At 52.8% G+C, this 115,343-nt stretch carries 90 protein-coding genes, 1 tRNA gene, 1 pseudogene and 1 other annotated feature (2 of these 93 cut by a window edge); of the genes and pseudogenes, 43 read left to right on the forward strand and 49 right to left on the reverse strand.

What is annotated here, in order from left to right; translation table 11 throughout:
• Window positions 1-644: the 5' portion of a bifunctional 2-polyprenyl-6-hydroxyphenol methylase/3-demethylubiquinol 3-O-methyltransferase UbiG gene (gene ubiG / locus CG67_RS12865; RefSeq protein ID WP_025903352.1), read on the reverse strand. Its footprint begins 82 nt before the window's first position; the window shows 644 of its 726 coding nt (coding positions 1-644); its start codon is at window positions 642-644; its stop codon lies beyond the left edge, outside the window.
• Window positions 645-813: 169 nt separating this feature from the next.
• Here ubiG and gyrA point away from each other — a divergent pair, with 169 nt between their 5' ends.
• On the forward strand, window positions 814-3,450 hold the full coding sequence (gene gyrA, locus CG67_RS12870) for a DNA topoisomerase (ATP-hydrolyzing) subunit A (protein WP_025903353.1): 2,637 nt from the start codon (window positions 814-816) through the stop codon (window positions 3,448-3,450).
• Window positions 3,451-3,658: 208 nt separating this feature from the next.
• Entirely contained in the window at window positions 3,659-6,502 is a 2,844-nt protein-coding gene (gene rcsC / locus CG67_RS12875) for a two-component system sensor histidine kinase RcsC (RefSeq protein WP_025903354.1), read from the forward strand.
• 132 nt (window positions 6,503-6,634) lie between these two features.
• Here the strand turns inward: rcsC and rcsB are convergent, their stop codons facing one another.
• Together rcsB and rcsD are read right to left on the reverse strand one after the other, a co-directional pair.
• Window positions 6,635-7,282, reverse strand: coding sequence for a response regulator transcription factor RcsB (gene rcsB, locus CG67_RS12880; RefSeq protein WP_025903355.1), 648 nt, complete (start codon window positions 7,280-7,282; stop codon window positions 6,635-6,637).
• A 4-nt stretch (window positions 7,283-7,286) separates the two neighbouring features.
• Window positions 7,287-9,935, reverse strand: a complete 2,649-nt coding sequence (gene rcsD, locus CG67_RS12885) for a phosphotransferase RcsD (RefSeq protein ID WP_025903356.1) — start codon at window positions 9,933-9,935, stop codon at window positions 7,287-7,289.
• A gap of 955 nt (window positions 9,936-10,890) precedes the next feature.
• Between rcsD and ompC the strand changes: the two genes are divergently transcribed.
• Window positions 10,891-12,009 carry a porin OmpC gene (gene ompC, locus CG67_RS12890; protein ID WP_025903357.1) on the forward strand — a complete coding sequence of 373 codons (1,119 nt, stop codon included), beginning with the start codon at window positions 10,891-10,893 and terminating at the stop codon, window positions 12,007-12,009.
• Between the two features lie 67 nt (window positions 12,010-12,076).
• Here ompC and CG67_RS12895 read toward each other — a convergent pair whose 3' ends face one another.
• On the reverse strand, window positions 12,077-12,259 hold the full coding sequence (locus CG67_RS12895; protein ID WP_025903358.1) for a hypothetical protein: 183 nt from the start codon (window positions 12,257-12,259) through the stop codon (window positions 12,077-12,079).
• A gap of 200 nt (window positions 12,260-12,459) precedes the next feature.
• Between CG67_RS12895 and apbE the strand changes: the two genes are divergently transcribed.
• Both apbE and alkB read left to right on the forward strand, forming a co-directional pair.
• Entirely contained in the window at window positions 12,460-13,503 is a 1,044-nt protein-coding gene (gene apbE, locus CG67_RS12900; protein ID WP_025903359.1) for an FAD:protein FMN transferase ApbE, read from the forward strand.
• Between the two features lie 17 nt (window positions 13,504-13,520).
• Window positions 13,521-14,129, forward strand: a complete 609-nt coding sequence (gene alkB / locus CG67_RS12905; protein WP_025903360.1) for a DNA oxidative demethylase AlkB — start codon at window positions 13,521-13,523, stop codon at window positions 14,127-14,129.
• A 4-nt stretch (window positions 14,130-14,133) separates the two neighbouring features.
• Here alkB and CG67_RS12910 read toward each other — a convergent pair whose 3' ends face one another.
• A complete protein-coding gene (locus CG67_RS12910) occupies window positions 14,134-14,865 on the reverse strand; it encodes a 4'-phosphopantetheinyl transferase (RefSeq protein ID WP_025903361.1) in 732 nt (243 codons plus the stop codon).
• Between the two features lie 39 nt (window positions 14,866-14,904).
• Window positions 14,905-15,681, reverse strand: a complete 777-nt coding sequence (locus CG67_RS12915) for a GNAT family protein (RefSeq protein ID WP_338116808.1) — start codon at window positions 15,679-15,681, stop codon at window positions 14,905-14,907.
• Between the two features lie 145 nt (window positions 15,682-15,826).
• On the opposite strand from CG67_RS12915, the gene CG67_RS12920 reads away from it, so the two are divergent.
• Both CG67_RS12920 and CG67_RS12925 read left to right on the forward strand, forming a co-directional pair.
• Entirely contained in the window at window positions 15,827-16,729 is a 903-nt protein-coding gene (locus CG67_RS12920; RefSeq protein WP_025903363.1) for a LysR family transcriptional regulator, read from the forward strand.
• Window positions 16,730-17,359: 630 nt separating this feature from the next.
• Entirely contained in the window at window positions 17,360-17,773 is a 414-nt protein-coding gene (locus CG67_RS12925) for a DoxX family protein (RefSeq protein WP_025903364.1), read from the forward strand.
• Between the two features lie 47 nt (window positions 17,774-17,820).
• Here the strand turns inward: CG67_RS12925 and bla are convergent, their stop codons facing one another.
• The 4 genes from bla to nifJ all read right to left on the reverse strand — a co-directional run bounded on the left by bla (window position 17,821) and on the right by nifJ (window position 23,767).
• A complete protein-coding gene (gene bla, locus CG67_RS12930) occupies window positions 17,821-18,714 on the reverse strand; it encodes a class A beta-lactamase (RefSeq protein WP_025903365.1) in 894 nt (297 codons plus the stop codon).
• A 173-nt stretch (window positions 18,715-18,887) separates the two neighbouring features.
• A complete protein-coding gene (locus tag CG67_RS12935; protein ID WP_025903366.1) occupies window positions 18,888-19,628 on the reverse strand; it encodes an SDR family oxidoreductase in 741 nt (246 codons plus the stop codon).
• Window positions 19,629-19,792: 164 nt separating this feature from the next.
• Window positions 19,793-20,035, reverse strand: coding sequence for a DinI family protein (locus CG67_RS12940; RefSeq protein WP_025903367.1), 243 nt, complete (start codon window positions 20,033-20,035; stop codon window positions 19,793-19,795).
• A 222-nt stretch (window positions 20,036-20,257) separates the two neighbouring features.
• Window positions 20,258-23,767, reverse strand: a complete 3,510-nt coding sequence (gene nifJ, locus CG67_RS12950) for a pyruvate:ferredoxin (flavodoxin) oxidoreductase (RefSeq protein ID WP_038024803.1) — start codon at window positions 23,765-23,767, stop codon at window positions 20,258-20,260.
• A gap of 492 nt (window positions 23,768-24,259) precedes the next feature.
• Here nifJ and efeU point away from each other — a divergent pair, with 492 nt between their 5' ends.
• The 4 genes from efeU (at window position 24,260) to CG67_RS12975 (ending at window position 29,004) form a co-directional block, all read left to right on the forward strand.
• Window positions 24,260-25,798: an iron uptake transporter permease EfeU gene (gene efeU / locus CG67_RS12955; protein WP_025903369.1), complete on the forward strand. Its 1,539-nt coding sequence runs from the start codon at window positions 24,260-24,262 to the stop codon at window positions 25,796-25,798.
• A gap of 48 nt (window positions 25,799-25,846) precedes the next feature.
• Window positions 25,847-27,070 carry an iron uptake system protein EfeO gene (gene efeO / locus CG67_RS12960; protein WP_025903370.1) on the forward strand — a complete coding sequence of 408 codons (1,224 nt, stop codon included), beginning with the start codon at window positions 25,847-25,849 and terminating at the stop codon, window positions 27,068-27,070.
• Between the two features lie 3 nt (window positions 27,071-27,073).
• Complete coding sequence (efeB, locus tag CG67_RS12965; RefSeq protein WP_025903371.1) at window positions 27,074-28,339, forward strand: iron uptake transporter deferrochelatase/peroxidase subunit; 1,266 nt, start codon at window positions 27,074-27,076, stop codon at window positions 28,337-28,339.
• Window positions 28,340-28,704: 365 nt separating this feature from the next.
• The gene (locus CG67_RS12975; RefSeq protein WP_025903372.1) at window positions 28,705-29,004 is read left to right on the forward strand and encodes a zinc ribbon domain-containing protein; all 300 of its coding nucleotides are present in this window, start codon (window positions 28,705-28,707) and stop codon (window positions 29,002-29,004) included.
• 299 nt (window positions 29,005-29,303) lie between these two features.
• On the opposite strand, the gene CG67_RS12980 is transcribed toward CG67_RS12975, so the two are convergent.
• The 3 genes from CG67_RS12980 to CG67_RS12990 all read right to left on the reverse strand — a co-directional run bounded on the left by CG67_RS12980 (window position 29,304) and on the right by CG67_RS12990 (window position 31,457).
• Window positions 29,304-29,380 (reverse strand) — tRNA-Pro (locus CG67_RS12980).
• A gap of 73 nt (window positions 29,381-29,453) precedes the next feature.
• Entirely contained in the window at window positions 29,454-31,211 is a 1,758-nt protein-coding gene (gene yejM / locus CG67_RS12985) for an LPS biosynthesis-modulating metalloenzyme YejM (RefSeq protein ID WP_025903373.1), read from the reverse strand.
• A gap of 18 nt (window positions 31,212-31,229) precedes the next feature.
• Window positions 31,230-31,457, reverse strand: coding sequence for a YejL family protein (locus tag CG67_RS12990; protein WP_025903374.1), 228 nt, complete (start codon window positions 31,455-31,457; stop codon window positions 31,230-31,232).
• A 282-nt stretch (window positions 31,458-31,739) separates the two neighbouring features.
• Between CG67_RS12990 and yejK the strand changes: the two genes are divergently transcribed.
• Entirely contained in the window at window positions 31,740-32,747 is a 1,008-nt protein-coding gene (gene yejK, locus CG67_RS12995) for a nucleoid-associated protein YejK (protein WP_025903375.1), read from the forward strand.
• Between the two features lie 58 nt (window positions 32,748-32,805).
• Here the strand turns inward: yejK and rplY are convergent, their stop codons facing one another.
• Entirely contained in the window at window positions 32,806-33,090 is a 285-nt protein-coding gene (rplY, locus tag CG67_RS13000) for a 50S ribosomal protein L25 (RefSeq protein WP_025903376.1), read from the reverse strand.
• Window positions 33,091-33,229: 139 nt separating this feature from the next.
• A complete protein-coding gene (locus CG67_RS13005) occupies window positions 33,230-34,984 on the reverse strand; it encodes a DEAD/DEAH box helicase (protein WP_025903377.1) in 1,755 nt (584 codons plus the stop codon).
• A gap of 143 nt (window positions 34,985-35,127) precedes the next feature.
• Here CG67_RS13005 and rsuA point away from each other — a divergent pair, with 143 nt between their 5' ends.
• Both rsuA and CG67_RS13015 read left to right on the forward strand, forming a co-directional pair.
• Entirely contained in the window at window positions 35,128-35,862 is a 735-nt protein-coding gene (gene rsuA, locus CG67_RS13010) for a 16S rRNA pseudouridine(516) synthase RsuA (protein WP_025903378.1), read from the forward strand.
• Between the two features lie 23 nt (window positions 35,863-35,885).
• On the forward strand, window positions 35,886-37,067 hold the full coding sequence (locus CG67_RS13015) for a Bcr/CflA family multidrug efflux MFS transporter (RefSeq protein ID WP_025903379.1): 1,182 nt from the start codon (window positions 35,886-35,888) through the stop codon (window positions 37,065-37,067).
• A gap of 168 nt (window positions 37,068-37,235) precedes the next feature.
• Here the strand turns inward: CG67_RS13015 and mepS are convergent, their stop codons facing one another.
• Window positions 37,236-37,811, reverse strand: a complete 576-nt coding sequence (gene mepS / locus CG67_RS13020; RefSeq protein ID WP_025903380.1) for a bifunctional murein DD-endopeptidase/murein LD-carboxypeptidase — start codon at window positions 37,809-37,811, stop codon at window positions 37,236-37,238.
• A gap of 755 nt (window positions 37,812-38,566) precedes the next feature.
• Between mepS and CG67_RS13025 the strand changes: the two genes are divergently transcribed.
• Window positions 38,567-40,129 (forward strand): APC family permease, encoded by a 1,563-nt coding sequence (locus tag CG67_RS13025; RefSeq protein ID WP_025903381.1) that lies wholly within the window; start codon window positions 38,567-38,569, stop codon window positions 40,127-40,129.
• A gap of 478 nt (window positions 40,130-40,607) precedes the next feature.
• On the opposite strand, the gene CG67_RS13030 is transcribed toward CG67_RS13025, so the two are convergent.
• Both CG67_RS13030 and yeiP read right to left on the reverse strand, forming a co-directional pair.
• Entirely contained in the window at window positions 40,608-41,306 is a 699-nt protein-coding gene (locus CG67_RS13030; RefSeq protein ID WP_025903382.1) for a phosphatase PAP2 family protein, read from the reverse strand.
• Window positions 41,307-41,692: 386 nt separating this feature from the next.
• Entirely contained in the window at window positions 41,693-42,265 is a 573-nt protein-coding gene (gene yeiP / locus CG67_RS13035) for an elongation factor P-like protein YeiP (RefSeq protein ID WP_025903383.1), read from the reverse strand.
• 192 nt (window positions 42,266-42,457) lie between these two features.
• On the opposite strand from yeiP, the gene CG67_RS17610 reads away from it, so the two are divergent.
• From CG67_RS17610 to fruA, 4 genes are all read left to right on the forward strand, one after another.
• Window positions 42,458-42,712 carry a YkgJ family cysteine cluster protein gene (locus CG67_RS17610; RefSeq protein WP_074011237.1) on the forward strand — a complete coding sequence of 85 codons (255 nt, stop codon included), beginning with the start codon at window positions 42,458-42,460 and terminating at the stop codon, window positions 42,710-42,712.
• Window positions 42,713-43,036: 324 nt separating this feature from the next.
• Entirely contained in the window at window positions 43,037-44,170 is a 1,134-nt protein-coding gene (gene fruB, locus CG67_RS13040) for a fused PTS fructose transporter subunit IIA/HPr protein (protein WP_025903384.1), read from the forward strand.
• Entirely contained in the window at window positions 44,167-45,105 is a 939-nt protein-coding gene (gene fruK / locus CG67_RS13045) for a 1-phosphofructokinase (RefSeq protein ID WP_025903385.1), read from the forward strand. Before fruB ends, fruK begins: the two co-directional genes overlap by 4 nt.
• 20 nt (window positions 45,106-45,125) lie before the next feature.
• On the forward strand, window positions 45,126-46,814 hold the full coding sequence (gene fruA, locus CG67_RS13050; RefSeq protein ID WP_025903386.1) for a PTS fructose transporter subunit IIBC: 1,689 nt from the start codon (window positions 45,126-45,128) through the stop codon (window positions 46,812-46,814).
• Window positions 46,815-46,858: 44 nt separating this feature from the next.
• Here fruA and nfo read toward each other — a convergent pair whose 3' ends face one another.
• Together nfo and CG67_RS13060 are read right to left on the reverse strand one after the other, a co-directional pair.
• Window positions 46,859-47,704, reverse strand: a complete 846-nt coding sequence (nfo, locus tag CG67_RS13055) for a deoxyribonuclease IV (protein WP_025903387.1) — start codon at window positions 47,702-47,704, stop codon at window positions 46,859-46,861.
• Window positions 47,705-47,759: 55 nt separating this feature from the next.
• The gene (locus CG67_RS13060) at window positions 47,760-48,821 is read right to left on the reverse strand and encodes a YeiH family protein (RefSeq protein ID WP_025903388.1); all 1,062 of its coding nucleotides are present in this window, start codon (window positions 48,819-48,821) and stop codon (window positions 47,760-47,762) included.
• A 145-nt stretch (window positions 48,822-48,966) separates the two neighbouring features.
• On the opposite strand from CG67_RS13060, the gene yieE reads away from it, so the two are divergent.
• Window positions 48,967-49,845 (forward strand): DNA-binding transcriptional regulator YeiE, encoded by an 879-nt coding sequence (gene yieE, locus CG67_RS13065; RefSeq protein ID WP_025903389.1) that lies wholly within the window; start codon window positions 48,967-48,969, stop codon window positions 49,843-49,845.
• Window positions 49,846-49,977: 132 nt separating this feature from the next.
• Complete coding sequence (locus CG67_RS13070) at window positions 49,978-51,453, forward strand: amino acid permease (RefSeq protein ID WP_025903390.1); 1,476 nt, start codon at window positions 49,978-49,980, stop codon at window positions 51,451-51,453.
• Between the two features lie 71 nt (window positions 51,454-51,524).
• On the opposite strand, the gene fghA is transcribed toward CG67_RS13070, so the two are convergent.
• On the reverse strand, window positions 51,525-52,367 hold the full coding sequence (gene fghA / locus CG67_RS13075; protein WP_025903391.1) for an S-formylglutathione hydrolase: 843 nt from the start codon (window positions 52,365-52,367) through the stop codon (window positions 51,525-51,527).
• Between the two features lie 62 nt (window positions 52,368-52,429).
• Window positions 52,430-53,359 (reverse strand): LysR family transcriptional regulator, encoded by a 930-nt coding sequence (locus tag CG67_RS13080; RefSeq protein ID WP_025903392.1) that lies wholly within the window; start codon window positions 53,357-53,359, stop codon window positions 52,430-52,432.
• A gap of 242 nt (window positions 53,360-53,601) precedes the next feature.
• Here CG67_RS13080 and folE point away from each other — a divergent pair, with 242 nt between their 5' ends.
• Window positions 53,602-54,267, forward strand: a complete 666-nt coding sequence (gene folE / locus CG67_RS13085) for a GTP cyclohydrolase I FolE (protein ID WP_025903393.1) — start codon at window positions 53,602-53,604, stop codon at window positions 54,265-54,267.
• Window positions 54,268-54,330: 63 nt separating this feature from the next.
• Window positions 54,331-55,476: a DUF418 domain-containing protein YeiB gene (yeiB, locus tag CG67_RS13090; RefSeq protein WP_025903394.1), complete on the forward strand. Its 1,146-nt coding sequence runs from the start codon at window positions 54,331-54,333 to the stop codon at window positions 55,474-55,476.
• 409 nt (window positions 55,477-55,885) lie between these two features.
• Here yeiB and sanA read toward each other — a convergent pair.
• From sanA to metG, 4 genes and pseudogenes are all read right to left on the reverse strand, one after another.
• Window positions 55,886-56,575: pseudogene (sanA, locus tag CG67_RS13095) on the reverse strand (outer membrane permeability protein SanA); the annotation flags it as partial.
• Window positions 56,576-56,695: 120 nt separating this feature from the next.
• Window positions 56,696-58,393, reverse strand: a complete 1,698-nt coding sequence (locus CG67_RS13100; protein WP_025903396.1) for an NAD-dependent malic enzyme — start codon at window positions 58,391-58,393, stop codon at window positions 56,696-56,698.
• 143 nt (window positions 58,394-58,536) lie between these two features.
• Complete coding sequence (gene cdd / locus CG67_RS13105) at window positions 58,537-59,427, reverse strand: cytidine deaminase (protein ID WP_025903397.1); 891 nt, start codon at window positions 59,425-59,427, stop codon at window positions 58,537-58,539.
• 196 nt (window positions 59,428-59,623) lie between these two features.
• Window positions 59,624-61,690 carry a methionine--tRNA ligase gene (gene metG / locus CG67_RS13110; RefSeq protein ID WP_025903398.1) on the reverse strand — a complete coding sequence of 689 codons (2,067 nt, stop codon included), beginning with the start codon at window positions 61,688-61,690 and terminating at the stop codon, window positions 59,624-59,626.
• Window positions 61,691-61,877: 187 nt separating this feature from the next.
• On the opposite strand from metG, the gene apbC reads away from it, so the two are divergent.
• The 5 genes from apbC (at window position 61,878) to CG67_RS13135 (ending at window position 68,294) form a co-directional block, all read left to right on the forward strand.
• Window positions 61,878-62,975, forward strand: a complete 1,098-nt coding sequence (gene apbC / locus CG67_RS13115) for an iron-sulfur cluster carrier protein ApbC (protein ID WP_025903399.1) — start codon at window positions 61,878-61,880, stop codon at window positions 62,973-62,975.
• A 284-nt stretch (window positions 62,976-63,259) separates the two neighbouring features.
• The gene (gene ahpC / locus CG67_RS13120) at window positions 63,260-63,823 is read left to right on the forward strand and encodes an alkyl hydroperoxide reductase subunit C (RefSeq protein WP_025903400.1); all 564 of its coding nucleotides are present in this window, start codon (window positions 63,260-63,262) and stop codon (window positions 63,821-63,823) included.
• Between the two features lie 69 nt (window positions 63,824-63,892).
• A complete protein-coding gene (gene ahpF / locus CG67_RS13125) occupies window positions 63,893-65,464 on the forward strand; it encodes an alkyl hydroperoxide reductase subunit F (RefSeq protein WP_025903401.1) in 1,572 nt (523 codons plus the stop codon).
• A gap of 349 nt (window positions 65,465-65,813) precedes the next feature.
• Window positions 65,814-66,893, forward strand: coding sequence for a hypothetical protein (locus CG67_RS13130; protein WP_152975065.1), 1,080 nt, complete (start codon window positions 65,814-65,816; stop codon window positions 66,891-66,893).
• A gap of 285 nt (window positions 66,894-67,178) precedes the next feature.
• On the forward strand, window positions 67,179-68,294 hold the full coding sequence (locus CG67_RS13135; RefSeq protein WP_029990586.1) for a DUF4056 domain-containing protein: 1,116 nt from the start codon (window positions 67,179-67,181) through the stop codon (window positions 68,292-68,294).
• Window positions 68,295-68,352: 58 nt separating this feature from the next.
• On the opposite strand, the gene dbpA is transcribed toward CG67_RS13135, so the two are convergent.
• From dbpA to CG67_RS13190, 11 genes are all read right to left on the reverse strand, one after another.
• A complete protein-coding gene (gene dbpA, locus CG67_RS13140; protein ID WP_025903404.1) occupies window positions 68,353-69,729 on the reverse strand; it encodes an ATP-dependent RNA helicase DbpA in 1,377 nt (458 codons plus the stop codon).
• Window positions 69,730-69,941: 212 nt separating this feature from the next.
• Window positions 69,942-70,853 (reverse strand): lipid kinase YegS, encoded by a 912-nt coding sequence (gene yegS / locus CG67_RS13145; RefSeq protein ID WP_025903405.1) that lies wholly within the window; start codon window positions 70,851-70,853, stop codon window positions 69,942-69,944.
• 223 nt (window positions 70,854-71,076) lie between these two features.
• Window positions 71,077-72,450, reverse strand: coding sequence for a tRNA 5-hydroxyuridine modification protein YegQ (gene yegQ / locus CG67_RS13150; protein ID WP_025903406.1), 1,374 nt, complete (start codon window positions 72,448-72,450; stop codon window positions 71,077-71,079).
• 145 nt (window positions 72,451-72,595) lie between these two features.
• A complete protein-coding gene (gene baeR / locus CG67_RS13155) occupies window positions 72,596-73,306 on the reverse strand; it encodes a two-component system response regulator BaeR (protein ID WP_025903407.1) in 711 nt (236 codons plus the stop codon).
• Window positions 73,303-74,697: a two-component system sensor histidine kinase BaeS gene (baeS, locus tag CG67_RS13160; protein WP_025903408.1), complete on the reverse strand. Its 1,395-nt coding sequence runs from the start codon at window positions 74,695-74,697 to the stop codon at window positions 73,303-73,305. Before baeS ends, baeR begins: the two co-directional genes overlap by 4 nt.
• On the reverse strand, window positions 74,694-76,127 hold the full coding sequence (gene mdtD, locus CG67_RS13165; RefSeq protein ID WP_025903409.1) for a multidrug transporter subunit MdtD: 1,434 nt from the start codon (window positions 76,125-76,127) through the stop codon (window positions 74,694-74,696). Before mdtD ends, baeS begins: the two co-directional genes overlap by 4 nt.
• Window positions 76,127-79,195 (reverse strand): multidrug efflux RND transporter permease subunit MdtC, encoded by a 3,069-nt coding sequence (mdtC, locus tag CG67_RS13170; protein ID WP_025903410.1) that lies wholly within the window; start codon window positions 79,193-79,195, stop codon window positions 76,127-76,129. The genes mdtD and mdtC overlap by 1 nt, the downstream gene beginning before the upstream one ends.
• Window positions 79,192-82,323 carry an MdtB/MuxB family multidrug efflux RND transporter permease subunit gene (locus CG67_RS13175; protein ID WP_025903411.1) on the reverse strand — a complete coding sequence of 1,044 codons (3,132 nt, stop codon included), beginning with the start codon at window positions 82,321-82,323 and terminating at the stop codon, window positions 79,192-79,194. The genes mdtC and CG67_RS13175 overlap by 4 nt, the downstream gene beginning before the upstream one ends.
• Entirely contained in the window at window positions 82,323-83,495 is a 1,173-nt protein-coding gene (locus tag CG67_RS13180; protein ID WP_025903412.1) for an MdtA/MuxA family multidrug efflux RND transporter periplasmic adaptor subunit, read from the reverse strand. Before CG67_RS13180 ends, CG67_RS13175 begins: the two co-directional genes overlap by 1 nt.
• A 164-nt stretch (window positions 83,496-83,659) precedes the next feature.
• Window positions 83,660-85,012 (reverse strand): molecular chaperone, encoded by a 1,353-nt coding sequence (gene yegD / locus CG67_RS13185; protein ID WP_025903413.1) that lies wholly within the window; start codon window positions 85,010-85,012, stop codon window positions 83,660-83,662.
• A 73-nt stretch (window positions 85,013-85,085) separates the two neighbouring features.
• On the reverse strand, window positions 85,086-85,712 hold the full coding sequence (locus CG67_RS13190; protein ID WP_025903414.1) for a phosphatase PAP2 family protein: 627 nt from the start codon (window positions 85,710-85,712) through the stop codon (window positions 85,086-85,088).
• A gap of 254 nt (window positions 85,713-85,966) precedes the next feature.
• Between CG67_RS13190 and udk the strand changes: the two genes are divergently transcribed.
• The 5 genes from udk to galE all read left to right on the forward strand — a co-directional run bounded on the left by udk (window position 85,967) and on the right by galE (window position 91,454).
• A complete protein-coding gene (gene udk / locus CG67_RS13195; RefSeq protein ID WP_025903415.1) occupies window positions 85,967-86,608 on the forward strand; it encodes a uridine kinase in 642 nt (213 codons plus the stop codon).
• Between the two features lie 57 nt (window positions 86,609-86,665).
• Window positions 86,666-87,247 carry a dCTP deaminase gene (dcd, locus tag CG67_RS13200; RefSeq protein WP_025903416.1) on the forward strand — a complete coding sequence of 194 codons (582 nt, stop codon included), beginning with the start codon at window positions 86,666-86,668 and terminating at the stop codon, window positions 87,245-87,247.
• Window positions 87,248-87,267: 20 nt separating this feature from the next.
• Window positions 87,268-89,067 (forward strand): outer membrane assembly protein AsmA, encoded by a 1,800-nt coding sequence (asmA, locus tag CG67_RS13205; RefSeq protein ID WP_025903417.1) that lies wholly within the window; start codon window positions 87,268-87,270, stop codon window positions 89,065-89,067.
• Between the two features lie 443 nt (window positions 89,068-89,510).
• Window positions 89,511-90,407 carry a UTP--glucose-1-phosphate uridylyltransferase GalF gene (gene galF, locus CG67_RS13210; RefSeq protein ID WP_025903418.1) on the forward strand — a complete coding sequence of 299 codons (897 nt, stop codon included), beginning with the start codon at window positions 89,511-89,513 and terminating at the stop codon, window positions 90,405-90,407.
• Between the two features lie 33 nt (window positions 90,408-90,440).
• On the forward strand, window positions 90,441-91,454 hold the full coding sequence (gene galE, locus CG67_RS13215; protein ID WP_025903419.1) for a UDP-glucose 4-epimerase GalE: 1,014 nt from the start codon (window positions 90,441-90,443) through the stop codon (window positions 91,452-91,454).
• A 6-nt stretch (window positions 91,455-91,460) separates the two neighbouring features.
• Here the strand turns inward: galE and CG67_RS18680 are convergent, their stop codons facing one another.
• A complete protein-coding gene (locus CG67_RS18680) occupies window positions 91,461-91,592 on the reverse strand; it encodes a hypothetical protein (protein WP_256360150.1) in 132 nt (43 codons plus the stop codon).
• 21 nt (window positions 91,593-91,613) lie between these two features.
• On the opposite strand from CG67_RS18680, the gene CG67_RS13220 reads away from it, so the two are divergent.
• The 8 genes from CG67_RS13220 to CG67_RS13255 all read left to right on the forward strand — a co-directional run bounded on the left by CG67_RS13220 (window position 91,614) and on the right by CG67_RS13255 (window position 101,454).
• Window positions 91,614-92,381, forward strand: coding sequence for an ABC transporter permease (locus CG67_RS13220; protein ID WP_025903420.1), 768 nt, complete (start codon window positions 91,614-91,616; stop codon window positions 92,379-92,381).
• Window positions 92,381-93,121 (forward strand): ABC transporter ATP-binding protein, encoded by a 741-nt coding sequence (locus tag CG67_RS13225; protein ID WP_025903421.1) that lies wholly within the window; start codon window positions 92,381-92,383, stop codon window positions 93,119-93,121. The genes CG67_RS13220 and CG67_RS13225 overlap by 1 nt, the downstream gene beginning before the upstream one ends.
• A 1-nt stretch (window position 93,122) precedes the next feature.
• A complete protein-coding gene (locus CG67_RS13230) occupies window positions 93,123-95,027 on the forward strand; it encodes a DUF4422 domain-containing protein (protein WP_025903422.1) in 1,905 nt (634 codons plus the stop codon).
• 3 nt (window positions 95,028-95,030) lie between these two features.
• Window positions 95,031-96,188, forward strand: coding sequence for a UDP-galactopyranose mutase (gene glf, locus CG67_RS13235; RefSeq protein WP_025903423.1), 1,158 nt, complete (start codon window positions 95,031-95,033; stop codon window positions 96,186-96,188).
• The gene (locus tag CG67_RS13240) at window positions 96,185-97,087 is read left to right on the forward strand and encodes a glycosyltransferase (RefSeq protein WP_025903424.1); all 903 of its coding nucleotides are present in this window, start codon (window positions 96,185-96,187) and stop codon (window positions 97,085-97,087) included. Before glf ends, CG67_RS13240 begins: the two co-directional genes overlap by 4 nt.
• Entirely contained in the window at window positions 97,084-98,217 is a 1,134-nt protein-coding gene (locus CG67_RS13245; RefSeq protein ID WP_025903425.1) for a glycosyltransferase family 4 protein, read from the forward strand. The genes CG67_RS13240 and CG67_RS13245 overlap by 4 nt, the downstream gene beginning before the upstream one ends.
• Before the next feature lie 214 nt (window positions 98,218-98,431).
• Window positions 98,432-99,838 carry an NADP-dependent phosphogluconate dehydrogenase gene (gene gndA / locus CG67_RS13250; protein ID WP_025903426.1) on the forward strand — a complete coding sequence of 469 codons (1,407 nt, stop codon included), beginning with the start codon at window positions 98,432-98,434 and terminating at the stop codon, window positions 99,836-99,838.
• Between the two features lie 368 nt (window positions 99,839-100,206).
• Window positions 100,207-101,454 carry a glycosyltransferase family 2 protein gene (locus tag CG67_RS13255; protein WP_160318974.1) on the forward strand — a complete coding sequence of 416 codons (1,248 nt, stop codon included), beginning with the start codon at window positions 100,207-100,209 and terminating at the stop codon, window positions 101,452-101,454.
• A 30-nt stretch (window positions 101,455-101,484) separates the two neighbouring features.
• Here CG67_RS13255 and CG67_RS13260 read toward each other — a convergent pair whose 3' ends face one another.
• From CG67_RS13260 to hisG, 10 genes are all read right to left on the reverse strand, one after another.
• Window positions 101,485-102,603: a succinylglutamate desuccinylase/aspartoacylase family protein gene (locus CG67_RS13260; RefSeq protein WP_025903428.1), complete on the reverse strand. Its 1,119-nt coding sequence runs from the start codon at window positions 102,601-102,603 to the stop codon at window positions 101,485-101,487.
• A gap of 99 nt (window positions 102,604-102,702) precedes the next feature.
• Window positions 102,703-103,488 (reverse strand): ABC transporter substrate-binding protein, encoded by a 786-nt coding sequence (locus tag CG67_RS13265; protein WP_025903429.1) that lies wholly within the window; start codon window positions 103,486-103,488, stop codon window positions 102,703-102,705.
• A gap of 387 nt (window positions 103,489-103,875) precedes the next feature.
• On the reverse strand, window positions 103,876-104,493 hold the full coding sequence (gene hisIE, locus CG67_RS13270) for a bifunctional phosphoribosyl-AMP cyclohydrolase/phosphoribosyl-ATP diphosphatase HisIE (RefSeq protein WP_025903430.1): 618 nt from the start codon (window positions 104,491-104,493) through the stop codon (window positions 103,876-103,878).
• A complete protein-coding gene (gene hisF / locus CG67_RS13275) occupies window positions 104,487-105,263 on the reverse strand; it encodes an imidazole glycerol phosphate synthase subunit HisF (RefSeq protein WP_025903431.1) in 777 nt (258 codons plus the stop codon). The genes hisIE and hisF overlap by 7 nt, the downstream gene beginning before the upstream one ends.
• A complete protein-coding gene (hisA, locus tag CG67_RS13280; RefSeq protein WP_025903432.1) occupies window positions 105,245-105,982 on the reverse strand; it encodes a 1-(5-phosphoribosyl)-5-[(5-phosphoribosylamino)methylideneamino]imidazole-4-carboxamide isomerase in 738 nt (245 codons plus the stop codon). Before hisA ends, hisF begins: the two co-directional genes overlap by 19 nt.
• Window positions 105,982-106,572 (reverse strand): imidazole glycerol phosphate synthase subunit HisH, encoded by a 591-nt coding sequence (hisH, locus tag CG67_RS13285; protein ID WP_025903433.1) that lies wholly within the window; start codon window positions 106,570-106,572, stop codon window positions 105,982-105,984. Before hisH ends, hisA begins: the two co-directional genes overlap by 1 nt.
• A complete protein-coding gene (gene hisB / locus CG67_RS13290; protein WP_025903434.1) occupies window positions 106,572-107,639 on the reverse strand; it encodes a bifunctional histidinol-phosphatase/imidazoleglycerol-phosphate dehydratase HisB in 1,068 nt (355 codons plus the stop codon). Before hisB ends, hisH begins: the two co-directional genes overlap by 1 nt.
• Window positions 107,636-108,715, reverse strand: a complete 1,080-nt coding sequence (gene hisC / locus CG67_RS13295; RefSeq protein ID WP_025903435.1) for a histidinol-phosphate transaminase — start codon at window positions 108,713-108,715, stop codon at window positions 107,636-107,638. Before hisC ends, hisB begins: the two co-directional genes overlap by 4 nt.
• Window positions 108,712-110,019, reverse strand: coding sequence for a histidinol dehydrogenase (hisD, locus tag CG67_RS13300; RefSeq protein ID WP_025903436.1), 1,308 nt, complete (start codon window positions 110,017-110,019; stop codon window positions 108,712-108,714). The genes hisC and hisD overlap by 4 nt, the downstream gene beginning before the upstream one ends.
• 3 nt (window positions 110,020-110,022) lie before the next feature.
• The gene (hisG, locus tag CG67_RS13305) at window positions 110,023-110,922 is read right to left on the reverse strand and encodes an ATP phosphoribosyltransferase (protein WP_025903437.1); all 900 of its coding nucleotides are present in this window, start codon (window positions 110,920-110,922) and stop codon (window positions 110,023-110,025) included.
• Window positions 110,923-110,981: 59 nt separating this feature from the next.
• Window positions 110,982-111,100, reverse strand: a sequence feature (His leader region).
• Window positions 111,101-111,315: 215 nt separating this feature from the next.
• Between hisG and CG67_RS13310 the strand changes: the two genes are divergently transcribed.
• Both CG67_RS13310 and CG67_RS13315 read left to right on the forward strand, forming a co-directional pair.
• On the forward strand, window positions 111,316-112,152 hold the full coding sequence (locus CG67_RS13310) for an SDR family oxidoreductase (RefSeq protein WP_025903438.1): 837 nt from the start codon (window positions 111,316-111,318) through the stop codon (window positions 112,150-112,152).
• Window positions 112,153-112,537: 385 nt separating this feature from the next.
• Complete coding sequence (locus tag CG67_RS13315; RefSeq protein ID WP_025903439.1) at window positions 112,538-113,899, forward strand: APC family permease; 1,362 nt, start codon at window positions 112,538-112,540, stop codon at window positions 113,897-113,899.
• A gap of 67 nt (window positions 113,900-113,966) precedes the next feature.
• On the opposite strand, the gene sbcB is transcribed toward CG67_RS13315, so the two are convergent.
• On the reverse strand, window positions 113,967-115,343 hold the 3' portion of the coding sequence (sbcB, locus tag CG67_RS13320) for an exodeoxyribonuclease I (protein WP_025903440.1). Its footprint extends 54 nt past the window's final position; 1,377 of the gene's 1,431 nt are visible here — the last part of the coding sequence; its start codon lies off the right edge, out of view — the gene reads right to left on this strand; the stop codon is at window positions 113,967-113,969.

The raw sequence follows: 115,343 nt of genomic DNA on the forward strand, positions 1-115,343 counted from the left end.
TGCAGGCCCGTCATCCCTTCTTCACGCAAGGGAGTTTCATCAACCCAGTTAAGTAATTCGGCCGGGCGAATGAATTTTTTTACATCATGGGTCCCGCGGGGCACCATGCGTAATACGTATTCCGCACCAAACACCGCCATCAGCCAGGCTTTAGGGTTACGGTTGATGGTCGAGAAAAACACTTGTCCCCCCGGTTTCACCAGTTTTGCACAGGCATGGATGACAGACTGCGGATCCGGGACGTGTTCCAGCATCTCCATGCAGGTCACCACATCATACTGACCGGCAAACTCACTGGCGTGCTCTTCAACCGTTTGCTGAACATAATGGACGGTAACACCGGTTTCCAGGGCATGCAGACGGGCAACTTCTAAGGGTTCTGCGCCCATATCCAGACCGGTGACATGGGCACCTTCACGGGCCATGCTTTCGGCCAGAATACCGCCGCCGCAACCGACATCCAGTACCTTCTTACCAAACAGGCCCTGACTGTTCTGACTGATATAGCCCAGTCGCAGCGGGTTAATACGGTGCAGAGGTTTGAACTCACCTTCCAAATCCCACCAGCGGGAAGCAACGGCTTCAAATTTCGCAATTTCCTGGTGGTCAACGTTCTGTGGTTTTTCCTGAGAAGGCATATTCATATCACTACTCCTGACAAAATTTTCCCGAGTATAAACGCTTACAGCGCCTGCGGCATCCTCCGTCTGCGTCCCGGGGCAACTAATGTGACGCTGACGTTCACCGCAGGGCTGGTTTGTGATATGATTTGCGGCCTTAACAGTCGGCAATATCTAGAGGGATATCGGCTCCATGAGCGACTTAGCAAGAGAAATCACACCGGTTAATATCGAGGAAGAATTAAAAAATTCTTATCTTGATTATGCCATGTCGGTCATCGTTGGCCGTGCATTACCTGACGTCCGTGATGGACTGAAGCCCGTACACCGTCGTGTACTGTTTGCCATGAGCGAACTGGGTAATGACTGGAATAAAGCCTACAAAAAATCTGCCCGTGTTGTCGGGGATGTGATAGGTAAATATCACCCGCACGGTGATTCTGCCGTTTATGACACCATCGTCCGTATGGCTCAGCCTTTCTCACTTCGCTATATGCTGGTGGACGGGCAGGGCAACTTTGGTTCTATCGATGGCGATTCCGCAGCTGCCATGCGTTATACCGAAGTCCGTATGGCGAAAATTGCCCATGAACTGCTGGCAGACCTGGACAAAGAAACCGTTGATTTTGTACCCAACTACGATGGTACAGAACAGATCCCTGAAGTTCTGCCGACGAAAGTCCCTAATTTGCTGGTTAACGGCTCATCCGGTATTGCGGTGGGGATGGCAACAAACATTCCTCCGCATAACCTGAATGAAGTGATTAACGGTTGTCTGGCCTATATTGATGATAATGAGATCACCGTTGAAGGCCTGATGGAACACATTCCTGGCCCGGACTTCCCGACGGCTGCGATTATCAATGGCCGTCGTGGTATTGAAGAGGCCTACCGCACCGGACGTGGCAAAATTTATATCCGCGGGCGGGGGCAGGTCGAGACTGACGCCAAAACCGGCCGTGAAACGATTATCGTGCACGAAATCCCTTATCAGGTGAACAAAGCACGTTTGATTGAAAAAATCGCAGAACTGGTTAAAGAGAAGCGAATCGAAGGGATCAGCGCGCTGCGCGATGAATCTGACAAAGACGGTATGCGTATCGTTATTGAGATTAAGCGCGATGCCGTCGGTGAAGTGGTATTAAATAATCTTTATTCACTGACCCAGTTACAGGTATCTTTCGGGATCAATATGGTTGCCCTGCATCAGGGGCAGCCAAAAATTATGCCGCTGAAAGATATTCTGGAGGCCTTCGTACGTCACCGTCGTGAGGTCGTGACCCGCCGGACCATTTACGAACTGCGTAAAGCCCGTGACCGTGCTCATATCCTGGAAGGTCTGGCCGTAGCGTTGGCCAACATTGACCCGATTATCGAGTTAATTCGTCGTGCACCTTCACCGGCAGAAGCCAAAGCCGGTCTGGTAGCCACCGCGTGGCAACTGGGTAACGTCGCCGCCATGCTCGAAAAAGCCGGTGATGATGCCGCTCGCCCGGAATGGCTGGAGCCGGAATTCGGTATTCGTGACGGTGCATACTACCTGACCGAACAGCAAGCCCAGGCCATTTTGGATCTCCGTCTTCAGAAACTGACCGGGATGGAGCATGAGAAACTGCTGGATGAATATAAGCAGCTGCTGGAAGAAATTGCCGCACTGATCTTTATTCTGCAGGATTCCGACCGTCTGATGGAAGTTATCCGCGAAGAGCTGGTGGCTGTCCGTGAACAGTTTGGCGATAAGCGTCGTACTGAAATCACGGCAAACAGCGCGGATATCAATCTTGAAGACCTGATCAATCAGGAAGATGTTGTCGTTACGCTTTCTCACCAGGGCTATGTGAAATATCAGCCACTGACCGATTATGAAGCGCAGCGTCGTGGTGGCAAAGGGAAGTCAGCGGCCAGGATCAAAGAAGAAGACTTCATTGATCGTCTGCTGGTTGCGAATACCCATGACACTATCCTCTGCTTCTCAAGCCGTGGTCGCCTCTACTGGATGAAAGTCTACCAGTTACCGGAAGCCAGCCGCGGGTCACGTGGCCGTCCTATCGTAAACCTGCTGCCGCTGGAAGCGAACGAACGTATTACCGCAATTCTGCCGGTACGTGAATACTCCGAAGGACTGAATATCTTTATGGCGACCGCCAGCGGTACCGTGAAGAAAACCGCCCTGACCGAATTCAGCCGTCCGCGTAGCGCCGGGATCATCGCCGTCAACCTGCGTGATGACGATGAGCTGATCGGTGTGGCACTGACTGACGGTAATGATGAAGCGATGCTGTTCTCTGCTGCCGGTAAGGTGGTTCGCTTCTCTGAACAGGCTGTCAGACCGATGGGCCGTACTGCATCAGGTGTTCGTGGTATTCGACTGGCCGAAAATGACCGGGTGGTTTCACTGATCATTCCTCGTGAAGAGGGTGCGATCCTGACAGTGACACAGAACGGTTACGGTAAACGTACGGATAATACCGAGTACCCGACGAAGTCCCGTGCCACTCAGGGTGTTATCTCTATCAAAGTGACAGAGCGTAACGGTCCGGTGATCGGTGCGGTGCAGGTGGTCGACAGTGATCAGATTATGATGATCACCGATGCCGGTACCCTGGTACGTACCCGTGTTTCTGAAGTCAGTGTGGTTGGCCGTAATACACAGGGCGTGATACTGATCCGTACTGCGGAAGATGAGAATGTCGTGGGCCTGCAACGTGTGGCTGAACCGGTTGAAGAAGATGAACTGGATGCTATTGATGGTACGGTTGCAGAAGGTGAAGACGACATTGTTCAGGAAGCCGAATCAGATGATGATGCGGCACCGGAAGACGAAGAATAAATTCTTCACGTTTTCAGGTTAACCCCGGGAGACACCGCATTGCGGTGTCTCTTTTTTTTTACCTGTGCCTGTCCTGTGACAACCACGACAATATGGCGCGGGTTGTGATAATCTTACTCCCTTCAGGGAAGACTGTAGCGTTATAGTGATGATGTGCAGGGTTTCCTTCCGTCATTGAATTTTCCAGGCTTACTGCAGTGAGTATCCTTTGAAATATCTCGTCTCTTTTCGTACCACATTACGTGTCTCCCGTTACCTGTTCCGGATCCTGGCGCTTTTGCTTTGGTTACTGGGCGGTCTGCTAAGTGCATTTTATCTGTTGAATGTATTGCATGAGAAAGAGTCGGATATCAGGGAACAACTGTCCGGTAACTTTAGCCAGGCGGCCTGGTATGTCGCGCATACGAATGAAGCCATGCGCGAGCTTAAATATATTACTGAAGGTCAGCTGAACAATACCCCGGATGGAAATACCTTTATCCTCAGCAGCGGGAATAAAGATTTTTCTCCCCACTATTCCCCGTTGTTCAGTGATGATGATTGTAATATGACTAGCGCCTCCTGGCATACGGCCTTGTCCGCAATGGGAGGGTTCATTCATTACTGGGAAAGCCAGTATGTCTCTTCATATGAGATGAGCCGGATTTTCCTGCTGAATAATGGCAGTAATTGCCTGGCCACTTTCTCTTTCGGGAACAGTGATGTCAGTGGTGATTTCAGTACCCGCTCGCTGCAGGAAAATGTTTTACGGTTCCATAACAGTAGCACCAATGAGCAGCGTAACCCCGTTTACTGGATCACTGCCGGTAACCAGCCGGGGGTCGGTGCGTTCTATATGATGATGCCGGTTTATACCGGTAATCAGCCGGTGGCACTACTGAGTTTTGAGCAAAATCTTCGGCTGGATGAGCTGACGACTCCGGGCAGTGTGCCGGTGGTGACGTCCATTGTTAACAGTGATAACCAGTTGCTGTTGTCCACCGATAAGGACGCTAACAGCAGCACCTTCGAATGGCTTCCGGACGATAAGGTCTGGTTCGGTTACAGCGACGGCTACCGTCAGCTGATCCTTAAACAGTCGCTGACATCAAGCCCGTTCAGTATTGTGTATTCACTGTCTACCGACTTGCTGTTCAACCAAATGAAGCTGATGATTATCAACGCCGTCTTACTGAATATCTTCAGTGCACTATTACTGATGGTACTGACGATCATTTTCGAGCGGCGAATGCTCTATCCGGCGGAGGAAAATGCGATCCGTCTTGAGGAACATGAGCAATTTAACCGCAAAATTGTCGCCTCTGCGCCGGTCGGTATTTGTATTTTACGGACCAGTGATGGCAGTAACGTCCTCAGCAACGAGCTTGCCCATAATTATCTGAGTCTGCTGACCGCTGAAGATAAAGCCCGGCTGACCGATATCATCAGTGGACAGCAGGTTAATTTTGTTGATGTGTTGACGGGTTCCAACACGAATCTGCAAATCAGTTTTGTACATAGCCGTTATCGTAATGAGGATGTCGCAATTTGTGTACTGGTGGATGTCAGCGCCAGGATCAAGATGGAGCAGTCATTGCAGGAAGTTGCGGATGCTGCAGAACAGGCCAGTCAGTCAAAATCGATGTTCCTGGCGACGGTCAGTCATGAATTGCGCACACCGCTTTATGGCATTATCGGTAATCTGGACTTACTGAAAACCCGCGAGCTGCCCAGGAATACGGAAGCGCTGGTCAGTGCCATGAACAACTCGTCAGATCTGTTGCTGAAAATTATTAACGATATTCTTGATTTCTCGAAGATTGAATCTGAACAGCTGAAGACCGAACCTTGCCTGTTCTCGCCGCAAGAAATGGTCGGGCACATTATTTCTAACTATCTGTCGCTGGTCGTAAAAAAACGGCTGACTCTCTATTGCATGATTGAGCATGATGTCCCGACATCCCTGTTTGCTGACCCGATGCGTCTGCAGCAGGTAGTCTCTAACTTGCTGAATAATGCGATAAAATTCACGCATACAGGCTGCATTATTTTACAACTGTATCAGCATGAGGGGTATCTGGCCTTCCGGCTGCGTGATACCGGCGTAGGGATCCCAACCCGGGATGTATTACGGCTATTTGATCCGTTCTTCCAGGTCGGGACGGGCGTTCAGCGTAACTTCCAGGGCACCGGACTGGGGCTGGCTATTTGTGAGAAACTGGTCAGCATGATGGACGGGGATATCGCCGTGGAATCCGAGCCGGGAATGGGCAGTCAGTTTACGGTACGTATCCCGGTTTATCAGGGGCAGTGGCAGCCTGCAGTCACCGATCTCACCGGCCGGCGGGTATGTATTGACCTGAAAAATACGATGTACGCAGATTACCTGACCCGTAATCTGCAGGCACTGTCGATTATCGTCAGCCGGGACCGGGCACAACTGACTCCGGAAGATATCTATATTACCGATAGTGATGAAGGCAATGGACTGGTATGCCGGGCGCGTATCTGTTTCAGTAGTGAACATACCGGCTTCCCGATGGAAGTTCAGCCTGGCACCTGGGTGATGACGACCTCCATGCCTCATGAGTTACCGGATCTCCTGCGGCGGATTTACCGTCCGGCCATTGAGAATAAATACCCGGCAATGGTGGCGGAAGATAAACCGAAAGCGGCGTGCCACGATGATATTTTGATTCTGGTCGTTGATGATCATCCTATTAACCGGATGCTTTTATCCGGCCAATTACACACCATTGGCTATCAGGTAAAAACGGCTCAGGACGGCGTGGATGCACTGAACGTACTGAAACGTATTGATGCTGATATCATTCTCAGTGATGTAAATATGCCGAATATGGATGGTTATCTGCTGACGCGGACGCTACGTGAATCAGGCTGGACTCGCCCGGTGATCGGGGTAACCGCTAATGCGCTGGCCGATGAAAAACAGCACTGTCTGGAGGCGGGGATGGATGCCTGTCTCTCAAAACCTGTGACCTTACAGGAACTGGGTACGACGCTGGCCGGGTATGTGGAACGTATCAGGCATGAACGGGCATTGGCAGAGTAAATCGGGTGTCGGGGGCAGGGCCGATAAGCAGGTGCCGGGAGTGACGCAGGGCGGGCATACGGAACCTGTCAGGCGGAAAGGGCGGTGTGACCGGGGAGTGCCCTGCCGTAACAGCAGGGCAACGGACGCGGATTATTCTTTGGGTAAGCTGCTGCTCACTGAAGAAAGGTAGTTCAGCAGGGCAATATCGTTGTCGACCCCCAGCTTCATCATGGCCGACTTTTTCTGACTGCTGATAGTTTTGATACTACGGTTCAGTTTGCGGGCAATTTCTGTGACCAGGAAACCTTCTGCAAACAAGCGCAGGACTTCACTTTCTTTCGGTGACAGACGTTTGTCTCCGTACCCGCCGGCACTGATTTTTTCCAGCAGCTTGGCGACTGACTCAGGAGTGTATTTCTTCCCTTTCTGCAGGGCGGCCAGCGCTTTAGGCAGATCGGTCGGCGCACCTTGTTTCAGCACAATCCCTTCAATATCCAGGTCCAGTACGGAACTCAGGATGGCCGGGTTGTTGTTCATTGTCAGAACAATGATAGCCAGGTCAGGGTAATGACGTTTGATATATTTGATAAGCGTGATCCCGTCGCCATACTTATCGCCCGGCATAGACAGGTCGGTGATCAGTACATTGGCTTCGAGTTTGGACAGGCTATTGATAAGTGCTGTTGAGTCTTCAAACTCACCGACGACATTGACCCACTCGATCTGTTCGAGAGATTTACGGATCCCGAACAAAACTATCGGGTGATCATCGGCAATAATTACGTTTAAGTTATTCATCTTTTTATTTACCTTGCTGCAATAGTTGGTTGACGTAATCGTCAATGTCCCTGGCAGCTTCTTTAATGTTTAAATCATCGCACTTTTCAATGAAAAGCTCTAACTGCTCACACTGTGCTTTACCGGCATCGAGACCCAGCATCGCGAAAACACCTTTAAGCCGGTGTGCTGTCAGAGCGAGTGCGGCATAATCTTTATCAGCAAGTTCAAGAGATAATTTAGTGACGTCATCGGGTACAGTATCCTTAAATATCTGAAAATAACCGGGTTCCTCCAGCACTGAATTCCCGCTATTTTCAGGAGCTTCCTCCATCTCATCCTCGGTCAGTTGTTTTTCAATCAATGAAAGCAGAGCTTCCAGCAGTGCCTGATCCAGATTGTAATTCGCACGGTACTGCTGCGGGTTAATAGCTGAGTATCCGGGTTCAGTACCCGTGATAAGTACAGCCCATCCCGAAAGCCTGGCCGGGACATCAGTGATCAGGAAATCATAGTCCTGGACTGAAACCCGCTCGTCGGCAATGACACATTTGGCTCCCCAGTACTCCAGCTGACGGCTAACGATTTTATAGATATCATCAACCACCACATCAACCAATACTGTAATTCCTTCCAGTATTTTCTCGTCCTGCTCTGCTTCCTGAGTCTGTACAGGTAACAAGAGAGTGACATTGTAATGAGTCCCCAGATCTGTCTTAGAGACAATATCCAGTTTTCCGCTCAACGCCTGACAGAACTGACGACAGAAAAACAGGTCCATACTGTTCGACTTTTCGTCATTCTCTGTACTGACATCGCCACTGAACGGAAAATGTACGTTCTCGAGCTCTGTCTTATTCAGACCCTGACCAGTATCTACAATATTTACCATTAGTCGATCAGTTTGTTCCGGGCTTGCGCCGATCCGGACAGAAATTTTTCCCCAATGGGTGGTTCCGAAGGAATACCACAATAAAGTCATCAGGATTTTTCTGACAATGGTACTGTCACCGAGGCGAATTTCATCGGCAGGGCAGAGATTATTGACAATAATGTTCAGCCCCCGGGTATTTAGCGAAGGGAGTAACTCCGTCACTATTTCATCCAGCAATTTTTGCAGGCTGAACGCCTCTTCCCGGGCTGACCAGCGATGATTTTCAAGCTCATTAAGCAGAATAATATTATCTGTCAGACGTAACAGATGATCACTGTAATCAGCCAGTGGCTGCCAGTCGGAGAGGGTGACGGAGCCCTGCAGAGCAGAAAGATGGTTACGCAGGCGTGATACTGGCTGATGGAAGGTCCGGCCGATATTTTCCAGTAGCTGGCGACGGATAAGGTGATTTTTATCCAGCACCTTCTGTGCATGCTGCAGTTTTTTATTGATCAGGATCTCGCGATCCTGATTACTGATAATAAAGAAGCGGTATTGCGGCGAACAGTGACTCTGCTGGTGTCTGACTTCGTAGACTTCATTATTAATGGTGACCTGCAGCATGCCCTGAGCATTTTCTGATAACGACACAATTTTTTGCAGGTTCAAATGCGGGATCAGTTGTGCGGCTTTCTCGTTACTGACCACTTCCCGATGTGCATTGAAATCATAGATAACAAATCCAACCGGCAGGCTATCAACCATCTCTTTATTCAGGATACGCAACAGCTCCAGTTCAGGGTTGGTTTTATCTTCCTGCGGAGCCTGATAGCGGCGCAGCAGGAAGCTGGTGGCCAGAGACAGGACAAACAGTAACAGACACAAACCGAGCGTCAGAGCAAACTCATGAATGGCCTGGTTCAGCAACATCAGGATTGACACCTGATACGTAATCACCATGGAGGCCGATGAAAGCGGGGCGAATAATTCCACTGAGGCTGTTGCCAGGTTCAGTCTGTCCGCTGTCGATATATCCTGATTGCCGGAGTCCGTATCATGAAACATCATCAGGTCCGGTCTGAGATTGCCGATCAGTAAATCGTTAACAGGAAGATCAAACGCCAATACCGTGGCCAGATGGCCTGGCTGGTTAAAGGTGGTTCGCAGTGTAAAATAGTAATCATTACTGTCTGCGGTGTGGCGTAACTCTGAAAAACTTTCGCGTTCATCCAGAGTATTGGCTTGCTGAAGCATTTCAGCTCTGCGGGTCGAAACCAGCCCGGTGATACTTTCACCGTTATAGCGGACCATCATATCTTTCAGGGGCAGGGTAGAGACCATCGTCATGCTGTTATCCTGACCATTAAGATAATACATGGACCAGACATTCTTTTTGATGCCCCACAGCGTATTCAGGAAGTCAGAGATATTGTTGGCGGTTGCCAGTGTACTGCTGTCGTGAGAACCAAAGATCAGTGCCTGGGTCTTACCCTGTTCAGTGACCGGCGCATAGATATCCGGACGCAAACGAATTTCCTGCAGTCCGGCGGCCGGAGTATCATCATCGCTGTCCGTACTGCTGTTCTGATTCTGATAAATCTGCCAGGTCGCGAACCGGTAGGTATCGATACGTAATTGCAGAGAACGGGAAAAACTGCCCAGTAAGGCCTGCTGATGGTGTAACTGAGCCCCCAGGCTGTCATAAATGATGCTCAGAAAAATAATGACCACGATGACATTGAACAACATCATGAGTTTGAACAGTGGTCTTGAGGGCAACTGGCTATTTTTTCCGGACATAACGATCTGAACCTGAGGTCAAAGAGAACATACAAACGAAGGGGGATCCACACAGTCAGGCTGTGTACCACCAGCCGTTATCCGGCCGTTTTTAACCGCCGGATGCCACTGCTTTTCTGTCAGAAGACAGCTTAACCGGCTAAAAGTATCGTCAAAAAATGCGGAAGTAAAGGCAGAGTCCGAAATAAACCCTGCCCGGACTCCCCTGTTGCGCAGTAAAGGCCGCCCCATTTCCATTCAGCGAAATCTGTAATATTTCATTGAATGGCAGGAACCGTTTTTTCAGTAATAAAAGGCGTATTTAAATAGAACCGAATCCTTTCAGTATTCATCCGCCAGTCTGATCCTTCCGTAAATTAAATTTTTTAATAACATTACTTCACTGATTAAATATATTTCTGCACAGATGGCAGGTAGTCTTTGTCAGGGCGGGAGATACCGGCAGAATGGGGGGCGACTAAAACACAATAATATTACGACATACTATTGTAAAAAGGCATAAAAAAAACCGGGCCAATGGCCCGGAGGGAATTATAAAAATCATTCGGGGGAATGAAGGTAATAATGAAATAAATGATGATAGCAAGGAGAATTATATCTCCCCGTTCTACGCTTTGTTTACCTTTGAGTGCGGTGATTTTTATATTTTTGAATTTTGTGGATCTTTACAAAATTCTTTTGCAATAAGTGCGCTATTGATTTTTTAAGATGATTTTTAGTTGATTTGACCAATAGTGCGGATTAAAAGAGAATAATGAAATTAAGAAAGTTCCCGGTAGAAATACTTTGTCGCTAATTTCAAAGAAATTGAAACTATTTAGTCTGTTTAGTATCATTTCGCTGATAGAAAGACAGCTTTCCTGATTTAACATGATGTTACGTGTATTTTTTTGACATTTTTATACATTGACCCGGAGCGTCACTGACGCCGGAAGGTCCACTTGAGGGTGATAACATGAAATTAAGCGTTCTTTCATTACTGGTTCCTGCACTTCTGGCGGCGGGCACAGCCAATGCCGCTGAGATTTACAATAAAGACGGCAACCAGTTAGATCTGTACGGTAAGGTTGATGGCCTGCATTATTTTTCCGGTAATAACGGTCAGGACGGCGACCAGTCATATGTGCGTTTAGGCTTTAAAGGTGAAACGCAAATCTCTAATCAGTTAGCGGGTTATGGCCAATGGGAATACCAGATGGCTGCGAATAACGCAGAAGCGGACGGTGCTGCAGATAATTACACCCGTGTCGGTTTTGCCGGATTGAAATTCGATAATGACGGCTCCTTAGATTATGGTCGTAATTATGGTGTAATTTACGATGTCTCTGGCTGGACGGATGTGTTACCGGAGTTTGGCGGAGATACGTACGGTGCTGATAACTTTATGTTCCAGCGTTCCAGCGGATTATTAACGTATCGTAATACTGATTTCTGGGGCCTGATTAATGGACTGAATGTTGCGGTTCAGTACCAGGGTAAAAACGGCAGTGGGACTGAAACAGCCAATGGTCGCGATGTCTTAGGCCAGAACGGCGATGGCTGGGGGATGAGCGCGACCTACGATCTGGGTCAGGGTGTTTCTCTGGGGGGGGCGATGTTCTCATCTGATCGTACCGACCAGCAGAATAATTACTCCGTTGGCAACAATCATATTCTGGGTAGCGGCGATAAAGCTCAGGCTTATACCGGTGGTGTAAAATATGATGCGAATGACGTCTATCTGGCGGCGATGTACACGCGTTCTTACAACGCAACCCGCTTCGGAACCAGCAGCTCCACGGCTTACGGCTATGCGAATAAAGCAGATAACTGGGAATTAGTGGCACAATATCAGTTTGACTTTGGTTTACGTCCGTCCCTGGCTTATGTGACTTCACGTGGCAGTGATATTGGTAAATACGGCTCACAGAACCTGAAAAAATACATTGATGTCGGTACTACCTATTACTTTAATACAAACATGTCGACCTATGTGGATTATCAGATTAATCTGATGAAAAATAACGACTTCACTGAAAGCGCGGGTATTAATACCGATAATATCGTTGGCGTTGGACTGGTCTACCAGTTCTGATGGATGGCGGGGAATAACCTGATGTTATTCCCCGTATCATTTCCTGCTGAGGCTTCGGAAAAATATTTTATCTGGGTTTTTCAGTGTCATAACGACAGGCTTCATCAGCGGGTTCTGCAGACATAACCTGAGAGTAACTCCCCGAATAATTACCTTCCAGCGCGGCTCCTGCCTGAGTTAATACACCGGAAGCGATCCACTCTGTCCATAGCCCTTTCAGTTTACGGGTGAATATCGGATTCATTTTCATCTGTACACCTCATCATTGACACCAGACCGGCTTTGAAAAATGCAATAACTATGCCAGCGTGTAGCACGGATGTTCACGGTAAAGCGCGTCAGTTTTGTTAATATGCCGCCTCTGTAGGGTGCAGTGAGACGTTACTCCTGACGCAAAAGCGTGCAGAAGGACGGTTTGCACACATGTTTCTATATTTCAGGTGATCATTGATGAAAGCATTTTTAGGTGCGGGCTTGCTGTTTGCTGCAACTCTGGCCCTCACTGGTTGTGATAATTCACCAACGGCTTCGGCACAAAACAGTGTACTGTCAGGTAAAACGATGGGGACCGTCTGGCGTGTTACTGTTGCCGGTGTTCCGGCGGCCCGGCTTCCGCAGTTACAGGAGGCGATTAGCCGCCAGTTGAGTCATGACGATCAGGAACTCTCGACCTGGAAAGCGGATTCTGCGTTATCCCGTTTCAACCAGTACCAGGGAACAGCTCCCTGGCCGGTCAGTGAAGGGATGGCCGATATCGTGACGATGGCCTTACGTATCGGGAAGAAAACTGACGGTGCGATGGATATTACGGTCGGGCCATTGGTGAATCTGTGGGGCTTTGGCCCGGTTGCGGCTCCCGAACATACGCCGGATCCGCAAGCTATTGACAGTGCTAAAGCTCTCACCGGACTGCAACATCTGAAAGTCATTCAGACCTCACAGGGTCAGGCACTGCAAAAAGATCTGCCAGGATTGTATGTGGACCTGTCAACCATGGGTGAAGGGTACGCGACCGATCATCTGGCACGGCTGATGGAATCTGAAGGTGTCACCAATTATCTGGTTTCGGTGGGAGGAGCCTTGCTGTCGCGGGGCCAGAGTGCCGGCGGACGTCCCTGGCGTGTGGCTATCCAGCAACCGACGGACCAGGAGGATGTGGCGCAGGCAGTGGTCGATCTGCAAGGACATGGGATCAGTACGTCCGGAGACTACCGGAATTACTATGAGCTGGATGGTAAACGGATCTCTCATATTATTGACCCGGCGACCGGCCGGCCGATTGAGCATAAACTGGCTTCAGCCACTGTTATCGCCACCACAGCGATGGAGGCCGATGGCTGGGATACCGGACTGATGGTACTTGGCACAGAAAAAGCCAAAGCGCTGGCCATTAAACAGCATCTTGCCGTTTTTCTGATTATCCGCGAGGGAAATAAATTCGTGACCTGGAGTTCACCTTTATTTAAATCATTCCTGGTTTCACAGGATCATTAAAGGAGAGACGTGACCTGATGCTGGATCTGTTTGAAGGTGAAACCCCCTGGCAGGAGGTGCTGGCAGAAGATGCAATGATCCTGCGTCGTTATGCCAGAGACGATGCTCAGTGGTTATTCCGCCACATTATGCAGGTGGCTTCGCTGCGTCCGTTTCAGCATCGGATCACGCCGGGCGGGTTCCGGATGTCGGTGGCGATGACCCACTGTGGTTCACGGGGCGGTTATCCGGAAAGTATGCCTGTGACGCCGGTCAGTTTACCGGCAGAACTGAAGCAGTTTGCTGTCCGGGCTGCAGGCAATGCAGGCTTTAGCGGTTTTTTGCCGGACTCGTGCCTGATGAACAGGTATGCGCCGGGCAGTAAACTCACACTGCATCAGGACAAAGATGAGAAGGATTTACGCCAGCCTATCGTTTCCGTTTCTCTCGGATTACCCGCAGTGTTTCAGTTCGGCGGTTTTGAACGGTCGGATGCCCTGACGCGGGTACTGCTGGAACATGGAGATGTCGTTGTCTGGGGAGGACGCTCCAGATTACGTTTTCATGGTATCGCGCCGGTGAAACCCGGCTTCCACCCGCTGACCGGTGGATATCGCTACAATATGACGTTCCGCTGTGCCGGGTAACAGACTAGGCGGTCACTATCCAGCTAAAAACCTGTGTCTCTGTTCGCAGAAATCTTGCCGGAAAGTGGCGCCCCTGAGGCAGTGTTTCCCCCAGGGTCTCCCTCAGACGCAGGGAAGCGTGACCGGTGTTCGGGTCAAACACCGTAATTTCTGCCTGCAGGAAATCGATATACCGACCAACGATGGGCCACAGGGCTTTATACAGGCTCTCTTTCAGCGAAAAAAGCACCGTCACAGCCACAGGCCAGGGCAGAGAGCAGGATTTCAGCAGCGATTTTTCCTGTTCATTCATTAATAAGCCGGTAATTTCATCGGCAGTGGTGTGACTGACCCATTGCTCTACATCATTTCCTGTCAGACGGCCCTGGTTATCAGCCAGCAGAAAAGCCGTCCCGGCACTATGGGATAAAGAACCGGTGAATCCTGCGGGCCAGCGGGGGGAACGATCCGCATTATTGGTCAGTATAAAATCAGAGATCCCGTAACGGGAAAAAACAGTCCCGGCCAGCCATCGGCTGGCAAGATATTCCGCCTGACGCTTCGGGGCGGCAAGACGGACAGCCTGCGGACAGGGGATCGCATATCTCTCAAACTCCCGGAAATGGTAGTGAGCAACATCGAATGTCACACAGGCCAGCAGGGGAAAGACCTCGCTGCATACTCCCTGTGTCAGGAACTGTCCTGAGGGCAGGGCGATCGGCCGACCAGGAAGGGGATTATCTCCGGGAATGGTCATTGTGACGACGTCTCAGGCTGGCGGAAAAACGACAGACGGCTAACCACGCGGCTCAGCTGCCGCTTGCGCTTGTCGGATCATTTGCTGTAACCGGCACAGTTGTTCCCCTTGTGCATTGAAATTATCTGCAGATAACCAGCGCTGAAAGGCTGTATTCAGTCTCGGCCAGTCGCTGTCGATGACCGAAAACCAGGCCGTATCGCGGGAGCGTCCCTTGTACACCACCGCCTGACGAAAAATGCCTTCAAACTGAAAACCTAACCGTAAGGCTGCATTACGGGAGGGGGCATTCAGACTGTCACATTTCCATTCATAACGACGATACTTAAGTGCTGAAAACACATACTGCATCAGCAGGAACTGGGCTTCGGTGGATAAAATGGTCCGCTGTAAAGACGGTGAAAACATCACATGGCCCACTTCAGTCACCCCGTTTCTGACATCTGTACGCATCAGAGAAAGCAGGCCGACGGCCCGCTCAGAGCGCAGATCCACGACAGCAAAATAAAGCGGGTCACGGCTGGCGACGGCTGTACGGATAAACGCACTGAAACTCTGAGGATCATCGAAAGGCCCGACGGACAGGTAGGTCCAGAAAGCCGGATTACCGGTGGCCGGATGAAAAGCCTGATAAAGGTGGTCGGTGTGCTGCCCGGCATTTAGCGGTTCCAGACGGCAGTATTGTCCGGTCAGTGTAACCGGACCGGGAAAAGTACGTGCCTGCCAGTTTTCCAGCGCGGGGCCTGTCGGCTGCCCGAAAATATTAATATTCTGTTCCATGCCTGTTCCCGGTTTGTCATCATTCTGATTTAACATATCCGCCTGTCCTGACGAGTGCAACCGTTTCATGCCAATACAGAAATCCTCAACTGAGCAGGAGGATACGGGCCTGTAAATGATAAACTGCCGTCAGGGATCCGTCTGCAGGCAGGCGGCATTAAAGCTTACCGGAATCTTTTTTATGACTCTTGAAGATATGCGTATTTTTATTATGGTGGTCAACACCGGTAGTTTTACTGCAGCCGCTGAACGGCTGATGCTTTCCAAACAATTTGTCAGTCGCCGCGTCGCTGCATTAGAAACCCGGCTGGCAACACGTTTACTGGTCCGGAATACCCGCCGCTTATCGGTCACTGATGTCGGTCAGGTTTTCTTCCGCCATGCCAGCCGGATCCTTGATGAAGTCAGACAAACAGAAGAAGCGATCTCCCTGCGCCAGACCCGGCTGATGGGCAGTTTTAAGATAAGTCTTCCCCATATTTTTGGTCTGCGTCATGTTGCGCCGTTACTTTCCCGGTTTCAGCAGCAACACCCGGAGGTGACCCTGGCTATCGAAGTGAATGACCGGTTCGTTGACCTGGTGGGGGAAGGGGTTGATTTAGCGTTCAGAATTGGTGCTCTGGCTGATTCAGGTCTGATCGCGCGTCAACTGGATGTTCTGCCGATGGTTCTCTGTGCCAGTCCGTCTTACCTGCAGTCTGCCGGTGTTCCGCAACATCCGGATGATCTGCTGCAACATCAATGCCTGCGGTATGGCCGGGAAGGACAACAAGGCTGGGAACTGACCGTTGCCGGGCAACGTTATCCTGTCCCTGTCAGTGGCCCGGTGACCAGTAATAACGGGGAAGTGATACGAGAGTCCGCCGAAGCCAGTTTGGGGATCGCGCTGCTACCGCATTTTGTGGTCGGGGAAGCTATCCGGCAGGGCAGGCTGATCAGCATTCTTACGGATTTTACCCCGCCGGGATTAACGCTGAATGCACTGTACCCTCAGCATCGCCAGCACAACCCGGTGATCCGCGCATTACTTACTTTTATCAGCGAGCAGCTTTTCCCCCTGCCGTCAGAGACAGAGGGCCCCTGATGGCCTCCTGCTACGACAGAATGGCTTCAGCCAATGCCCGCCATATAAATAATCAGGCAAAGTTTTGCTTTAGTTGTTCAAAAAAAATGAATGAACGCCGACTGTCTCACAGACAGAGTGTACCGTTATCATGGTATTCCCGTATCAACCGATCACGATCCTGATTTTAATAAAAACAGCAGGTTAACTCCTTACTTTCCCTGTGCTATGACAGAAAAATGCTGTCTTCTGCAAAAATTAAGACGCTTCTGAGGATGATTGTCCACTGTATGGGGACAGTCTGTCTTTTTTACGGATATTGATACTCAATTTAGTTGATGTACTATGACGACATTCCGCTGGCAAGGCAGAGGAATGCAATAATTTCCGGCTCATAAAGAGTCAAGATCAGGCCGGGTGAGTTAGCGTGTGGCAGATCACCGAGACAGGGTAACTTACGTTTCGCTGGCATAATCGTTCAGGTCACGGGTGCGGTTTAAAATTGAAAGCGCATTAACCGATAGTTTCCGCTACCACCGGGTACCGGGCGCTGTCATAAAAATATTATTAATCAGAATATTAATGCTTATGCACAGACTTTCCATACCGGTTAGTCGGGGGAATAAGCACTTTTAAGGCGAGGGTCATACTATGCAATATCTGTCATTAGAAAAATATCGTAACGGTCTGCTGTTATTAGTCCGTATTCTGTTAATGGTTCTGTTTGTGCTGTTCGGCTGGGAAAAACTGACCGGTTTCACAGGCACCATCGGGTATATGACTTCTGTCGGTGCTCCGTTACCGGCAGTGGCCGCAGCAATTGCCGTTATCGTTGAGCTGGGCTTTGGTATCCTGATCATTGCCGGTTTCTATACCCGCCCGCTGGCGATTGTGCTGGCTGTTTATACGGTGATCACCGGCCTGATGGGGCACCAGTATTGGCATATGACCGGGATGGATCAGTATATGGCGATGATTAACTTCTATAAAAATATCAGCATTGCGGGGGGCTTCCTGGCACTGGCACTGACCGGCCCTGGTAAATACTCCATTGACCGTAAGTAACTGATCTGACTCTCTGAAACACCGGTTCTCACCGGTGTTTTTTTATATTATGGCTTTGTCGTTTTTTCCGGTCTCCCGGTCAGGTCGCTGAACATCGCAGCCCCTATACCGGCAATTTGTCTGTTCAGTACGTCCATGCTTGCATCATTATCTGTGATGTAGATGACCACGATATGTGACGGTTTCCCGGCAGGTCCCGTTACCGCGATGATGCCGCGTGAGCCATGTTCACCAGCTCCTGATTTATCCGCAATAAACCAGCCCGCAGGAAGTACCTTACGCAGAAGCGGCCCGGCGACCTGATCCGCTATCATCCAGTGCAGTAACTGTTGTTGTGAGGCTGCGGTCAGTATTTTACCGCTTAACAGGTTGCGCAGTGTTCGAGCCATGGCCTCTGGTGTCGTTGTATCGCGCGGGTCGCCTGGCAGGGCTTCGTTTAACTCCGGCTCCTGACGATCAAGCCGGGTCATCGGGTCGCCTGTCTGGCGTAAAAACCGGGTTAACGCCTGCGGTCCTCCGATAGAGGAGAGCAGTAAATTAGCCGCCGTGTTGTCACTCATCGTGATGGCGGCATCGCATAATCCGGCAATAGTCATCCCCTCATTGAGATACTGCTTCGTGACAGGGGAATACTTTTCCAGATCCTGCTGACGATACATTATGCGACGTTCTGGCTGCTCCCGCCCGGAATCGATACGGGCTAATACCGCGCCGCATAGCAGGACTTTATAAGTGCTCATCATCGGGAAGCGTTCCCCGGAACGATAACTTTCACGGAGCGCGCCGGTGGCAAGATCAAGCTCTGCAAAGCCGACCCGCGCATGCAATTGTTGTTCAGCCAGTTTTGCCTGCTCCGGGGCAAGGCGGGGGGAGGCAATGACCGGCAGACAAAAGGCGGTTATTAACAGAGACAGGGGCAGATAAATGTATTTCAGGGGCATATTTTCTCAGCGTTGGTTCAGGTGAGATCGGCGAAGAAAAATGACCTCCCGCCGGTATGATCTTCTGTTTAATTCACTCTCTGACATTCAGGTTGCCCCCGGTCAGGACGTTTTTACGGAGCGTGGAACGGAGACTTAGGTGAGAGACATAAGCCTTACTCCGGGAGTCTTCATTAGTAATGAATTAACCCTCCGTCCACGGCGTACTGACTTCCTGTCACGAAGGATGAATCGTCAGAGAGAAGAAACAACGCAACGGCGGCAGCTTCTTCTGCAGTGCCAATCCGGCCCAGGGGGACCTGGCTGACCACTGAACTTTCAAAATTCTGACGCGATTCTTCAGGTAAAAAGTGTCTGAAGTTGGTTTCGATTGGACCAGGGACTAACGTATTGGCTCTGATCTGGCGCTCTGCAAGCGCGGAGGCCCAGCTTTTAACCATAGCGATTACCGCGCCTTTAGTGGCAGCGTACAAACTCGTCATGGCTGCACCTTCGTAAACAGAAGACGATGAGGTCACCAGAACTGAACTATGAGTATTCAGGGAGCCTGATAAGGCTGAGAGTTGTAACATCGGCCCCCGCACGTTGGTATTCATCATACGGTTAAATGTCTCTGCGGTAACTGACTCAGGAGAGCCAATTTCTGCAAATCCGGCATTCAGCCATAGTCCGTCAAGCATTCCCCATTGAAGAATCGAATCTCTAAGCGCTGAACTATCAGCTTCGCATCCGGCATCATTTTTGAGTATCAGTGATGTGTCCGGGAGGATTTTCTTAGCCTGTTGTAAACGTTGCTGATGAAGTCCGGTAATCGCGACCTGACCGCCTTCTTTCACTATACGCAAGGCACCCGCTAATCCCATGCCATTGGTCCCCCCCGTGATCAGTATGCGTTTTCCTTCAAATCGTCTCATTATTCAGCCTGTTACCGTTGGTTTCTCAGTATCACCCTTGCGGATGATTTCATTGATATCGTTGTACACAGAACAGGGCGGGCGGCATAACTACCAGCCCGCCGGAAAGCGGGAGATCGTGGCAGGGGATGAAGAAAACCTCCTCTGATGGCAGGCGGGGGCGACTAATAGTCGCTGACCAGCCACATATCAGATTCTTCGAACATCTCTTCCAGCATACGGTTCAGCTTTTCACGATCACTTTTGCTGGCATCACTGTTGAGGCCATTTGCCTGCATCGGCTTGACCCGCACGCTGGCCTCCGGAAAAATTTTATGAACCCGGCGGGTCAGTTCTTCCAGAATAATCTCTTTCGCGTTCTCTAAACCTTCGACATTGCGCTTATCGTATACTAATTCCACAAACATGATCACTACACCCGATGACTGGTTATATAACCAGTAATTTAGCAGGAAATGGCAGCGATAGCAGCTTTTTTATCCGTGCGGGCGGAAATAAGGCTGCTCCGGGGATAGCGCCGGCACGGAAGGCCGGCTTTGGCATATCAGCGGCGGACGTCGCTGATATGCGTGGGGTTTCCGCGACGGCTTCGGTGACCGGAAGCCGTCTTAGACAATAGCAGTCCGGCGCTATTTCTCAGCAAGTGTTGCCAGAAAATCATAACGTCTTTGTAAATCTTCTGCCGCGTCTTTCCAGAGCTGTTCAGCGACTTCCGGCTGCTGCTGATTGAGGCGCCGGAACCGCTGCTCATGGCCCAGCGTTTCTGCCAGTGCATCTGACGGAGGACGTGAGTCCAGGCTCAGTGGCGGCTTACCGCTTTCACTGCGACGCGGGTCGAAGCGGTACAGGGGCCAGAAGCCGGTGGCTGTCAGCTGACGCATCTGGTCATGGCTCAGTGCCAAATCATAGCCGTGCTCCTCGCAGGGACTGTAAGCGATAACCAGAGACGGTCCCGGATAGGCCTCTGCTTCCTGTAGGGCTTTGACTGTCTGATTAAGCTGGGCTCCCAGCGAAATCTGAGCCACATACACATGTCCGTACATCATAATATTGACCCCGAGATCCTTGCGGGCCTTACGCTTGCCGTGCTCTCCGAACTTCGTCACCGCACCCAGCGGTGTCGCTTTTGACGCCTGCCCGCCGGTATTGGAATAACACTGCGTATCCAGTACCAGCACGTTGACGTTCTCATCCATGCTGAGCACATGGTCCAGCCCGCCATAACCGATATCATAGGCCCAGCCATCTCCGCCGATAAGCCAGACAGACTTATCCACCAGTGCATCCGCATCCCGTTGCAGTTCTGCTGCCAGCGGATCCTGCACCCCGTTGAGTGCTGCCTGCAGTGCGGTTATCTGCTCGCGCCGTTGTTCTGTTTCCGCCGGTTGCTGCAGTGCGGCAAATAATGTCTCCGGGATCAACTCACGGCACTGGTCGAGTAACCGTAACACCCGGTTTTTACGGTGATCGGTCGTCAGTCTGAATCCCAGACCAAATTCTGCGTTATCCTCAAACAACGAGTTAGCCCAGGCCGGCCCGCGTCCGTGACGGTCTGTTGTATAGGGAGTGGAAGGCAGGTTACCGCCGTAAATCGATGAGCAGCCGGTTGCGTTGGCAATCAATAGCCGATCGCCCCACAATTGCGTTAACAACTTGATATAAGGGGTTTCGCCACACCCGGAACAGGCTCCGGAATATTCCATCAACGGCGTCAGTAACTGTGATGTGCGTATATCAATCCGCTCCAGTTGCTGGCTCTGCATTTCCGGCAGTTGCAGGAAGAAATCAAAGTTTGTTTTTTCTTCTTCAGCATGTTCAAGGTGCGAGCGCATATTGATGGCTTTAATCTCCGGTTGCTGGCGATCTTTAGCCGGACACACCTCCACGCAGAGATTACAGCCGGTGCAGTCCTCCGGGGCCACCTGCAGAATATATTTCCGGCCACGCATATCCCGGGACTTAACATCCAGTGATTGCAGGGAGACCGGGGCCTCATCCAGCGCTTCCGGTGCGACCACTTTGGCCCTGATCGCCGCATGAGGGCAGGCAGCGACGCAGTGATTACACTGAGTACAGAGGTCTGGCTTCCAGATGGGAATGTCGCTGGCAATGTTCCGTTTTTCCCACTGCGTTGTGCCGGAAGGCCAGGTACCGTCGGGGGGCAGGGCGGAAACCGGCAGTTTATCACCCATACCGGCAAGCATGGCGGCAGTCACGGTTTTGACAAAGTCCGGCGCGGCATCAGAGACCACCGGCGGACGTGGCCTGCTTGCGTCAGAGACCGGCTGCAACGGAATTTCATGCAACGAGCCCCGCGCCAGAGCGAGTGCCTGCCAGTTTTTTTCGACCAGTTCCTGTCCTTTGCTGCGATAACTGCGTTCAAGTGCCGCTTCCAGAGCCTGGCTGGCCTGTTCCTGCGGGATAACCCGGGTCAGACTGAAAAATGCCATCTGCATGACCGTATTAATACGCGCCCCCAGCCCGCACTGCCGGGCTATTTTCGCTGCATTAATGGTAAAGAACCTGGCCTGTCTTTCGTTCAGCACACTCTGAACTTCCCGGGGCAGGGTCTGCCAGACGCTTTCCGGGGGATGCGGTGTGTTCAAAAGAAAGATCCCGCCGGGGCTGAGGTGCTCCGCCATCGGATATTTATCCAGAAACTGGGGCTGATGGCAGCCGACAAAACCGGCCTGACGGATCAGATACGCTGAACGGATAGGATGCTCACTGACCCGTAAATGAGAAACGGTCAGCCCGCCGGCTTTTTTGGAGTCATAAACAAAATACCCCTGGGCATAACTGTCAGTATTTTCGCCGATAATTCGGATATTATTTTTGGTGGCAGAGACACTACCGTCACTGCCCAGCCCGTAGAATAGCGCTTCCATCTGCGCCAGCGAAGGCGGACGTTTTTCAGGTAATGGCAGTGAAAGACGGGTGACATCATCATAAATGCCGACGGTAAAACGGGGTTTCGGGGACTCTTTTTCCAGTTCACTGAAGATAGCCAGTACGCATTCCGGGTCAAATTCTTTAGAGGACAGTCCATAGCGGCCTCCGGAAATGCGGGGCAGTGCCTGGCGTTCACCACGGCTGACCGCATCTGCCAGCGCGCTGATAACATCCAGACAAAGAGGCTCTGCCGGTGCACCCGGCTCTTTCGTCCTGTCCAGCACGGCAATCGTGCGCACACTCTGAGGCAGTTTTGCCAGCAGATGTGCGGCAGAGAAGGGACGATATAAGCGGACTTTCAGCACACCGACCTTCTCTCCCCGGCTCAGTAACAGGTCGGTGACCTCTTCACAGGTACCGCCTGCCGAGCCCATGATGATGATGACCCGTTCCGCCTGCGGATGACCATAATAATCGAAGGGCGCGTAGTGGCGGCCGGTAAGTGAGGCAAACTGCTGCATGGTTTCTTCCACATGCCCGCAGACGGCGTCATACCAGGGGTTGGTGGCTTCACGGGACTGAAAGAAGGTGTCCGGGTTGGCGGATGTCCCGCGGATCACCGGCCGCTCAGGGCTGAGGCCTCTGGCCCGATGTTCATCTATCGCCTGTTGCGGCAGCAGAAGCTTCAGCGTTTCATCGCTCAGCGGGATGATCTTGTTCAGCTCATGAGACGTCCGGAAGCCGTCGAAAAAGTGGATAAACGGCACCCGGCTCTTCAGCGTTGCGGCATGCGAGATAATGGCAAAATCCTGTGCTTCCTGCACACTGCCGGCACACAGCATAGCGCAACCGGTTTGCCTGACCGCCATGACATCTGAATGGTCACCAAAGATGGAGAGCGCATGCGTGGCCACCGTTCTGGCCGCGACATGCAATACAAAAGGCATCAGCTGACCGCCCAGTTTATACAGGGTGGGGATCATCAGTAATAATCCCTGAGAGGACGTAAAGGATGTCGCCAGCCCGCCGGTCTGTAATGCGCCATGGACGGTGCCGATGGCTCCGGCTTCGGATTGCATCTCCACCACCCGCGGAATATCTCCCCAGAGATTACGTTTACCGTTGCCGGACCAGGCATCTGCCTGCTCCGCCATCGCAGAACTTGGGGTGATCGGGTAAATACCAATAATTTCACTGCATTTAAACGCGACTGCCGCGACCGCGCTGTTACCGTCTGTAGTAATCATTGCTCACCTGAAAATATGTAATGTATTTTTTCAGGATGGTATCCCGCTGTTATTCAGCCGTGTTTTAAATAGTGCTATCTCTGTGGACATGGGTGCGATCGTATTAAAAGAATGATTTTTACGTAGCGACAGAGAACGACTTATTCCGCAACGGGATGCGGGAGTCTTTCACTGTCACCCGTGTCATAACTTTCCCTGGGAAAGTCAATCAGGGTGTCTTCAGGGGGGGCAATAAGGCTCAGCATTCAGCAACCCGCCCCCGGCCGCCATTGCCTGTGGCACGGGGCCTGATCACCAGGCAGTCTCCGCCGGGAATGGAAGACGAAATCCATAGGTTCTTTTTCTGCTCATCATTATGTCGCTGCCGGGTGAGACCTGATTATAAAAATTTACATAAATAATCATTAATTCATGTTTACTTACTCATACTTAAGTATGAGAATGATAGTAATTACTATTAGCATTTAATTCCGTTCGGGCAGGGTATCTCTGGTGTTAGCCACTCTTGTCATAGCATTACGCGAAGGGCTGGAAGCAGCCTTAATCGTCGGCATCATTGCCGCATTCTTACGTAAAAACGGTAAAAGCCTGTACGCCATGTGGATCGGCGTACTGTTGGCTATTGCCCTCTCCTTGCTGGTGGGTGTCGGCCTCAGCCTGACAGAGCGTGCTCTGCCGCAGGCCAGTCAGGAAGCCATGGAAGCCGTGATCGGCCTGGTGGCTGTCTTTTTTGTCACCGGCATGGTGATGTGGATGAATAACCACGCCCATGAGATTAAACGTCAGCTGGAAAGTGAAGCCGCCGACGCTATCCGTCAATCCAGTGCACTGGCACTCGCCGGTATGGCTTTTCTGGCGGTGCTTAAAGAAGGGTTCGAAACCAGTGTTTTCCTGCTGGCGACCTTCTCGGTCGCACAGTCAGCATCCCTGGCGGCGACCGGTGCGGTACTGGGGCTGATCCTCGCGGTTGCGATTGGCTGGGGCATTTATATCGGTGGTGTCAGGCTTAATCTTGGCCGCTTCTTCCGTTATACCGGGTTGTTTCTGATCCTGGTCGCGGCAGGGCTGATTATCAGTGCGTTGCGCAGTGGCCATGAAGCCGGCTGGCTGAATATCGGTCAGCAGCGTGTCGTTAACCTTAGTCCGCTGATCCCGCCGGGATCTGTCCGCTCGGCATTAATCACCGGAGTGCTCGGTATTCCGACCGATCCGCGACTGCTCGAGGTCTGCGGCTGGGGGATTTACATCGTGCTGACGGGGGTTCTGGTTTTCTGGCCACGTCATCTGCGTCCCGGGGCAAAGCGGCTCAGTAAGTTGCTCTTTGTCACTACAGTCGTACTGCTGGTTGCCGCCGCCGTTCTGCACTGGCGTACACCCGGCAGCAGCATCCGGTTGCCTGCCACCGCACCCTTGCAGGAAGGGGGGACGGTAACACTGCAGCCTCAACCGGCAGGGGGGTACCGTTTGGAGGTTAATGCGGGGCAACAGGTACCCGTAACCTATACCCTCGCCGCGGATCAGCAGCATATGACAGTGCAGCAGGGGGTCACATTACAGCAGTGGACCCTCAGTAGTCAGCCGCCGGTCACGGGTCTGCCGGCCACCCTGACGCTGGATCAGGTGCTGGCGCTGTCCGGCAACCGTATTCCTGTCGGGCTGAGCCCGGTACAACATCCTGGTCCGTATCACGCCAGCTGGAGTGTCAACTGCACTCTGGAAGCTGAAACCGCCAGTCATGCGCTCTACCGTGCCGTCGCGCGGGAAACCACTCTGATGACGCTTTCCGGCGGCGGTTTATTATCTCCGCGGACGTTTTCGGTGCGCGCAGCGATGCCGCAGACGGGATGTCACTGGCAACTGGCGGAGAGCTGGCAAAGCGAGGTGGACAATGCGCTGCAAAAAGCAGCACAGGCTTACCAGCATCATCTGTTCCTGGCTATCGAGCTACCGATCATGCTGGTACTGATGGCGGTTATTACATTTGTTCTGGCATGCGCCGTCTTGCGGATGCACGCAAGACCGATGAAATAGCGCATTCCGGCCATCCTTCATTATCTGAACATAAGTAAAGGGCCTTTTATGATCAACTCCATGTTTAAAAAGAAAAAGTCAGTTCTGGCATCGGCTGTTGTGTCAGCACTGTTGCTGGTGTCGCTGGAAGCCACGGCAACGGGTACTGTGGCTCCGGTCGCTAAAGGTGTATCGCAGGTCAATATCACGTTAACCGGTGCGGAAGGCGGAACCTGTGTGGTCGACCATACCCTTGCCAAAGCAGGCCCGGTCACGTTTACGGTGGTTAACAAGACGGCGACCGCCATTACTGAAATTGAGCTGCTGAGTGATAACCGTATCCTCGGTGAAAAAGAGAACCTGGCTCCGGGCCTGCCGGCCGGTAAATTCACCCTGACGCTGGATGGCGGTAAATATCAGATTTATTGCCCTGGGGCGAAGCAGGAACTGATCAACTTTACCGTCACCGGTAAAAGTGCGGCGAAAGCTACCGGCAGCACCGCTGACCTGCTGAAGCAGGGAACAGATGGCTATGCGACCTACGTGAACGGTGTGGTGGATGCCATGGTTGTGGCCGTTAATCAGCTGAAAGCCGACATTGATGCCGGTGATCTGGAAAAAGCGAAAGCACAGTATGCCAAAGCGCGCCCGTTCTATGAACGTATTGAATCGGATGTCAGTGGTTTTGTCCTGCCAGGCTTTAAAGCCACGGATAACGCCGGTAACCTCGATTATCTGATCGATATGCGCGCTTCTAACCAGGATCCTAAGGTGGGCTGGCACGGTTTCCACGCCATTGAACGTGATCTGTTCGGCGAGGGTAAAATCACCGATAACACCAAAAAACTGGCGGCAGAACTGCAGCAGAACGTCACCCGGCTGGATGGCCTGACCAAAGGGCTGACCTATAAGCCGGAAGATCTGGCTAACGGTGCAGCCGATCTGCTGGAAGAAGTTCAGAGCAACAAAATCAGTGGTGAAGAAGAAGCCTTCAGTCACATTGATCTGGTGGACTTCGCCGGTAACGTTGAAGGTGCACAACAGGCGTTTGAATTTCTGAAACCGGGACTGAATAAAATCGACCCTGATCTGACCCGTCGGGTGGAAGCGCAATTCGCTAACGTGAACAAACTGCTGGACAGCTACCGTGATGGTAAAATTGCCGGTGGCTACCGTTACTATACTGCGGAAGTGAAGGCTGCAGATGCGGCCAGACTGAGTAAAGCTGTACAGGCATTGCAGGAACCGCTGTCTAAAATTGCAGAGAAAGTGGCCACAGCCGGAGGCGCGTGAGTGATGAAAGATAAACAGAATACGGAGCGTGACAAGACCAGTGTCTCCCGCCGTCATCTGTTAAAAGGGGCGGTGGCGGGTGCGCTGGCCATGCCAGGCATGGCAGCGGCACACAATGCAGCGGTTGCGAAAGCCGAACCTGACGACCAGGTTGATCTTTCCCGGCAACATGCATTTTATGGCCAGGGCGGACAGGCGGGAGTCACCACTCCGCCTCAGCGTCATGTGATGTATATGACGTTCGATATGACCAGTCAGAACCCGCGGGACCTGCAAATCCTGCTGGCCCGCTGGTCAGCGGCTATCGCGCAGATGATGGCCGGGGAAATCATTGGTCAGGTAGAGCCGCTCCGGAACAGCGGTATCGGAATGGATACCGGTGAAGCCCTGGATCTGGGCCCGGCGTCACTGACTGTTACCGTAGGGCTGGGGCCGGGTATTTTCACGGAAACCTACGGACTGGCAGAGAAAAAGCCGGCTTTGATGCGCGAACTGGTTCAGTTACCGAGTGATAATCTGCAACCGGCGTTTACCGGAGGTGATCTCTCATTGCAGGCCTGTGCGGATGATCCTCAGGTGGCTTATCACGCCATTCGCAACCTGGCCCGGATAGCTAAAGCCACGGGGGCAGCCGAAACACGCTGGTCGGTACTGGGGTTTGGCCGTGCATCAGCAGGCAAAAACCAGAGTACTCCCCGTAACCTGTTTGGCTTCAAAGATGGTACCCGTAACCTGACCGAACAGACTGATTTTAACAAATTTGTCTGGATCAACGACGGCGGACCCGCCTGGCAGCAGCAGGGGACCTATCAGGTGGTACGTAAAATAAAAATGCATATTGAAAACTGGGACACGGATCGTGTCAGTGATCAGAATGCCGTTTTTGGCCGTCATAAGGTCTCCGGCGCGCCGCTGAGTGGTGAAAAGGAATTTGATACGCCTGACTTTCACAAAAAGGACAGTGACGGTGCGCCGGTGATCCCGGTAACCTCACATGTCAGTCTGGCGGCACACGAGAACAATCAGGGGATCCGCATCCTGCGTCGCTCCTATAACTACACCGACGGCATCAATCAACTGGGCATGCTGGATGCCGGGCTGCTGTTTATCAGTTATCAAAAAGACCCGGCCAGCTTTGAAAAGTTACAGACACGGCTCGGTGCGGCCGATGCGTTGAATGAATATATCTCACATATCGGCTCCGGTATCTTTTTTGTCCCTCCGGCACCCCGTGAAGGTGAATATATCGGTTCACAACTCTTCAGCTAAGTTACCCCGTCTGACCGTCTCTGCAATCCGGCCGGTGACAGGCATGCGTAGCGCGGTTCTTCAGGGTCTCAGGGATGAGACCCTCGGTTCCGTTTTTCTCCGGGATGAAGTGACATCGCCATGTTGTCTGCGTGGACGGGTACTCAATTTATATTCCCTCGCTTTCAGGAAAACCGGCTCCGTAAATCAGAGGGAGGCAATGCTGTCAGACAGGTTAATCTCCAGCCCGCGGAAGGCTGATGAGGAACAGACAGGGCACATCAGCGGCTAGCTGTCTCTGACAGGATAAGAACCGGATTTTAGTATTTTTATGGCAGTTGAGTTAAATAAGAAATAAACTTAACACTAAATGTTAAGGAGAATTTATGAATACTGAAATGATGATCTGCCCGCATTGCAAAAGTGAGATCCCGCATGGCGCTAATGTTTGCAGGGGATGTCAGGCAGAAATCAGGTACGGTACGCCGGGTTTATTTATGTTAGCCGGTTTTATCCTGCCGCTTCTTGCAACATCGTGGATCCTTAATGCGTTACGTACCCATTCGACCTTTGTTATGTGGTTCATTGGCTTACCTTTGACAGTTATCGGATGGTTATTCTTCTATAAGCTGAGCCAAAAACTGTTCTCTCGGCGGATACATTTTTCCCGGACTGTTAAAAAGTAAAAAACATCTCCTGTGAAGAGTGTCGCCGGGGGTTTTTCCATGCCTGCAGCGGAGAATATCAACGTTGTGTCAGGGACAGGAAAAAGTGTCGTAGCGGATGCGGATGGCAGCAGAGGAGGGGCGTTATACACCCTGTCGTGACACGGCCTCCAGGGGGCGGTTGTCGTATCATTCAATGTATGGCTGTAACCCCGGGCAGTGAGTGCATATTCAGGCAAACAAAAAACCCGCAAACTCAGTGAGGATGCGGGTTTTTTGTGGGGTTTCCATCAGTCACCGGTACTGACAGAATAATGATTTGGTCGGCACGAGAGGATTTGAACCTCCGACCCCTGACACCCCATGACAGTGCGCTACCAGGCTGCGCTACGTGCCGGACTCTGAGGCACTATAGTACGGATAATTTTCAAAATAGCAATATCCGTGAACGCTAATTGTCTCATTAATCATCAGTTTGCAATAAAGCGTTTTTCTTCTGTCAGTACCTGCAACAGCAACCCAAGCTCCGGACGCTGTTTGCGCAAACGTCGTCCTTCAGCGTCATAAGTGGTGTAATTACCATCATTATTCAGCACCAGTGTCATCTGCGGGGTAGTGATGATCAGCCGGCCGGCATCATTGGTGCTGGTAACCCAGTGGTGCTGACGCTGCGGACTGAACAGGTCTTCGCCCTGAGAATAATCTTCCGCCGGGGTTGAAACATGCAACAGGCGTTGCATCAGGGTTGTCATCACATCCTGTTGATCGGTTAGCTGTCCGATACGTTGCGACGGTGTTGAAGGCCAGTGAACGACTAAAGGTACCTGTAATAACTCACGGTTACCGTCATCATCCCCGGTGTCATTGAAACTAATCCCCTGCCCGGCAGTGATGATAACGACCGTATTCTTCAGCGAGTTATTCTGCTGCAACTCGGTGAGAATTCGGGCAATTTGCTGATCAACATTGCCGCTACTCTGTGCATAATTTTTCTCACGTGCCGCCACGGTATTACCACTGGCATTAATCCCATCCAGTGACACCCATGAGAACCACGGAGCTGAAGTATTCTGTTGTTTCTGCAACCAGGCCTGCCATTGATCGACCGTCTGTCCGTCGTTTTGAGAGGTTGCTGCTGGCAGAGAGTAGTCTGCCAGTAATGCCTGACGGTACAGGGGCTGACTGAAGCCATCAGAAGAGAATAAACCAAACTGATAACCCTGATTATTCAGAGTGCTCAGCAGGGCAGAAGGCATCCGGGCCGCCAGAATCCCGTTCATATAACTGGCCGAAATACCGTAAAACAAGCCAAACAGCCCGCTTTCGCTGTTACTGCCGGAGCTGAAGTGCTGCGTAAACTGTATATTGCTGTCCGCAAACTGGCTTAGTGCCGGGAAACGGGTCGCCATATGAGACGCATCCGCCCCATTGACGGTGATCAGCATCAGATTATAGTGGCTACCGCTTTGAGTGAAATTGATATCACTGAGCGGATACGCCACGGAAACCGCATCCGGGTCTCCCTGCTGAATAAGCCGGCGCTGATATTCCTGCGGGTCCAGCAGGCCGTGTTTTTCAAGAAAGCGCCGTGCGGTCATCGGATAAGATAACGGCAGATTCGCTCTCTGCATGGTGATTGGCCGGTAAAAATTAGCATCTGCCCAGATATACAGAAGATGACTGGATAAAAATGCCACGATAAACAGCACAGCCAGAGGTTTGCCAAAACGTCGACGGTTGAGACTGCGCAGTTTCTGCCAGCTCCAGGTGGCAAAAAGCATTTCCACCAGGAAAATGACCGGCACCGAAATAAACATCAGTTGCCAGTCACGTGACATATCGCTCTGTTGCGGGTTGACCATCAAATCCCAGACCACAGGATTAAGATGCAGATGGAAACGATTAAAGACCTCGCTGTCCATTAACAGCAAGGTCAGCCCACTGGTGGCCAGAATCGAAGAGATAACCCTAAGCAATCGTTGTGACATCACAACGAACGTCAGCGGGAAAATGACCAGCAGATAAGCGGCAAAGACCAGAAAGCTGAAATGACCGACCCAGCTACAGTAAGCATAAATTCTGCCTGCCAGCGAGGCAGGCCAGTCAGTTACCAGCAGATAACGGCTGCCCAGGATTAGCGCGAAAAAAATATTAAACAGGGCGAACCAGTGCCCCCAGCTTATCATCCGGGACACTTTTTCCCTGTAGCTCTGCTGGCTGTTTACCATAGGGTTCAGATCATATCATCAATGTGCATGGTCTTCGCGGACAGAAGCCTGCAATGCTTCAGCGAAGGAACGTGCCAGAGTATGACGTTGCGCAGGCGCAACGCTGGCGTTAATCAGATTCGTCACCATATTGCCCAATACCATCAGGGAAAGGTCAGTCGGTGCTTTATCTTTTTCAAGTACTTCAACAAGTTCAGCGAGCAAGTTTTCTACACGCTCGTCACTATATCGGGATGATTGTGGCATATTATCAGTTAGCTAAGTCGTAAAAGGCGGCTATTCTACTGCAAACACGACTTTTTTTCTGCAATTTTATTGTCTGTTTACCTTCAGCATAGCGACGGTTTCGTTACTGACTGTTGTAGCCTATTGTGGCTGATCTTGCACCGTTTTTCATGTGCGGCTGGCTGAGATTTTGAATATTCTGAAAAATCACCGGGGGTCAGGACGGTATCCGGCAGGAAATAAGATTGAAAGACGTTCGGGGCAATGGTTGAATACGCATCTGCATAAGAAGGGGAGTCTGCCATGAGTCTGGATATTGACCAGATTGTCGTCCATCAGTTAATCAAACGTGATGAAGATCAGCTGGAGCTGGTGTTACGTGACTCTTTGCTGACGGCCAGCGAAGCTGTCGAAGAGATGCTGGAAGAGTTACATCGGGTCTATAGTGCTAAAAATAAGGCCTATGGATTATTCAATGAAGAAAGTGAACTGGCTGACGCCCTGCGTCAGTGCCGTCGCGGTGAGCAGGATTTTTTAGCTTTCAGTCGTGCCGCCACCGGCCGTCTGCGGGATGAGCTGGCAAAGTACCCGTTCGCGGAAGGCGGTGTGGTGTTATTTGCCCGCTACCGTTACCTGGCCACCGAATATCTGCTGATCTCTGTGCTGAATAGCCAGGCCAGTATGCGGGTGAATGAGAGCCTGGACATCAGCACCACCCATTATCTGGATATCAACCACGCGGATATTGTGGCACGGATTGATCTGACCGAATGGGAAACACAACCGGAATCGCTACGGTATCTGACCTTCCTGCGCGGACGGGTAGGGCGCAAAGTGGCAGATTTCTTTATGGACTTCCTCGGGGCCAGTGTCGGTCTGGATACTAAAGCCCAGAACCGTAGTCTGTTGCAGGCGGTCGATGATTACTGCGATGAGGCAAGCCTGGATAAAAAAGAGCGACAGGAATACCGTCAGCAGGTCTATACCTACTGTAACCAGCAGTTGCAGGCCGGTGAAGAAATCACGGTTCGGGAACTGTCGGGTGAATTACCGGAAGTGGCTGAGAAGAGCTTCAGTGATTTCGCCAGTGAGCAGGAATATTCGCTGGAAGAGAGCTTCCCTGCGGATCGCAGTACCCTGCGTCAGCTGACCAAATTTTCCGGCAGCGGGGGCGGACTGACGCTGAACTTCGATGCGATGTTACTGGGTGAACGTATTTTCTGGGACCCGGCGACAGATACCTTGACGATTAAAGGCACACCGCCCAATCTGCGGGATCAGTTACAGCGCCGGACAAGCAGTAAATCGTAATCCGGTTGCATAAAAAAACGCCGCATTATGCGGCGTTTTTTGTAAAACCATTCAGCGATTAAGCACGAACGAAGTCGATGTGCTGAATTTTTGGTTTGAACGGGTGACGCTGTACGGCCTGAACTTTAACTTTAGTTTCTTTACCGTCAACAACCAGGGTCAGAACCTCAGAGTAAAACGCCGGGTTAACCTGCATGTTGATTAAAGAATCGTGGTCCAGTTCGATAGAAACAGCTGCTTCATTTCCGCCATAGATGATAGCCGGGAATTTTTTAGCTGCACGCAGGCGGCGGCTCGCACCCTTACCCTGCACTTTACGTTCTTCTGCTTTGATAGTGAACATTCTTATTTCTCTTCGTAATTCTGTTACAGGCGACCCAGCAACAGAAGGTTATTCATAAGCACTCTTACCGGATGTAAAAGCGCGCGGCATTATAACGGCTTCACTGACGCCGGGCAAATAAAATCACCCGGCGGGCGCTTTAGCGCAACTGGTGAGCTTTACGGAAACGCCCCTGGTAATCAAAGACCTTATGGCGTATTTGCCAGAAATGACCTTTTTTGCGGGCGACAATAAAGTCCGGATAACGGAAATGCTCACTCAGTGCCGCCAGGTCCGCCGCCGTTTGCCAGTGAAGCGGCGTTGCCGGGGCCTTATGATGTTGTCTTAAAAACAGCGTTTCAAAAATATGACGCTGTCCCGGGGTCTGCAGCCGGAAAAGCTCGCTAACTTCGGTGGCCTCCTCATCGTAATAGGTGACCTTCAGGCTTTCGCCCCGGCTATCGCGGCCCGGCTGCAGGGTCATCCCTGCGCAGCGTAACACCAGGGCATCTTTCAGTTTTAGCGCAGCCTTCAGCATATCGTCGGGGTCGGTCAGAATGCACTGGCACTGATGACAGACCCGGGCGGCTATGTCATTTTCCGCATTACACTGCGGGCAGGATTTAAAACGGAACCGGAAATCACACTGTTCACGGGGAGCGTCCGGGAAGTCAATGATCCCCTGGCAACGTCGGCCAAAATGCTCGGTGATGGTACCGTCGGCGGTGGTTTTGCCCCAGAACGTATTGGCAAACCCGCAGGCCGGACAGAAAACCTGTACCGGCTTATTATCACTGGCCCCTTTCGGGGTACCGATTTCCGGACTGAACAGGTCATGAGGATTACCGGCATAGTCGAGGATAAGACAATCCGTTTTACCGGGTGACAGGCGCAGCCCCCGGCCGACAATCTGCTGATACAGGCTGACGGATTCGGTAGGGCGAAGGATGGCGATAACATCCACGTGCGGCGCATCGAATCCGGTCGTCAGCACAGAGACATTCACCAGATATTTAATTTTCTGTTGCTTAAACGTGGCCAGGATTTCGTCCCGCTGCCGTGCAGGCGTTTCGCCGCTGATCAGGGCACTCTCCGGGGGCAGCAGACCGAGAATTTCCCGGGCGTGCATCACGGTGGCCGCAAAAATCATCACGCCGTGCCGGTCTTCAGAAAGTTCAATCACCTGGCGGATGATTTCCGGTGTCACACGCCGTTGTTTGCTGAGCTGATTATTCAGGTCCCGTTCGCTGAACAGCCCTTGCTGCGACGAAAAAAGGGCGGAAAAATCATAGTGAACCACCGGCATATCAATCCGGTGGGGATCGGTCAGATAACCATTTTTTATCATATAGCGCAGTGGCAGTTCATAGATACATTCGTAGAACAGCGCATCCGCATCGCCGCGTACCATACCGTGGTAGTGCAGATGATAGATCCAGCCTTTCCCCAACCGGAAAGGCGTCGCGGTCAGCCCCAGCAGCCGGAGTTCCGGGCGTCGCTGGCGCAGATAAGAAAATATGGTCTGATACTGGCTTTCCTTGTCGTCGGCAATCCGGTGACATTCGTCGACAATAATCAATGAGAACGCGTCGTCAAAGGCGTCCAGGTTACGGGCCACGGATTGCACACTGCCGAACACCACTTTCCGGTGGCTCTGTTTTTGCTGTAAGCCGGCAGAGAAAATATCTGCGCTGAGCCCCAGCGCTTCATATTTCGCATGGTTCTGAGCAACCAGCTCTTTCACATGGGCCAGTACCAGTACACGGCCCCGGGCTTTGCGGGCCAGTTCGGCAATCACCAGGCTTTTACCGGCCCCGGTGGGCAGAACAATGACGGCCGGTTGCTGATGCTTACGGAAGTAACTGATGGTGGCATCCACCGCTTCCTGCTGATAAGGGCGTAGCGTAAAAGACATAAAACGTCACTTTTCCGGGACTGACTTAAGGGATCGCATGCCATCACTGACAGTGCAGTACAGAACACGCTATACTGACCGGCTGAAGATGACGGTTAGCGTCATTGTATTTACCCTTCGCTGCTACAGGCAAAAAGAAATTCATGCGACTTGATAAATTCATCTCTCAACAACTGGAAGTTAGCCGGGCTATTGCATCCCGCGAAATTCGTGCTCAGAAAGTCACCGTCGATGGCGAGGTAGTGAAAGACAGTGCTTTTAAGGTCTCTGAGGAGCATGAGGTTGCCTACGACGGTAACCGGCTGCAACAGATCACCGGCCCCCGCTATTTTATGCTGAATAAGCCGCAGGGGTATGTGTGTGCGACGGATGATGAAGAATACCCGACGATTTTATATTTCCTCGAAGAGCCGATGGCCTGGAAACTTCATTCCGCAGGGCGTCTGGATATTGATACCACCGGACTGGTACTGCTGACCGATGACGGACAATGGTCACACCGCATCACTTCGCCACGCCATCATTGCGAAAAAACCTATCATGTCACGCTGGACTCTCCGCTGGATGAGCAGGTCGCCGAACAGTTCGCCAAAGGTGTGGCACTGCGCGGGGATGACGAGGCGACAAAACCCGCTGTGCTGGAGGTGATCACCCCGACCGAAGTGCTGCTGACCATCAGTGAAGGGCGCTACCATCAGGTCAAACGGATGTTTGCTGCCGTGGGTAACCATGTTGTCGCACTTCATCGCCAGCAGATCGGCGATATTGTGCTGGATGAGGCCCTGGAGCCTGGTGAGTACCGTGAACTGACCCGTGAGGAAATCGACAGTGTCGGCCTTCCTGTAGAATTACAACAAAAAACAGCGCGTCGTAAATAGCCTGTCCCCCCCGGAGAAAAAAATTGAGGCTTATCGTTATTCTGGGCTTACTGGCGATGCTGATGCCACTGTCTATCGACATGTATCTGCCTGCTATGCCACAAATTGCCAGCGACTTTATGGTATCCAGCGGTAAGGTCCAGATGACGCTGAACATCTATATCCTGGGGTTTGCTGTCGGTCAGCTCTTTTATGGCCCGCTTTCCGACAGCCTTGGGCGAAAGCGGGTGTTGCTGCCGGGGATTGGGGTTTTTATCGCGGCGGCGGTGGGTTGTGCGCTCTCCGGGAGCATTGACCACCTTATCTGGATGCGGCTGCTCCATGGCCTGGCCGCGGCATCTGCCGGGGTCGTGATCAATGCCATTATCCGCGATTCTTATGCCAGCGCTGAGTTCTCACGCATGATGTCGATAATGATGCTGATCACCACGCTGGCACCGTTGCTGGCCCCGATTTTCGGAGGTTGGCTGCTGCTCGTTGGTGACTGGCAATCCGTATTCTGGACCCTGGCGGTGGCAGCTCTGGCCGGGTTCCTGCTGGTGACGTTTTTTGTGAAAGAATCGTTGCCTGTCACGAAACGTCAGCCGTTGCATCTGCGAACTATCCTGAACAACTTTATTATTTTGTTTCGTAACAAAACGGTCTTTGCGCTGATGATGGCCAGCGGATTCTCGTTTGCCGGTTTATTTGCTTTTCTTAATGCAGGGCCATTTATTTATATCCGGCTTTATCATATTTCACCGCAGCATTTCGGTTATTATTTTTCGCTGAATATCGTTTTCCTGTTCACGATGACATTTATTAATACCCGACTGGTCCGCAAAACAGGGCCGCTGTTCCTGTTTCGCATGGCCCTGATGATACAGTTTGTTGCGGGTATCGCATTATTACTGGTCTGTGCATTAGGGTTGGGGTTGTATCCTCTGGTGCTGAGTGTGGCGGTCTTTATCGGCTGTGTGTCTATGGTCTCCTCCAACGGAATGGCGGTTATTCTGGATGACTTTCCGCACATTGCCGGGACGGTTTCTTCACTGGCGGGCACACTACGCTTTGGTATTGGTGCACTGACGGGGGCGTTATTATCACTGTTCAGTTTTAACTCGGCCTGGCCGATGGCCGGAATGATTGCTGCCTGCGCCACACTTTCTGTCTTACTGTTTCGTTACGCCTCCCGAAGTCAGCGTCAGGGCAGACCGGCAGAATAATAATTAAGCAGGCAGGGGATCGGTTTGCTGGCCAGCGTTTACCGGCGGGGCAGGAGCGTATTCGTCGCTGGTAAAAATAAGTCCGCTGGGATATCAGCAAAAAAAAACGCTGCCTGAGGGCAGCGTTTTTTTTAGTGTCTGGCTAAAGACTTTAAAGGCCTGATGACATTAACTGTTGACGTTAGTTAAGACCCGTCTTGCTTCGCGATAGCGATGTTTCCAGTAACTGTCATTAAGACTTGAAATCATTACGCCGCTGCTGGTGGATGCATGGACAAAGTTATTATTGCCCAGATAAATGCCTACATGGCGGCCGGTCGAGCCAGAGTGAAACAATACGATGTCACCGGGACGCAGTTTGTTGCGTGAAACTTTTAACCCTGCATCCTGTTGTTCATAAGTCGAACGGGGTAAATCCAGACCAAACTGCTCGCGGAACGTTCGCTGAACAAAGGCAGAACAATCGATACCGCGTTTAGTGTCTCCACCCATCCGGTAACGCACGCCTTTCCAGTCAGCATACTGATCCAAAATACGGGACTTAACGTCCACATTTTTAACCATCTGCTCAAATTCAGCCTGAGACGCCTGAAGTAAAAAACCATTATGGTTGTTAACTTCATGCTTCTCTACCCGGGCAGTGGTTTGTGCGGGGGTGGAGCTACAGGCTGAAAGTAATGTTGCTAAAGCAATTGCGGGGACGACCCGCCAGATATATCTCAGAGAAGGTTGAGATTTGACCATTATATGTAGTTCCCTTCAAAGTCCTTACGACAAATTGCCGCTAGCCAGATAACAAGAAGAAAGAGAATAACCGGACGGGTATGCTGAGAGGCACTGATTATAGGAACACGCAGATAAAATGCAGTGAACAGATAATACGTTAGCGCTTGTGTCAGAACATATGCCGATATAAAGGCAGGTTACCGCATAAAATGCCAACTGGCGAGTGCTTTTCGGGAAATTTTTGATTTAGATTAATCCAATAAAATTGCTTACCATTCGGGGAATAATCCGCCAAATCTGTCTTATTGTGAAAAATCACTATGACTACTGAGAACTTATCCCACTTCTCTGGCCGGCGACTGACCTGAAACCCGTTTTTTTTGGCAGGAACCCTGCAAAATCCTGACGGACATTTTCCACGCCATCACCTTCTTTGCAGGCTGCCAGGGCCTGTCATTACTGACCTGGCGGGTTATTAACATCATCAATACTCTCGCCGGACGAACGGGTTGCCCTGTCAGGGTGCAACATTCAGGTTGCTGCGCGAAAACAGTGCATGATCTCCGGGCTACCGGCTTCGGTATCCGGTCTGTGGCACAGATAAGTGAACAGGCGTATACGTGACCCCGGAGCAGGAAGAAATAACCCGGATTTATCCTGGCTGTGACTGTTTATTATTTCTGGCATGAAAAATGCTTCACTGACAGGTAAGGAAATAAAAACTAAGACGATATGACGAAGTTTCAGTCGCAGCACAACATGATGAGGTCTTTATGGCAAAGGGTGCATTTAAACAAAAACTAGGGCTGGTTGATCTCAGCCTGTTAGGAATAGGCTCGATGATCGGGTCCGGCTGGCTTTATGCCGCATTAACCAGTTCAGGTTATGCCGGTGCCCAGACAGGGTGGGCATGGATCCTGGGAGCCATTATCGTATTAATGATAGGTTTGGTGTTTGCTGAGCTTTCCGCGGCCATTCCGCGTGCCGGGGGATTTGTACGTTATCCTAACTTTTCTCACGGCAATGTTGTGGGGTTTGTTATCGGTGTCAGTTCGCTGCTGGCCTATACCAGTACTGCCGGTGTCGAGGTTGAGGCCGTTCGTCAGTACGCACAATACTGGTGGCCGGGGCTAAGTCACACGGATGGCAGCCCGACCGCCGCCGGGTTTCTGATCCAGATCCTGTTACTGGTTGGCTTTTTCCTGCTGAACTACTGGAGTGTCAGTGTCTTTGGCCGGGTGAATACCCTGATCACCACCTTCAAGTTTGTGGTGCCTTTACTGACCATTGCCACCCTGTTTATGTATTACCACGGTGCTAACCTGGATGTGCCACCACCACCACCGGGCGGTGCACACGGCATCTTCACATCACTGACCGGTGCAGGCATTGTGTTTGCCTACCTCGGTTTTCGCCAGGCGGTCGACTTTGCCAGTGAGGCTAAAAATCCTCAACGGAATGTCCCGTTGTCTATTATGATTGCGATTGCTGTGAGCTTTGTTATCTACATTGCCCTGCAGTATGCCTTTATGGGTGCAGTCCCTTCAGAAGCACTGACTGCCCATGGCTGGGATGGACTGAAACAGATCTTCCAGTCACCGTATGCGGATCTGGCCCGTAGCCTGGGAATTACCTGGCTGATTAACCTGATCCTGGTCGATGCGGTCATTTCCCCTGCCGGTACCGGTAATATCTATCTGGCCGGTGCCAGCCGTGTTCTGTTTGCCTGGGCACGTAACGGACACCTGTTCAAAATCTTCGGTGAGCTGGATCCTAAATCGGGTGTACCACGTGGTGCATTGTGGTTATCACTGATCCTGGCCATTGCCTGGACATTACCTTCCGAGTTCCAGGTATGGGGTGGACTGATTGGGGCAGTGACGTCAGCGACCGTTTTCACCTATATGCCAGGTCCGGTCACTCTGGGGGCATTTCGTCGTCATCTGCCCGGCATGGCACGTCCTTTCCGTCTGCCGCTGGCCTCAGTGCTGAGTCCGTTAGCCTTTGTCGCCAGTACACTGCTTATCTACTGGAGTGGCTGGTCCGTTAATGAACTGTTGATCCCGGTCTTTATTCTGGCCTGGCTGGGGTATGTCATCTTTGCGAAAAAGACAGCGACGTCTGCCCGTGACCTGAAAAGCAGCTGGTGGTTACTGGTTTACTACATACTGATCCTGGTGATTTCTTATCTGGGAACCTTTGGCGGAATTAATGCGATTGGCTCACCGACCGATATGATTCTGGCGGCTGTCGCAGCACTGGTCTGCTACTACTGGGGCGTGGCAACCAGCCTGCCTGTGCCGGAAATTAAGGATCACGAAGAACTGACTGACTGAGTATTAGCAACGCGACTCAGAAAGTATTAAACACAAGGCGCCTGATAAAGGCGCCTTTTTTACGCCTGGCTTCCCGCCTCTGCGCCTTGTTAATGCAGTACACGACCTGGTGATGCTCCCCGGAGAGGCCCGCGTACGGGATGTTCCCTCCGGCACCACCGTGCTGAGCGACGGGTCTTACGTTTTTTGCCGGAGGCGGGCTGACCCACTTTGTTACTGGCGGTTGATCACCGGCTATCCTTCCCGGATGTGTCCGGTCTGCGGGATATGCCCGTCGGCGGAAACCTCGGCTTGACTGTCAACATCAGCGGAGGATGAACAGCCCCTGACGTACAGGGGGGAATGCTCAACCCCTGGCGGTGGCCTGCTATAAATAAGAAAGGGACGACAGGAAGGTGAAAACGAAAAGGGCGGTGACGGGGCAACAATGAGTAAAAAAAACGCCAGTGCAGTCACACTGGCGCAGGTATGGAACCGTTTATTTTTTTCTGCGAGGCAGTTTTTTATCCAGATAGTTCACCAGCATGTCGCTACCCGGGGTCAATAGCCACCAGCTCATACCGACCAGAACGACAGACAGCGAGCCGACAGCGATATCGGTAAACCAGTGTGCGCCCGCCATGACACGAGGCATAGCAAAGACGAAGAAGATCACCAGGGCCTTAATAAAGGCGCGGCCGCCAAAATAACGCCACATAAAACAGGCGAAAATCATCAGCATCATCCCGTGGTCACCCGGGAAACTGTCCCCTGACGCATCTTTAGTCGGAATACCGGTCAGCTCACCTGCACGGTGAGCATTATGGAAGAACAACGTCGGGCTGCTATGAACCACCGGGATACGGTGACCCAGTTGGTTCAGCACGACCGCACTGATCAGCATGGTCACACCGATAGCCAGCATGCGATGGTGACCCGCCGCATCAGTTTTCCGCCAGTAGGAATAGTAGAGCAGTCCCATCGCTATCAGGGAAACCAGATCAAAGCCCCGGAAGTTAGTGATTGCAACGAAGATGGCAAACGCATGATGCGTCACCATCTGGTTGTTGAAACCGAAGAAAATGGCTTTATCGAGGCCGAACCAGAAACCGTGATGTTCCGGCAGATACCACGAAAAAAAGAGTGCGATGCCCAGGGCATTCAGCAACAGGATAATCATCAGACGTGAAAGGCGCATTTTATAAACTCATTTTTTAAATAACGGTGTAGGGTACAGATAAATAGATAAATGAATGTTCAACCATCCTTAATAAAGGTCAGTCACCGGCCGGTTAACCCGATCCTATTCCTGCGGCGAACATGTCAAAAAAACGCGCTTATTATACAGATTATTAAGTAAGAAAATTTGACAAATCACGTGATAAAGTAACCGTGTTCGGCGACATTTTTTCAGTTACAGCGCACGGGATCCGCCAGCTGAAAGGCGTTTAAAAGCGGCCGGGGGACAGAACAAGACGACCCCAGACGCTGAGGGGTTTTGATACAGAAGTCATACGAGCGCTTTGCGGGACGGTATTCAGGGGAGGGGAAGTACGGACGACCCTTGGGGTCGTCCGTGAGATCTTAATCAGCACGTCCCATATAACGACGTTCAGGGATATGAATACGGATTTTATCGCCATTGCTCAGGTATTCCGGTACCTGTACCACCAGCCCGGTACTCATTCCCGCGGGTTTGGTGCGGGCGCTGGCCGAAGCGCCTTTAATACCGGGTGAAGTATCGGTAATTTCCATATCAACGGTCTGAGGTAATTCCAGAGCCAGGATCTGGCCGTCCATGGTCAGGACATGCATTCCCGGGATCCCGCCTTCAGGAATGAACAGTAACTCTTCTTCAATCTGTTTCTGATTGAAATGATAAGGGGTGTAATCCTCATCATCCATAAAGACGTACTCTTCGCCGTCAATGTAGGAGAAACTCACGGCCCGGCGGCTGAGTGAGATAGTGTCGAGGATATCATCACCTTTAAAGCGTTCTTCTACCTTCAGTCCGGTACGGATGTCAGTAAAACGCATTTTATACAGCGTTGCGGCACCCCGTGCACTGGGGCTCTGCACATCAATATCTTTTACCAGCAGCAGCTTTCCGTTCCAGCTCAGGGCCATGCCACGTTTAATTTCATTCGCCTTCGGCATCGGTTTTCTCACTATGTCAGCAATACAGGGAATTATGCGCGCAAAGTTACTCGCGCAATGCGTGCCAGGCAAGAGAAAGAAGAGAAATTATTTAGCCTCTGATGTCGAACGGTCGTATAACTGCTAGAGTGTCTCTCCTGCCCGTAAACGTTTGTGTCGGGTTCCCCTCAGCCTGTTCAAAGAAGGTGACAGATGGAGTGTCGTACCGGCTGTGGTGCGTGTTGTATTGCACCGTCAATTTCCAGTCCCATCCCCGGTATGCCCGGGGGAAAGCCCGCCAACGTCAGGTGTGTTCAATTATCGGATGATAATTTATGTAAGATCTTTTGTTCAAATCTGCGGCCAGCCGTGTGTGGCGGGCTTAAAGCCTCATTTGAGATGTGCTCAACCCACCGGGAGACGGCAATGACCTATCTGATACATCTGGAAGCCAGTACCGCCCCCTGAGACGGTAGCCCATTGCCGATGACAGCTACGGCCACAATGCAACCACAGTCAATCGTTGCTGAAATATGCTGACGCGGATAGCGAAATCTGATTTGCGTCAATGTAAATTCAGCGCTATACCGTACAATCATCAGATAAATGTCATGAAGTGTGCGTAGCCTCAAAAAATCGCTATAAGAATTTTGTTATTCATTGCAGCAGATTTTTTTTGGTGCATATATTACTGATACGTTTCAGCTCTGCCTGTGTTCCCTGTTGTCAGTCCCGGACACTTTTTTTTCTCCGTTAGCTGAAACGATTCAACTAAAGACAGTGAGGAGTCCTATGTTCCAGCTCGATGTACAGGCGATACATACTGGCGCCAGTGCCAGTGAAAAAACTGAGGCCATACGCCAGGTCGCATCTGCTCTGGCTTCTGCCGGCAATGTGACGGAAGGTTATGTCGACGGTATGCTGGCGCGTGAACAGCAGACCTCAACATTCCTGGGTAATGGTATCGCTATCCCTCATGGTACAACCGACACCCGTGATCAGGTGCTGAACACCGGGGTCCAGGTCTTCCAGTATCCGCAGGGCATTCAATGGGGTGAAGATCAGGTGGCTTATGTGGTTATCGGCATTGCCGCTAAATCAGATGAGCACCTGGCGTTACTGCGGCAGTTAACTCATGTGCTGAGTGATGACAGTGTGGCTGAAACACTGAAAACCGCGTCAGCTGAAGATTTACGTGCGCTGCTGATGGGTGAAAAACAGGCGGCTGAATTCCGCTTTGACACCTCGATGATCGCCACCCGGGTGGAGGCGACTGACCTGATGACATTACAGGCACTGAACGCCGGCCGTTTACAGGCCGCCGGAGCCGTGGACAGCCATTTTGTCAGTCAGGTGATCTCCCATGCGCCATTCCATCTGGGGCACGGGATCTGGCTCAATGACAGTGCTGAGGGCAACCTGTTCAGCGCCATCGCGATCAGCCGTGCAGCAACCACCTTTACCACAGCAGAAAATGAGCCGGTATCCTTACTCATCACTGTCGCCGCGACTGATGACCAGCCGCTAAGTGCGCTGGGGTATCTGCACCAGTTACTGACCGGGGATCACGCATCAGCACTGAACAGTGCCGATGCCGCCGGGATCCTGGCATTACTGACCAGCGATTATGTTGAAGAAGATGAAGTGGTGACCGCGGAATTTGTGATCCGCAACGAACATGGTCTGCATGCCCGTCCGGGCACGGCACTGGTCACTACCATCAAAAATTTCAAAAGCGATATTACGGTCACTAACCTGGACGGCAGCGGTAAACCTGCGAACGGACGCAGCCTGATGAAAGTGGTGGCACTGGGTGTTAAAAAAGGCCATCGCCTGCGCTTTACTGCCAGCGGAGAAGACGCGGCAGCAGCGATCACTGCCATCGGCGAAGCCATTGATAGCGGTCTCGGTGAGGGGGCAGCATGAGCAGACGTGTCGCAACAATTACGCTGAATCCGGCCTATGACCTGGTGGGCTTTACCCCGGAAATGGAACGGGGGGAAGTTAATCTGGTAAAAACCACCGGCCTGCATGCTGCGGGTAAAGGGATTAATGTCGCCAGGGTGCTGAAAGATCTGGGGATTGATGTGACCGTCGGCGGTTTCCTGGGTAAAGATAATCAGGACGGATTCCAGCAGCTTTTCAGCGAGCTGGGGATTGCGAACCGTTTCCAGGTGGTCGGCGGAAGAACGCGTATTAATGTCAAACTGACCGAGCAGGACGGCGAAGTGACCGACCTTAACTTTTCCGGATTCGATGTGACCGCGAAAGACTGGGAACGCTTTACGACCGATTCACTGAGCTGGCTGGGCCAGTTCGATATGGTCTGCGTCAGCGGCAGTTTACCGGAAGGAGTTTCTCCGGAAGCCTTTACCGTCTGGATGAAATCCCTGCGGGCGCTGTGCCCGTGCATTATCTTTGACAGCAGCCGCAGTGCGCTGGAGGCCGGGCTGAAAGCCGCCCCCTGGCTGGTAAAACCTAACCGCCGTGAGCTGGAAACCTGGGCCGGGAAACCGTTGCCGGAATTACAGGACGTTATTGATGCCGCGCATCAATTGCGTGAAGAGGGGATTGCTCATGTGGTGATTTCGCTCGGTGCGGAAGGCGCGCTGTGGGTGAATGCTTCCGGGGAATGGCTGGCCAAGCCTCCGGCCTGTGAGGTAGTGAGTACCGTGGGGGCCGGGGATTCAATGGTCGGCGGCCTGATTTATGGGTTACTGATGCGTGAGTCCAGTGAACATACCCTGAGACTGGCCACTGCCGTTGCCGCACTGGCGGTAAGTCAAAGTAATGTAGGCGTCGCTGACCGGACACAACTGGCGGCAATGATGGCACGTGTCGATTTACAGCCCGTGCACTGACAGCAGAAGAGGAATAAATGATGAAAGCGCTGCTGATAACTGATGCGTCACTGGGAAAAGCCAGTGCATATATGGCCGAAAAAGCGGCTGAAACGGCTGCTGAAAAATGCGGACTGACCTTAACCCGTTCGCCAGCCGAGGCTGAACTTGTGGTGGTTGCCGGTAAAAACGCTCCCACCGATCCGTCTCTGAGCGGTAAGCCATTCTGGCAGGGAGATCTTCAGGCACTGCTGAATGATGCAGTGGCCTTTCTGACTACGGCTCGTGAACAGGCAACTCCCTGGCAGGCACCGGTAAATGCTCAGCCTGTGGTGGCTGAGACCAGCGGGGCCAAACGTATTGTGGCGGTAACCGCCTGTCCGACCGGCGTCGCTCATACCTTTATGGCGGCAGAAGCCATCGAGGCAGAAGCTAAAAAACGTGGCTGGTGGGCGAAGGTAGAAACCCGCGGATCAGTCGGTGCCGGTAATCCGGTCAGCGCTGAGGAAATCGCGGCTGCCGACCTGGTGATTATTGCCGCCGATATCGAGGTTGATCTGGCTAAATTTGCCGGCAAACCCATGTACCGCACCTCGACCGGACTGGCACTGAAGAAAACCGCCCAGGAATTTGATAAAGCCCTGGCGGAAGCTAAGCCTTACCATGCCGCGGGGGCGTCAGCCGATCAAGCTGCTGCCAGCGAGGGTAATAAAGAAAAGGCCGGCGCTTACCGTCACTTGCTGACCGGTGTGTCTTACATGCTGCCGATGGTGGTCGCAGGTGGTCTGAGCATCGCGTTATCTTTCGCCTTCGGGATCACGGCCTTCCATCAGGAAGGGACGCTGGCTGCCGCACTGATGCAGATTGGCGGGGGGAGTGCGTTCGCGTTAATGGTGCCGGTGCTGGCGGGCTACATTGCCTTCTCGATTGCTGACCGTCCTGGTCTGACACCGGGGCTGATTGGCGGTATGCTGGCGACCAGCACGAATGCCGGTTTCCTTGGCGGTATCATTGCCGGTTTCATTGCCGGTTATGTGGCGAAATTTATCAGTACACGGTTGAAACTCCCGCAGAGTATGGAAGCCCTGAAACCTATCCTGATTATTCCATTACTGGCGAGCCTGATCACCGGCCTGCTGATGATTTATGTGGTCGGCAAACCGGTAGCAGCCATTATGGAATGGCTTACTCACTGGCTGGGTAACATGGGTACGGCGAACGCGGTGCTGCTGGGTGCGGTGCTGGGCGGTATGATGTGTACCGATATGGGGGGCCCGGTGAACAAAGTGGCGTACGCCTTTGGTGTCGGTTTACTGAGCAGCAAAACCTACGCGCCGATGGCCGCCATTATGGCTGCCGGAATGGTACCTCCGCTGGCGATGGGGCTGGCGACTTTACTGGCTAAAAGGAAATTTAATAAAAGTCAGCAGGAAGGCGGTAAAGCCGCACTGGTGCTGGGGCTGTGCTTTATTTCTGAAGGTGCCATTCCGTTCGCTGCCCGTGACCCGATGCGGGTGATCCCTTGCTGTCTCGTTGGCGGTGCGGTGACCGGGGCTATCTCTATGGCTATCGGTGCCCAACTGATGGCACCCCACGGCGGCTTGTTTGTTCTGCTGATCCCGGGGGCGATTACTCCGGTACTGGGTTATCTGTTATCCATTATTATCGGAACGGCGCTGGCGGGTATTGCTTATGCCTTCCTGAAAAAACCGGAAGCAGTCACCGCCTGAGGGATGTGTGATTTGAAAAACAGGGCGCATTGCGCCCTGTTTTTTTATGCTGTCTGTTGTGCTTTCAGCCAGGCAATTTCATCTTTCCAGATATCCGGATTCACGGTTTCCAGAATTAACGGAATACCATCAAAGCGGGGATCTTTCATCAGCCAGCTGAACACGGTATTGCCGATATTCCCTTCGCCCAGACTGTGATGGCGATCTACGCGGCTGCCGAATTCACTTTTCGCATCATTCAGGTGCATGCCCCGCAGGTAGTTAAAACCGACAATCCGCTCAAAATCCCGGAAGGTGTTTTCACAATCTTCGACCGTACGCAGGTCGTAACCGGCGGCAAAGGCGTGACAGGTATCGATGCAGACACCGACACGGCTTTTATCTTCAACGTGATGGATAATTTCTGCCAGGTGTTCAAAACGGAACCCCAGGTTACTGCCCTGACCGGCGGTATTTTCGATGACTGCAGTTACGCCCCGCGTCTGATCCAGCGCGATATTGATCGATTCGGCAATCAGCTTCAGACAGTCTTCTTCAGCAATCTGTTGCAGGTGGCTGCCCGGATGGAAGTTAAGTAATGACAGGCCAAGCAATTCCGCCCGTTGTATCTCATCAATAAAGGCCAGTCGTGATTTTTCCAGCGCCTCACTGACCGGATGACCAAGATTGATCAGGTAACTGTCATGGGGCAGAATTTGTCCTGAGCTGAAGTTATATTTTTCGCAGGCCTGACGGAAGGCATTGATACTTTCCTCTGTTAACGCCGCAGCGCGCCATTGGCGCTGGTTTTTGGTAAACAGTGCAAAGGCCGTTGCTTCCAGTTCGTGTGCACGAAGGACCGCATTTTCCACGCCCCCTGCGGCGCTGACATGCGCACCGATAAACTTCATTACTTTCTCCTCACTTCCCGGTCTCTGGTAGATGTGACACATCATACCTGAGGATTTACTTCATAACATGCCATACCAACAGATTGACGCCAGCGCCGCCGATAATCAGCCAGAGAAAAACAACGCCTCCCAGCAGTAGTGGCTTCAGCCCGGCAGTTTTCAGCTGAGACAGGCGGGTGCTCAGGCCCAGGGCGGCCATTGCCATTGCCAGCATGATATTATCAATGCAGTGGATCCAGCTCAGCAGGGTGTCAGACAGTAAACCGAACGAGTTAACGACGGCGACCAGAATAAAAATCAGGGCAAACCAGGGGAAGGTGATTTTTCCGGGGCCTTCAGTCTCTGCAGACGGGCGGGTGCGGTTAACCCATTGGCCCAGCAGCAGCAGGAAGGGTGCCAGCATCATGACCCGCAGCATTTTGGCAATCACTGCGGTATCTTCGGCCTGCGGACTGATAGCATGGCCGGCTGCCACGACCTGGGCGACCTCATGGACGGTCGAACCGGTATAAATACCGAACTGTTCAGCACCGATCCCCGGCAGCCAGGGGTGGATAACCTCCCAGATCAACGGATAGATAAAAATGGCCGCCGTACCGAAGATAACGACCGTCGCCACTGCGACGGCCACTTTTCCGGCATCGGCTTTAATGACCGGTGCGGTCGCCAGTACTGCCGCCGCGCCGCAGATACTGCTACCGGCTCCGATAAGCCACACGGTCTGTTTGTCCGGTTTTATCCAGTACAGTCCTGCCAGACAGGTCACCAGAAACGTGCTGCTCAGCATGATCATGTCGGTGACCAGGCCGCGATAACCGATATGGCTGATTTGCTGAAAGGTCAGGTTAAATCCGTATAAAATAATCCCCAGTCGCAGCAGGTAATGCTTACTGAAGGCTATCCCTTGTTCGCAACGAACGTGAACCGATGCGGGCAGCAGATTACCGGTAATAATACCGGTCAGGATTGCCAGCGTCAGTGCACCCAGTCCCAGCCTGGCAATCAGAGGGATCTGGATCAGAGGCAGCATGCCTGCCGCTATCACCCCGCTGAGCAGGATACCGTTGAGCAAGGGGAGGCGGGGCAGAGGTGCCCGGTGGGGCTGGTGCAGAGTCATCGTGTTCTTCCTTCCTGAGTTACTGACCTTCATCCTGCCGGGGTTTTGCTTAAAAGAGAAATTGATTATATATTTATAATTAACCACTATAACTGGTTATAAATCGGGTGTTACCCCATCCGTGAAAAATCCGTGAGGAGAAAGAGTGCATATCACCCTGAGGCAGCTGGAAGTATTCAGCGAAATTGTTAAGAGCGGGTCGACCACCCGTGCCGCGCAGCAACTGGCACTTTCACAGTCCGCCGTCAGTGCTGCGCTGGCTGATCTTGAACATCAGTTATCGGTGAAACTGTTCGATCGCTCCGGCAAGCGACTGATTGTGAATGAACACGGTCGTTTGCTCTACCCGAAAGCCGTCTCATTACTGGAGCAGGCCAAAGAGACTGAGCAACTTTTCCGCGAAGATCATGGCGCCATCCGCATCGCTGCCAGCAGTACTATCGGTAACTATCTGCTGCCCGCCATGATGGCAGAGTACCGGCGTGATTTTCCGCAGGCACCATTGGATCTCACGGTGGGTAACAGCCAGGATGTGATACAGGCTGTCAGTGATTTTCGCGTGGATGTGGGGCTTATCGAAGGACCTTGTCATATTACCGGCATTGTCAGCGAAAACTGGCTACAGGACGAGCTGGTGGTTTTCGCTTCACCCCGGTCAGCCATTTTCAACCAGGCAGTCACGCTGGAAAGACTGGCAGATTCGCCCTGGATCCTGCGGGAACGGGGGTCAGGCACCCGGGAGATAGTGGATTATCTGCTGCTTTCTCATCTGCCTCATTTCAGAATTGAGATGGAGCTTGGAAATTCAGAGGCTATCAAGCATGCGGTACGCTACGGGATGGGCATAAGCTGCCTGTCACGCCGGGTGATCGCCGATCAGCTGGAAAATGGCAGTCTGCGCCAGGTTCCGCTGCCGTTACCGCCGCTGACACGGACGTTGTATCGCATCCATCATCAGCAAAAACATTTGTCCCGATCGCTGACCCGTTTTCTGTCTTATTGCCGTGAACAGGATATTGTCTGACCCGGCCCGCCCGGGGTTGCTAATAATAGGCAGGGGATTATGAAGGTAACTTATAACGCAGTGGTAATGCTATACAGGTAACGGTGAGCTGGTACAATCGCGCCTCATTTTTATCCAGCATAGTGTTTACTGATGAATAATAATACAAAAACAACAGATAAGCCTGGCCTGAAACGTGTATTAAAAGCCCGTCATCTGACGATGATAGCCATTGGCGGGTCTATCGGTACCGGGCTCTTTGTCGCCTCAGGGGCCAGCATTTCTCAGGCCGGACCCGGCGGCGCACTTCTTTCTTATGCCATTATCGGTCTGATGGTTTACTTCCTGATGACAAGCCTCGGTGAACTGGCAGCGTATATGCCGGTCTCCGGATCGTTTGCAACCTACGGTGCCAAATACGTCGAAGAAGGCTTTGGCTTCGCTCTGGGATGGAATTACTGGTACAACTGGGCAGTCACCATTGCCGTCGACCTGGTCGCCGCACAACTGGTGATGGGCTACTGGTTCCCGGACGTTCCTGGCTGGGTCTGGAGCTGCCTCTTCCTGGCGGTGATTTTCCTGCTGAACGTGATTTCGGTTAAAGGCTTTGGTGAAGCGGAATACTGGTTCTCGCTGATTAAAGTGGTGACCGTGGTTATCTTTATTATCGTCGGACTGATGATGGTGACCGGTATTCTGCGGGGTGCAGGAGAGGGTGGCTGGCATAACTGGACCATTGGCGGTGCACCTTTTGCGGGGGGATTCTCTGCGATGATCGGCGTGGCGATGATTGTCGGCTTCTCTTTCCAGGGGACTGAACTTATCGGGATTGCGGCCGGTGAATCGGAAAACCCGGGCAAGAATATCCCGCGCGCTATGCGTCAGGTATTCTGGCGGATCCTGCTGTTTTATGTGCTGGCTATCCTTATTATCAGTCTGTTACTGCCGTATACCGATCCGCGTCTGCTGCATAATGATGTTAAAGACATCAGCGTCAGTCCTTTCACTCTGGTGTTCCAGAATGCCGGGCTGTTATCTGCGGCTGCGGTAATGAATGCAGTGATCCTGACGGCAGTGCTCTCTGCCGGTAACTCCGGAATGTATGCGTCTACACGGATGCTGTTTACGCTGGCACAGGAAGGGAAAGCACCAAAAATCTTTGCCCGTCTGACGGCAAATGGTGTGCCGCGTAATGCACTGATTGCGACGACCGTGATTGCAGCACTCTGCTTCTTATCATCCAAATTTGGTAATCAGACCGTCTATATGTGGTTACTGAATACCTCAGGGATGACCGGCTTTATTGCCTGGCTGGGGATCGCCATCAGCCATTACCGCTTCCGTCGCGGTTATGTGGCGAAGGGGCATAACCTGGCAGACCTGCCTTACCGTGCAGGGCTCTTCCCGCTCGGACCGGTGTTTGCGTTTGTGCTCTGCCTTATCATCACACTGGGGCAGAACTATCAGGCCTTTATGGCCGATACCATTGACTGGTATGGCGTGGCAGCGACCTATATCGGTATTCCGTTGTTCCTGGTGATCTGGCTGGGCTATAAATGGACGCGCGGGACCCGTTTTGTGAAATACCATGAGATGGAATTCCCGGCCATTTCCAAAAGTGACAGCTAATCTGTCAGTCCGGTTAGCTTAGTAATAAAAAACCCATGCAATGCATGGGTTTTTTTATGGCTGGTGTTGCGTCAGGCCGCCAGCAGATGGCGTGCGTGGAAACGAAGATGATCTTCAATGACGCTGGTAATGAAATAGTAGCTATGGTCATAACCTTCCTGCCAGCGCAGGGTCAGATCATATTGATGTTCACGGGCGATATTTTCCAGCACTTCCGGTTGCAGCTGTAGCGGGTAAAAATTATCAGAAAGCCCCTGGTCTATCAGCACCGGCAGCCGGTGGGTGGCTTCCGCCATCAGCAGGCTGGCATCATACTGACGCCATGCATCACGATCCGCTCCCAGATAGGCGGTAAAGGCTTTCTCGCCCCAGGGGACGGAAGAAGGATTGACGATGGGGGCGAAAGCCGAGACCGAGGTAAAACGTCCGGCCTCACGCAGGGCCAGTACCAGCGCACCGTGGCCCCCCATCGAGTGCCCCATAATAGCCTGACGATCGCTGAAGCTGAAGTGTTCTGCCAGCAATGCGGGCAACTCCTGAGTCAGGTAACCGTACATACGATAATGCCGGTCCCAGGGGGCCTGTGTGGCATTAAGATAAAATCCGGCTCCCTGGCCCAGGTCGTACTGCTCATCGTCGGGAACCTCACTGCCACGCGGACTGGTATCAGGCATAATCAGCGCAATACCTTGCCCGGCGGCCAGTCGTTGAGCGCCGGATTTCACGGAAAAATTCTCATCAGTACAGGTCAGCCCTGCCAGACACCAGAGCAGCGGAACCGGCTGAGCGGTCGCTGCCGGGGGCAGGAACAGACTGAATTTCATCTCACAGCCCAGCGTCGCTGAGGTATGTTGCCAGCGTTGCTGGCGGCCACCAAACATCAGATGCTCTTCGCAAAGAGTGAGTCCGGACATATCACGCTCCTGTCATTAATCAGCATTCGGGGCTGTTGCAAAGGCAACAACCGTTAAAAAAATCAGGGGGAAACGGGCGTGCAAGGCGTGCTCCCGGTAATCTCTTCGTCGGTGCCTGCCGGGGTATCCCGTACAAAAAAGCGGATCATCAGCTCCTTGAGGGCTTCAACATTCGGGGTAAACGCATCCCGTCGCCAGATAAGGCAGGTTGAGACCTGGCTATATTTCTGCGGCAGATGATGAACACGAATACGTGCCCGGTCACTCATCTGAGCCAGCACGGAATACGGAATAATGGCAAGTCCGGCCCCTCCCGCCACACAGGCAATCATCGCATGATAGGAATGAATTTCCATAATACTGCCGGGCTGTGCGTCACCTTCGCGAAACCACTCCTCCAGCTTCAGCCGGTAAGAGCAACTGTTACGGAATGCAAAAAACGTCTCGCCCTGAACATCCCGCGGGCAGGTGACCGGCAGGTGTTCACTGCTGGTGATCAGCACCAGCTCTTCACGGAAAGCGACACAACTGTGCAGTTCGTCATAACCTTCCGGGCTGTCGGCCAGGGCGGCAGCCACCGTCCCTTCGCGTACGTGGTCGATAATTTCGCCGGATGTCCCGGTGATCAGGGACAGAGAGACCGACGGATAACGCTGGTGATACGCCGCGAGCAGACCCGGCAGGCGGGTCGCCGCCGTACTTTCCATGGTGCCGAGCGCAAAATTTCCGGCCGGTTCCCCCTGGCGGGTCATGCTGATGGCTTCTTCGCTTAATGCCAGAATACGTTGGGCATAACCGAGAAAGTTATGTCCGACCGGGGATAAACGTACCCGCTGTTTTTCGCGGATCAGTAAGTCGGTTCCCAGCTCTTCTTCCAGTTGTTTAAGGCGGGTGGTCAGGTTGGACGGCACTCTGTGGAGTAATTCTGCCGCCCGGGCGACCGAGCCGGTATCGGCAACGGCACAAAACATCCGTAGCTGCACCAAATCCATAATTATTCTCTTTATGAAATGAAGTTAAAGTGATTTATTCATAATTTTTGTGATTGTAGTCGCCGCGGCGGCGGCAGGCAAGCCTGAACCGCAGGGCTGATGTGTGAAATATTTTTTGCTGCTGATGAAAGATGATCACCGTAAGCTACTGGATAATCCCGCCGGACTGATTCACAATAAGCAATAATTATGATTCGCCGCCCGTTGCCAGGGCTGAGAATTCACCTGCCGGAGAATAGTAGATGTCCCTTTTAAGTCAGGAAGCGGCACTGGTACATGAAGCACTGGTGGCCCGCGGTCTGGAAACCCCGTTACGTAAGCCTGCGCGTGAACTGGATAACACCACACGTAAAGCGCTTATTGCCGGTCATATGACCGAAATTATGCAATTACTGAACCTTGATCTGGACGATGACAGTCTGACCGAGACTCCGCACCGTATTGCGAAAATGTATGTCGATGAAATCTTTTCGGGTCTCGATTATGCCAATTTTCCGAAGATCACGGTAATTGAGAATAAAATGAAGGTCGATGAGATGGTCACGGTGCGTGATATCTCGCTGACCAGTACCTGTGAACATCACTTTGTGACTATCGACGGTAAAGCTACCGTGGCGTATATCCCGAAAGATAAAGTGATCGGTCTGTCAAAAATTAACCGTATCGTGCAGTTCTTTGCACAGCGCCCGCAGGTGCAGGAACGTCTGACCCAACAGGTGCTGGTTGCGTTACAGACGCTGCTCGGGACCAATAATGTGGCAGTGTGTATTGACGCGGTTCATTACTGCGTTAAAGCCCGCGGGGTTCAGGATGCGACCAGCGCGACCACGACCACGTCACTCGGCGGGTTGTTTAAGTCGAGTCAGAATACCCGTCAGGAATTTCTGCGCGCGGTCAGACACAACTGATTTCCCCGTTATCAGGCCATATCCTTCAGGATATGGCTTTTTCTTTCCTGTCAGGGTTGTCACATGCCGCGTTATCCCCAGCTTGATTTTATCCGTGGTGCCGCCATCGCCGGCATACTGCTGTTGAATATTGTCAGCTTCGGTTTACCCTCGGCCGCCTATCTGAACCCGGCCTGGCAGGGATTTATTACGCGTCCGGATGCCATCAGTTGGGCAGTCCTCGAGGTCTTTGCACGGCTTAAGTTCCTTAACCTGTTCGCGTTACTGTTTGGTGCCGGACTGGTGTTTCAGTTGCCGAAAGGCGGAGCCTGGATACAGTCGCGGCTGGGCTGGCTTTTACTGTTCGGCGTGCTGCATGCCGTACTGTTATGGCAGGGGGATATTCTGGTGGCCTGGTCGCTGGCCGGGATGCTGAGCTGGCGGATGATCCGCGATGCACACTCTCCCGGCGTACTGATGCGCACCGGTATTCTGTTTTACGCGGTCGGGTGCCTGATGTTGCTGTTGTTCGGGGCGATATCTTCAGGCCATGCGGGCAGTGACTGGCTGCCCGGTGCCGCCGAGGTTTTTCTTGAACAGCAACGGGTACTGCACCCCGGCATGGCTGCGATAGATTACCGCACCGATCATCTGGCATCGATGCTGGTGGCATTTTTCGGACAGTATGGCTGGGAGCTGACCGGACTGATGATGATCGGCGCGGCACTGGTGCATAATGGCTGGCTACTGGGTAACCGCCCCCCGGCCGACTATCTTCGTACAGCGGCGTTATTACTGGTTCCCGGTTTTCTGCTGGAAGCCGCCGGCACGACAGCCCAGTGGCTCACTGGCTGGTCATTCCGCTGGAGCGGATTTTATCTGCAAATTCCCGGCGAAATTGCCAGCCCCCTGATAAGCCTGGGGTATGCGGCACTGGTGCTGGCCGGCTGGCAAAAAATCTCATCGATGCGGGTCGGTTATCTCTTTTGCTGCATCGGTCGTATGGCCCTGAGTAACTATCTGCTGCAAACCCTGGTCTGTACGTTGATTTTCTCCACTGCCGGGTTCTTCCTGCATTTCCAGCGCTGGCAGTTGTTACTGATAGTGCCGTTTATCTGGGTGATCAATGCGCTGTTTTCGCTGTGCTGGTTACGGTATTTTCCGCGCGGGCCGATGGAGCAACTCTGGCGGATCCTGACCCGGAAAACAGCCGGTTCCGGTGAGGGATAAGCGCGTTTATTCGGTTCCCGCCCGGCAAGGGCGGTATCCCGGGTTAGCGTACTGCTGAGTCCGGGCCTTCAGGCCCGGTGGTAACTCCGGGTTTCACTGCCGGGGGAAGCGCGGGGGGCCGGACAGGCACCTGTGCAGCGTTAGCCGGTACCGGACATTCTGTTCCCCCCGGCAGCATCTGATGGTAATTCCGGGGGCGGCGTCCGGCATCATTATCCGCTGCGCGGGTAACACCTGACAGGGCATCCGGCGGTCTGATCGGCAAAATCCCGGTAACGGGGCCGGAAACCGCAGGCTGACCGGCAAAGGTGGCCAGCAGAGCGCAATTTGCGGCATGAGCCTGATACCCGTCAGTCAGCGGGGCGGCTTTTGCTTTGTGTTCCGGGGCGGGTTGTTCCGGGGTTCCCTGTAACTGTTGCGGCGTAATGGCCGGATAGCCCGGGGCGTTATCAGGAATTTCGGTGACCGGCGGGATAGGGATCAACGGACCAAGATAGCGAGGCTCACTTTTAAACAGGTACAAATCCGCCAGGGCGGCAATGCGTGCAGCAATTTCACGGATGCGAATACCCAGCATATTCTTAGGAGAAGGAACGGCATAGCACTGTGCTGCAATCCCCTGATGCATCGCGATAAACAGGGCGCGTTCACAATGAAAACGCTGGGTAATAATGGTGAAATCGTTAGTATCAAACACCTTACGGGTACGGATTATAGAATCCAGCGTACGGAAACCGGCATAATCCAGCACAATATCCGCCGGGTCGACACCGGCACGGATAAGATCCCTGCGCATCGTTCGGGGTTCGTTATAACTCTGCAGGGCGTTGTCACCGCTGAGCAGCAGATAATTCACCTTTCCGCTGTTATAGGCATTCAGAGCGCCCTGGATGCGGTAAAGGTAATACTGATTCAGCTCACCGGTACGGTAATATTTTGAAGTCCCCAATACCACGCCGACTTCACGGTGGGGCAGCTGACTGACGTTTTCATAAATATAGGGGGCAGTTTTCCAGCTGATCCAACGGTCAAGCCCCAATGCAGTCACGCCTGCCAGTAAAATCAGGCAACAGAGAAGGGTAAAGAGACGTTTGAGCATGCGGCCGGATCACTCATCTGATAATTAAAAAGTGACCCAAGGGTACTTGAGCCACTTCGGTCAGGCAAGCGCAGACATTATCGCTGCGCTGCCGGTGGAAGGTTCTGCTGAACGGCAATCTCAGATTGAGGTCCGACGGTAATGGCGATAGGCCGGAGTCCAGAAATTATCCTCTATCGCCTGCGCCAGTGCCTCTTCGGAGCTTTCCGGGGCGACGCCGGCGAGCCGGGCGGCACGGGCCACTTCTATCGCTATCCGGCGGGAAACCTGCTGGATATCACTCAGTTCCGGCAATACCGGGCCGGTGGGGTCGGTAGCAAGAGGCGAGCAATCGGCCAGTGCCCGGCTGGCACTCATCAGCATAGAGTCGGTCACTCTGCTGGCCCCGGAGGCAATAATACCCAACCCGATCCCGGGGAAGATGTAAGCATTGTTACACTGGGCTATCGGGTAGACCTTATCCTGCCAGGTGACCGGCGCAAACGGGCTCCCGGTGGCTATCAGTGCTGCACCCCCGGTCCAGCTGATAAGATCTGCCGGGGTGGCCTCCACGCGGGACGTCGGGTTTGATAAAGGCATAATGATTGGCCGTGGGCAGTGACGGTGCATTTCACGAATAATTTCTTCGGTAAACAGCCCGGGCTGGCCGGAAACACCAATCAGGATAGTCGGTTTGGCGTTGCGTACCACATCCAGCAGAGAAACGTGATCACTGCCGGTTTCCCAGTCGGCGATAGCCTCTGAGGACTGCACCAGACGGGCCTGGAAAGGTAACAGGTTGGTCAGTTTATCCGTCAGCAGGCCGTATCGGTCGACCATCATCACCCGGCGACGGGCTTCGGTATCGCTCAGACCTTCAGACGTCATTTCATTAATAATCTGCTCTGCAATACCGCAACCGGCGGAACCGGCACCGAGGAACACAATGGTCTGTTCTGAGAGCGGGCTGCCGGCGGCCCGGCTGGCGGCGATTAGCGTGCCAACCGCCACGGCAGCGGTTCCCTGAATATCATCATTGAAGCAGCAGAGTTTATCGCGGTATTTTTCAAGAAGCGGAGTTGCATTTTTCTGTGCGAAATCTTCAAATTGCAGTAACGCATGGGGCCAGCGCCGTTTCACCGCACTGATAAATTCCTCTACGAAGGCATTGTACTCTTCCTCACCAATGCGGGGATGACGCCAGCCCATATAGAGCGGGTCATTCAGCAATTGCTGGTTATTGGTGCCGACATCCAGCACGATAGGTAAGGTGTAGGCCGGGCTGATACCACCACAGGCGGTGTAGAGTGACAGCTTGCCGATAGGGATCCCCATGCCGCCGATCCCCAGATCCCCGAGACCGAGAATACGTTCACCATCCGTCACGACGATCACTTTGACATTCTGTTTGGTGGCGTTCTGTAACATATCTTCGATATGTTCGCGGTTAGGGTAGGAGATAAACACACCGCGGGCGCGACGATAGATGTCTGAAAATTGCTCACAGGCGGTACCGACCGTCGGGGTATAAATGATGGGCATGACTTCCTGCAGATGGTCTGCCAGCACACGATAGAACAGCGTTTCATTGGTGTCCTGAATATTGCGCAGAAAGACGTGCTTATCGATATTATTTTTGAATTCCTGGTATTGCTGCCAGGCCCTTTCGGCCTGTTCTTCAATGGTCTCTACGGTTTCCGGTAGCAGGCCATTGAGGTTAAACTCGTTACGTTCCTCCCGGGAAAAGGCGCTGCCTTTATTGAGTAGCGGAAATTCCAGCAGGATCGGGCCGGCATAGGGAATATATAGCGGTCGTTTACTCTCGTAATCCAGTTCCATCATTGATACTCCGTTGTAAAGCCCGGTCACCGGGTGAGGCCACCGGAAGGTCTTTAGTTGTCAGCAAATTACGCCTTTCCCGACGTTTTTCAAACAGGTTATTTGCCGGTAATCTGTCAGATTTCCGGCAAATTCATCTCAATTTATGAGCGGGTGAGGCAGACATAATCCAGATTATGGCAGCCGAGCGCGGCCAGGGTGGTCTGAGTCGCACTGCGCTGAAGCAGAGTGGCATCTTCCGATTCGGCCAGCACGGCACGCTGAATTTCGGCGCAATCCCCGCCTTTGAGATTGAGCAGGATCAGCGCCGATTGCAGTGGCGGTAACGTCGGATTATACGCGGCATTTTCTGCATAGCGACCGGCATAAATTGCTCCGTCACGGGTCTGCAAAGCAACGCCGCTGAATGCGTCACTGTAAGGTGCATAACTGAGGCTGGCGGCATGTATCGCCGCCTGTGTCAGCGCGTCACCCTGCGGGATAAACTGCTGGTCACTGACATCCATCAGCACGCTGTGAATGTTCAGGTCTGCCGGGCCAAAGGCGGCCGGCAGATAGTCAGCCAGCGCCCGCGGTGGCTGATCCGGCAGGCAAACCGTCAGGGACAGGCCGCTGTTTAGCTCATTCATAAATTGCCGGCAGTGACCGCAAGGCGAGTAATTGACGGTGATCGCCGCCAGTTTCTCCTCGCCCGAAAGCCAGGCGTGGGTAATGGCGCTTTGTTCAGCATGCACCGTCTGTTGCATGGTGGCACCGCTGAATTCCATATTAGCGCCGAAGTACCAGCATCCGCTGACGCCCCGGGCGATGGCTCCGACGTTAAAATGCGAGAGCGGGGTGACGGCACAACTGGCTGCCAGTGGCAGCAGGGCCAGTGCCAGGGCATTTTCGTCAAGGCCGGTAGCAGTCATCAGATGATGTACGGTTTCCGGCTGAAGAAGGGCCGTAAAATGCGGGTCATCAAGCACGGGTTTCAGTGCCTGTTGCAGAGGGGTATCAAGTGTGGCAAACGCCGTGGTAAAACGTGGATGCATACAAAGCCTCATCGGGTGAGCCGGTTATCCCTGGTTTTTATAGGTGATCCCGGTCCGGGACACAATGTAATCTGCTCTCTTATTGCAGTTCTGTGTGACAAACCGCAAAGTTCAGAAAAATAGCAGCAGAGAGATGTCCGGCAGCAGAGGAAAAAAAAGCCGGTTTGCACCGGCTTAACGAAATAGCTTGTCAGGATTAACGCACCGGCATGCCCGGTTGCGCACCACTGTCGGCAGACAGAATAAACAGGTCTTTGCCCCCGTTACCGGCTGACAGCACCATCCCTTCAGACACGCCAAAGCGCATTTTACGCGGGGCCAGGTTTGCGACGATGATCGTCAAACGGCCGACCAGCACCGACGGATCCGGGTAAGCCGCACGGATCCCGGAGAAGATCTGGCGTTTTTCGCCGCCCACATCCAGCATCAGGCGCAGGAGTTTATCGGAACCCTCTACCAGCTCTGCCTGTTCAATCAGTGCGACACGCATATCGACTTTGGCAAAGTCATCGATGGTAATCACACCTTCCACGGACGCTTCTTCCTTTTTGGCCGGTTTTGCCACGGCAGCCGTTTTCTTCTGAGTCGCCGCCGCAGCAGGTGCTGCCTGTGTCGCATCTTCTTTTGATGCATCGACCAGCGCCGTGACTTTACTCATCTCGATCCGCTGATAAAGCGCCTTGAAAGGTGCCACAGTATGACCGGTCAGCGGCTGTGCAATGCTATCCCAGCTCAGTTCGCTGTTCAGGAAGGCTTCACTGCGGGCAGAGAGTTCCGGCAGTACCGGTTTCAGCCAGGTCATCAGAATACGGAACAGGTGGATCCCCATCGAACAGATAGCCTGCAGGTCAGCATCACGGCCTTCCTCTTTGGCAACCACCCACGGTGCCTGCTCATCCACATAACGGTTAGCCAGGTCTGCCAGTGCCATAATTTCGCGGATAGCACGACCAAACTCGCGACTGGCCCAGGCTTCACCGATTTTCTCGCTCGCATCGACAAAGGTCTGGTACAGCGCCGGGTCAGCCAGCGTCTCAGAAAGCTTGCCGTTGAAACGTTTCGTGATGAAGCCGGCATTACGGGATGCCAGGTTAACCACTTTGTTCACGACGTCGGCATTGACCCGCTGTACGAAGTCTTCCAGATTCAGGTCGATGTCATCGATACGGGAAGAGAGTTTCGCCGCATAGTAGTACCGAAGGCTGTCGGCATCCAGGTGTTCAAGCCAGGTGCTGGCCTTGATAAAGGTCCCGCGGGATTTAGACATCTTGGCACCGTTAACCGTGACATACCCGTGGACAAACAGGTTATCCGGTTTGCGGTAGTTGCTGCCTTCCAGCATGGCAGGCCAGAACAGGCTATGGAAGTAGACAATATCTTTACCGATAAAGTGGTACAGCTCGGTGGTGGAATCCTTTTTCCAGTATTCGTCGAAGTCCAGATCACCGCGTTTATCGCACAGGTTTTTGAACGAGCCCATATAACCGATAGGGGCATCCAGCCAGACGTAGAAATATTTGCCTGGCGCATCCGGAATTTCAAAGCCGAAATACGGGGCATCACGGGAAATATCCCACTGTTGCAGGCCGGATTCGAACCATTCCTGCATTTTGTTCGCTACCTGCTCCTGCAGCGCGCCGGAACGGGTCCAGCTCTGCAGCATGTCAGAGAAAGAAGGCAGGTCGAAGAAATAGTGTTCGGAATCACGCATCACCGGCGTGGCGCCGGAAATCGCTGATTTTGGCTCAACCAGTTCGGTCGGGCTGTAGGTGGCCCCGCAGACTTCACAGTTATCACCGTACTGGTCGGCTGCCTTACATTTCGGGCAGGTCCCTTTCACAAAGCGATCCGGCAGAAACATGCCTTTTTCAGGATCGAACAGCTGTGAAATGGTGCGGTTCTTAATGAAACCGTTGTTTTTCAGACTGCCGTAAATTTTTTCAGACAGGACGCGGTTTTCTTCACTGTGGGTAGAGTGATAGTTATCGTAACTGATATTAAAACCAGCGAAATCTTTCTGATGTTCCTGGCTCATCTCTTCAATCATTTTTTCCGGGCTGACGCCCAGTTGCTGTGCTTTCAGCATGATGGGGGTGCCATGGGCATCATCGGCACAGATGAACCATACAGTATTGCCACGCATTCGCTGGTAACGCACCCAGATATCCGCCTGGATGTGTTCCAGCATATGCCCGAGATGGATAGATCCGTTAGCGTACGGCAGGGCGCACGTTACCATTATTTTCTTTGCGACTTGAGTCATAGTTTGCGTAGCTTTCTGTTATTTGGAAAAGAGTCTGAATGGTAACCGAAGGCACCCTTAACGTAAACAAGTGCTGGGCGATAAAGGCAGGATCGCTGACATGCCGGTCAATCTGCTACTATAAGCGAAGAAAAATGGTTTACCGGGCGTGCCGTTCGTCACGTCCCCGTCAGAAGGAGAAGGGATAATGCCGGCACTCACCCCGGAAGAATTACATGCACAGGTCAGTGCGGTAGTTGCCGCGTTTCAGCATCCAACCCTGCAACAGGATCTTATTCGCCTGCAGGCCCTGCACCATGTGGCGTTACTGGATAATGTTTTACACATTGAACTGCTCCTGCCGTTTGCCTGGCAGTCGGGCTTTGAGTCATTGCAGGAAGAAACGAGCGGAACACTTTGCCAGATCACCGGTGCTGACCGCGTGGAATGGCGACTGAGCCATGAGATTGCCACCCTGAAACGGGCCAAAAATCTGCCAGGTGCCCGGGGCGTAAAAAATATTATTGCCGTCAGTTCCGGTAAAGGGGGGGTCGGTAAGTCGTCCACGGCGATTAATCTGGCCCTGGCACTGCAGGCTGAAGGGGCAAAAGTGGGAGTACTGGATGCTGATATTTACGGGCCTTCAGTCCCCATGATGCTGGGCAGTGAGGGCGAGCGCCCTTCATCGCCGGACGGCAAGCATATGAACCCCGTGATGGCCCACGGGCTGGCAACGAATTCAATAGGGTATCTGGTGACCGACGACAACGCGATGGTCTGGCGCGGTCCGATGGCCAGTAAGGCACTGATGCAGTTGCTGAATGAGACCCTGTGGCCGGAGGTGGATTACCTGATTGTGGATATGCCCCCCGGCACCGGCGACATTCAGCTCACGCTGGCGCAAAATATCCCGGTGACGGCCGCACTGGTGGTCACCACCCCGCAGGATGTTGCGCTGCTGGATGCGAAAAAAGGCATAGTGATGTTCAATAAAGTGTCGGTGCCGGTGCTGGGTATTATCGAAAATATGAGCGTGCATCTCTGCAGCCAGTGCGGGCATGCGGAAGCTATTTTTGGTACCGGCGGCGCAGAAGCGCTGACGGAAGAGTACGGCCTGCATCTGGCCGGAAAAATCCCGCTGCATATTTCGCTTCGTGAAGATCTGGATGCCGGACAACCCACGGTGAGTCGCTGGCCCGATAGCGGGTTTACCCGACTGTATCGTGATATTGCCAGCGGTATTGCTGCCAGACTGTACTGGCAAGGCGAGGTTGTTCCGCCGGATATTTCTATCCGTACCCTGTAAACAGATTGGGTCTGTTGTCATCCTCTTACGCCGCGGGGCCTCCGCGGCGCTGCATCGGGTCTGTAGCGTATTGTCAGGCAGACCCCGCCAGTCGCCTGAGCGGTTACTGAGATTTTCGTTGCCTGCCGGTGAGCGGGGCGGATGATCCCTGCGACATGCTCCGACAGAACGATAGCCCGGGTCAGTTTAATAGGTTTCAGTGATTACATTGATAATGACAGTGTATTAGCCCGTGTCCGCCCCGACGGTTACTCTGTAGCTCAACTTTTCATGGAGGGCAACTCATGTCAATTATCAATACTCAGATTAAACCGTTCAAAAACAGTGCATTTAAAGATGGCCAGTTTGTTGAACTGACAGAAAAAGATGTGGCAGGTAAGTGGAGTGTCTTCTTCTTCTATCCGGCTGATTTCACCTTTGTCTGCCCGACTGAGCTGGGCGACGTGGCAGACCACTACGACGAATTTCAGAAACTGGGTGTCGATATCTACTCAGTCTCTACCGATACCCACTTTACCCATAAAGCATGGCACGGCAGCTCAGACACCATCGCTAAAATCCGTTATGCCATGATCGGTGACCCGACCGGTGCGCTGACCCGTAATTTCGACATTATGCGTGAAGACCAGGGGCTGGCTGACCGGGGCACCTTTATCGTCGATCCGCAAGGCATTATCCAGGCCGTAGAAATTACCGCTGAAGGTATCGGTCGTGATGCTTCTGACCTGCTGCGTAAAGTGAAAGCGGCGCAGTATGTGGCGACCCACCCGGGTGAAGTGTGCCCGGCGAAGTGGAAAGAAGGTGAGGCAACACTGGCACCGTCACTGGATCTGGTCGGAAAAATCTAATACACCGCACCAGTCGACGTATTTTCACGGGTGCTCTGGCACCCGTTTTTTTTGTCAGGGGAAATGACCATGCTCGATACAACATTAAAGAACCAGCTCAGCAGTTATCTCGAAAAACTGACCCGTCCGGTAGAGCTGATTGCCAGCCTGGATGACAGTAAAGCTTCAGCAGAGGTGGGTGAGCTACTGGAACAAATTACGGGTCTGTCAGATAAAATTTCACTGCGCCGGGAAGATGCCCTGTTCAGCCGGCAGCCGTCATTTATGATTGCGCAGGCAGGGCATACGCACGGGCCGGTCTTCTCCGGCTCTCCCCTTGGACACGAATTTACGTCACTGGTGCTGGCACTGTTACAGACCGGCGGTCATCCTTCGAAAGAGAGCCAGCAGCTATTATCCCAGGTGGCAGAACTCGACAGTGACCTGCATTTCGAGACCTATTATTCGCTTTCCTGCCATAACTGCCCGGATGTTGTGCAGGCGCTGAACCTGATGGCGATCCTTAACCCTAAGGTGACCCATACCGCTATCGACGGCGGCGTTTTCCGTGAGGAAGTGGAGCAGCGCCAGGTGATGGGCGTCCCCGCGGTGTTCCTGAACGGTCAGAGTTTCGCGCAGGGCAGACTGTCGCTGAGCGAGATTGTCAGCAAAGTGGATACCAATGCCGGTAAAAAAGCGGCGGAAGCCCTGAACCAGCGTCCGCCTTATGATGTACTGATTGTCGGCAGCGGACCTGCCGGCGTGGCGGCTGCGGTCTATGCCGCCCGTAAAGGGATCCGTACCGGACTTATCGGTGAACGTTTCGGGGGACAGGTACTGGATACCGTCGATATCGAAAACTATATATCGGTCCCGAAAACCGAAGGTGGCCGCCTGGCAGGCGCATTACGTCAGCATGTTGATGACTACCGGATTGATGTGATTGAAGCACAATCGGTCAGCCGTTTATTGCCTGCCGAAACCGCCGGTGAACTGCACCGTCTGACCACCGGATCCGGCGCGACGCTCAGTGCCAAATCCGTGATCCTGGCCACCGGTGCCCGCTGGAGAAATATGAACGTGCCCGGCGAAGAAGCGTACCGTACCCGCGGTGTCACCTATTGTCCGCACTGTGATGGTCCTTTATTTAAAGGTAAACGCGTTGCGGTGATCGGCGGCGGTAACTCCGGGGCTGAAGCGGCCATTGATTTAGCAGGCCTGACAGAGCACGTGACCCTGCTTGAATTCGCCCCCGAAATGAAAGCCGATAAAGTCCTGCGCGATAAGCTGCACAGTCTGCCGAATGTTGAGGTCATACTCAACGCGCAGACCCGTGAAGTGGTCGGCGATGGTCAGCAGGTGACCGGGCTGCAATATCAGGACCGACTCAGTGGCGAACTGCACAGCGTCGCGTTATCCGGCATCTTTGTGCAGATAGGCTTATTACCGAACACCGGGTGGTTAACGGATACCCTGTCGCTGAACCGCTTTGGTGAAATTGAGATCGACAGCAAATGTGAAACCAGCCGGAAAGGTATTTTTGCGGCAGGTGACTGCACCACCGTGCCCTATAAGCAGATTATTGTGGCTTGCGGAGAGGGGGCAAAAGCCTCATTGTCAGCGTTTGACTACCTGATCAGGACGCCGTCGCTGAATGGCTAAATTTCCTGCGCTGTAGTTTACGTCTGTATTTTTAATTATCCCCGCGGTTATCAGTAATAACCGCGGGGATTTTTTATATTAATTTTTTATTGTTCCTCAGGCGTCATCATTCGCGGGTGTTATTGATTGTTTACTGGTGATTATATTATTCACCCGGTTCCTGGATATTAATATAATTAACGTTAACAGGATTTAATGATTGAATAATAATTTACTTAAGTGGTTAATTTTAATAATTTGTTTTTATTAGCATCTTATGCTGAAATCAACGCCATTTACTGCCGCATAATTCCTGCTCTTTTACCGGGCGAAATATGCCTGCATATCATTCATGGCAGACGATGAATCAATGAAAATAAGATATCAGCTATTCAGCCTTCTGGCAGTGTTTTGCGTTATTTTACCTGCCAGTAGTAAAAGCGGGTTAGCGGACCTTGCCGATCTTTATCAGTTACCTCAGACGGGCCTGAACCCCCGTGAAGACGTGGGTAAGGGGCCGTCCACGCCGCCAAAAAACACAGCGCTTCCCGTTCAGCATTATAACCGCTGGCTCCCGTTGCTGGGGGAGCAAGCGGTAGAGAGGGGGTATGAGTTACCGCTGCCCTTCGGTATTGGCATTAACTATATGAATATCCGGCAGAATATCGATGTGAAGTCCATCGCCTTCAGTGGACTGGGCCTCGGGAACCGGGCCTTACCGGGGGGGCTTTTTGCTATTGATGCCAGTAAAACCCGGCAATATAGCCAGACCCGGACGCTTCGTCTGGATACCTGGATCCTGCCATTCTGGGATCTCTATGGCATTACCGGACAGACGCGAGGCCATTCCATGTCTTCTGTCGGGGTGGACTCTGATCCGGATCAGTTTAAAGGTGACCTGATAAACCAGATGATTGCCGGCATTATCCACGGTATGCATCATGCCGGGAGCTTCGATAACCTTAATTTTGAGCTGAAATTTAAAGGCAATACTTACGGTATAGGGACAGTGCTGGCGGGAGGCTCGGGGGACTGGTATGGCCTGCTGGATATTAATTACACTCAGACCCGTTTTGACATCCTCGATGGCAGCATCACTGCTCTGACGGTCTCACCCCGGGCGGGGTACCGCGTTGATACGCCGGGTCTCCGTGCCATTGGCTTGCCTCCCGGGAAACTGAACCTTTGGGTCGGCACCATGTACCAGAATGTGCAGCAGGAATTTAAAGGCAGCCTTAACGATTTGTCGATGCCGGCCTCTTTAAAAGCACTGATGGCGATGGCGAATCAGAAGGGGGAAGGGCGTTTCGATGTTAAACAACATCTTCAGTCGCCCTGGAACATTCTGCTGGGCGCGCAGTACAGCATGACAAAACATTTTAATCTGGCGACGGAACTCGGGTTTGCTGAACGTCACAGTATCATGGTTTCCGGCGAGTATCGTTTCTGATGTATTCAGTGTGCTTACGCAGGAGCAGGTCACCCGGAGCAGACGGCTTTCGCCGGGCTGTGGTGAGCATTTCCGGGGATATTCTCCGGGCCATTGCCGGGATATTCTGACGAGCCGGCCGGGTAAAGGACACTGGTTGCCGACGAGCGGTGCCTGGTAACGGTTTGCCTTTCAGCCTGCTATGAATATACGTCCGGATTATGGTCCCGGTAAAGGAAGCCGTGCTCTCTATTTTCAGGCAGGGGAAGCGTTTTGAAGCAGTGGATAAGTATTCTGACCAGCATTATGGCCCTGTGCGGACAGCCTGCCAGCGCAGCACTGGCTATCGGCAGTGATTTTTCCGAATTGCCTCAGCAACAGGCCACCCGGGCCTGGCCGGTAGCTGCCCCGGCGGCGATACCGGACGGATTACGGCCCTGTTGTGCGTTCGGTTACCGTCTGAAAACACAGATTTTCGGTATCCCCGTGCCGTTTTACCGTATCGGAAACATCGCGGGAGCAGGGGCGCTGGGACAGCATACCTATAATGACAGCCGCTTCAATTCCTTACTGGCGATCAGCGGATTGGGGGCGGAAAATAATGGCATTATCTTTACCCGGCGCGGCGGATTTATTGATACGGCCCATATCCGCGACAGTGCCGACATGACCTTCTATCTGTTTACCCGCCTGTATCCGACGCTGGGGAAAGCCTTTACGCTCTCACCGGGCGGGGAAGAGCTGGCCCGGCGTAAAATAGTGTTTAAAGCATTTACGCCTCCGGCCGATCGGGCACAGGCGTATTCGCTGGCAGTCTGGCTGGCGGCCCGGATAGCGTTTGATCTTGCGGCCTGGCATGAAATTGCGCAGTGGTATGGCTTTGAGTCAGTCCCGGGCTTTCCTGAAGGGATCTCGGCCTTTTCACCGGAGGATCTTTATTCCAACCTCGTCGGGGCACGACTGGCCGCGTCAGTGCTGCTTGACGGTCATGGATACAGCCGGACAGGCTTTAATCTGGCGATGACGACCGTGTTACCGGATGCGCTGGCACAGCTGGGCGGAGTACCTGCCGCACAAACCCGCCTTCAGTTTGATCGGTTGGACCAACGCTGGTGGGACAGTACAAAAGCGGTACCGCAAAAATTTCTGTTGTTAAAACGTAATTATCAGACAGGGAGTGATCGCGTCCCGACACCGATCCCGGGGGAGCCTCAGGCCGTTTTACGGCTTGCGCTGCCGGCCAGTGTTGCCGGAGAGACGCTGGATACCCTGGCTGAACTGCAGCTCTGGCCGGGGAAAAGGATGGGGAACCTGCCGAAACCTGTCCGCTATTATACCCGCAGGGATTTCCCCGCGTTGGCCTCGTTTGCCAGGTTGAACGACCAGCAGCAGTTACGTCAGGCGGCAGGCCCGGAGTCATGATTGTCCAGCCGGCAGTGCAGGGGGATCCTGTACTGCCGGTAACGTCAGAGTTGCAGGATCACTTAATCAGACGGGCTTTACAGTTCTTACCCTTAATTTTGACCTGTTGCAGTTGCTTCAGTGCCTTCGCTGCAGAAGCTTTACGGATGGCCACATAAGCGTGGATAGGAAACATATCAATTTTACCGACATCGGCCGCCGTCAGCCCGGCGTCGCCGGTCAGTGCTCCGAGAATATCCCCCGGACGAATTTTTGCCTTACGGCCACCGTCAATACAGAGAGTCATCATTTCGGCATCCAGCGGGACGGCAGAGCGTGGCAGATCTGCGGCGGATAACCATTTTGGTTTCAGGCCGATATAGTCTTCCAGCGCATTGGCCCGCTGAATTTCGGCGGGTGCGACAAAGCTTATGGCCAGGCCCTGCTGTCCGGCACGGGCCGTCCGGCCGATACGGTGCACATGCACTTCCGGGTCAAAAGAGAGCTCATAGTTAACGACCATCTCCAGTTCCCGGATATCCAGCCCGCGGGCGGCGACGTCTGTGGCGACCAGTACCCGGCAGCTATGGTTGGCAAAGCGCACCAGCACCTGGTCACGCTCACGTTGTTCCAGGTCACCGTGCAGTGCCAGCACACTGATTTGCTGAGCAGACAGTTCGTCACAGACTTCCTGACAATCACGTTTGGTATTACAGAACACCACACAGGAAGCCGGCTGATGCTTGCTCAGCAGCGAGCGTAACAGAGATAATTTCCCGCCGCGTGACGTTTCATAAAACTGCTGCTCGATATCCGGCAATGCAGAAACATCCCCGGTCGAGATCGCTATCGGGTCGTGCTGAATACGTGCGCTGATCCGCTCAATATTTTGCGGGTAGGTCGCAGAAAACAGCAGGGTCTGCCGCGTTTTTGGCAGGTGAGAAACAACGTCATCAATGGCATCGGCAAAGCCCATATCCAGCATACGATCAGCTTCATCCAGGACCAGCACTTTGGCGTTTTCAAGACGCAAACTGTTTTTACGCAGATGTTCCTGAATCCGTCCCGGCGTACCTACGACAATGTGGGGCGCATGCGCCAGAGAAGCCAGTTGTGGCCCCATCGGCTGGCCACCGCAAAGAGTCAGAATTTTTATATTCGCAGTAAACCGTGCCAGCCGGCGCAATTCTTTACTGACCTGGTCTGCCAGTTCACGGGTCGGGCAAAGCACCAGTGACTGTGTTGTAAAGTGAGAGACATCAATCTGTTGCAGTAAACCGATACCGAACGCTGCCGTTTTTCCGCTGCCGGTTTTAGCCTGCACACGGACATCGCGGCCCTGCAGGATGACAGGCAGGGCTTCGGCCTGCACCGGCGTCATGGAGGTGTACCCCAGTTCGGTCAGATTATCCAGCTGCGCAGCGGGCAGCGTCAGGGAAGCAAAAGATTGGGTCACAGGCTTTACTCTACTCAGGCATTAAACAGGGGGGCTCAGCGTCTGTCATCGCAGGATCAGCGCTGACAGACGGGCACAAAGAGAGGCTATTGTATCAGAGATACTCCCGTTCGGCAGGAGAATATCATTGACCAGCCGCAGCCAGTCTTTCGCTGAACCGCTGAAGCACGTCCGGGCAAGGCTTGCCGTCGCGATCACGGTTCAGTCAATGATCACTCCGGCGCCGTACCCAGAAGTTCGCTCTCTGCCGGCAGACGGCAATGGATGGCCTGAGGCAGGATCTCCATTCTGAAATGGGTACCGCTCAGTGGCTCTCCGTCCAGATTAAACGTCATTGATTGATGCGCGGTAATTTCCAGTGTCCGGCTACGGGCGCGGAGAATATTGGGGTTATCATCTTCCCGTGTCAGCGTATGCATCAGGGTAGGTAACCATTCGGCAGCGGTAATAATACTGATGTCCATCAGGCCATCATTAATCAGTGCTGCCGGACATAAACGCTGACCTCCGCCAGCCTGACGGCCATTACCAATCCCGATCACCAGAGCATCCCCTTGCCAGTTGAACTCCTCACTGCGGATCTCACAACTGTCGGCCTTCAGGCTGTCGACACGTGACAGGCCATGCAGCAGATAAGATACGCCTCCGAGAGCAGCCTTCAGCCGTGCCGGGGTTTCTGTAGTAATACGGGTTCCGAAACCGCCGGTCGCCATATTGATAAAGTAACGCTTATTATTGACGCGGATGATATCGACCGCAGTGACCGGGCCGTTAACAGCGATGCGCAATGCCTCTGCAGGAGGGAGTGGTATGCCCGCGCTGGTGGCAAAATCATTGGCCGTGCCCAGCGGTAATATGCCAAGGATCGGGCGCTCTGCAGAGGGCAGTCGGGCCAGACCGCTGACAATTTCGTTAATAGTGCCATCACCCCCCCCGGCAATCACGGTATGAACAGATAATTCCCGGGCTTCCTGCAGGTAACGTGCGGCATCCCCTGGCTCCCAGGTGACGCGAACTGCAATAGTGTAGCCTTCGGAACGAAGGTCCTGTATCGCCTGCCGGAGAACATCGTTACCGGCGCTTTTTCCGTTAAGGATCGCCAATACATTGTACGTATTTGCCATCAGTACTTCCTGCTGTTCAAACTAAGATGGGGGAAGGTATAGCATAAAACGGCGTAACATCGCACGGTGAGAAAGGCTGAAAAAGAACACCCGCCAGGGGGGCCGGGCGGGTGAATAAGATGTTGTCTGAGGTTATCAGAGCATCAATACTCTTCGTTATAATGGAGCCATACTAGCGGATAGCCTGCCCCTTCGTTGTGATCGGATTCTCAAACGCGCGCAGTTATACTTTTTCAGTCCCCATAGGGGCCTGAGTGGTGGCGCCCGTCGGTAAATTACGCAGCAGCAGGGCGAAATCCAGTTCGAGCTCCTCCGGGACTTCCAGCCAGACTTTATGGCCGTCGCCCGGGGCGACCTCGACCGGCTGGCCTTTACCGTTTTGCAGGGCCTGTAGCGTAAACGTCAGGTTGCCTGCCGGGGTCATGATTTCTAACGAGTCGTTCAGTAAAAACTTATTTTTAACCGCCACTTCCGCCAGATTTCCCCGGCGCTGACCGGTAAAGTCGCCGACAAACTGCTGGCGATCAGAGGCAGAATACCCCTGCTGATAGTTCTGATAGCTGTCATGGGTATGACGGCGCAGGAAGCCTTCGGTATAACCGCGATGGGCCAGCCCCTCAAGGGTGTTTAACAGATCGGGGTCAAAGGGTTTACCTGCCGCGGCATCATCGATGGCCCGGCGATAGACCTGAGCGGTTCTTGCGCAGTAGTAGAAAGACTTGGTCCGGCCCTCGATTTTCAGTGAGTGCACACCGGCCTGACTCAGCCGCTCTACGTGTGCGACTGCCCGCAGGTCTTTGGAGTTCATGATATACGTACCATGCTCGTCTTCAAACGCACTCATGGGCTCTTCAGGGCGCATTTTTTCACTCAGCAGAAAAACTTTATCGGTGGCAGGGCCTTGTCCGAGTGTCGGTTCGAGGGTGGTCACCGGGATCGGGTCGTATTTTTCTACGATATTCCCGTTCTGGTCTTCTTTCCCTTCCTCGACTTTATAATCCCAGCGGCAGGCATTGGTACAGGTACCCTGATTCGGGTCCCGTTTATTCAGATATCCGGACAGCAGGCAGCGTCCGGAATAGGCCATGCACAGGGCACCATGGACAAAAACCTCAATTTCCATCTCCGGCACCTGCTGACGGATCTCTTCTATCTCTTCCAGAGAGAGTTCGCGCGACAGAATAACGCGGGTCAGCCCCATCTGTTTCCAGAACTTCACGGTGGCCCAGTTGACGGCATTCGCCTGCACGGAAAGATGAACAGGCATCTGCGGGAAGGCTTCTCTGACCAGCATAATCAGCCCCGGATCCGACATAATTAATGCATCCGGTTGCATATCAATGACCGGCTGCAGGTCACGGATAAAAGTCTTCAGCTTGGCATTATGGGGGGCAATGTTGACCACCACGTAAAATTTCTTCCCGAGCTGATGGGCTTCGTTGATCCCCTGTTGCAGGTTTTCATGGCTGAATTCATTGTTACGTACCCGTAAGCTATAGCGTGGCTGGCCGGCGTATACGGCATCTGCACCGTAAGCGAAGGCATAACGCATATTCTTCAGGGTACCTGCGGGGGACAGAAGTTCTGGCTTAAACATGGTCACTCTCATTTCTGATGTCAGGTCAGTGCACTCGGCGAGCGCATCAGGGCTCAGCAAGACAACCCTACAAAAAGAAGGGGATTGTAGTGAGGGAATATCGGGTTGTAAATCTTTCTGTATGAACGGCCGTCTGGCCGCCATCTCAGAGCAGGCGGCTGCGCTGACCTTCCCAGCGGTAACCCAGGCCGTAGACCGCACGGATAAACGTCTGTTCCTGATCCTGTGTTTCCAGTTTACGACGGAGATTTTTTATGTGACTGTCGATGGTCCGGTCGGCCACCACCCGGTAATCGTCATAGAGCAGATCAAGCAGTTGTTCACGGGTGAACACTTTCCCCGGTTCCTGTGACAGAGCCGTCAGTAACCGGAATTCAGCCGGTGTCAGCTCGACAGGTTGACCGTCCCAGCGGGCACGAAATCGCCCTTTATCAATTTCCAGTCGGGCAGAGACCTCGACGGACTCTTCAGCGACGCGCAGACAGCGACGCAGGATAATCTTCACTCTGGCGACCACTTCCCTCGGGCTGAAAGGTTTACAGACATAATCATCCGCACCGATTTCCAGCCCCAGTAAACGGTCTATTTCTTCGCTGCGGGCGGTCAGCATAATCACAGGCAGATCCGAGAACTGGCGAAGTTCGCGACAGACCGACAGTCCGTCTTTGCCCGGCAGCATCAAATCCAGGATCAACAGGTCCGGCGGCGTGGCTTTTACCTGCGGGATCACGTCATCGCCGCGGCTGACGACATGGGTACGGTAACCGGCGGCCTGTAAATAATCGACCAGCAGCATGGCCAGTTTTGGCTCATCCTCAACAATCATCACCCGTGGAGAAAGGGTAGGTTCTGTCATATGTTTTGCTCACCTGTCATCAATGGCAACCTGACGAGGATAGTAACACCTCCGGCCCCGGAATGCTGGCAGTCAATGGTGCCCTGATGTGCGTCTGTGATGGCCCGGCAGATAGCCAGTCCCAGACCGGACCCTCCGCTTGCGCGGTTACGGGAGTCTTCAGCCCGGTAAAACCGGTCAAAAATATGTTGCTGCTGTTCATCACTGATGCCGGGCGCACTATCACTGAAAGATAACTGAAGGTCGTCCTGCCGTTGTTGCAGAGTGACCACCAGGCTGCCGCCGGAACGGGTATAACGCAGGCTGTTCTCCAACAGGTTATGGCATAACTGACTCAGCCTGCCGATGTCACCGACGCAGGGGGCGGTGGGCGGTAACTGAAAGTGCAGCGACAGGCCGGCATCGCGGAATCGCTGTACATAGGTGGCGCAGACACTTTCTGTCAGCTCGCTCAGGCACAGGGGCTGCATCTGATAACGTAGCGCCCCTGCATCAGAAAGTGCCAGTTGATGCAGGTCATCGACCAGTTTTTTCAGGGTCATCACTTCACTTTGTAACGAGGTGACGGCGGCCGGAGTCAGGTGGCGAACCCCGTCCTGGATAGCTTCAAGTTCCCCCTGCAGGATGGCCAGTGGCGTGCGTAGCTCATGGGAGATGTCCGCCATAAACGCCCGGCGATTGGTTTCATTTTTTTCCAGTGACTCAGCCAGTTGATTAAAATCGCGGGCCAGTTGGCCCAGTTCATCATCGCTGGTCACCCTGACCCGGGTTGCCAGTTGACCTGCCGCCAGCTGGTGGGTACCGCTAACCAGCCGTTTCACCGGGGCCAGCAGTTCGCGCGAAAGGCGCCAGGTCACGATGGCAGCCAGCAACGTTGTCAGAGCCGCGATGAGCCAGCTGGCCCGTTTTTGCTGATGGTCAAAGTTGATATCCGTGCTGCGTGTCAGTTGCTCCGGGGGAGAACCAATGACCCAACCGGCTACCCGCCCCTCCGGGGTGGTGATCGGATGTTCAACCCGCTGAACCGGCAGTTTTTTTCGTGGTCCGATCAGCACATGGTATTGACTATCCACAATCCAGAATGGGGTACGCCAGCCAGGCGAGGGGAAGTTATCCCGCGGCTGACTTTGTTCCAGCGAGTGCAGCAGGGTGTAGATGATCCGGTTATTCTTCTGCAGAAAAGTCCAGTTCCCGTGCTGCTGATATTGCTCGGCCAGGGCATCGCTTAACAGGTTCAGGCGTTGTTCATTACTCTCACGGATATAATCGACAAACCCGTGCTCGAAGCTCATACGCATCGCCCAGTGCATGACTACCAGTACCAGCAGACAGCTACCGAAAATAGTCATAAACAGCTTCGCCCGGATGTTCACCCGCCAGTGCAGTTTCATGATTTCCGATGCCCTTTGTTTAACAGCGTATTACGGCTGAGGTCTTCAGGGACGAACCAGAAAACTATGATCGGTAGCCAGAGGAATAATCCGATCAGCAGCCAGGCCATGCTGAATGTCTGACGCAGGGCGGCAGTATCGGCGAGGGCCGCATGCCCTGAGCTTGCCAGCAGTAACCCTGCCAGGGTGACGCCGGTACTCATAGATAACTGCATCACCATCGAAAGCAAACTGTTTCCTGAAGAGGCCAGAGTGTCCGGTAGCTCTTTCAGGGTCAGGGTATTCATGGTCGTAAAACGGACCGAGTTGACGCCACCGAGCAGGAACATGACCAACGGTAATCCTTCAATCCGGTCCAGCCGTAACAAGAGCGGGAACAGCATGACCACCAGTCCCAGTAACAGTGTGGAACTGATCAGCGCACGACGATAACCGACGGTATTGACCAGCCTGACCACCACACGCTTAATCAGCATACTGCCCGCGACCATCGGTATCATCATCAGCCCGGCATGAAACGGGCTGAGACCGAGCGCCAGTTGCAGGAAAAGCGGGATCATAAACGGTAACATGCCACTGCCGGTACGGGCGACCATACTGCCGATTAACCCGATGCGGTACACCGGATTCTTAAATAAATCGAGGCTGAACAGCGCATTATCCCGGTTGAAGGCGTACACAGGGTAAAGCACCAGACAACCTATCCCCGCACTGAGCAGGACGGATAACCAGAGCGTGCGGTCTCCTGTCCATTCGCGGCTTTCCAGTGCCAGTGTCAGCGAAGCCATCGCAATGGCCAGCAGCAGAAACCCCCGGAAATCAAAGCGTCGCCCGGGTAAGCGGTAGTTTGGCAGCAGGCGGAGAGTCGCCCAGGCGCCGATGATCCCGACCGGGATATTGATCAAAAAAATCCAGTGCCAGCTGGTGTATTCCACCAGCAGGCCGCCAAGGGTAGGGCCGGCCAGCGGACCGACCTGGCCCGGTAAGGTCACGAAAGCCATCGCCGCCATATATTGGGCCCGCGGCACAATTTTCATTACCGTCAGCCTGCCGACCGGCACCATCATGGCCCCGCCCATGCCCTGCAGCACCCGCGCCATCACCAGCTGATCCAGCGTGGAGGAGAGGGCACAGCAGACCGAACCCAGCGTGAACAGTACGATAGCACTGCAGAAAATATTTCGTACCCCCAGACGATCCGCAAGCCAGCCGCTTAACGGCAGCATCACTGCGACCGTTAATACATAGGAAACAACCACCATATGCATATTCAGCGGGCTGCTATGCAGGGCCTTTGCCATGGAAGGCAGCGCCGTATTCACAATCGTGGTATCCAGCGATTGCATAAAAAAGCCGATGGCGACGATCCACAACTGCCAGCGCACAGAGGGCGGGGTCGGTGCAGAGGCATTACCGGGTTCTGAGTGCATCACGGTTCTCCTGTGACAGGCCTGCGGCCTTTACTGAGTTTATCCATGAACAGAAATACCACCGGGGTCGTGTACAGCGTCAGTAACTGACTGATAATTAATCCGCCGGCGATGGCTATTCCTAAAGGTTGCCGTAATTCTGCGCCATCTCCGGAGGTAAATACCAGCGGAAGTGCACCAAAAAGTGCCGCCAGGGTAGTCATCAGTATCGGGCGGAAACGCAGCAGACAGGCCTGATAGATAGCCTCGCGTGCAGAGAGCCTGCCTTCCCGCTCTGCGGCCAGCGCAAAATCAATCAGCATAATGGCATTCTTTTTCACTATGCCTATCAGTAGCAGGATACCTAACATCGCAATCAGGCTGAAGGGGGTGCCGGACAGGCGTAAGGCCAGCAAGGCACCCACCCCGGCCGGGGGGAGGGTCGAGAGAATGGTCACCGGATGAATATAGCTTTCATACAGCATGCCGGTCACGATATAGACCGTGGCAATCGCCCCGATAATCAGCCATAGCTGGCTGGACTGGCTGTCACGGAAAAGTTTTGCATCGCCGGCAAACTCGCCGCGAATGGAGGCCGGAACCCCCAGACGAACCATCGTCTGGTCAATGGCCGCGGAAGCCTGCGACAGCGCGACACCGTCGGGCAGGTTAAACGAAAGTGTGGCAGCGGCAGACAGTCCCTGGTGGTTAACCGCGGTCGGTGTATTGCCTGGCGCCCAGTGTGCAATACGTGATAACGGTATCGACTGACCCTGATCATTGATCAGGTACATCTGGTCGAGGGCAGAGGCATTCTGCAGATACCGGGGATCCACCTCCAGGACCACTTTGTACTGATTCATCGGCCGGTAAATAGTGGAGATTTCCCGCTGACCAAAGGCATCATTCAGTAAGGCATTCGCCTGTGCCACGTTAATCCCCAGTCTGGCCATGCTGGCCCGGTCATACACCAGTTGCAGTTCACCCCCGTGGTCTTCCTGGTCTGAACTCACATCGGTCAGTTGCGGCAGATGCCGGAATGCCTCAAGTATTTTAGGGGACCACTGGCGGAGAGCCTGCAGATCATCCGACAGCAATGTGTACTGATAACTGGCGTTCGACGAGCGGCCGCCGGTATGAATATCCTGAACCGGATTCAGGTATAAGCGTGCGCCTGGCTCATTCGCCAGTGCATTTCGCAGCCTGTCGATCACCTGTCGGGCACTGACCTTTCGTTCTGCCAACGGTTTGAGCGAAATATAGAGCGAACCGCTATTGGTACGCATACCCCCGGTAAAACCGGTGACATTATCGACGGCGGGATCCGCACTGACAATGCGCATAAAATCGGCCAGTTTATCGCGCATGGCCTGGAAAGAAATACTCTGGTCAGCCTGGATATTGCCGGAGATACGGCCGGTATCCTGTTCAGGTAAAAACGTCTTCGGAAGGGTGATAAATAATCCGACCGTCAGCGCGACCGTGGCCAGTAATACGCAGAGGGTTGTTTTCGGATGGCGCAGTACGCGGCGTAATGAGCGGGCATAACCGGTCTGAATGCCGTCCATGCCTTTCTGAAACCAGGAACGGCGCCGCGGGGTGTCTGCCGGCGTCAGCTTCAGCAATCTGGCACACATCATCGGGGTCAGGGTCAGGGAAATCACCAAAGAAATCAGGATCGCGACCGACAGGGTAATGGCAAATTCATTGAAAAACCGGCCAATCAGTCCGCCCAGGAACATCAGTGGTAAAAATACCGCGACCAGCGACAGACTCATCGCCAGTACGGTGAACCCGACTTCGCGGATCCCGCGCAGAGCGGCGGCAAAAGGCTTCATGCCGGCTTCCACGTGACGGGCAATATTCTCCAGCACGACAATAGCATCGTCCACCACAAAGCCTGTGGCGATGGTCAGGGCCATCAGTGACAGATTATTCAGGCTGAAACCACAAAGATACATGGCAGAGAAACTGCCAATCAGGGAGACAGGCACCACGATCGCCGGGATCAATGTCGCTCTGGCCGATCCCAGAAACAGGAAGACCACCAGGATCACCAGGGCAATCGCGATAATCAGTGACTGTTCCACTTCATTAAGTGAGGCCCGGATAGTCGGTGAGCGGTCCTGGGCGATACTGAGCTGGATAGCCGCAGGAATTTCCTGGCGCAGTACCGGCAGTCTTTCACGGATACGGTCCACCGTTGAGATAACGTTGGCGTCAGCGGTTTTACGGATCATCATCAGGATCGCCGGTTTTCCGTCGCTCAGACCAATATTACGTATGTCCTGGACATCATTTGTCACGGTCGCAATATCGCCCAGCCGCACGGCGGCCCCGTTGTTGTAGTGAACAATGACCGAACGGTAATGGCTGGCATCATCCAGCACATCATTTGTCGCCAGCTGCCAGCGTTGTTCCCCGTCATCAATAGCCCCGAGCGGCAGGCGCTGGTTTGCTGCGCTGAGCTGGCTGCGGATCTTATCCAGCGAAATGCCCTGACTGAATAATTGCTGCGGGTTAACATCGACACGCACGGCAGGGAGGGATCCGCCGCCGATGGTGACATCGCCGACGCCGTCTATCTGGGAAATCGTTTGTGCCAGACGGGTGGTGGCATAATCGTATAGCTGGCCCCGGGAATAGGTATCTGAGGTCAGTGTCAGGATCATAACCGGTGCATCGGACGGGTTGGCTTTACGGTAGGTCGGGCGTGACGACATACCGCTTGGCAACAGACTTTGGGCAGTATTCAGTGCGGCCTGGACATCGCGGGCAGCGCCGTTAATATCCCGGTTAAGATCAAAAATCAGGATAATACGGGTCGTCCCCAGCGTACTGGTGGAGGTCATTTCGCTGATACCGGAAATCCGGCCCAGAGAGCGCTCCAGTGGCGTGGCCACGGAGGCCGCCATCGTCTCTGCCGAGGCCCCTGACATACTGGCCGAGACCACTACGGCAGGAAAATCCACCTGCGGTAAGGCCGCGACCGGCAGTAAACGAAAGCCAAGGACACCCGCCAGCACGATCGCCAGCGAAAACAGCAGGGTGCCGACCGGGCGGTGAATAAACAGGTCCAGCGCCTTCACAATGACAGATCCTGTGCTGAGCCGATGTTCTGTTTACGTCTCAGTTTTTTCGACAGGCTGTCAAACAGCAGGTAGATCACCGGGGTGGTAAACAGTGTCAGCACCTGACTGACAATCAGGCCACCGACCATTGAGATCCCCAGAGGCCTGCGTAACTCTGCGCCGACACCGGTACTCAGCATCAGAGGGAGCGCCCCGAGCAGGGCTGCCATGGTCGTCATCAGAATAGGGCGGAAACGTAGCAGGCAGGCCCGGAAGATGGCTTCCTCCGGCGACATACCCTCATTCCGCTCGGCAGATAAGGCGAAGTCAATCATCATAATGGCATTTTTCTTCACAATACCGATCAGCAGAATAATACCGATAATGGCAATAATATCGAGTTCATGCCCTGAAATCTGTAAGGCCAGCAATGCACCCACGCCGGCACCCGGCAGGGTCGACAGAATGGTGACCGGATGGATAAAGCTTTCATACAGGATCCCCAGCACGATATACATGGCGATGATGGCGGCTATCACCAGCCAGACGGTACTGCTGAGGGCTGCCCGGAAGGCGAGGGCACTGCCTTCGAAGCGGGTCATCATATCTGCAGGTAAATTCAGCGACTGTTCAATGTGCGTAATCGCATCCACGGCGTCTCCCAGTGAATGACCCTCAGCAATATCAAACGATATTGTCGCCGAAGGGAACTGATCCAGATGGTTAACGGTCAGCAGCGTGTGGCGCTGTTCAATACTGGCAATGGAGGTCAGCGGAAGGGTGCCGCCTTCACTGGTGGTCAGGCGGATATTCTGCAGAGCACTGAGTCCCCCGCTGGCTGGCATAGGCTGGCCCAGCACCACGCGGTACTGGTTGGACTGAGTATAAATGGTCGAGATCAGCCGTTGTCCGAAAGCATCGTACAGTGCGTTGTCGATATCTGACATAGAAATACCCAGCCGGCTGGCGGTATCCCTGTCGACACGAATATAGGCCTCATTCCCCTGGTCCTGCCAGTCACTGCTGACACTCCGTAATTGCGGTGCCTGTTGTAACCGTGAAACCAGCCGCGGGATCCATAAAGCCAGCTCTGATTGTGACGGTGACTGCAGAGTGAACTGATAAGGCGTCCGGCTGGCGGATGTATCAATGGTCAGGTCCTGTACTGCCTGCATCCATAGCTGAATGCCGGGCAGCTGACTCACCGCGTGCTGTAAACGGTTCTCTATGGCAGGGATCCGCTCGCTACGCTGAGAGAGCGGTTTCAGCGTGATCTGTAAGCGTGCGGAATTCAGCGCAGTATTCGTCCCGTCGACACCGACAAACGAGGTGACATTCGACACATCCGGGTCTTTCTGAATGATGGCGGCCACCTGACGTGTACGATCGGCCATTCCCTGCCAGGAGACGGACTGAGGCCCCTGCAGAGTTGCCTGAATCAGGCCATTGTCCTGGGCCGGGAAGAAGCCTTTCGGGATCCCCATCCACAGCAGAACCGTCAGTATCAGGGTGCCGACAGCTACCCCCAGCGTCAGCCAGCGGTGACGCAATACCCGCGTCAGCAGACGCCCGTAACCGGCCACTGTCCGTTCAAACAGGGCCTCACAGGCCAGAGAAAAACGATTTTGCTGGTGATGGGTTCCCCCTTTCAGCATCCTGGCACACATCATCGGAGTCAGGGTAAGTGAGACCAGGGCCGAGATTAAAATGGAAACGGCCAGAGTCACTGCAAATTCACGGAACAGGCGGCCGACCACATCCCCCATAAATAACAGCGGGATCAGCACCGCTATCAGTGAAATGGTCAGTGAAATGATTGTGAAGCCGATTTCTGAAGCCCCTTTCAGGGCGGCCTGTAGCGGAGAGAGGCCATTTTCGATATGGCGTGATATGTTTTCGATCACGACAATCGCGTCATCCACCACAAAACCTGTCGCAATAGTGAGTGCCATTAGCGTCAGATTGTTCACTGAAAAGCCCAGCATATAAATGACGGCAAAAGTGCCGATCAGCGACAATGGCACAGCCACGGCAGGGATAATGGTGGCAGGAATATTCCTCAGGAAAAGGTAGATAATCATCACCACCAGGGCGATCGCCAGCATCAGTTCAGACTGAGTATCACTGACGGAGGCGCGGATATTCTGCGTACGATCACTGACCAGCTGAAGCTTCACTGAGGCCGGCAGGCTGCTTTGCAGAGAGGGGAGCAGGGCACGAATATTGTCAGCGGTGGCTATAATATTCGCCCCGGGCTGGCGCAATACATTCATCACTATCGCGCCCTGACCATTATTCCAGGCACCAAGCCACTGATTTTCAGCCCCTTGCGTGACGGTGGCAACATCGCCCAGACGGACAGGGGCATTATTCCGGTAACTGATAATCAGCTGCCGATAGTCTTCGGCATTTTTCAACTGGTCGTTCGCGGAGAGCGTTAGTGAACGTTCCGGACCATCAAGGCTGCCTTTGGGAGTATTCACATTGGCAGCACCGATAGCGGTACGGATATCTTCACTGGTTAATCCCAGTGCAGCGAGTGCCGGGGCATTCAGACTGATGCGGATAGCCGGTCGTTGCCCCCCGGCCAGAGTCACCATACCGACGCCAGTAACCTGGGAGATCTTTTGGGCAATACGGGTTTCTACCAGGTCTTCAACCTGCGTCAGTGGCAGACTTTGGGTGGTCACGGCCAGAGTCATAATCGGCGGGTCCGCCGGGTTGACCTTGTTATACACCGGCGGATCAGGTAAGTCATCAGGCAGGTAATTCATCGAGGCGTTAATGGCAGCCTGAACTTCCTGTTCAGCAATATCCAGCGGCAGGGAGAGCTGAAATTGCAGGGTGATCACGGAGGCGCCGGCGGAACTGGCGGACGCCATCTGTTTCAGCCCGGACATCTGCCCGAGCTGACGTTCCAGCGGGGCGGTAACCGACGTTGTCATCACTTCTGCACTGGCTCCGGGATAGCCTGTGACCACCTGGATGGTCGGGTAATCCACTTCCGGCAGGGCGGACACCGGTAAAAAGCGATAACCCATGATACCTGCCAGCACAATGGCTACCATCAACAGGGTTGTGGCGACAGGGCGCAGGATAAAACGACGTGAAGGCCCTCCGCCCGGGAGCCCGGAGTAGGTATTCATCAGGTGGCGTCCCCGGTGTTTTCTGCCGTTGCCGGGGTGACGATGTTGACGGCGGTGCCTTCATTCAGACGATCGAGGCCATCAGTCACTACGCGGTCCCCCGCCTGTAAACCACTATCGATTACCTGTAACGCGCCCTGCTGCGGTCCCGTGGTCACGGAGGCTCTGCGCACTTTATTTTGCGGCCCGACCACCCAGACAAAGTAACCTTTGGTATTCATCTGTAATGCCGCGACAGGGATGACTAACGCATTCTTCAGGGTGTTGACCCGCAGGCGGATATTGACAAACTGGTTCGGGAACAGCTGATTATTCTGATTGGTAAACCGGGCTTTTAGTTTCAGGGTACCGGTACTGCTGTCTATCTGGTTGTCCAGACTCAGCAGGGAGCCTTCCGCCAGCAGGCGGGTATCGGTACGGTCACGGGCCTCTGCGGGCAGTGGCTGCCCCTGTTTTTGTGCCTGAACAATGCGGTCAATATCGCCTTCCTGAACCGTGAAAATCACATCTGCCGGGTGGGTCTGTGTGATCACGACGATGCCATTGGTATCCCCGGCGGTAATGTAGTTACCGGCATCCACCTGTTTCAGACCGACAATGCCACTAATAGGCGCGGTGATTTGGCTGTACGTCAGGTTCAGGCGGGCACTCTCAACGGATGCCTGATCACTTTTGACGGTTCCCTCGGTTTCGCTGACCAGTGCCTGCTGATTATCCAGTTCCTGGCGCGCGACCAGTCCTGTCGCCGACAGTTTCTGGTAACGTCGCAGGTCGGCACGGGCATTAGCCAGCGTCGCCTGGTCTTTCGCCAGCTGGCCTTCGGCCTGTAACAGAGCAACACGAAAAGGACGGGGGTCAATCTCAGCCAGTAATTGCCCGGCAGTGACCGGCTGACCTTCATGAAAATGCAGAGACATCAGTTGCCCGTCGACACGGCTGCGGACGGTGACGGTTGAAGAGGCTGTCACGGTGCCGAGAGCGGAAATATATTGCGGGACGGTCATCACCTTAACTTCAGCCACCTGAACCGGCGGGGTGGAAGAAGCCGTACGTCGGGCAGGAGAGGCGGCCTTAGCGCTCTCCGTCTGCCAGAAATACATACCGGCCAGTACGGCAATGATCACAACACAAAAAATAAGAAAGAGACGAGTGACTCGAAGTTTTGCTTTCATGCTTAATTATGCTCTCCCGCATCATTAAATCAGGCAATATCCGCACGTTGGCCTGTCAGTATAACGATAAATCAGCAGGGAAAGTTGAAGGAAATAAGGAAATGCATCGCAGAAAGGAATAAAAGCGCTTCACGGTGCCGGGAGGAACCGGCACCGGACAAGTATTAACTGAACAAGGTTTTCGCCCAGCGGGTCAGACCGAGTGTCACCGAGCCGAAGTCATCGCCGCTGGCCAACGGGATGCCCGGCAGAACGCGGCTGATGGCCTCACGTAATAACGGAGAGCGGGCACTGCCCCCGGTCAGATAGATGACGTCCGGCCGGGTGGATGATTCGGCCATCACGCCGGAAATCTGCCGGATCATCTTCTCCAGCGGTTGTGCAATGGCGTCTTCCATTTGTTGCACTTCCAGTGCGGCAGCCAGCCCTGCATCGATATAGTCCAGTGGAACTGTGGTTTCCGGGGTTTTGGACAGGCGGATTTTACTCTCCTCCGCACTGCGGACCAGCTGATAACTCTGCTTATTTTTCCAGACATTCAGCAGGCGGGTGACTAAATCCGCATGCTCAGCATCTTTCACCATCTGGCGGAGTAACTGACCGCACTCGCCGGAGTAGAACTGACTTTGTGCATTGACATCATTGATGGCCACCGCATTCCACCAGGGGAGTGCCGGCAGGGCCGTGCCTTTACGGGCACTGCCCCCCAGCCCCAGTAATGGCATCAGCGTTTTAAAGGCCAGCATGATATCCAGATCATTTCCGCCGACACGACAGCCGCTGTGGCCGAGCAGGCTATCCACACGGTCGGCTTTATGCTGCCACGCAGGCCCCATCAGTAACAGAGAACAGTCGGTCGTACCTCCGCCGATATCCACCACCAGCACCCGGGTTTCACGGGTGAGTGTGGATTCAAATTCCAGCCCTGCCGCCACCGGTTCATACTGAAATTCTATTTCACGGAAACCGGCACGTTGCGCGGCGCGTAACAGGATATTTTGTGCCTGAGCGTTGGCTTCACTGCCGCCGTTGCCCTGGAAGTTGACCGGGCGGCCAATGACCGTATGGGTGATGGCTTGTTCGGTTTGCTGTTCTGCCTGCTGACGGATATGCAGCATCATGGCACAGACCAGATCTTCAAAGAAGGCAACCTGCTGAGCCTTCAGACCCGGGGCACCGAGAAAGGACTTAGGCGACTTGACGAACCAGACATCTTCCGGGTCCGCAATATAGTTTTCCAGCGCCTGTAGCCCGAAACTGACGCCCTGCGGGGTGACCGGAATATCTTCTTCCCGGTTAAGACGCAAAGAATACTGCAACAGGGCTTTATTTTCCGGGAGCGGGAAATCAACATTGTGGCAGCGATAGAGCCATTCACTGGGGACAGTTCGCAGCGGCGCAGAGATCATCGAAGGGAGCAGCGCAGAGGAATTTTCGAGCAACAGTTGCCGGAAATTCCCGTTATCTTCTGTCGCTACTGAACAGTTAGCTGTACCGTAATCAAAACCAATAAACATGTCTGCGCCCCCGGAGAGTCAAAAAAAGGGGGCGACTTTACCCTGTTATCGTGATGCCGTAAATGGCGGACCACTAATTGGCATGACCGGCATGCAGCAGTTGGGCACGGGTATAGGGTTTTTCGATACCGGCCAGGCGTGCGGACAGGACAGACAGGAACTGCTGTGTGGCGGCAGGCTGACCGGTGAAGATGATCACCGCGGGCAGGGCCGCAAAGGCTGCCAGTTGCAACAGGCTGACTTTATTAAGCCGCGTATGACGCTGTATCAACAGGTATCCGGTACTCAGGATAGCCCCCAGCGTCGCACCGCTTATCACCTCGCTGGGTGAATGCGCATGGAGTTGCAGGCGGGAATAGCCGACCGCCAGGGGTAACAGATAGCCGAACGTGATCAGTGTCCGTCGCAGCCAGGGCTGGCGGCCCCCGGAGATCATCCACATCAGTACCGGCCAGAGCACGGAGGACATCGTGGTATGTCCGCTGAACCCCGTAAAATTCAATGACTGACTGCCGAGGAAAAATCCCAGAAACATGACTTTCGAAATACTGACCAGCCCCCCGGCAATCCCGAAACTCAGTAGCCAGCCGAAGGCGGTTTGCCAGCGCTGACTTTTCCAGAATAAAAAGAGTGCAAGCAGCAGGGCGGTAGGCAGTAACAGCATACTATCGCCAAAATAGGTCAGATTCTTCCAGTACATGGTTTTCCGGTCAACAGGGCAACGGGCGGATAAAGGATCCGGCAGAGAAATGCGCCATTATAAAGCTGGCGGAGCAGTATACATAACTTTCTCTGAAGCGCCTATGGGCAGATGTCTGAAGATAAACCACGCTTTTCTCTGGCATCAACGGGATGAAATCCCTATAATCGCCGCCGTAAACCCTCTCATTCTGCCAGTATCCCCGGTCGTTAACCGGAAATGATACCGGCTTCAGTTTCAGGTCTTTAAAACGTATGACTGACTCGTCCCATCAGTGCGTAATTGTGGGTATTGCCGGCGCTTCTGCTTCAGGCAAAAGTTTGATTGCCAGCACGCTCTATCGTGAAATTCGTGACCAGGTAGGTGACGAACATATTGGTGTTATTCCCGAAGATAGTTATTACCGGGATCAAAGCCATCTCACCATGGAAGAGAGAATTAAAACGAATTATGACCATCCTAATGCGATGGATCATGATTTATTATTGTCGCATTTACAGGCAATTAAAGCAGGTCATGCGATCGATCTCCCGGTTTACAGCTACTCTGAACATACACGGATGAAAGAAACCCGTAAGCTGGAACCTAAGAAGGTGATTATCCTGGAAGGCATTTTGTTGCTGACAGATGCCCGGTTACGCGGCGAACTTAATTTTTCTATTTTCGTTGATACGCCGCTGGATATCTGCCTGATGCGCAGGATGAAACGGGATGTTAATGAACGGGGTCGTTCGATGGATTCCGTGATGACCCAGTATCAGAAAACAGTGCGTCCGATGTTTTTGCAGTTTATTGAACCGTCAAAACAATATGCGGACATTATCGTGCCGCGCGGTGGCAAAAACCGTATCGCTATCGATATTCTTAAAGCGAAGATCAATCAGTTTTTTGAATAAAGAGTTCACCGGGAAGGCTTGCCTTCCCTGTTTTGTCAGTGAAATGGAGTTATCTGCATGAGATTGTGTGACCGTGACATAGAAAGCTGGCTGGATGACGGCCGGCTTGAAATATCACCTCGTCCTCCTGTCGAACGTATTAACGGAGCCACCGTGGATGTGCGTCTGGGCAATCAGTTCCGGACTTTCCGTGGACATACTGCGGCGTTTATCGACCTCAGTGGCCCGAAAGATGAAGTCAGTGCAGCGCTGGACCGCGTGATGAGCGAAGAGATTATTCTGCCTGAGGGCGAAGCCTTTTTCCTGCACCCGGGCGAACTGGCTCTGGCGGTCACGCTGGAATCCGTGACTTTACCGGCGGACCTGGTTGGTTGGCTGGACGGTCGTTCATCACTGGCTCGTCTGGGGTTGATGGTGCATGTGACGGCGCATCGCATCGACCCGGGCTGGAAAGGCCGGATTGTGCTGGAATTCTTCAACTCCGGCAAATTGCCATTAGCGCTGCGGCCCGGTATGTTGATAGGAGCACTAAGCTTTGAACCGTTATCCGGTCCGGCAGAGCGCCCTTACAATCGCCGCCAGGATGCAAAATATCGTGATCAGCAGGGTGCTGTAGCCAGCAGGATTGATAAAGACTAGCGAAATACACCGGGGATGGTATGAGAAGACTGATAACCACACTGGCCATTCTGCTCGTGGTCGTTGTTGCAGGAATGACAGCACTCGTGATGCTGGTCAATCCGAACGATTTTCGTGGCTACATGGTACAGCAGGTGGCAAAACGCAGTGGTTATCAGTTACAGTTATCCGGCAATTTACGCTGGCATGTCTGGCCGCGACTGAGCATTCTCAGTGATCAGGTCACCCTGACGGCCCCGGGGGCCAGTGTTCCGGCCGTCAGCGCCGGCAATATGCGCCTGGATGTCGAATTATTCCCGCTTTTATCTCATCAGCTTAAAGTCAGCCAGGTTCTGCTGAAAAACGCGATCATTCGTGATATCCCTGCGGCCGGAAGTGAACGTCCGCCGGGGGCGCCGGTGGCGCCGGAGGAGGATCCCAATACTGCCTCGCTGACCCGTGGCTGGAGTTTTGATATTGCGCAGCTGAATATCGCTGACAGTCTGTTTATCTGGCAGGATGCTCAGGGTAATCAGATCAACTTCCGTAATCTTAATCTGAGTATCCGCCAGGACCCGGTGAAACAGGGCGAGTTTGAATTAAGTACCCGTGTCTCACGTAATCAACAGAACCTGCTATTAAATATTCAGGGCCACCTGGATGCCAGCCAGTACCCGCAACAGCTGTCATTACAGGTCAGTCAGGCTGCATATCAGGCCTCTGGCGTTGAACTGCCAGTCGGCGGAATTAACGGTCAGGCGGAATTCAGCGTCAGCTGGCAACCTGCCGCTCAGCATTTCCGGCTCTCCGGGCTGAAGTTGCAGGCCAATAATAGTGATTTCCACGGTGAGATTGCCGGGCAATTACTGCCAGCCCCTTCATTGCACGCACAACTGACCTCCGTGAATATCGACTTTGATCATCTGCTTGCCTCCGATGGAAATTCCGGAAGTCACACGGTAGTGCGGTCTGTCAGCGCCCCGGTCATCGCCGACCGGGATGATTTACCCCTGCAGGATAGCTGGTTACGCACCGCTGATATGGATATCAGTCTTCGTTCGCAGAATGCCCTCTGGCGTGGATTACAGCTAAAAAATCTGTCACTTCAGGCGACCAGCACCGGCGGCATCACGCGGATGACTCTGCTTGACGGGCAGTTGGGTGAAGGCCATTTTTCATTGCCGGGTCAGGTAGACTGGCGTAGCGCGTTACCGCAAGTGAGCCTGCGGCCACAATTGCAGGATATCAGCCTGCAGCCGGTATTATCTCTCCTCCGGCTCCCTCCGGCATTGAGTGGGGACCTGACACTGCAAGGAGAGTTCAGTGGTAACGGCTTTACTCACGAGGATATTCTGACCGGATGGCAGGGGCAGGCCAGTATTCGTGTGACACATCCGAATACCGGTGCATTTAACCTGCAGCAGATGGTCAGTGATGCCGTGGCTGTCAGCAGTGACCGGGTGAAATATCAGCCAGAGCAGACGCCGGTGATGCCTTCCCTCGACGGTAATTTCCGCCTGACTCCGGGGGTATTACGCTTTGCATCCCTGAAAGGTGAGGGGAATGGGGTACAGATAGATGCAGCCGGAGATGTGGATTTTCGTCAGCGCTCTATGGATGTTACCTTTAATTTACTGATGACAAACTGGAAAGGGGACAGCCGGCTGGTACATCTGCTTTCAGGCCAAATCATTCCGGTACGTTTCTACGGCCCGTGGGATAAGCTGAGTTATTCGTTACCGATCACCCGTGTGCTGAACGGTGATTTCCGGAATGAATTGAAAAGCCGCTTTCATCAGTGGCAGGCGCAGACTCCGGATAAGCACCCGGCTCACCACTAGTCTTTCCTGCCCCCGGACATTAAAGGCCGGGGGCGTCAGCGTGAGTTCCAGGTACCTTTGCTATCCTAACCGACTTATCGTCCGTGCCGTGGTCTGTGGCAGACCCGGCTATTGGCAGACGGTCCGCTTTTCATCCTTGCTGACATACCGGTGAGTATCGGCAGTTATCTGTCCTTATCGGCGTGCTCATTACTATAGTGAGTAAATAAATCCAGCAATGAAATCCGACAGTCAGACAATGATCAGAAAATGACAATTTTTTGACCTGATTTAAGACTTATTATCCGAAAAGCTACTATGATAGGCAGCACTTTAGTCCTCTCAGACCTGACTGGCCGCAGGAAAAAAGTGTGACGCAGCCTAAATTCAGAGAATGCTTATGCTGCCTGTCACTGCTTTTCACTCATACTGCCGGGACTGATTTTTTTAAAAACGGAATGTTTATGACCAAATTAAAAGCAGTCATTCCTGTTGCAGGGTTAGGTATGCATTTATTACCGGCAACGAAAGCGATCCCTAAAGAAATGTTGCCGATTGTCGATAAGCCGATGATCCAATACATCATTGATGAGTGTGCGACCGCAGGGATTAAAGAAATCGTTCTTGTCACACATGCCTCAAAGAATGCGGTTGAAAACCACTTTGATACCACCTATGAACTCGAAGCCCTGCTTGAACAGCGGGTTAAACGTCAGTTACTCAGCGAAGTTCAGTCCATATGCCCTCCCGGGGTGACTATTATGAATGTCCGCCAGTCACAGCCTTTGGGGCTGGGACATGCGGTGCTCAGTGCCAGACCGATGATTGGTGACAACCCTTTTGTCGTAGTGCTGCCGGATATTGTGCTGGATGAATCGAGTGCCGATCACTTACGTTATAATCTGGCCGCCATGATCAACCGGTTTGAAGAGACCGGTCGTAGCCAGGTGCTGAGTAAGCACATGCCTGAGGAAGATCTGAGCGAATATTCGATTATTACTACGCGTGAGCCGCTGGAAAACCCGGGCGATACCAGCCGCATTGAAATGTTCGTCGAGAAACCTGAAAAAGAGGCGCTGCCGGATTCTGATCTTGCGGCGGTAGGCCGTTATGTATTGTCTGCAGATATCTGGAAAGAACTCGAAAATACCGAAGCAGGTGCCTGGGGAAGAATACAGCTAACGGATGCCATCGCCAGCCTCAATAAAAAACATCCGGTGGATACTATGTTGCTGACCGGTATTGATTATAATTGTGGTCGTAAACTCGGCTATATGCAGGCTTTTGTCAGCTATGGCCTGCGAAATCCGTCTCAGGGACAGGAGTTTCGTGAGACTCTTAGGGAAATCATTGCGAAATAATGACGGATAAAATTTTAAGATACGGAGTCTGATATGTCTGTTTTAGTGACGGGGGGAGCAGGGTACATTGGTTCCCACACGGTACTGGCGCTCCTTGAACGCGGAGATGAGGTTGTTGTCCTGGATAACCTCTGTAATGCCTCTGAAGAATCACTGCGACGCGTGGCCACTTTAGCGGGGAAAGCCCCTGTATTTATACAGGGGGACATCCGTGATCGCCAATGCCTGAAAAAGTTATTTGCAGAACATCAGGTGACTGAGGTTATTCACTTCGCTGCGCTGAAAGCGGTAGGTGAATCGACACGTATGCCTCTGGAATATTATGAAAATAATGTTGCCGGTACCGTTATTCTGCTGGAAGAAATGCGTGAAGCCGGCATAGGGAACTTTATTTTCAGTTCTTCAGCGACGGTTTACGGTGAAAATGCACCGGTGCCTTATGTGGAAACCACCCCGATAGGGGGGACGACCAGCCCTTACGGAACATCGAAACTAATGATTGAGCAGGTTATGCAGGATTTCGCTCGTGCGGATGAACGCTTCAATGCTATTGCTCTGCGTTATTTCAATCCGGTAGGAGCACATCATTCGGGTGAGATCGGTGAAGATCCTGCCGGTATCCCGAATAACCTGCTGCCTTATATTGCTCAGGTCGCCATCGGTAAACTGGAAAAACTGGGTGTTTTCGGTGATGACTACAATACACCGGATGGCACCTGCCAGCGGGATTATATCCATGTGGTCGATCTCGCAGAGGGGCACCTGAAAGCCCTGGATCATCTTAAGAAAGGCCATGGTTGCCGTGCTTATAATCTGGGGGCGGGTAAAGGGTATTCCGTACTGGAAATGATCAAAGCCTTTGAGAAAGCATGTGGCAAGGAGATCCCGTTTGAGATTAAACCCCGCCGCAGTGGTGATTTGCCGGCCTTCTGGGCCGATCCCTCACTGGCGGAGAAAGAGCTGGGATGGACAGTCACCCGCGGGATTGACGAAATGATGCGCGATACCTGGCGCTGGCAGAGTAAAAATCCGAACGGATATCGGTAATACTGATCACAGGATCTCCCCGGCAGGGGCTGTCTCAGCCCCTGCCACGGCAGAATATTCATTATAGTGAGTGGCAAATCTCTTCAGGCATCCCGTCTGTAGCGGTAACGTATTTCTAAGATCTAATAAGCTACTCATAAGAATCCGGAATGTAATTACATGAAGTATAGTCCCGGTTATTTGGTTGATATTATTTCTGTATTGACTGAAAAGGAACTTAAAGTCAGGTATAAAAGTAGTTTTCTCGGCTATCTATGGTCTGTTGCTAATCCTCTGTTATTTGCATTAATTTATTATTTTATTTTTAAATTAGTGATGAGAGTACAAATACCAGATTATACAGTTTTTCTTATCACAGGATTATTTCCCTGGCAATGGTTTGCAAACTCAGTAAATAATGCATTGTTTTCGTTTCTTGCTAATGCTCAGGTGATTAAAAAAACAGTATTTCCCCGCTCAATCATTCCGTTTTGTAATGTATTTATGGAGTTTCTGCACTTTCTCTGTACCTTGCCGGTGATTGTTGCCTTTCTGATTTTTTACGGGATATCTCCGTCGGTCAGCTGGCTATGGGGCGTACCCTTGATAGGCCTGGCACAGATGATGCTGACCTTAGGTATTGCGCTGGCTATTAGCTCGCTTAACCTGTTCTTCAGAGATTTGGAGCGGTTTGTTCCTCTGGGTATCATGCTGATGTTTTATTGCACCCCGATACTTTATTCTGTTGACCTGATCCCTGATAAATATCAATGGCTACTGACCATTAATCCGGTCTCTGAAATGATGCTGGCATGGCGGGACCTGTTTATGAAAGGCGTGATCCATTATCAAAATATTGCCTGTATCTACCTGCGGGCAATACTGGTACTGCTTGCGGGTTGCTATATATTCAATAAGCTAAAGTTTAAATTTGCTGAGATATTATGATGAGTGCTGCTATTGAATTCAGGGATGTTTCGAAAGCCTATCCTTTATATCACCATATCGGGACCGGAATTAAAGACCTTATTTTTCATCCACGTCGTGCAATGAATTTACTTCGGGGACGCAAATATACGGCAATAGAAAATATTAGCTTTACTGTAGAGAAAGGAGAAGCGGTTGCGTTGATAGGGCGTAACGGTGCCGGTAAGAGTACTTCACTCGGGCTGGTGGCGGGTGTCATCAAGCCCAGCAGTGGCAGTGTCATTACTCATGGTCGGATTGCATCGATGCTGGAGCTGGGGGGCGGTTTCCATCCTGAGCTGACCGGCAGAGAAAATATCATCCTGAATGCCACTCTGCTGGGCCTGAGGAAGAAACAGGTGATGCAGAAGCTGGAAGGCATTATCGCCTTTTCAGAGCTGGGTGATTTTATTGATGAGCCTATTCGCGTTTATTCAAGCGGTATGCTGGCAAAGCTGGGTTTTTCTGTCATCAGTCAGACGGACCCGGAAATCCTGATCATCGACGAAGTCATGGCAGTGGGTGACATTGCCTTCCAGAACAAATGTCTGGAGACCATCCGTGAGTTTAAACAGCGCGGTGTCACTATCCTGTTTGTCAGTCACAACATGATGGATGTCGGAAAAATTTGTGACAAGGTTATCTGGATCGAAAACCATCGGCTGCAGGCTGTCGGTAAGGCAGACGATATTATTTCACAATATATAAATATGATGTCTTAATATGAAAAAGTTCAGAATTTACACCAGCTACCATAAACCCGGGGCTTTCCTGTCTGCTCCCTCTGTCATTCCGTTACATGTGGGGAAAGCCACCAGCCTGAATACTCTCTGCTGTGAGGGGGATGACAGGGGAGACAATATCTCCTATAAAAATCCGTTTTACTGTGAGCTGACGGCGCAGTATTGGGCATGGAAGAACGGGGAGCCTGCAGAGTACGTCGGTTTTATGCATTACCGGCGACATCTTAACTTTTCTGAGCAGCAGGACTATGAAGAAGACCTCTGGGGAGTCGTGGTTCAGCCAGAGATTGATACAGCCTACGAGGAAAAATTTCAGCTAACGGATGCGGGTATTGAGCGCTGCCTGCAGCAGACAGATATTTTATTGCCTAAAGCCTGGCCGGTGTCGAATGCCGGCAGCAGAAATAATTATATTCATTACGGAGCAGGTGACGATCTGCACATTGAAGATTATGATCTGGCGCTTGCCACCTTGTATGAACTTTACCCTGACTACAGGCCGGATGCGGAAATATTTAATCAGGCAGACTGCGGGTACTACACCAATATGTTTGTCATGAAGCGGGAATTATTTAATGAATATTCAGAATGGCTCTTCTCGATCCTTGACGCTCTGGAGAAAAAAATTTCTTTCAGAAACTACAATGCCCGGGAACAACGGGTCATAGGACATATTGCAGAGCGGCTATTCAATATCTTCATTTTGCACAAAAGGTCGCAACGGCCGGAACTTGTTATCAAAGAGGTGCAGCGTACTTTTATAGAAAAAGAAACATTTAACGGAAAAATCCCTCCCGCGTTTGACGGGCGAGCAGTACCTGTGGTGATCTGTTTTGATGACAATTACAGTATTTCCGGTGCCGCACTGATCCATTCATTGTTAAAAAATTCAGATGACCAGAGAAACTACGATATTGTTATTCTGGAAAATGGCATTTCTTCTCTTAACAAGAAAAGATTATACAGTCTGGTAAAGGATAAGAAAAGTTTTAGTTTGAGATTTTTTGATATTAATACCTTTACTGAACTGAGTGAGGTGCATACCAGAGGCCACTTTACCTCTGCGACTTATGCCAGGCTGTTTATTCCGCGTCTTTTTTCTCTTTACGACAAAGTGTTATTCATTGATGCGGATACGGTAACAGAAGAGGATGTCGCAAGCGTCTATGACACTGACCTGGGCGATCATCTGGTAGCGGCGGTCCGGGATATTGTCATGGAGGGATTTGTTAAATTTGGCGCTATTTCCGATTCTTCCGACGGGCAGATGCCGGCACGGAAGTATCTGCTGAAAACCCTCGGGATGACGAGAACAGAAAATTATTTTCAGGCAGGTATTATTCTCTTTAATATCAGTCAGATGAACAAAGAAAATACGTTCGATACCCTGATGGAAGCCATGAAGGAAAAACATTACTGGTTCCTTGATCAGGATATTATGAATAAGGTGTTTTATGACCGGGTATTTTATTTACCGCTGGAATGGAATGTCTATCACGGTAACGGAAATACTCATGACTTTTTCCCGAATCTGTGTTTTTCAACCTATATGGAATTTCTTTCTGCCCGCCTCCATCCGAAGCTGATCCATTATGCCGGGGAAAATAAACCCTGGAATACTATTCATGTCGATTTTTATGATAATTTCGAAAAATACCTTTCAGGCACTCCGTGGCAGCGGGAGCTTTATTTGCGGCTGGCGGGAAAACCTGTACCGGGATCACACGGGGCTACGATACCACCCGGTGAAGAAGTATTACTATTACAGACCAGGATAAAGCGGAAGTTAATGCCTTTACTTAACCGTTGTGCACCGACCGGGAGTCCGCGACGAAATTTTCTGATTAAGTATTATTATGCAATCCGCAGACGGATCCTAGGGTGAATGATGGGTAATAAAAAAAGTATTCTCATCGTGGGTGCCGGACTGACCGGGGCCGTTATCGCCCGGGAACTGGCCGAAGCAGGGCATGGTATCTGTATTATTGATAGTCGTTCACATATCGCAGGTAATTGCTACAGTGAACGGGATGCCCGGACGGGTATCATGATCCATACCTATGGTCCTCATATATTTCACACCGATAATCAGACGGTATGGGATTATATTCAGCGGTTTTGTACCATGATGCCGTATATGAATCGGGTCAAGGCTACTGCGGCAGGACAGGTATTTTCACTGCCGATTAATCTGCATACGATTAATCAGTATTTTCATACCACCTGTTCACCGGGACAGGCAAAAGCCTTAATTGACAGTAAAAGTGATAAATCGCTGACTGATCCGCAAAATTTTGAACAACAGGCATTACGTTTTATTGGCAGGGAGCTCTATCAGACTTTTTTTGAGGGCTATACCCTTAAGCAATGGGGCATTGCTCCTTCTGCATTACCGGCAGCCATCCTGAAGCGATTACCGGTCAGGTTTACTTACGATGATAATTATTTCAGCCACCGTTATCAGGGGATGCCACGTGACGGATATACCGCTCTGGCTGCGGCAATACTGGATCATCCCCTGATCTCAGTAGAACTCAATCGATCCTTTCAGCCGGAAGATCGTGGCGGCTGCGATCATGTGTTTTATACCGGGCCGTTGGATGCTTATTATCAGTTTGCCTATGGCCGTCTTGGCTACCGGACGCTGGATTTTGAGAAATTCTACGATGAAGGAGAGTTCCAGGGAACGGCGGTGATGAATTACTGCGATCCGGATATCCCTTTCACGCGCATTACCGAACATAAGTATTTTTCCCCCTGGGAGACCCATCAGGGATCCGTTTGTTACCGGGAATACAGTCGTCAGTCTGAGCCAGGAGATATCCCGTATTATCCAGTTCGTCAGGTGGATGAGCAAACGATGCTGGCGCACTATGCGGCTCGTGCCCGGCAGGAAACACAGGTTACTTTTGCCGGACGCCTCGCGACATACCGTTATATAGATATGGATACCTCTATCGCAGAAGCACGGATAGCGGCAAACCGATACCTTCGGTCACTGCAGGACGCTGTGCCGATGCCGGCCTTTGTGGTGGATATCGTATGAAAATCACACCATTGATAGTGACCTATAACCGGCTCGGGAAGCTGCAGAAAACCCTGGCAGCGACCCTTGCCTTACCGTTCGATGCCGTCGTGGTGATTGATAATTACTCAACAGACGGGACCCGGGAGTGGCTGAAAGCACAAAGTGCTCCGCATCTCCACTGTTGTTTCAGTCCGGAAAATAGCGGTGGGGCAGGCGGATTTGCCCGTGGGGTGGCTTATATTGCGGAGCATCTGACCACTGACTGGGTGGTGTTTTACGATGATGATGCGTGGCCGGACCCCTCTTTTATTGATAATTTTTCCCGCATCGCCACAGATAAATACGAACTCTATTGTGCCAGAGTACTGTCAGCCGACGGACGTCTCAGCCCGATGAATGTGCCCTGGTCCGCTCCGCAGGACACATTCTTCGCCGCGATACATTATTTATTTAATAAAAAGGCCTTTATCCCGGCCCCTGATAAAGCCTCCGGGGTCTGTACGTTTTCGTTTGTCGGGGGGATAGTCAGTTCACGGCTGATCCGGGAAAGCTGTGGCTTAATAGAGAAAGATTTCTTTATTTATTTTGATGATGTCTGTTACTCCTGGCGCCTGTTCTCACGGGGAAACCCTATTCTCTATCATCCCGAACTGCTTATGCATCATGATGTTCCTTCGGTGGCGAGCGGGCAGCCTGCATGGAAACACTATTACCTGTTGCGTAATTTATTACTGTTCCGGCGCTTGCTGAACTGCCCGCCGTTTTTTGGCCGGACAGCAATAGGGCTGCGCATAGTCCATAGCCTGCTGAGGGCACTGAAAAGCCCGCAGCGGTTTTATTGCCTGCGCTTACTGGTTAAGGCTGTTTGTGACGGCCTTTCCCATAAACGCCCCGTTTCGGGGAAACCAGGCATATGAAGAAGATTTGTTATTTCATTAATTCAGACTGGTATTTTGACCTTCACTGGCTGGCGCGTGCGCTTTCTGCCAAACATCATGGCTATGAAGTTCATATCATTACCCGTATTTCTGAAAAGAAATACCACAGACGATTTACCCGGTTAGGCCTCTGTTGCCATGCCTTACCGTTGAAAGAACGTTCCTGCAATATTTTCGGTTTTATTTCTGTACTGGTGTTCTCTTTCCTCCTGTTACGGCAGATTCACCCGTCCTTAATCCATGCGGTGACCATTAAGCCGGTGATTATCGGAGGACTTTATGCTCGCTTGTTCTCTGTCCCTTTTGTCGCAAATGTTGTCGGTCTGGGGCGGGTATTCGGGCCGGGAAACAGGTTTTACCGGTGCCTGAGGAAAGTGGTTTGCCTGTGTTATGCCTTTATTTTAATGAACCCGCGTAGCCGTATTATTTTCGAACATACTGATGATCTTGATACGTTCCGGCAGAACGTGAAATTTCCATTGTGCCGGGCATCGGTCATCGATGGCTGTGGCGTTGATGTGGAGCAATATGCTTTCAGCGAAGAAGTGACCCCCGGCCAACCGGTAGTGTTGTTTGCCAGCCGGATGTTGCAAAAAAAAGGACTGGCAGCACTGGTGCGGATTAAACAGCAGCTTGCACAGGAAGGGGTTGGTTTTACCCTGCGTGTGGCAGGGATTATGGTGGCGGATGACCCTGATGCTATCCCGGCGACAGAAATCATGCGCTGGGAGGCCACCGGTGATATTGAATGGCTGGGTACCTGCAATAATATGGAGTTCCTGCTGAGGAGTGCCAGCATCGTTGCCCTACCTACTCTCTATCAGGAAGGGGTACCGCGCATATTAATTGAAGGGGCTGCAAAGGGAAGAGCATGTATTGCTTATAATAGTGGCGGTTGTAACAGTATTGTTATTAATAATGTTAATGGATTCCTGATAAACCGCGGCGATGAAGATCAGTTTCGCCGGCAGTTAAAAGTACTGATAGAGGATAAAAAATTACGGCGGCGTATGGGGCAGCAGGGACGAATACTGGTGGTAGAGAAATTTTCGGCGGCGCGGGTGATAACGAAGACCCTGAATATCTATCGGATATTGATGGCCCGCTAAGCTGCCAACCCTGCCGCTGAGACCGGTATCGTACAGAACACCGGCATATCCGCATGCTCTGATAAGCCCCGCCGGAGGTTTGTTGTCCGAATTGTGCTGATTTACTGGAGTAAATCGCCCGGTGCTGTTAGTTTTAATTTCAAATTTTCTTTATTATAAGTAAATTATGGGTTCAACAAAATTTGTACCCTGAGTCTTCAGACAGGAGAAAGTGATGTCCAAGCAACAAATCGGTGTAGTAGGTATGGCTGTAATGGGTCGTAACCTTGCCCTGAATATCGAGAGCCGTGGTTATACCGTCTCTGTTTTTAACCGTTCACGCGAAAAAACGGACGAAGTGATTGCTGAAAATCCGGGCAAAAAACTCGCGCCTTACTACAGTGTCGAGGAGTTTGTTGAGTCTCTGGAAAAGCCACGTCGTATTCTGCTGATGGTACAGGCCGGTGAAGCAACGGATAAAACGATCGCTTCTCTGACTCCGCATCTGGATAAGGGCGATATTCTTATCGATGGCGGTAACACCTTCTATAAAGATACCATTCGTCGTAACAAAGAACTGTCTGAGCAGGGCTTCAATTTCATCGGTACCGGTGTTTCCGGTGGCGAAGAAGGGGCACTGAAAGGCCCATCCATCATGCCTGGTGGTCAGAAAGAAGCTTACCAGCTGGTTGCGCCTATCCTGGATCAGATTGCTGCCCGTGCCGAGGGTGAAGCTTGTGTGGCTTACATTGGTCCGAACGGTGCCGGCCACTACGTTAAAATGGTACATAACGGTATCGAATACGGCGATATGCAGCTGATTGCAGAAGCCTACTCTTTACTGAAAGGTGCCTTAGGCCTGAGCAACGAGCAATTGGCTGAAACTTTCAGCGAGTGGAATACCGGTGAACTGAACAGCTACCTGATCGACATCACCAAAGATATCTTCACCAAGAAAGATGACGAAGGAAACTATCTGGTTGACGTTATTCTTGACGAAGCCGCCAACAAAGGTACCGGCAAATGGACCAGCCAGAGTTCTCTGGACTTAGGCGAACCACTGTCGCTGATCACTGAATCTGTCTTTGCCCGTTACCTGTCTTCTCTGAAAACTCAGCGTGTTGCAGCGTCTAAAGTCCTGACCGGACCGGTAGCAAAAACCGTCACTGAAGACAGCGCAGGCTTTATCGAAAAAGTTCGTCGTGCCCTGTACCTGGGTAAAATTGTATCTTACGCTCAGGGCTTCTCTCAGCTGCGTGCGGCGTCTGAACAATATGACTGGGATCTGCAATACGGTGAAATTGCGAAAATCTTCCGTGCCGGTTGTATTATCCGTGCCCAGTTCCTGCAGAAGATCACCGATGCTTACGCAGAAAATGCGGAAATCGCTAACCTGCTGCTGGCACCGTACTTCAAAAATATCGCTGATGAATACCAGCAGGCGCTGCGTGACGTTGTTGCTTATGCCGTGCAGAACGGTATTCCTACGCCAACGTTCTCTGCCGCTATCGCTTACTATGACAGCTACCGTTCAGAAGTCCTGCCTGCAAACCTGATCCAGGCGCAGCGTGACTATTTCGGTGCACATACCTACAAGCGTATCGACAAAGACGGTGTTTTCCACACTGAGTGGTTAGATTAATTTCAGCATTGATAGTCTGAAATCTGCAAGACCCGGGGCCAGTCTCCGGGTTTTTTTATCCCCTGTCTCCGTGCAACCCGTCTGCCATCACCTCCGGCCAGTGCGCTGTCCGGTAATGAATATACTTAATCGCCGGGACGGATAATCAGCCGTTATCCTGTGAGTGACCCGAAATCTTCCTCCTCTCAGGACCATGGCCGGGCAGGCAATTCGCATTGACGTGGTCTTAAATTCCGGTTTTGTGACCGGAGAATGTTCAGCAGACCTCTGAAGCAGTATTGTATGCAGGCCCGGGATCAGTGCAATATAAAGCCCGGCGACCGGCGGACAGGAGTCCCGGGAAAATGGCATTCGCAGAGGAGGGAGTCATGTCAGCACCACAGGTTACCGCGATCATCACGACGTTCAATGCCGAACATTATATCGCTGAAACACTCCACACGATTACGTCACAGACCTTACAAGCTATCCAGATTATTATTGTTGATGATGCTTCCACCGATAATACTGTCAGAATTCTCAGCGAGTGTTGCGCGACGGATGAACGGGTGACCGTGTTAGTGAATGAGGAAAACAGAGGGGCAGGCTATTCACGTAACCGGGCGATGGCTCTGGCGAAGGGCGATTTTGTTATTTTCCTGGATGATGATGATCTCTGTGAAACAGAGATGCTGGCGCAAGCCTATGGTCACGCGATTTCAGCCGGGGCAGATGTGGTTGTTTTTCGCAGCGATAATCTGGACTGCCTGACACACCAACGTACTCCCGCGCCATGGACGATCCTTGCAGAGTCATTACCGGCATCCATGACCTTTACCGCGTTTGAAACACGTAAAAATTTTTTCCGGACCTTTATCTGGTGGGCCTGGGATAAACTGATCAGACGGGACCTGATCCTGCGTTCAGATTTACAGTTCCAGGAGATCCGCACCAGTAATGATTTGTTCTTTGTCTGTGCGCTGTTATTGCAGGCGAAGGCTATTTCGGTGTGCGAAGCGTCGCTGATAAGTCATCGGGATAACCGGGAAGGCTCGTTGTCCAATACCCGCGAGCTGTCCTACGAGTGTTCGCTACAGGCGATCCGGGCGCTTTATTGTCATCTGACCAGCCAGCCGGTTTATCTGCCGCTGCAGCGGGATTTTATTAATTACAGTATCGACTTCCTTAGCTGGAGTCTGTCGACGCTGAAACACTGGCCGGCCTATGCAGATTTTTATCGGCAGATCCGCACGTTCTGCCTGCAGCTCCCCGCTATACCGGCGGCGGATATTGAATCCGAATACCTTGCGGCCTGTTATCAGGACCTGACCTGCGGGGATCCCGAAACGACACTGATGAAACTGAAATGCCGGCTGGAGCAGGATCTTCGTCATCACACTGCCAGCGAGGCCGCTAACCAGCAGCAGTGGCTTGCTGAAGCAGAGCGTGCAGCCTCGCAACAGGCGGAGCTGAGGGAGCAAAACAGGCTGATGGCATCGGAACTTGAGCGGTTGCAACAGCAGGTAGCAGAGCAGCAGATTCACATCCGTGAATTACAGGCGTTAAATGAGCAGTATCAGCGGAAAAAGACCGTTGCAGGGCAGTTACGTTCGCTGGCGGGGCGCCTCAGGAAGTAGGTCCGCTTCCTGCGGCACCGCCGGACTAACTCAGGGGACCAGCAGGGGGCCTTGACGGCCGGCTTCTCCACCGGCCAGACGGACGACCAGCAGGCCTGCAGTGGCAAAACGTACCCAGTGACGGGCATACAGCAGTCCGTCCTGTCGGCAAATCAGTGGTGTCAGCTGATCAGTGATCGGGTCGAGAATTTCCGCCACTATCTCACCGGCATGGATCCACTCGCCGGGTTCACGGGTATAAAGGATGACACCGGCATGCGGTGCCGTCAGATATTCACAACCCGCCAGGTCGGCTTTTAACGGGGCAGGCACCTCAGGCAAGGGGGGCGTCTCACCGGAAATATATCCCAGCGCTGTCAGGCCATTAATGATAGCACGGGCATCTTCACGGGCCTGATCATGACTGACATCGCGGGCACCCCGCAGTTCCAGTGTGACGGGTTTCAGCGCCTCCGGTAACGGATAAGCCTCGCCAAAGCGCCGATGAAGCGTATACCAGGGGTCGGCACAAGCTTCGTCAAACGGTTCGCCGCCGGAAATATCTGCAATCAGGGCTGTGCGGCACCCCAGATAATGACCTAATACCGACACCTCTGGCCAGGCCTGCGGTGTGGTATACAGATGGGCGACAGCCTCCCAGTCACAATGAATATCAATCATCAGGTCAGCCTTACAGGCCATACGCATCAGTATTGCCCGCTGTGACTGCAGTTCAGTGGCCGGGGTATAATCATCGAAATACCGGTCAATGGCCTGGCGGATCACCCGCTTATTGTCGCTGATATTCTGGCTCAGTTCCGGCCCGGCAATCTCTGCCAGTGACTCGCCGATAGCCGGAAACTGACGGTTAAAGTCCTGACCTGACAGGCTATCGAAACGTCCCAGCGGCTGGCCCTGTATCTGTTGAGAAAATCCGATCGGGTTCGCGACCGGGACCAGCGTAATTTTTGCCCGTAATTGCCCCTGACTTTCCAGCGCACTGAGTGCATGTTTCAGGTACCAGGCGACGGCCACGCCGGGCAATTCATCGCTGTGTAATGCGGCCTGGATATACACCTGTTGCTGATCATCATGACCGAATTCATAACTGACGATTTTTCGTTCGGTACCGAACGTCGTCGACAGTATCGGAGTGTTGTGTTGTTGCATAGCGTGTGGGTCCTGGCTCAGGGGGATAGTAGCGGACAGACTGCGAAGCAGGGAAGTCAGGCAGTAAGACCGGAGGAACTCCTCCGGTCGCAGAGCGTATTACTTCACAGAAATATCGGTGGTGAAGTATTTTTTCTGAAGTTTATCAAAGGTACCGTTGGCTTTGATTTTTGCATAAGCATCATCCAGGGCGGTGCGCAGTTCGGTGTCCCCTTTACGCAGACCGATAGCGGTGCCCGGGCCGATGATCGGGTCTTCCACAGCCGGGCCGGATAACTCAAAGTCTTTGCCGGCGGGCGATTTCAGGAAGCCGATACCTGCCTGTGCGCCGTCGGTGAATTCTGCATCAATACGGCCGGCGACAAGGTCATTCTCGACCTGAGCCTGGTCGCCGTAAGGGACGACATTAACACCGTAAGGCTGCCATTTCAGACGTGCATAGCGTTCCTGAACGGTGCCCTGTTCAACACCCACGGATTTCCCTTTCAGAGATTCAGCAGTAGGTAACAGTCCTGAACCTTTGCGGGCGACCAGCATGACCGGGGTGTTATATACCGGTACGGTGAAATCGATCTGTTTCAGACGTTCCGCAGTGATCCCCATATCCGACAGAATAGCGTCAAATTTACGGGCTTTCAGTGCCGGGATCATTCCGTCGAACTCATTTTCAACCCAGACACACTTCACATCCATCTGCTGACACAGGGCATTACCCAAATCGATATCGAAGCCAACCAGTTTTCCGTCAGCGGTTTTGGACTCGAACGGCGGATAGGTCGGGTCTACCGCAAAGCGAACCTGAGTGAGTGCTGCCTGGCTGAGTAACGGAGCGCCGGCCAGCAGAGCGGTCAGCAGTGACAGGCGTAACTTACGGGTGAACGTCATAATTTGCAGATTCCTGATTATTTTAATGTTGTAATAAATTATCCCTCCCTGTGCCGGGAGGTTCTGTTGCGGAGCGGTGACACTTCGCGTCCTGCCAAAAAGACTGCTTTATACAGTCCATCGTTAATCTAGCAATAATTACGGTCTTGTGACAGGGCTATGCGACAACTCTCTGTATTCCGCTGCGGGACAGACTTTGGCCCGGCTTTCAGGCAACGGTATTGATAGCGGGAAGGCGGGAAACGGGAGGTGATACAAATGGCGCAATGCCGGGCGTGTCCGGTGGCAAACGGCGACAGGCAGGAAGCAGGCCGTGGCGGTGATACCGTCACGGCCTGTTGTTACCGCAGGGTCCGCCACACTGAGCGGCGGACTCTGCGGCAGGCATTATTTCTTCTGGTGACGATCACGCAGATTATTGATGACTGCACTCAGATCCAGTTCCTGATCCTGTAACAGTACCAGCAGGTGATAGATCAGATCAGAGGCTTCATTGGTCAGCTCGAAGCGATCATTCACCGTGGCGGCCAGTGCCGTCTCAACACCTTCTTCACCGACTTTCTGGGCAATACGCTTTGTGCCGCGGGCATACAGACTGGCCGTGTAAGAACTGTCAGGATCGGCCGACTTACGGCTCGCCAGCAGTTGTTCCAGCTGGTACAGGAACCCCCAGTCACTGGATGCGGGTGAGAAACAGCTGGAAGTGCCGGTATGGCAGGTCGGGCCAATCGGGTTCGCCAGAATCAGCAGGCTGTCGTTATCACAGTCCGGCGTGATACTTTCAACCTGCAAAAAATGCCCGGAAGATTCGCCTTTTGTCCACAGACGCCCTTTGGTACGTGACCAGAAGGTGACTTTACCGCTGCTCAGTGTCTGCTCAAGTGCCTGTGCATTCATATAACCCAGCATCAGAACTTCGCCGGAAACCTTGTGCTGAATGACCGCAGGGATCATTCCTTCTGTTTTTTCCCAGTCAAGCCGGGAGAGTTGTTCTGCCGTTAACACGCACGGATCTCCACACTGTTGGATTGCAGGAACGCTTTCAGCTCTGCAATATTAATGACTTGTTTATGAAATACGGAGGCCGCAAGCGCGCCATCGATATTCGTTTCCCGGAACGCGTCAAGGAAGTGTTGCATGGTCCCGGCTCCGCCGGAGGCGATAAGCGGAACATGGCAAAGTTCACGGACAGCTTTTAACTGCTTCAGGTCATAGCCGTTACGTACGCCATCCTGGTTCATCATATTCAGTACGATTTCACCGGCACCGCGCTTCTGCACTTCCTGTACCCAGTCGGTGGTCTGCCATTGAGTCACCCGGGTCCGTGACTCGTCGCCGGTATACTGGTTAACGTGGTACAGGCCCGTATTCTCATCATACCAGGTATCAATACCGACCACGATGCACTGAACCCCAAAGCGGTCGGCCAGACGGGTGATCAGCTCAGGATCGGCAAGGGCCGGAGAGTTGATCGAAATCTTATCCGCGCCGAAGGAGAGGATTTGTGCCGCATCTTCCACGGATTTGATCCCGCCGGCGACGCAGAAGGGGATATCGATCACTTCAGCGACGCGTGACACCCAGCTTTTATCCACCACCCGGTCATCCGAAGAGGCCGTGATATCGTAAAAGACCAGCTCATCGGCACCTTCTTCCGCATAGCGCTTTGCCAATGGCACAATCTCGCCGATGATTTCGTGGTTACGGAACTGTACTCCTTTGACCACCTGACCGTCACGTACATCCAGACAAGGTATTATCCGTTTTGCCAGCATGCGATAGCCTCCGTCACTGTAAATTTACCTTCGAGCAGTGCACGACCGACGATCACACCGCGGACACCGCTATCACGTAATGCGGCGATATCTTCCAGTGAACCGATGCCGCCGGATGACTGAAAGGCAATCTCCGGGTACTGCGCGGTGATTTCCTGATAAAGCTCAACGTTTGAACCGGCCAGCGTGCCGTCACGCGAAATGTCGGTACAAAGCACATGTTTCAGCCCGACCGACTGGTAGTCTTCGATCACCTGTTCCAGCGTGACACCGGCGGCTTCCTGCCAGCCGCTGATGGCAACCTCTTTACGCTGCTGCTCATCAATACGGATGTCCAGTGCCAGTACGATCGCATCCGGCCCGAACTCAGCAAACCACTGCCTGACTTCTTCCGGTTGTTTTACCGCCGTGGATCCGACCACCACACGGGCAGCGCCTGCACCCAGCAGTGCTGCCACATCTTCACGGCTGCGGATCCCGCCGCCCACCTGAACCGGTACTGAGACCCCGGCAAGCAGTGTTTTCAGCAACGGGATCTGGCGTGCCGCCGGATCTTTGGCGCCGGTTAAATCCACCAGATGCAACACCTGCGCGCCTTCCTGCTGGTAGGCCTGCAACCGTGGCAGCGGATCATTACCGTAATCACGTTGCTGTGCGTAATCTCCCTGGTGAAGACGAACGACTTTACCTTCTATTAAATCAAGTGCGGGGATAATCATTACATCTCCAGGAAATTTTTAATTAACTGTGCGCCCGCTTTGCCTGAACGCTCGGGGTGGAACTGGACACCGTAGAAGTTATCCTGCTGTACGGCCGCAGAGAACGGCTGGCCATAATCACACTGTGCAATGGTCGCTCCGGTCACCGGCATCGCGTAGCTGTGCACAAAGTAAAAATAGCTTTCCGGCGCAATATTGCGGAATAACGGATGGCCTGCCTGTGCCGTCAACTGGTTCCAGCCCATATGTGGCAGGGGCAGGGAGCCGGTTTCCATCAGTGATACCGGTGCATGGATAATGTCCAGAGTATCGATACCGGTTGACTCTTCACTGCGCTGTGCAAGCAGTTGCATCCCCAGGCAGATACCCAGCACTGGCTGAGTACAGTTACGGATAAGTTCGATCAGCTCACGTTCACGTAATTGATCCATTGCTGCTCTGGCGGTACCTACGCCCGGCAGAAACAGCTTGTCAGCATTCAGCACCACGTTTTTATCGCGGCTGACGATCGGCTGATAGCCCAGACGTTCAATGGCCCATTTTACGGATGACAGATTTGCGCACCCGGTATCAAGAATAACCACATCCATTACAGAACTCCTTTTGAGCTCGGCAGTGTGTTCCCGTTCACCTGAATTGCCTGACGAAGCGTACGGCCAAAGGCTTTAAACAGGCTTTCGGCACGGTGATGGTCATTATGCCCTTTGGTCTTCAGGTGCAGGGTACAGGCCATGCTGTACGAGAGTGAACGGAAAAAGTGTTCGATCATCTCGGTACTGAGGTCGCCGACGCGCTGATAGTTAAACTCTGCTTTATACACCAGGTAAGGGCGTCCGGAGATATCCAGCGCACAACGAGCCTGACACTCATCCATGGGCAACACAAAGCCGAAACGGCCGATACCACGTTTATCACCCAGTGCTTTCAGTAATGCTTCACCCAATGCCAGGCCGGTATCCTCAACCGTATGGTGATCATCAATGTAAAGATCACCTTTAACATCGATATTCATCCGTAAGCCGCCGTGAGTAGCAATCTGATCCAGCATGTGATCAAAAAAGCCGACACCGGTACTGATTTTGCTTTCGCCTTCACGATCCAGCCAGACTTCAGCCGTAATACGGGTTTCTTTGGTATTACGCTGGACCAGAGCGTGGCGATCTTTGCGGGTCAGACGTTCGGCGATGGCAGGCCAGAAGTTCTCTTCTTCACCGTAACGAATACCTTTGATACCCATATTTTCGGCAAGCTGAATATCCGTCTGGCGGTCGCCGATGACATAGCTGTGTTCTTTATCCGGCACACCGGCCTGCAGCCACGGCTCAACCAGTTTTGTCGCCGGTTTGCGGCAGTCACAGTGGTCTTCCGGTTTATGAGGGCAAATCAGCACTTCATCGAAGGCGATCCCCTGCGAGGTAAAGATCTGCATCATCAGATTGTGTGGACCATCGAAATCCGCTTGCGGAAAACTGTCGGTGCCCAGCCCGTCCTGATTGGTGATCATCACCAGCCGGTAGCCGGCAGCCTGCAGACGCAGCAGTGCCGGGACGACACCTGGCTCGAAGGCCAGTTTATCCATACGGTCGACCTGGAAGTCTTCAGGGGGTTCAGAAATCAGGGTGCCGTCACGGTCAATAAAAAGGGTTTTCTGGCTCATGCTTGCTCCGCCAAAGTCAGGTTATTCAGGGCGGTGATCAGGGTTTCACACTCCTGACGGGTACCGATAGAAATTCGTAAACATCCCGCCAGGCCGGGGTTCTTATTCTGATCACGTAAAATGATCCCCTGGTCCCACAGTGCGCGGAAGACGCGCGGTGAGTCGGTGAATTTAGCCAGCAGATAGTTAGCATGGCTTGGGTACACCTGCTCGGTCAGGGGGGATGCCTGGAGTTGCTGCAGCAGCCATTCACGGGTGCTGTTAAGCTCCGCCACATGCCTGCGCATTTCAGCCAGCCCTTGTTCGCTCAGAGCTCTGGCAGCAATTTCAGCCACCGGGGTGGAGAGCGGATAAGGGGCTATCACTTTTAACAGCACATCGATCACTTCCCGGTTTGCCAGAGTAAAACCGCAACGCAGCCCGGCCAGAGCAAATGCTTTAGAGAGGGTGCGCAAAATGACCAGGTTCGGGAATTCGTCCAGCCAGCTGACCAGTGAAGCGTCAGGACAGAAATCGATATAGGCTTCATCGGCAATCACCAGGGCTTTTCCTGCCGTGGCTGCCAGAAGCTGACGGATATCGTCCGGATTAACCAGGTTACCGGTCGGGTTGTTCGGGCTGCACAGATAAATCAGTTTAACCCCGTCCAGTTGTGACAGGATGGCAGGCAGATTCAGTTGCCAGTCATCGAGCGAGCGAACGGTCAGGGTTTCTATCGCCAGTGTTTCTGCACTGACGCTATACATGCCGTAGGTTGGCGGACAAAACATGACTTTATCCTGACCCGGCTCGCAGAAGGCCCGCATCAGGAGTTCGATACCTTCGTCGGCCCCGCGGCTGACCAGCACCTGCTCTTTATTCAGCCCGCAGTAAGCGGCATATCGCTCAATCACCTGTGCCGGCTGACATTCCGGGTAACGGTTCAGGGTCTGCTGGGTAAAACTGAAAGGGACGGCCAGCGGATATTCATTCGCATTCAGCCACACATCGCCGTTGCCGCCTAAGCGTCTTGCTGACTGATAAGGCGTCAGCTCCCGCACATTTTTGCGGGCAAGTTGCCCGATAGAACCCGTCATACATTATCCTCCAGTGCTTTCACCCGTAATGTCACGGCATTCTTGTGCGCATCGAGCCGCTCAGCCGCCGCCAGTTCTTCAATCGCCGGAGCCAGTGATAAAAAACCTGCCGGAGAAAGTTCCTGAATGGTCATCCGTTTCTGAAAATCGGCCAGACCCAGACTTGAATAGGTCGCGGTGTAGCCGTAAGTCGGCAAAACATGGTTGGTTCCCGAGGCGTAGTCCCCGGCAGACTCCGGTGACCAGTCACCCAGGAACACAGAGCCGGCACTGGTAATCTGGTCAACCCATTGGCGGGCATCACGGGTCTGAATGATCAGGTGTTCAGGGCCATACTGATTAGATATAGCGATGCATTGCGCCAGGTCATCGGCCACGATCAGCCGGCTACTTTCCAGCGCCTGACGCGCGGTCTCTGCACGGGGCAACAGAGTCAGTTGAGCCGTTATTTCCTCAGCCACCTGCTGCGCCAGTGTCGCTGACGGCGTCAGCAGAACCACTTGCGAGTCCGGGCCGTGCTCTGCCTGAGACAGCAGATCAGAGGCAACAAACGCAGGGGTGGCCTGTTCATCGGCAATGACCAGCACTTCTGACGGACCGGCCGGCATATCGATGGCCGCGCCTTCCAGCCGCTGACTGACCTGGCGTTTGGCTTCGGTCACCCAGGCGTTACCCGGACCAAAGATTTTATCGACTTTCGGTACGGTATCGGTGCCGAACGCCATCGCACCAATGGCCTGCGCGCCACCCACCTGAAAGACTTCGGTCACACCGCACAAACGTGCTGCGTACAGGATCTCGTCGGCAATCGGTGGCGGTGAACAGAGCACAACTTTTTCACATCCGGCAATTCGTGCCGGTGTTGCCAGCATCAGGACGGTGGAAAACAGGGGGGCAGATCCGCCCGGAATATAGAGGCCGACCGAGCGAATAGGGCGGGTGACCTGCTGGCAACGTACGCCCGGGCGGGTTTCGATATCCACGCCAGGAAACACCTGCGCCTGATGAAAAGCATCGATATTAGCGACTGCTGTCTGCATCGCCGATTTCAGTGATCCACTGACCCGGGAGACCGCGGCATCGATTTCGGCGGCACTGACAGCAATCGTTTCAGGGCTTACTTTATCAAACTGCGCACTAAACTGACGCAGCGCATCATCACCCCGGCTAAACACCTGGTCGAGCACATGCTGTACGGTCTGGCTGATGGTGTCTGAAGAAGCCAGCGCAGGGCGTTTCAGTAAAGCCTGTTGCTCGTCAGCAGAACACTCATTCCAGCGAATAATAGTGTCGAAGCGGCTCATCTCTTACTCCATCATTTTTTCAATGGGCAGAACAAGGATGGAACTGGCACCCAGAGATTTCAGTTTTTCCATCGTTTCCCAGAACAGGGTCTCGCTGCTGACCATATGCATGGCGACACGGGCCTGGTCACCCGCCAGTGGCAGTACGGTCGGACGCTCTGCGCCAGGCATCAGGGCAATGACTTCTTCCAGGCGCTCAGATGGCGCATGCAGCATAATGTACTTGGATTCACGTGCTTTAATGACGCCCTGGATACGGGTCAGCAGTTTGTCGATCAGGTACTGTTTTTCTTCCGGCATTTCGCCTTCGCGCTGGATCAACACCGCTTTGGAGCGATAAATGACATCCACCTCGCGCAGGCCATTGGCTTCCAGTGTCGCCCCGGTGGACACCAGGTCACAGATGGCATCGGCCAGACCGGCACGGGGAGCAACTTCGACGGAGCCGTTCAGCATACAGGGTTTAAAAGAGAGGTTTTTGCTATCAAAGTAGCGTTTCAGCAGATGCGGGTAGGAGGTGGCGATGCGTTTGTTATCCAGACATTCCGGCCCGGTATATCCGGCATCGGCAGGCATCGCCAGTGATAAACGGCAGCCCCCGAAATCCAGACGGCGCAGAGTCGTGTAACCGGCATTTTCGCCCTGGGCCTGGCGGGTCAGCAGTTCTTCTTCCAGCACGTTTTCGCCGATAATTCCTAAATCAACGACACCGTCCATCACCAGGCCCGGAATATCGTCATCGCGTACCCGCAGAATATCGATAGGCATATTTTCTGCGAAGGCAATCAGGCGCTGTTGCTGCAGATTAATTTTAATGCCGCAGCGGCTAAGCAGTTCTCTGGAATCATCACTCAGACGGCCTGATTTCTGCATTGCAATACGGATACGTTTATTATCTAACATCTGTCCTGTCCTCTGCTTATTTTTCCTGTACGGAATTTATTATTCTGAAATCGTTGTCCATAAAAAAACCCCGGAAGAAATCTTCCGGGGTTTTTTTATGCGTCCAAACCACTGGAAGATCTTTTCGTCTCCCAGCACACATCGCCTGAAAGACTAGTCAGGGTGATGGTGATGATGGTGGTTAATCTGGACGCTATTCATAAAATATTCCGACGTAAATTGATTTAATTGTCTGTCAATTAACCTACCCAAAATAGCGGCGACTGGCAACCCTTTTTTCGGCCTGATAATCATAAATTCCTTAATAAATTTATGCTGGCCTGAAAACCGCCACAGGCATAAGATCATCGCTTACTTAAACGGTATCTGACAGGACATTATAAAGGCAGACTTATGGCGAAAAAAGTAGCAATTGTCGGTCTGGGCTGGCTGGGGATGCCCCTGGCCCGGGCGCTGGTCGGACGTGGCTGGCAGGTAACGGGCAGTAAGACGACTGAAGATGGTGTGCAGGCAGCACGAGCCTCCGGCATTCCGGCCAGCCTGCTGACGCTGGATCCGGAACCGCAGTGTGACCCTGATGATTTAGCCGAACTGCTGGATGTGGATGCCCTGGTGGTGACCTTACCGGCGCGACGGACGGTCGAAACCAGCGAGCAATATATTCAGGCGGTGCAGAATATTGTCGATATGGCCCTGGCCCGGCAGGTCCGGCATATTATTTTCACCAGTTCTACCTCGGTGTACGGTAATCTGCAGGGCGAGGCTGATGAAGAAAGCGCATTGGATCCGGTCACCCCGGCCGGTGGATCACTGGTCCGCCTGGAGCAATGGCTTCATGATTTACCCGGTACGACGGTGGATATTCTTCGTCTCGCCGGGCTGGTGGGACCGGCGAGGCATCCGGGACGCTTTCTCGCAGGGAAAACCGGCCTGAGTCATGGCCGTCAGGGGGTGAATCTGGTTCACCTGGATGATGTGATTTCCGCGATTGTGATGCTGCTGGAACAACCGGCGCAGGGAGCCGTCTATAATCTGTGTGCAGAGGGGCATCCGTCACGGGAAGACTATTACACCAGGCTTGCCGCTAACGCTGGCTGGATCCCGCCGGTCTTCGACGGTGAACCCGCCACAATGGCAGGTAAAGAGGTCAACGGGCAGCGCATCTGCCGCGAACGTGGCTTCCGCTATCAGTGGCCGGACCCTTACGATATGCCTTTTGCTCAGGGATAAGCCGGATATTTAAGATAATTCCCCGGATAACGGTGATAATCTCTTGTGTTAACGGGTGTTTTTAGGCAGAATGCGCGCCTGCAAATTTGAGAATAACCGATGCCTTTTTCCGGCGTCGGTTATTTTTTTTGCATATATAGTTTCAAAACAAACCTACGGGGCCGGACGTTTTCCGGAGAGATATACATCAGATACACGCAATGGCGTGAGTTAGAGGAAATTTTGATGGGGCTTTTCACCACTTCACCAGCGATGTCTGGTGCACGCTTTCGCGATGACTACGGCGCGACGCGCACGATGAACACTTCATACTCATCTTTCTGCATTCTGCGGAATATCCCTGTGGCACAATCTCAGACGATTGTTACTGTAGGGGCCATGAACAATGCAAACTAATACCTCTGCTGCACCTAAGCGCGCTAACCTGAAAAAAACACTTACGCTGCTTCCTGTCATCATGATTGGTCTGGCTTATATGCAGCCCATGACCTTATTTGATACTTTCGGTATCGTATCGGGACTGACCAGTGGTCACGTTGCGACTGCGTATATCTTTGCGACTATCGCTATTCTGTTTACTGCGTTGAGTTACGGTAAACTGGTTCGTCGGTTCCCGTCGGCCGGTTCTGCGTACACTTATGCACAAAAATCCATTAGCCCGCATGTCGGATTTATGGTCGGCTGGTCCTCACTGCTGGACTACCTGTTTATGCCAATGATTAATATTCTGCTGGCAAAAAGCTATTTTGAATCCCTGCTGCCGGGCATCCCTTCGTGGATCTTCGTGGTACTGCTGGTGGTATTTATGACCGTGACTAACCTGAAAGGGATTAAAACGGTTGCCAACTTCAACAGTATTATCGTTGTGCTGCAGATTGCGGTGATGATTGCCATCGTCGGACTGATTATCTACGGTGTCAGCCACGGTATTGGTGCCGGAACCTTAGCCAGTACGAAACCGTTCTGGTCCGCGGACGCACATATTGTACCGATGATCACCGGGGCGACGATACTCTGTTTCTCCTTCCTGGGCTTCGATGGTCTGAGCTCATTGTCTGAAGAGACAAAAGATGCAGAGCGTACCATTCCGCGGGCGATTTTCATGACGGCGCTGATCGGCGGGGTACTGTTTGTTGCGGTGTCTTACTTCCTGCAACTGTACTTCCCGGACATCTCCCGTTTTAAAGACCCGGATTCCTCACAGCCTGAAATCATGCTGTACGTGGCGGGCAGAACGTTCCAGTTCGGTATTCTGATCTTCTCCTGTGTGACCGTACTGGCCTCAGGAATGGCGGCCCATGCCGGGGTTTCTCGTCTGATGTATGTGATGGGACGTGACGGTGTGTTCCCGAACCGTTTCTTTGGTCATATCTCACATAAATGGTCTACCCCGACCTATAACGTGCTGCTGGTCGGTGCCATTGCGTTACTGGCGATCAACTTTGACCTGGTCACTGCGACGGCGCTGATTAACTTTGGTGCTCTGGTGGCGTTTACCTTCGTTAACCTGTCGGTGATTTCACAGTTCTGGATCCGCGAGAAACGTAATAAGACGCTGAATGACCACTTCCAGTATCTGGTGCTGCCGGTTCTGGGGGCACTGACAGTCGGTGCGCTGTGGCTGAACCTGGAAGAGAGCTCGATGATCCTCGGCCTGATCTGGGCGGGTATCGGTATTATCTACCTGGCGTTTGTGACCCGGGCTTTCCGTAAGCCGGTTCCTCAGTACAGCGAAGAAGGGTTATAATCCTTCGCTGCGCGGGTTGCTGATAAAGCCCTGTCAGGAAACCTGACAGGGCTTTTTTATTGCCGCATCAGCTCAGCAGTGTTTCGGCATAACGGTAAAGGGACTTCAGCAGGGATTGCTTACGTTCATCGTCCGCATAGAGGCTGGCGAGCTGCTCCAGCTCACTGATATATTGTTCAACCCGCACCGGATTCAGTGTTTCACGGCGATGTTCCAGCCAGCATTGCTGCTCACCATGATCGAGGGTTCCCGGAAAATTACGGGCACGATAGCGGAACAGCAGCGGCAGAATACGCTTATCGTCAAAAGTGATGTCCAGGGCTGGAAGATTACGCGGTTCGGTACCCCGGACGATATTCATCGCCTGACGGTCGGCATCGCTGAAGAAGCCGTCATACAGCTGAGCATCCACATCCTGAGTGGGTTCAAATTCACGCCCCTCAGCAAAGATAGCCACAACTTTCTCCCGTATGTCGGCATGTTGCCGGAGCAGCGCCAGATTATCCAGACAGAACTGGCGATCAATCCCCAGCCGGTCAGCATCCTCCGGGCGCAAGGTGCTGGCCGGGGCCAGCACCGGGCACTTATTAATATGTACCAGTTTTAACGGGACCGGCGGGAGATCACCCCGCTGTTCGCGTGGGGTATAGAGACGTTCGCGCAGTTCATCCGCACTCTCCTGTAACAATGGCTGAATATCTCCGGCCAGGTCGAGAGTGATCAGTGCATTACGGTTATCAGGATGCCATGCCAGCGGAACTATCCAGCTGGTATTACCGCGGGCAGCCCCGAACATCCCGGAGACATGCACCAGCGGTTTCATCTGCGGAATATCGATAAGCGTCTGTAGCTTGTTTTTATTACGGTGGAGAAACAGGAAATCGAACAGTTTTGGCTGCTTTTCCCGCACCAGTTTCGCCATTGCGAGAGTGGCATACACATCAGACATGGCATCATGGGCCTGCTCGTGGCTGACATTATTTGCTTTGGTCAGATGTTCCAGCCGGAATGAAGGAAAACCCTCTTCATTTTCGGGCCAGACAATTCCTTCGGGGCGTAATGCATAGCAGGCACGCATGACGTCCAGTAAATCCCAGCGCGAATTACCGTTCTGCCAGCTCCAGGCGTAAGGGTCGTAGAAGTTACGGTAGAAAATATTGCGTGTAACTTCATCATCGAAACGTACGTTGTTATAGCCGACCACGCAGGTACCGGGTTCACTGAACAGGGCATGAATACGTTGCGCAAATTCAGCTTCACTGACGCCTTGTGCCATCGCATGCTGCGGCGTGATGCCGGTGATCATGACCGCTTCCGGTTGGGGAAGGTAGTCATCGGCAGGCCGGCAGTAAAAGACTTCAGGTTCGCCGATGATATTGAAGTCTGCATCCGTGCGGATGCCGGCAAACTGTGCAGGGCGATCCAGTGCCGGATGCTTACCGAA

The sequence above is a fragment of the Tatumella sp. UCD-D_suzukii genome (assembly GCF_000611875.2).
Lineage (GTDB): Bacteria > Pseudomonadota > Gammaproteobacteria > Enterobacterales > Enterobacteriaceae > Tatumella > Tatumella ptyseos.

Bases quoted from the DNA above. Each gene is read 5' to 3' on its own strand.
- gyrA (WP_025903353.1), top strand. From the start codon at position 814: ATGAGCGACTTAGCAAGAGAAATCACACCGGTTAATATCGAGGAAGAA.
- rcsB (WP_025903355.1), bottom strand. From the start codon at position 7,282: ATGAATAACTTAAACGTAATTATTGCCGATGATCACCCGATAGTTTTG.
- rcsD (WP_025903356.1), bottom strand. From the start codon at position 9,935: ATGTCCGGAAAAAATAGCCAGTTGCCCTCAAGACCACTGTTCAAACTC.
- ompC (WP_025903357.1), top strand. From the start codon at position 10,891: ATGAAATTAAGCGTTCTTTCATTACTGGTTCCTGCACTTCTGGCGGCG.
- CG67_RS12895 (WP_025903358.1), bottom strand. From the start codon at position 12,259: ATGAAAATGAATCCGATATTCACCCGTAAACTGAAAGGGCTATGGACA.
- apbE (WP_025903359.1), top strand. From the start codon at position 12,460: ATGAAAGCATTTTTAGGTGCGGGCTTGCTGTTTGCTGCAACTCTGGCC.
- alkB (WP_025903360.1), top strand. From the start codon at position 13,521: ATGCTGGATCTGTTTGAAGGTGAAACCCCCTGGCAGGAGGTGCTGGCA.
- CG67_RS12910 (WP_025903361.1), bottom strand. From the start codon at position 14,865: ATGACCATTCCCGGAGATAATCCCCTTCCTGGTCGGCCGATCGCCCTG.
- CG67_RS12915 (WP_338116808.1), bottom strand. From the start codon at position 15,681: ATGTTAAATCAGAATGATGACAAACCGGGAACAGGCATGGAACAGAAT.
- CG67_RS12920 (WP_025903363.1), top strand. From the start codon at position 15,827: ATGACTCTTGAAGATATGCGTATTTTTATTATGGTGGTCAACACCGGT.
- CG67_RS12925 (WP_025903364.1), top strand. From the start codon at position 17,360: ATGCAATATCTGTCATTAGAAAAATATCGTAACGGTCTGCTGTTATTA.
- bla (WP_025903365.1), bottom strand. From the start codon at position 18,714: ATGCCCCTGAAATACATTTATCTGCCCCTGTCTCTGTTAATAACCGCC.
- CG67_RS12935 (WP_025903366.1), bottom strand. From the start codon at position 19,628: ATGAGACGATTTGAAGGAAAACGCATACTGATCACGGGGGGGACCAAT.
- CG67_RS12940 (WP_025903367.1), bottom strand. From the start codon at position 20,035: ATGTTTGTGGAATTAGTATACGATAAGCGCAATGTCGAAGGTTTAGAG.
- nifJ (WP_038024803.1), bottom strand. From the start codon at position 23,767: ATGATTACTACAGACGGTAACAGCGCGGTCGCGGCAGTCGCGTTTAAA.
- efeO (WP_025903370.1), top strand. From the start codon at position 25,847: ATGATCAACTCCATGTTTAAAAAGAAAAAGTCAGTTCTGGCATCGGCT.
- efeB (WP_025903371.1), top strand. From the start codon at position 27,074: ATGAAAGATAAACAGAATACGGAGCGTGACAAGACCAGTGTCTCCCGC.
- CG67_RS12975 (WP_025903372.1), top strand. From the start codon at position 28,705: ATGAATACTGAAATGATGATCTGCCCGCATTGCAAAAGTGAGATCCCG.
- yejM (WP_025903373.1), bottom strand. From the start codon at position 31,211: ATGGTAAACAGCCAGCAGAGCTACAGGGAAAAAGTGTCCCGGATGATA.
- CG67_RS12990 (WP_025903374.1), bottom strand. From the start codon at position 31,457: ATGCCACAATCATCCCGATATAGTGACGAGCGTGTAGAAAACTTGCTC.
- yejK (WP_025903375.1), top strand. From the start codon at position 31,740: ATGAGTCTGGATATTGACCAGATTGTCGTCCATCAGTTAATCAAACGT.
- rplY (WP_025903376.1), bottom strand. From the start codon at position 33,090: ATGTTCACTATCAAAGCAGAAGAACGTAAAGTGCAGGGTAAGGGTGCG.
- CG67_RS13005 (WP_025903377.1), bottom strand. From the start codon at position 34,984: ATGTCTTTTACGCTACGCCCTTATCAGCAGGAAGCGGTGGATGCCACC.
- rsuA (WP_025903378.1), top strand. From the start codon at position 35,128: ATGCGACTTGATAAATTCATCTCTCAACAACTGGAAGTTAGCCGGGCT.
- mepS (WP_025903380.1), bottom strand. From the start codon at position 37,811: ATGGTCAAATCTCAACCTTCTCTGAGATATATCTGGCGGGTCGTCCCC.
- CG67_RS13025 (WP_025903381.1), top strand. From the start codon at position 38,567: ATGGCAAAGGGTGCATTTAAACAAAAACTAGGGCTGGTTGATCTCAGC.
- CG67_RS13030 (WP_025903382.1), bottom strand. From the start codon at position 41,306: ATGCGCCTTTCACGTCTGATGATTATCCTGTTGCTGAATGCCCTGGGC.
- yeiP (WP_025903383.1), bottom strand. From the start codon at position 42,265: ATGCCGAAGGCGAATGAAATTAAACGTGGCATGGCCCTGAGCTGGAAC.
- CG67_RS17610 (WP_074011237.1), top strand. From the start codon at position 42,458: ATGGAGTGTCGTACCGGCTGTGGTGCGTGTTGTATTGCACCGTCAATT.
- fruB (WP_025903384.1), top strand. From the start codon at position 43,037: ATGTTCCAGCTCGATGTACAGGCGATACATACTGGCGCCAGTGCCAGT.
- fruK (WP_025903385.1), top strand. From the start codon at position 44,167: ATGAGCAGACGTGTCGCAACAATTACGCTGAATCCGGCCTATGACCTG.
- fruA (WP_025903386.1), top strand. From the start codon at position 45,126: ATGAAAGCGCTGCTGATAACTGATGCGTCACTGGGAAAAGCCAGTGCA.
- nfo (WP_025903387.1), bottom strand. From the start codon at position 47,704: ATGAAGTTTATCGGTGCGCATGTCAGCGCCGCAGGGGGCGTGGAAAAT.
- CG67_RS13060 (WP_025903388.1), bottom strand. From the start codon at position 48,821: ATGACTCTGCACCAGCCCCACCGGGCACCTCTGCCCCGCCTCCCCTTG.
- CG67_RS13070 (WP_025903390.1), top strand. From the start codon at position 49,978: ATGAATAATAATACAAAAACAACAGATAAGCCTGGCCTGAAACGTGTA.
- fghA (WP_025903391.1), bottom strand. From the start codon at position 52,367: ATGTCCGGACTCACTCTTTGCGAAGAGCATCTGATGTTTGGTGGCCGC.
- CG67_RS13080 (WP_025903392.1), bottom strand. From the start codon at position 53,359: ATGGATTTGGTGCAGCTACGGATGTTTTGTGCCGTTGCCGATACCGGC.
- folE (WP_025903393.1), top strand. From the start codon at position 53,602: ATGTCCCTTTTAAGTCAGGAAGCGGCACTGGTACATGAAGCACTGGTG.
- yeiB (WP_025903394.1), top strand. From the start codon at position 54,331: ATGCCGCGTTATCCCCAGCTTGATTTTATCCGTGGTGCCGCCATCGCC.
- CG67_RS13100 (WP_025903396.1), bottom strand. From the start codon at position 58,393: ATGGAACTGGATTACGAGAGTAAACGACCGCTATATATTCCCTATGCC.
- cdd (WP_025903397.1), bottom strand. From the start codon at position 59,427: ATGCATCCACGTTTTACCACGGCGTTTGCCACACTTGATACCCCTCTG.
- metG (WP_025903398.1), bottom strand. From the start codon at position 61,690: ATGACTCAAGTCGCAAAGAAAATAATGGTAACGTGCGCCCTGCCGTAC.
- apbC (WP_025903399.1), top strand. From the start codon at position 61,878: ATGCCGGCACTCACCCCGGAAGAATTACATGCACAGGTCAGTGCGGTA.
- ahpC (WP_025903400.1), top strand. From the start codon at position 63,260: ATGTCAATTATCAATACTCAGATTAAACCGTTCAAAAACAGTGCATTT.
- ahpF (WP_025903401.1), top strand. From the start codon at position 63,893: ATGCTCGATACAACATTAAAGAACCAGCTCAGCAGTTATCTCGAAAAA.
- CG67_RS13130 (WP_152975065.1), top strand. From the start codon at position 65,814: ATGAAAATAAGATATCAGCTATTCAGCCTTCTGGCAGTGTTTTGCGTT.
- CG67_RS13135 (WP_029990586.1), top strand. From the start codon at position 67,179: ATGGCCCTGTGCGGACAGCCTGCCAGCGCAGCACTGGCTATCGGCAGT.
- yegS (WP_025903405.1), bottom strand. From the start codon at position 70,853: ATGGCAAATACGTACAATGTATTGGCGATCCTTAACGGAAAAAGCGCC.
- yegQ (WP_025903406.1), bottom strand. From the start codon at position 72,450: ATGTTTAAGCCAGAACTTCTGTCCCCCGCAGGTACCCTGAAGAATATG.
- baeR (WP_025903407.1), bottom strand. From the start codon at position 73,306: ATGACAGAACCTACCCTTTCTCCACGGGTGATGATTGTTGAGGATGAG.
- baeS (WP_025903408.1), bottom strand. From the start codon at position 74,697: ATGAAACTGCACTGGCGGGTGAACATCCGGGCGAAGCTGTTTATGACT.
- mdtD (WP_025903409.1), bottom strand. From the start codon at position 76,127: ATGCACTCAGAACCCGGTAATGCCTCTGCACCGACCCCGCCCTCTGTG.
- CG67_RS13175 (WP_025903411.1), bottom strand. From the start codon at position 82,323: ATGAATACCTACTCCGGGCTCCCGGGCGGAGGGCCTTCACGTCGTTTT.
- CG67_RS13180 (WP_025903412.1), bottom strand. From the start codon at position 83,495: ATGAAAGCAAAACTTCGAGTCACTCGTCTCTTTCTTATTTTTTGTGTT.
- yegD (WP_025903413.1), bottom strand. From the start codon at position 85,012: ATGTTTATTGGTTTTGATTACGGTACAGCTAACTGTTCAGTAGCGACA.
- CG67_RS13190 (WP_025903414.1), bottom strand. From the start codon at position 85,712: ATGTACTGGAAGAATCTGACCTATTTTGGCGATAGTATGCTGTTACTG.
- udk (WP_025903415.1), top strand. From the start codon at position 85,967: ATGACTGACTCGTCCCATCAGTGCGTAATTGTGGGTATTGCCGGCGCT.
- dcd (WP_025903416.1), top strand. From the start codon at position 86,666: ATGAGATTGTGTGACCGTGACATAGAAAGCTGGCTGGATGACGGCCGG.
- asmA (WP_025903417.1), top strand. From the start codon at position 87,268: ATGAGAAGACTGATAACCACACTGGCCATTCTGCTCGTGGTCGTTGTT.
- galF (WP_025903418.1), top strand. From the start codon at position 89,511: ATGACCAAATTAAAAGCAGTCATTCCTGTTGCAGGGTTAGGTATGCAT.
- galE (WP_025903419.1), top strand. From the start codon at position 90,441: ATGTCTGTTTTAGTGACGGGGGGAGCAGGGTACATTGGTTCCCACACG.
- CG67_RS18680 (WP_256360150.1), bottom strand. From the start codon at position 91,592: ATGAGTAGCTTATTAGATCTTAGAAATACGTTACCGCTACAGACGGGA.
- CG67_RS13220 (WP_025903420.1), top strand. From the start codon at position 91,614: ATGAAGTATAGTCCCGGTTATTTGGTTGATATTATTTCTGTATTGACT.
- CG67_RS13225 (WP_025903421.1), top strand. From the start codon at position 92,381: ATGAGTGCTGCTATTGAATTCAGGGATGTTTCGAAAGCCTATCCTTTA.
- CG67_RS13230 (WP_025903422.1), top strand. From the start codon at position 93,123: ATGAAAAAGTTCAGAATTTACACCAGCTACCATAAACCCGGGGCTTTC.
- glf (WP_025903423.1), top strand. From the start codon at position 95,031: ATGGGTAATAAAAAAAGTATTCTCATCGTGGGTGCCGGACTGACCGGG.
- CG67_RS13240 (WP_025903424.1), top strand. From the start codon at position 96,185: ATGAAAATCACACCATTGATAGTGACCTATAACCGGCTCGGGAAGCTG.
- CG67_RS13245 (WP_025903425.1), top strand. From the start codon at position 97,084: ATGAAGAAGATTTGTTATTTCATTAATTCAGACTGGTATTTTGACCTT.
- gndA (WP_025903426.1), top strand. From the start codon at position 98,432: ATGTCCAAGCAACAAATCGGTGTAGTAGGTATGGCTGTAATGGGTCGT.
- CG67_RS13255 (WP_160318974.1), top strand. From the start codon at position 100,207: ATGTCAGCACCACAGGTTACCGCGATCATCACGACGTTCAATGCCGAA.
- CG67_RS13260 (WP_025903428.1), bottom strand. From the start codon at position 102,603: ATGCAACAACACAACACTCCGATACTGTCGACGACGTTCGGTACCGAA.
- CG67_RS13265 (WP_025903429.1), bottom strand. From the start codon at position 103,488: ATGACGTTCACCCGTAAGTTACGCCTGTCACTGCTGACCGCTCTGCTG.
- hisF (WP_025903431.1), bottom strand. From the start codon at position 105,263: ATGCTGGCAAAACGGATAATACCTTGTCTGGATGTACGTGACGGTCAG.
- hisA (WP_025903432.1), bottom strand. From the start codon at position 105,982: ATGATTATCCCCGCACTTGATTTAATAGAAGGTAAAGTCGTTCGTCTT.
- hisH (WP_025903433.1), bottom strand. From the start codon at position 106,572: ATGGATGTGGTTATTCTTGATACCGGGTGCGCAAATCTGTCATCCGTA.
- hisB (WP_025903434.1), bottom strand. From the start codon at position 107,639: ATGAGCCAGAAAACCCTTTTTATTGACCGTGACGGCACCCTGATTTCT.
- hisC (WP_025903435.1), bottom strand. From the start codon at position 108,715: ATGACGGGTTCTATCGGGCAACTTGCCCGCAAAAATGTGCGGGAGCTG.
- hisD (WP_025903436.1), bottom strand. From the start codon at position 110,019: ATGAGCCGCTTCGACACTATTATTCGCTGGAATGAGTGTTCTGCTGAC.
- hisG (WP_025903437.1), bottom strand. From the start codon at position 110,922: ATGTTAGATAATAAACGTATCCGTATTGCAATGCAGAAATCAGGCCGT.
- CG67_RS13310 (WP_025903438.1), top strand. From the start codon at position 111,316: ATGGCGAAAAAAGTAGCAATTGTCGGTCTGGGCTGGCTGGGGATGCCC.
- CG67_RS13315 (WP_025903439.1), top strand. From the start codon at position 112,538: ATGCAAACTAATACCTCTGCTGCACCTAAGCGCGCTAACCTGAAAAAA.